104 protein-coding genes, 1 tRNA gene and 10 pseudogenes (1 of these 115 running past the window's edge) are annotated in these 113039 nt (G+C 61.1%); 53 read left to right on the top strand and 62 right to left on the bottom strand.

The window, feature by feature from the left end:
- Positions 1-150: the 5' portion of a VF530 family protein gene (locus tag AC0V2S_RS10490; RefSeq protein ID WP_475509685.1), read on the bottom strand. The gene continues 72 nt to the left of window position 1, outside the view; only the first 150 of its 222 coding nucleotides appear in the window; the start codon lies at positions 148-150; its stop codon lies beyond the left edge, outside the window.
- A 109-nt stretch (positions 151-259) separates the two neighbouring features.
- Between AC0V2S_RS10490 and AC0V2S_RS10485 the strand changes: the two are divergent.
- From AC0V2S_RS10485 to AC0V2S_RS10475, 3 genes and pseudogenes are all read left to right on the top strand, one after another.
- Positions 260-1095 (top strand): annotated as a pseudogene (locus AC0V2S_RS10485) (CvfB family protein).
- Between the two features lie 70 nt (positions 1096-1165).
- A tRNA-Thr gene (locus AC0V2S_RS10480) sits at positions 1166-1241 on the top strand.
- A 143-nt stretch (positions 1242-1384) separates the two neighbouring features.
- Entirely contained in the window at positions 1385-2554 is a 1170-nt protein-coding gene (locus AC0V2S_RS10475; RefSeq protein WP_475509684.1) for a glycosyltransferase, read from the top strand.
- 23 nt (positions 2555-2577) lie between these two features.
- Here the strand turns inward: AC0V2S_RS10475 and AC0V2S_RS10470 are convergent, their stop codons facing one another.
- The 5 genes from AC0V2S_RS10470 to AC0V2S_RS10450 all read right to left on the bottom strand — a co-directional run bounded on the left by AC0V2S_RS10470 (position 2578) and on the right by AC0V2S_RS10450 (position 5249).
- Positions 2578-2817 carry a DUF1654 domain-containing protein gene (locus AC0V2S_RS10470; protein ID WP_475509683.1) on the bottom strand — a complete coding sequence of 80 codons (240 nt, stop codon included), beginning with the start codon at positions 2815-2817 and terminating at the stop codon, positions 2578-2580.
- A 148-nt stretch (positions 2818-2965) separates the two neighbouring features.
- Entirely contained in the window at positions 2966-3637 is a 672-nt protein-coding gene (locus AC0V2S_RS10465; protein WP_475509682.1) for a nitroreductase, read from the bottom strand.
- Between the two features lie 258 nt (positions 3638-3895).
- Positions 3896-4252 (bottom strand): hypothetical protein, encoded by a 357-nt coding sequence (locus AC0V2S_RS10460; RefSeq protein ID WP_475509681.1) that lies wholly within the window; start codon positions 4250-4252, stop codon positions 3896-3898.
- A 109-nt stretch (positions 4253-4361) separates the two neighbouring features.
- On the bottom strand, positions 4362-4742 hold the full coding sequence (locus AC0V2S_RS10455) for a hypothetical protein (protein ID WP_475509680.1): 381 nt from the start codon (positions 4740-4742) through the stop codon (positions 4362-4364).
- 69 nt (positions 4743-4811) lie between these two features.
- Positions 4812-5249 (bottom strand): GNAT family N-acetyltransferase, encoded by a 438-nt coding sequence (locus tag AC0V2S_RS10450; protein ID WP_475509679.1) that lies wholly within the window; start codon positions 5247-5249, stop codon positions 4812-4814.
- Positions 5250-5388: 139 nt separating this feature from the next.
- Here AC0V2S_RS10450 and AC0V2S_RS10445 point away from each other — a divergent pair, with 139 nt between their 5' ends.
- Positions 5389-6264 carry a crotonase/enoyl-CoA hydratase family protein gene (locus tag AC0V2S_RS10445; RefSeq protein WP_475509678.1) on the top strand — a complete coding sequence of 292 codons (876 nt, stop codon included), beginning with the start codon at positions 5389-5391 and terminating at the stop codon, positions 6262-6264.
- A gap of 6 nt (positions 6265-6270) precedes the next feature.
- On the opposite strand, the gene AC0V2S_RS10440 is transcribed toward AC0V2S_RS10445, so the two are convergent.
- Complete coding sequence (locus AC0V2S_RS10440) at positions 6271-7056, bottom strand: TOBE domain-containing protein (protein ID WP_475509677.1); 786 nt, start codon at positions 7054-7056, stop codon at positions 6271-6273.
- Positions 7057-7250: 194 nt separating this feature from the next.
- Positions 7251-8603 carry an OprD family porin gene (locus AC0V2S_RS10435; RefSeq protein WP_475509676.1) on the bottom strand — a complete coding sequence of 451 codons (1353 nt, stop codon included), beginning with the start codon at positions 8601-8603 and terminating at the stop codon, positions 7251-7253.
- A 395-nt stretch (positions 8604-8998) separates the two neighbouring features.
- Here AC0V2S_RS10435 and modA point away from each other — a divergent pair, with 395 nt between their 5' ends.
- Genes modA through AC0V2S_RS10415 form a run of 4 tightly spaced genes read left to right on the top strand, consistent with a single transcriptional unit; the run spans position 8999 to position 11853 of the window.
- Positions 8999-9754 (top strand): molybdate ABC transporter substrate-binding protein, encoded by a 756-nt coding sequence (modA, locus tag AC0V2S_RS10430; protein WP_475509675.1) that lies wholly within the window; start codon positions 8999-9001, stop codon positions 9752-9754.
- 13 nt (positions 9755-9767) lie between these two features.
- Complete coding sequence (modB, locus tag AC0V2S_RS10425) at positions 9768-10454, top strand: molybdate ABC transporter permease subunit (protein WP_178086457.1); 687 nt, start codon at positions 9768-9770, stop codon at positions 10452-10454.
- The gene (gene modC, locus AC0V2S_RS10420; RefSeq protein ID WP_475509674.1) at positions 10451-11530 is read left to right on the top strand and encodes a molybdenum ABC transporter ATP-binding protein; all 1080 of its coding nucleotides are present in this window, start codon (positions 10451-10453) and stop codon (positions 11528-11530) included. The genes modB and modC overlap by 4 nt, the downstream gene beginning before the upstream one ends.
- Positions 11531-11544: 14 nt before the next feature.
- Positions 11545-11853 carry a hypothetical protein gene (locus AC0V2S_RS10415; protein ID WP_475509673.1) on the top strand — a complete coding sequence of 103 codons (309 nt, stop codon included), beginning with the start codon at positions 11545-11547 and terminating at the stop codon, positions 11851-11853.
- Here the strand turns inward: AC0V2S_RS10415 and AC0V2S_RS10410 are convergent.
- From AC0V2S_RS10410 to AC0V2S_RS10395, 4 genes and pseudogenes are all read right to left on the bottom strand, one after another.
- Positions 11835-12254 (bottom strand): DUF3010 family protein, encoded by a 420-nt coding sequence (locus AC0V2S_RS10410; protein WP_475509672.1) that lies wholly within the window; start codon positions 12252-12254, stop codon positions 11835-11837. The two genes, AC0V2S_RS10415 and AC0V2S_RS10410, sit on opposite strands and share 19 nt — an antisense overlap.
- Before the next feature lie 296 nt (positions 12255-12550).
- Positions 12551-12712: a hypothetical protein gene (locus AC0V2S_RS10405; RefSeq protein WP_475509855.1), complete on the bottom strand. Its 162-nt coding sequence runs from the start codon at positions 12710-12712 to the stop codon at positions 12551-12553.
- A pseudogene (locus AC0V2S_RS10400) lies at positions 12688-12971 on the bottom strand (YebC/PmpR family DNA-binding transcriptional regulator). Before AC0V2S_RS10400 ends, AC0V2S_RS10405 begins: the two are co-directional and overlap by 25 nt.
- A complete protein-coding gene (locus tag AC0V2S_RS10395) occupies positions 12961-13113 on the bottom strand; it encodes a hypothetical protein (protein WP_475509671.1) in 153 nt (50 codons plus the stop codon). Before AC0V2S_RS10395 ends, AC0V2S_RS10400 begins: the two are co-directional and overlap by 11 nt.
- Before the next feature lie 403 nt (positions 13114-13516).
- Here AC0V2S_RS10395 and AC0V2S_RS10390 point away from each other — a divergent pair.
- From AC0V2S_RS10390 to AC0V2S_RS10375, 4 genes and pseudogenes are all read left to right on the top strand, one after another.
- Positions 13517-14307, top strand: a pseudogene (locus tag AC0V2S_RS10390) (PP2C family protein-serine/threonine phosphatase).
- A gap of 142 nt (positions 14308-14449) precedes the next feature.
- A pseudogene (locus AC0V2S_RS10385) lies at positions 14450-16082 on the top strand (serine/threonine-protein kinase).
- 98 nt (positions 16083-16180) lie between these two features.
- Complete coding sequence (locus AC0V2S_RS10380) at positions 16181-17029, top strand: FHA domain-containing protein (RefSeq protein ID WP_475509670.1); 849 nt, start codon at positions 16181-16183, stop codon at positions 17027-17029.
- A gap of 238 nt (positions 17030-17267) precedes the next feature.
- Positions 17268-17651: a phage infection protein gene (locus tag AC0V2S_RS10375; protein ID WP_475509669.1), complete on the top strand. Its 384-nt coding sequence runs from the start codon at positions 17268-17270 to the stop codon at positions 17649-17651.
- A 61-nt stretch (positions 17652-17712) separates the two neighbouring features.
- Here AC0V2S_RS10375 and AC0V2S_RS10370 read toward each other — a convergent pair whose 3' ends face one another.
- The 4 genes and pseudogenes from AC0V2S_RS10370 to AC0V2S_RS10355 all read right to left on the bottom strand — a co-directional run bounded on the left by AC0V2S_RS10370 (position 17713) and on the right by AC0V2S_RS10355 (position 19685).
- Complete coding sequence (locus AC0V2S_RS10370) at positions 17713-18114, bottom strand: VOC family protein (protein ID WP_475509668.1); 402 nt, start codon at positions 18112-18114, stop codon at positions 17713-17715.
- A 209-nt stretch (positions 18115-18323) separates the two neighbouring features.
- Positions 18324-18638, bottom strand: a pseudogene (locus AC0V2S_RS10365) (DUF2025 family protein); the annotation flags it as partial.
- 190 nt (positions 18639-18828) lie between these two features.
- On the bottom strand, positions 18829-19110 hold the full coding sequence (locus AC0V2S_RS10360) for a peptidylprolyl isomerase (protein WP_271197580.1): 282 nt from the start codon (positions 19108-19110) through the stop codon (positions 18829-18831).
- A gap of 65 nt (positions 19111-19175) precedes the next feature.
- Entirely contained in the window at positions 19176-19685 is a 510-nt protein-coding gene (locus AC0V2S_RS10355) for an ankyrin repeat domain-containing protein (RefSeq protein WP_475509667.1), read from the bottom strand.
- Positions 19686-19897: 212 nt separating this feature from the next.
- On the opposite strand from AC0V2S_RS10355, the gene AC0V2S_RS10350 reads away from it, so the two are divergent.
- Positions 19898-20413, top strand: coding sequence for a hypothetical protein (locus AC0V2S_RS10350; protein WP_475509666.1), 516 nt, complete (start codon positions 19898-19900; stop codon positions 20411-20413).
- 31 nt (positions 20414-20444) lie between these two features.
- On the opposite strand, the gene AC0V2S_RS10345 is transcribed toward AC0V2S_RS10350, so the two are convergent.
- Together AC0V2S_RS10345 and AC0V2S_RS10340 are read right to left on the bottom strand one after the other, a co-directional pair.
- Complete coding sequence (locus AC0V2S_RS10345; protein ID WP_475509665.1) at positions 20445-21611, bottom strand: glycerate kinase; 1167 nt, start codon at positions 21609-21611, stop codon at positions 20445-20447.
- A gap of 114 nt (positions 21612-21725) precedes the next feature.
- Positions 21726-22820 (bottom strand): sugar diacid recognition domain-containing protein, encoded by a 1095-nt coding sequence (locus AC0V2S_RS10340; RefSeq protein WP_475509664.1) that lies wholly within the window; start codon positions 22818-22820, stop codon positions 21726-21728.
- A gap of 280 nt (positions 22821-23100) precedes the next feature.
- Here AC0V2S_RS10340 and AC0V2S_RS10335 point away from each other — a divergent pair, with 280 nt between their 5' ends.
- The 3 genes from AC0V2S_RS10335 to AC0V2S_RS10325 all read left to right on the top strand — a co-directional run bounded on the left by AC0V2S_RS10335 (position 23101) and on the right by AC0V2S_RS10325 (position 25616).
- A complete protein-coding gene (locus AC0V2S_RS10335; RefSeq protein ID WP_475509663.1) occupies positions 23101-24426 on the top strand; it encodes an MFS transporter in 1326 nt (441 codons plus the stop codon).
- 150 nt (positions 24427-24576) lie between these two features.
- Positions 24577-25044, top strand: coding sequence for a helix-turn-helix domain-containing protein (locus tag AC0V2S_RS10330; RefSeq protein ID WP_475509662.1), 468 nt, complete (start codon positions 24577-24579; stop codon positions 25042-25044).
- Positions 25041-25616 (top strand): PIN domain-containing protein, encoded by a 576-nt coding sequence (locus AC0V2S_RS10325; RefSeq protein ID WP_475509661.1) that lies wholly within the window; start codon positions 25041-25043, stop codon positions 25614-25616. Before AC0V2S_RS10330 ends, AC0V2S_RS10325 begins: the two co-directional genes overlap by 4 nt.
- A 9-nt stretch (positions 25617-25625) precedes the next feature.
- Here the strand turns inward: AC0V2S_RS10325 and AC0V2S_RS10320 are convergent, their stop codons facing one another.
- Positions 25626-25931, bottom strand: coding sequence for a cupin domain-containing protein (locus AC0V2S_RS10320; RefSeq protein ID WP_475509854.1), 306 nt, complete (start codon positions 25929-25931; stop codon positions 25626-25628).
- Between the two features lie 204 nt (positions 25932-26135).
- On the opposite strand from AC0V2S_RS10320, the gene AC0V2S_RS10315 reads away from it, so the two are divergent.
- Positions 26136-26450 carry a DUF7693 family protein gene (locus tag AC0V2S_RS10315; protein ID WP_475509660.1) on the top strand — a complete coding sequence of 105 codons (315 nt, stop codon included), beginning with the start codon at positions 26136-26138 and terminating at the stop codon, positions 26448-26450.
- Between the two features lie 3 nt (positions 26451-26453).
- Here the strand turns inward: AC0V2S_RS10315 and AC0V2S_RS10310 are convergent, their stop codons facing one another.
- Positions 26454-27329, bottom strand: coding sequence for a glycosyltransferase family protein (locus AC0V2S_RS10310; protein ID WP_475509659.1), 876 nt, complete (start codon positions 27327-27329; stop codon positions 26454-26456).
- Positions 27330-27829: 500 nt separating this feature from the next.
- Between AC0V2S_RS10310 and AC0V2S_RS10305 the strand changes: the two genes are divergently transcribed.
- From AC0V2S_RS10305 to AC0V2S_RS10295, 3 genes are all read left to right on the top strand, one after another.
- Positions 27830-28651, top strand: coding sequence for a TorF family putative porin (locus AC0V2S_RS10305; protein ID WP_475509658.1), 822 nt, complete (start codon positions 27830-27832; stop codon positions 28649-28651).
- Positions 28652-28725: 74 nt separating this feature from the next.
- A complete protein-coding gene (locus AC0V2S_RS10300; RefSeq protein ID WP_475509657.1) occupies positions 28726-30588 on the top strand; it encodes a CocE/NonD family hydrolase in 1863 nt (620 codons plus the stop codon).
- A gap of 72 nt (positions 30589-30660) precedes the next feature.
- Positions 30661-31239, top strand: a complete 579-nt coding sequence (locus AC0V2S_RS10295) for a DUF3237 domain-containing protein (protein ID WP_475509656.1) — start codon at positions 30661-30663, stop codon at positions 31237-31239.
- A gap of 119 nt (positions 31240-31358) precedes the next feature.
- On the opposite strand, the gene AC0V2S_RS10290 is transcribed toward AC0V2S_RS10295, so the two are convergent.
- Positions 31359-32957, bottom strand: coding sequence for an arylsulfatase (locus AC0V2S_RS10290; RefSeq protein ID WP_475509655.1), 1599 nt, complete (start codon positions 32955-32957; stop codon positions 31359-31361).
- Positions 32958-33137: 180 nt separating this feature from the next.
- Between AC0V2S_RS10290 and AC0V2S_RS10285 the strand changes: the two genes are divergently transcribed.
- Genes AC0V2S_RS10285 through AC0V2S_RS10275 form a run of 3 tightly spaced genes read left to right on the top strand, consistent with a single transcriptional unit; the run spans position 33138 to position 34529 of the window.
- Entirely contained in the window at positions 33138-33434 is a 297-nt protein-coding gene (locus AC0V2S_RS10285; protein ID WP_475509654.1) for a hypothetical protein, read from the top strand.
- A gap of 46 nt (positions 33435-33480) precedes the next feature.
- The gene (locus AC0V2S_RS10280; protein ID WP_475509653.1) at positions 33481-34107 is read left to right on the top strand and encodes a nucleotidyltransferase family protein; all 627 of its coding nucleotides are present in this window, start codon (positions 33481-33483) and stop codon (positions 34105-34107) included.
- Between the two features lie 59 nt (positions 34108-34166).
- Entirely contained in the window at positions 34167-34529 is a 363-nt protein-coding gene (locus AC0V2S_RS10275; protein ID WP_475509652.1) for a DUF5064 family protein, read from the top strand.
- Positions 34530-34622: 93 nt separating this feature from the next.
- Here AC0V2S_RS10275 and AC0V2S_RS10270 read toward each other — a convergent pair whose 3' ends face one another.
- Both AC0V2S_RS10270 and AC0V2S_RS10265 read right to left on the bottom strand, forming a co-directional pair.
- Positions 34623-35033 carry a hypothetical protein gene (locus AC0V2S_RS10270; protein ID WP_475509651.1) on the bottom strand — a complete coding sequence of 137 codons (411 nt, stop codon included), beginning with the start codon at positions 35031-35033 and terminating at the stop codon, positions 34623-34625.
- Positions 35034-35478: 445 nt separating this feature from the next.
- Complete coding sequence (locus AC0V2S_RS10265; RefSeq protein ID WP_475509650.1) at positions 35479-36201, bottom strand: zeta toxin family protein; 723 nt, start codon at positions 36199-36201, stop codon at positions 35479-35481.
- 262 nt (positions 36202-36463) lie between these two features.
- Between AC0V2S_RS10265 and AC0V2S_RS10260 the strand changes: the two genes are divergently transcribed.
- The 4 genes from AC0V2S_RS10260 to map all read left to right on the top strand — a co-directional run bounded on the left by AC0V2S_RS10260 (position 36464) and on the right by map (position 38871).
- Positions 36464-37423, top strand: coding sequence for an alpha/beta hydrolase (locus tag AC0V2S_RS10260; RefSeq protein WP_475509649.1), 960 nt, complete (start codon positions 36464-36466; stop codon positions 37421-37423).
- Positions 37424-37500: 77 nt separating this feature from the next.
- Entirely contained in the window at positions 37501-37743 is a 243-nt protein-coding gene (locus AC0V2S_RS10255) for a hypothetical protein (RefSeq protein WP_475509648.1), read from the top strand.
- Between the two features lie 157 nt (positions 37744-37900).
- Positions 37901-38113 (top strand): ParD-like family protein, encoded by a 213-nt coding sequence (locus AC0V2S_RS10250; RefSeq protein WP_475509647.1) that lies wholly within the window; start codon positions 37901-37903, stop codon positions 38111-38113.
- Positions 38110-38871: a type I methionyl aminopeptidase gene (map, locus tag AC0V2S_RS10245; RefSeq protein ID WP_475509646.1), complete on the top strand. Its 762-nt coding sequence runs from the start codon at positions 38110-38112 to the stop codon at positions 38869-38871. The genes AC0V2S_RS10250 and map overlap by 4 nt, the downstream gene beginning before the upstream one ends.
- Here map and AC0V2S_RS10240 read toward each other — a convergent pair.
- Positions 38835-39794 carry a LysR family transcriptional regulator gene (locus AC0V2S_RS10240; protein WP_475509645.1) on the bottom strand — a complete coding sequence of 320 codons (960 nt, stop codon included), beginning with the start codon at positions 39792-39794 and terminating at the stop codon, positions 38835-38837. The two genes, map and AC0V2S_RS10240, sit on opposite strands and share 37 nt — an antisense overlap.
- Positions 39795-39894: 100 nt before the next feature.
- Between AC0V2S_RS10240 and AC0V2S_RS10235 the strand changes: the two genes are divergently transcribed.
- Positions 39895-40698 (top strand): alpha/beta fold hydrolase, encoded by an 804-nt coding sequence (locus AC0V2S_RS10235; RefSeq protein WP_475509644.1) that lies wholly within the window; start codon positions 39895-39897, stop codon positions 40696-40698.
- Here the strand turns inward: AC0V2S_RS10235 and AC0V2S_RS10230 are convergent.
- A complete protein-coding gene (locus AC0V2S_RS10230) occupies positions 40689-41585 on the bottom strand; it encodes an SDR family oxidoreductase (protein ID WP_475509643.1) in 897 nt (298 codons plus the stop codon). The two genes, AC0V2S_RS10235 and AC0V2S_RS10230, sit on opposite strands and share 10 nt — an antisense overlap.
- Before the next feature lie 99 nt (positions 41586-41684).
- Here AC0V2S_RS10230 and AC0V2S_RS10225 point away from each other — a divergent pair.
- Positions 41685-42504, top strand: a pseudogene (locus tag AC0V2S_RS10225) (helix-turn-helix transcriptional regulator).
- 10 nt (positions 42505-42514) lie between these two features.
- Here AC0V2S_RS10225 and AC0V2S_RS10220 read toward each other — a convergent pair.
- A pseudogene (locus AC0V2S_RS10220) lies at positions 42515-43448 on the bottom strand (LysR substrate-binding domain-containing protein).
- A 189-nt stretch (positions 43449-43637) separates the two neighbouring features.
- Between AC0V2S_RS10220 and AC0V2S_RS10215 the strand changes: the two are divergent.
- Positions 43638-44743: pseudogene (locus AC0V2S_RS10215) on the top strand (MFS transporter).
- On the opposite strand, the gene AC0V2S_RS10210 reads toward AC0V2S_RS10215, so the two are convergent.
- Both AC0V2S_RS10210 and AC0V2S_RS10205 read right to left on the bottom strand, forming a co-directional pair.
- The gene (locus tag AC0V2S_RS10210; RefSeq protein ID WP_475509642.1) at positions 44740-44973 is read right to left on the bottom strand and encodes a helix-turn-helix domain-containing protein; all 234 of its coding nucleotides are present in this window, start codon (positions 44971-44973) and stop codon (positions 44740-44742) included. The pseudogene AC0V2S_RS10215 and the gene AC0V2S_RS10210 sit on opposite strands and share 4 nt — an antisense overlap.
- Positions 44966-45529: an AraC family transcriptional regulator gene (locus AC0V2S_RS10205; RefSeq protein ID WP_475509641.1), complete on the bottom strand. Its 564-nt coding sequence runs from the start codon at positions 45527-45529 to the stop codon at positions 44966-44968. The genes AC0V2S_RS10210 and AC0V2S_RS10205 overlap by 8 nt, the downstream gene beginning before the upstream one ends.
- A 233-nt stretch (positions 45530-45762) precedes the next feature.
- On the opposite strand from AC0V2S_RS10205, the pseudogene AC0V2S_RS10200 reads away from it, so the two are divergent.
- Positions 45763-46568, top strand: a pseudogene (locus AC0V2S_RS10200) (SLAC1 anion channel family protein).
- 60 nt (positions 46569-46628) lie between these two features.
- Complete coding sequence (locus tag AC0V2S_RS10195) at positions 46629-46868, top strand: hypothetical protein (protein ID WP_475509640.1); 240 nt, start codon at positions 46629-46631, stop codon at positions 46866-46868.
- A gap of 303 nt (positions 46869-47171) precedes the next feature.
- Here the strand turns inward: AC0V2S_RS10195 and AC0V2S_RS10190 are convergent, their stop codons facing one another.
- Entirely contained in the window at positions 47172-47702 is a 531-nt protein-coding gene (locus tag AC0V2S_RS10190) for an N-acetyltransferase (protein WP_475509639.1), read from the bottom strand.
- A gap of 604 nt (positions 47703-48306) precedes the next feature.
- On the opposite strand from AC0V2S_RS10190, the gene AC0V2S_RS10185 reads away from it, so the two are divergent.
- From AC0V2S_RS10185 to AC0V2S_RS10175, 3 genes are all read left to right on the top strand, one after another.
- The gene (locus AC0V2S_RS10185) at positions 48307-48702 is read left to right on the top strand and encodes a hypothetical protein (RefSeq protein ID WP_475509638.1); all 396 of its coding nucleotides are present in this window, start codon (positions 48307-48309) and stop codon (positions 48700-48702) included.
- Between the two features lie 9 nt (positions 48703-48711).
- Positions 48712-49248, top strand: coding sequence for a GNAT family N-acetyltransferase (locus AC0V2S_RS10180; protein ID WP_475509637.1), 537 nt, complete (start codon positions 48712-48714; stop codon positions 49246-49248).
- Between the two features lie 174 nt (positions 49249-49422).
- Entirely contained in the window at positions 49423-49809 is a 387-nt protein-coding gene (locus AC0V2S_RS10175; RefSeq protein WP_475509636.1) for a hypothetical protein, read from the top strand.
- 73 nt (positions 49810-49882) lie between these two features.
- Here AC0V2S_RS10175 and AC0V2S_RS10170 read toward each other — a convergent pair whose 3' ends face one another.
- Complete coding sequence (locus AC0V2S_RS10170) at positions 49883-50143, bottom strand: DUF3077 domain-containing protein (protein ID WP_475509635.1); 261 nt, start codon at positions 50141-50143, stop codon at positions 49883-49885.
- A 372-nt stretch (positions 50144-50515) separates the two neighbouring features.
- Between AC0V2S_RS10170 and AC0V2S_RS10165 the strand changes: the two genes are divergently transcribed.
- Positions 50516-50947, top strand: a complete 432-nt coding sequence (locus AC0V2S_RS10165) for a bleomycin resistance protein (RefSeq protein WP_475509634.1) — start codon at positions 50516-50518, stop codon at positions 50945-50947.
- A gap of 5 nt (positions 50948-50952) precedes the next feature.
- Complete coding sequence (locus AC0V2S_RS10160) at positions 50953-51363, top strand: NUDIX hydrolase (RefSeq protein WP_475509853.1); 411 nt, start codon at positions 50953-50955, stop codon at positions 51361-51363.
- Positions 51364-51410: 47 nt separating this feature from the next.
- On the opposite strand, the gene AC0V2S_RS10155 is transcribed toward AC0V2S_RS10160, so the two are convergent.
- The 8 genes from AC0V2S_RS10155 to AC0V2S_RS10120 form a co-directional block, all read right to left on the bottom strand.
- Positions 51411-53243 carry a glycoside hydrolase family 15 protein gene (locus tag AC0V2S_RS10155; protein ID WP_475509633.1) on the bottom strand — a complete coding sequence of 611 codons (1833 nt, stop codon included), beginning with the start codon at positions 53241-53243 and terminating at the stop codon, positions 51411-51413.
- Entirely contained in the window at positions 53236-54036 is an 801-nt protein-coding gene (locus AC0V2S_RS10150; RefSeq protein WP_475509632.1) for a glucose 1-dehydrogenase, read from the bottom strand. The genes AC0V2S_RS10155 and AC0V2S_RS10150 overlap by 8 nt, the downstream gene beginning before the upstream one ends.
- An 88-nt stretch (positions 54037-54124) precedes the next feature.
- The gene (locus tag AC0V2S_RS10145) at positions 54125-56218 is read right to left on the bottom strand and encodes an efflux RND transporter periplasmic adaptor subunit (RefSeq protein WP_475509631.1); all 2094 of its coding nucleotides are present in this window, start codon (positions 56216-56218) and stop codon (positions 54125-54127) included.
- A gap of 11 nt (positions 56219-56229) precedes the next feature.
- Entirely contained in the window at positions 56230-57573 is a 1344-nt protein-coding gene (locus tag AC0V2S_RS10140; RefSeq protein WP_475509630.1) for an efflux RND transporter periplasmic adaptor subunit, read from the bottom strand.
- Positions 57570-62084 (bottom strand): DUF4347 domain-containing protein, encoded by a 4515-nt coding sequence (locus AC0V2S_RS10135; protein ID WP_475509629.1) that lies wholly within the window; start codon positions 62082-62084, stop codon positions 57570-57572. The genes AC0V2S_RS10140 and AC0V2S_RS10135 overlap by 4 nt, the downstream gene beginning before the upstream one ends.
- 114 nt (positions 62085-62198) lie before the next feature.
- The gene (locus AC0V2S_RS10130; protein ID WP_475509628.1) at positions 62199-62963 is read right to left on the bottom strand and encodes an efflux RND transporter periplasmic adaptor subunit; all 765 of its coding nucleotides are present in this window, start codon (positions 62961-62963) and stop codon (positions 62199-62201) included.
- Complete coding sequence (locus AC0V2S_RS10125; protein ID WP_475509627.1) at positions 62960-64504, bottom strand: TolC family protein; 1545 nt, start codon at positions 64502-64504, stop codon at positions 62960-62962. Before AC0V2S_RS10125 ends, AC0V2S_RS10130 begins: the two co-directional genes overlap by 4 nt.
- 401 nt (positions 64505-64905) lie before the next feature.
- Complete coding sequence (locus tag AC0V2S_RS10120) at positions 64906-65802, bottom strand: LysR family transcriptional regulator (RefSeq protein WP_475509626.1); 897 nt, start codon at positions 65800-65802, stop codon at positions 64906-64908.
- Between the two features lie 159 nt (positions 65803-65961).
- Here AC0V2S_RS10120 and AC0V2S_RS10115 point away from each other — a divergent pair, with 159 nt between their 5' ends.
- On the top strand, positions 65962-66711 hold the full coding sequence (locus AC0V2S_RS10115) for an SDR family NAD(P)-dependent oxidoreductase (protein WP_475509625.1): 750 nt from the start codon (positions 65962-65964) through the stop codon (positions 66709-66711).
- 241 nt (positions 66712-66952) lie between these two features.
- Positions 66953-69754 carry an autotransporter outer membrane beta-barrel domain-containing protein gene (locus AC0V2S_RS10110; RefSeq protein WP_475509624.1) on the top strand — a complete coding sequence of 934 codons (2802 nt, stop codon included), beginning with the start codon at positions 66953-66955 and terminating at the stop codon, positions 69752-69754.
- A gap of 23 nt (positions 69755-69777) precedes the next feature.
- Here the strand turns inward: AC0V2S_RS10110 and AC0V2S_RS10105 are convergent, their stop codons facing one another.
- Both AC0V2S_RS10105 and AC0V2S_RS10100 read right to left on the bottom strand, forming a co-directional pair.
- Complete coding sequence (locus AC0V2S_RS10105) at positions 69778-70152, bottom strand: tautomerase family protein (protein ID WP_475509623.1); 375 nt, start codon at positions 70150-70152, stop codon at positions 69778-69780.
- Positions 70153-70155: 3 nt separating this feature from the next.
- Entirely contained in the window at positions 70156-70479 is a 324-nt protein-coding gene (locus tag AC0V2S_RS10100) for a carboxymuconolactone decarboxylase family protein (protein ID WP_475509622.1), read from the bottom strand.
- Between the two features lie 105 nt (positions 70480-70584).
- On the opposite strand from AC0V2S_RS10100, the gene AC0V2S_RS10095 reads away from it, so the two are divergent.
- The 4 genes from AC0V2S_RS10095 to AC0V2S_RS10080 are packed head-to-tail and all read left to right on the top strand — an operon-like array spanning position 70585 to position 73392.
- A complete protein-coding gene (locus tag AC0V2S_RS10095) occupies positions 70585-71499 on the top strand; it encodes a LysR substrate-binding domain-containing protein (protein ID WP_475509621.1) in 915 nt (304 codons plus the stop codon).
- Positions 71499-72515, top strand: a complete 1017-nt coding sequence (locus AC0V2S_RS10090; protein WP_475509620.1) for a diaminopimelate epimerase — start codon at positions 71499-71501, stop codon at positions 72513-72515. The genes AC0V2S_RS10095 and AC0V2S_RS10090 overlap by 1 nt, the downstream gene beginning before the upstream one ends.
- Positions 72516-72564: 49 nt before the next feature.
- On the top strand, positions 72565-72966 hold the full coding sequence (locus AC0V2S_RS10085) for a GFA family protein (protein WP_475509619.1): 402 nt from the start codon (positions 72565-72567) through the stop codon (positions 72964-72966).
- Positions 72967-72999: 33 nt separating this feature from the next.
- Positions 73000-73392: a VOC family protein gene (locus AC0V2S_RS10080; protein WP_475509618.1), complete on the top strand. Its 393-nt coding sequence runs from the start codon at positions 73000-73002 to the stop codon at positions 73390-73392.
- Between the two features lie 7 nt (positions 73393-73399).
- Here the strand turns inward: AC0V2S_RS10080 and AC0V2S_RS10075 are convergent, their stop codons facing one another.
- The gene (locus tag AC0V2S_RS10075) at positions 73400-73795 is read right to left on the bottom strand and encodes a carboxymuconolactone decarboxylase family protein (RefSeq protein ID WP_475509617.1); all 396 of its coding nucleotides are present in this window, start codon (positions 73793-73795) and stop codon (positions 73400-73402) included.
- 75 nt (positions 73796-73870) lie between these two features.
- On the opposite strand from AC0V2S_RS10075, the gene AC0V2S_RS10070 reads away from it, so the two are divergent.
- Entirely contained in the window at positions 73871-74677 is an 807-nt protein-coding gene (locus AC0V2S_RS10070; RefSeq protein ID WP_475509616.1) for a cyclase family protein, read from the top strand.
- Between the two features lie 13 nt (positions 74678-74690).
- Here the strand turns inward: AC0V2S_RS10070 and bsrA are convergent, their stop codons facing one another.
- Entirely contained in the window at positions 74691-75614 is a 924-nt protein-coding gene (bsrA, locus tag AC0V2S_RS10065) for a LysR family transcriptional regulator BsrA (RefSeq protein WP_475509615.1), read from the bottom strand.
- An 86-nt stretch (positions 75615-75700) separates the two neighbouring features.
- Here bsrA and AC0V2S_RS10060 point away from each other — a divergent pair, with 86 nt between their 5' ends.
- The 3 genes from AC0V2S_RS10060 (at position 75701) to AC0V2S_RS10050 (ending at position 80760) form a co-directional block, all read left to right on the top strand.
- The gene (locus AC0V2S_RS10060; protein WP_475509614.1) at positions 75701-76819 is read left to right on the top strand and encodes a sterol desaturase/SRPBCC family protein; all 1119 of its coding nucleotides are present in this window, start codon (positions 75701-75703) and stop codon (positions 76817-76819) included.
- A gap of 93 nt (positions 76820-76912) precedes the next feature.
- Positions 76913-78070 carry an AAA family ATPase gene (locus AC0V2S_RS10055; protein WP_475509613.1) on the top strand — a complete coding sequence of 386 codons (1158 nt, stop codon included), beginning with the start codon at positions 76913-76915 and terminating at the stop codon, positions 78068-78070.
- A gap of 119 nt (positions 78071-78189) precedes the next feature.
- The gene (locus AC0V2S_RS10050; RefSeq protein ID WP_475509612.1) at positions 78190-80760 is read left to right on the top strand and encodes a bifunctional diguanylate cyclase/phosphodiesterase; all 2571 of its coding nucleotides are present in this window, start codon (positions 78190-78192) and stop codon (positions 80758-80760) included.
- A gap of 12 nt (positions 80761-80772) precedes the next feature.
- Here AC0V2S_RS10050 and AC0V2S_RS10045 read toward each other — a convergent pair whose 3' ends face one another.
- The 7 genes from AC0V2S_RS10045 to AC0V2S_RS10015 all read right to left on the bottom strand — a co-directional run bounded on the left by AC0V2S_RS10045 (position 80773) and on the right by AC0V2S_RS10015 (position 89058).
- Positions 80773-81210, bottom strand: coding sequence for an anti-virulence regulator CigR family protein (locus tag AC0V2S_RS10045; RefSeq protein WP_475509611.1), 438 nt, complete (start codon positions 81208-81210; stop codon positions 80773-80775).
- A 59-nt stretch (positions 81211-81269) separates the two neighbouring features.
- On the bottom strand, positions 81270-82094 hold the full coding sequence (ppk2, locus tag AC0V2S_RS10040; RefSeq protein WP_475509610.1) for a polyphosphate kinase 2: 825 nt from the start codon (positions 82092-82094) through the stop codon (positions 81270-81272).
- Between the two features lie 63 nt (positions 82095-82157).
- Complete coding sequence (locus tag AC0V2S_RS10035) at positions 82158-82907, bottom strand: substrate-binding periplasmic protein (RefSeq protein ID WP_475509609.1); 750 nt, start codon at positions 82905-82907, stop codon at positions 82158-82160.
- A gap of 69 nt (positions 82908-82976) precedes the next feature.
- Positions 82977-84017: a GGDEF domain-containing protein gene (locus AC0V2S_RS10030; protein WP_475509608.1), complete on the bottom strand. Its 1041-nt coding sequence runs from the start codon at positions 84015-84017 to the stop codon at positions 82977-82979.
- Positions 84018-84187: 170 nt separating this feature from the next.
- Positions 84188-84820 (bottom strand): TetR/AcrR family transcriptional regulator, encoded by a 633-nt coding sequence (locus AC0V2S_RS10025; protein WP_475509607.1) that lies wholly within the window; start codon positions 84818-84820, stop codon positions 84188-84190.
- 87 nt (positions 84821-84907) lie between these two features.
- Positions 84908-87976 carry an efflux RND transporter permease subunit gene (locus AC0V2S_RS10020; RefSeq protein WP_475509606.1) on the bottom strand — a complete coding sequence of 1023 codons (3069 nt, stop codon included), beginning with the start codon at positions 87974-87976 and terminating at the stop codon, positions 84908-84910.
- Positions 87973-89058: an efflux RND transporter periplasmic adaptor subunit gene (locus AC0V2S_RS10015; protein ID WP_475509605.1), complete on the bottom strand. Its 1086-nt coding sequence runs from the start codon at positions 89056-89058 to the stop codon at positions 87973-87975. The genes AC0V2S_RS10020 and AC0V2S_RS10015 overlap by 4 nt, the downstream gene beginning before the upstream one ends.
- A gap of 194 nt (positions 89059-89252) precedes the next feature.
- Here AC0V2S_RS10015 and AC0V2S_RS10010 point away from each other — a divergent pair, with 194 nt between their 5' ends.
- Together AC0V2S_RS10010 and fabF are read left to right on the top strand one after the other, a co-directional pair.
- Complete coding sequence (locus tag AC0V2S_RS10010) at positions 89253-90722, top strand: efflux transporter outer membrane subunit (RefSeq protein ID WP_475509604.1); 1470 nt, start codon at positions 89253-89255, stop codon at positions 90720-90722.
- Between the two features lie 45 nt (positions 90723-90767).
- Positions 90768-92042 carry a beta-ketoacyl-ACP synthase II gene (gene fabF / locus AC0V2S_RS10005; RefSeq protein WP_475509603.1) on the top strand — a complete coding sequence of 425 codons (1275 nt, stop codon included), beginning with the start codon at positions 90768-90770 and terminating at the stop codon, positions 92040-92042.
- A gap of 74 nt (positions 92043-92116) precedes the next feature.
- On the opposite strand, the gene AC0V2S_RS10000 is transcribed toward fabF, so the two are convergent.
- From AC0V2S_RS10000 to AC0V2S_RS09940, 13 genes and pseudogenes are all read right to left on the bottom strand, one after another.
- The gene (locus AC0V2S_RS10000; protein ID WP_475509602.1) at positions 92117-93169 is read right to left on the bottom strand and encodes an ABC transporter substrate-binding protein; all 1053 of its coding nucleotides are present in this window, start codon (positions 93167-93169) and stop codon (positions 92117-92119) included.
- Between the two features lie 66 nt (positions 93170-93235).
- Positions 93236-94288, bottom strand: a complete 1053-nt coding sequence (locus AC0V2S_RS09995) for an ABC transporter substrate-binding protein (RefSeq protein ID WP_475509601.1) — start codon at positions 94286-94288, stop codon at positions 93236-93238.
- 283 nt (positions 94289-94571) lie between these two features.
- Entirely contained in the window at positions 94572-96335 is a 1764-nt protein-coding gene (locus AC0V2S_RS09990) for an ABC transporter ATP-binding protein (protein ID WP_475509600.1), read from the bottom strand.
- Positions 96336-96420: 85 nt separating this feature from the next.
- Positions 96421-97017, bottom strand: coding sequence for a nitroreductase family protein (locus tag AC0V2S_RS09985; protein ID WP_475509599.1), 597 nt, complete (start codon positions 97015-97017; stop codon positions 96421-96423).
- 41 nt (positions 97018-97058) lie between these two features.
- Complete coding sequence (locus AC0V2S_RS09980) at positions 97059-98087, bottom strand: ABC transporter substrate-binding protein (protein ID WP_475509598.1); 1029 nt, start codon at positions 98085-98087, stop codon at positions 97059-97061.
- On the bottom strand, positions 98054-98614 hold the full coding sequence (locus tag AC0V2S_RS09975) for an ABC transporter substrate-binding protein (RefSeq protein WP_475509597.1): 561 nt from the start codon (positions 98612-98614) through the stop codon (positions 98054-98056). The genes AC0V2S_RS09980 and AC0V2S_RS09975 overlap by 34 nt, the downstream gene beginning before the upstream one ends.
- An 11-nt stretch (positions 98615-98625) precedes the next feature.
- Positions 98626-98817, bottom strand: coding sequence for a hypothetical protein (locus AC0V2S_RS09970; protein ID WP_475509596.1), 192 nt, complete (start codon positions 98815-98817; stop codon positions 98626-98628).
- 109 nt (positions 98818-98926) lie between these two features.
- Positions 98927-100525, bottom strand: a pseudogene (locus tag AC0V2S_RS09965) (ABC transporter ATP-binding protein).
- Entirely contained in the window at positions 100525-101676 is a 1152-nt protein-coding gene (locus AC0V2S_RS09960; protein ID WP_475509595.1) for an ABC transporter permease, read from the bottom strand. The pseudogene AC0V2S_RS09965 and the gene AC0V2S_RS09960 overlap by 1 nt, the downstream one beginning before the upstream one ends.
- Entirely contained in the window at positions 101676-102737 is a 1062-nt protein-coding gene (locus AC0V2S_RS09955; RefSeq protein ID WP_475509594.1) for a microcin C ABC transporter permease YejB, read from the bottom strand. Before AC0V2S_RS09955 ends, AC0V2S_RS09960 begins: the two co-directional genes overlap by 1 nt.
- Positions 102738-102965: 228 nt before the next feature.
- A complete protein-coding gene (locus tag AC0V2S_RS09950) occupies positions 102966-104300 on the bottom strand; it encodes an LLM class flavin-dependent oxidoreductase (RefSeq protein ID WP_475509593.1) in 1335 nt (444 codons plus the stop codon).
- Positions 104301-104374: 74 nt separating this feature from the next.
- Positions 104375-105046 (bottom strand): class II aldolase/adducin family protein, encoded by a 672-nt coding sequence (locus tag AC0V2S_RS09945; RefSeq protein WP_475509592.1) that lies wholly within the window; start codon positions 105044-105046, stop codon positions 104375-104377.
- A gap of 32 nt (positions 105047-105078) precedes the next feature.
- A complete protein-coding gene (locus tag AC0V2S_RS09940) occupies positions 105079-106137 on the bottom strand; it encodes an ABC transporter substrate-binding protein (protein WP_475509591.1) in 1059 nt (352 codons plus the stop codon).
- Between the two features lie 766 nt (positions 106138-106903).
- Here AC0V2S_RS09940 and AC0V2S_RS09935 point away from each other — a divergent pair.
- The 4 genes from AC0V2S_RS09935 to AC0V2S_RS09920 form a co-directional block, all read left to right on the top strand.
- Complete coding sequence (locus AC0V2S_RS09935; protein WP_475509590.1) at positions 106904-109249, top strand: TonB-dependent receptor; 2346 nt, start codon at positions 106904-106906, stop codon at positions 109247-109249.
- Positions 109250-109276: 27 nt separating this feature from the next.
- Positions 109277-110461, top strand: a complete 1185-nt coding sequence (locus AC0V2S_RS09930; protein ID WP_475509589.1) for an LLM class flavin-dependent oxidoreductase — start codon at positions 109277-109279, stop codon at positions 110459-110461.
- 257 nt (positions 110462-110718) lie between these two features.
- The gene (locus AC0V2S_RS09925) at positions 110719-111786 is read left to right on the top strand and encodes a sigma-54 interaction domain-containing protein (RefSeq protein ID WP_475509588.1); all 1068 of its coding nucleotides are present in this window, start codon (positions 110719-110721) and stop codon (positions 111784-111786) included.
- Between the two features lie 226 nt (positions 111787-112012).
- Positions 112013-113039, top strand: a 1027-nt coding sequence (locus AC0V2S_RS09920) for a hydroxymethylglutaryl-CoA reductase (RefSeq protein ID WP_475509587.1), incomplete at its 3' end; no start/stop codon positions are given.

Raw genomic sequence — 113039 nt, 5'->3', positions numbered from 1 at the left:
CAGACTGGATTTCACGCTAGGCTCACTCTGAAAACAGCGAATGGCGATAAGTTGCCCGAGCTTTTCCCAGCCGTAGTGCGCTTCGAGCGCAGTGACAATGGCTTCCAGGGTGACGCCGTGAAGGGCGTTGCTGTTGTGTTCGCTGGTCATGGGCGGCTCATCGGCAGAGTAAGCGCGGGATTATCCGGGTTTGCCGTTCGGCCGTCACTTGCCTACGCGCATCGGGTAGAATGCCGGCCACGCAACGAGGGCAGTGCACATGGCTTTGATTGGACGTTTCAACAGTTTGCAGGTGGTTAAACACACCAACTTCGGTCTTTATCTGGACGGCGGCGCCGACGGCGAAATTCTGTTGCCCAACCGCTATATCCCAAAAGACACGCCAAGCGAAGTCGAAGACTGGTTAAACGTTTTCATCTACCTCGACAGCGACGACAAACTGATCGCCACCAACGAAAGCCCAAAGTGCAGGTGGGCGAATTCGCCAGTTTGAAGGTCAAGGAAGTCAACAGCATCGGTATCTTCCTCGATTGGGGTCTGTCCAAAGACCTGCTGCTGCCGTACTCCGAAGAAAAGCGCACCTTGCAGGCCGGTGACTATTGCGTGGTGCACGTGTACCTCGACAAACACACCCGCCGCATCACCGCCACTGCGCGCCTGGACCGTTATCTGGACAATGCGCCAGCCAACTACAAGGTCGGTGAGGCTGTTGACCTGCTGGTGGCCGAGTCCACCGACATGGGCTTCAAAGCCATCATCAACAACCAGCACTGGGGCCTGATCCACAAGAACGAAGCGTTCAAGTTCCTGCGCCCCGGCAAGCAGGAAAAAGGCTTTATCAAAGAGATCCGCCCGGACGGCAAACTCAGCCTGAGCCTGCAGCCGGTCGGTAAAGAAGCCGCCACCGGCCTGCACGAGCAAATTCTGACCAAGCTGCGTGAAAGCGGCGGCACCCTGGCCGTGAGCGACAAAAGCCCGCCGGAAACCATCTCTGCCTTGTTCGGCGTCAGCAAAGGCAACTTCAAAAAAGCCATCGGTGCCCTGTACAAGCAAGGCGAGCTGGTTATTCACGCCGACCGCATCGAACTGCCCTGACGGTCGGCAGCGCGTTACGACCAGCGTTAGCTATAGTCGTCAGCGCTGTTTCAGAGTGTCCCTGGCGCGCGCCGTTGTAGCTCAGTCGGTAGAGCATCTGCCTCGTAAGCAGGAGGTCGGAGGTTCGATTCCTCTCAACGGCACCAAGTTGTGCCTGGCGTCCCTGAAAAGCCGCACAAATGAACCAATGTCCATAGGTTGAAACCCTCGCACTAGGGCCGCCGCCCTTTATTTCGGGCGGTCTCCGACTGATGGCGGATTGATACTAACTGCCTTCATTGGTACCCTCGTGCTGCTGCGTTTCACGCACAGGGATATCGAGATGAGTGCTCTTCCAATTGCATTTGTTCTGCTAGCACACGGATTTGGTGCCTCCAGTTGGAACAGTCGTTTCCGCGCCGGAAAAATTATTGGCTTGAACGAAGAGTATGCCTACGGCTACCACCATGCCGTGAAGGACGGCTTTGACGTTCGTTATTCCGAAGATCAGTCCGAAGGGATAATCGGCAAATTATGGCGCTACGTGGTGCGCGTTCTGCTCGGTTTTGATTTCGTGCATGCCTGGCGCAATCGCAAAGCATTTTTCGCGGCCGACGTGGTGTGGACGCATACCGAAAGCATGAGCCTGGCGGCAGCGCTGCTCTGCCGGTTACACCCACGAAAAACGCCGCCCAAGTTACTGCTGCAATCGGTTTGGCTCTGCGATCAGTGGGACCAGCTCTCCACCCCAAGGCGCCGCCTTTACACCGCGCTCCTTTCCAGGGCCGATATTCTTACCTTCCTGTCGCCTCTCAATACCGAGAAAGCACGAGAGATATTTCCCGGCAAGCGCTGCGAATTCGTTCGCTTCGGCATCCACTCCTCTCGCCCCCAACCGCCCAGAGCCCCGCGAAGCCAGAGACCGTTGCAACTGCTCTCGCTCGGTAACGACCGCCATCGGGATTGGACGACCTTGGTGGACGCCGTGCGGGACCAGCAAGACTGCAACCTGGTCATTGTTTCCGGCACGGCCCCGAGGAGCTTGGTCAGCGACAAGGCCAATTGCCAAATAACCACACCCACACAGAACAGTGAGTTGAACGCGCTGTTCGAAGCCGCCGATATCATCGTGGTGCCGCTCAGCGAGAACTTGCATGCCTCGGGTATCACGGTGGTCGAGGAGGCCATTGTCAAAGGCTGTCCGCTGATCGTCACGGACGTGGGCGGCCTACGTGGGTATTTCGATGACGACGACGTTTGGTACGTCGAGCCGCACGATCCGCTGGCGTTGCGCGACGTCATTCGCCAGGTCGCCAGCGACCCGCAGACTGCGTTGGCCAAGGTCGTCTCGGCGCAGGAAAAGCTAAGGCTCAACGGTTTGAATTCGGTCGCTTACGCCGCAGAACATGCGCGGCTGAGCCGGCAACTGCTGGGTTTGCCAGCTATTCACGAGTCCGCGAACCACCCAGAGCCTGCCTGAGCAGCCTTACGCGGTTAATCGCTTCAATCGTCCTGCGGCACCACCCAGAACAGATGCACGCCACCGTCGTCGCGATAGGCGATGGTGACATTGTCGGTTTCGCCGATCTCTGCCAGCACTTGTGCCCAGTCGTCTTCCGATTCATCTGGCGCCTTGTATAACAAGGCTGTTTTGGCTTTCTGCGCGGCCGGGGAATTGATGATCTTCTGCAGGCGAGTGGCGAGCAGTTCGTATTGGCTGGGCTGGCGTGCGGCGGCGGTCATTCAGCGGAATCCTTTTTACTGTTCGTATATACAGTATTCTAGATCGTGAAATTTACCGCTGTCGAGTGTCCGTTCATGGTTTTTCCAACCAAGGCGTTTTTAGCGCTAACGCCGGGGTCGGGCACACGTTAGTGGCGACTGGCGTTAGTCAGAATCCCTGGAATCGAGCGAATTCCTCAACTTCAGCCCGTTCCGACCGCAGCTGGTTTACCGCCGCCTCGCGGTCCGGATAGCCCAGTGCCATGCCGCAATACACCACCTCGTTGTCCGCCAGGCCGAAGTGACGGTGCAGGCTGTCACGCGCCATGCCCCAGGCTTCCTGCATGCAGGTGCCCAGGCCGCGCTCTTCGGCAAGCAGTGCCAGGGACTGCATAAACATGCCGACATGCGCCCATTGGCCGTTGCCCATTTCCTTGTCGATAACGAAGAACAGGCCTACCGGCGCGCCGAAGAATTGGTAATTACGAGACATCCACTTCAGCCGCGCGCCTTTGTCTTCACGGGGTATGCCAAGCAGGGCATACATGTCTTCGCCAATCTTGTAGCGCCGCGCACGGTAGGGGTCTTGCAGGCCTTCGGGGTAGATCGGGTAGTCGCCCACTTCACCCTTGGGGTTGCGCATCAATGCTTCTACAGCCAGGCGCTCCAGCGCGGTTTTTTCCGCCCCAGCCACCGCAATTACTTTCCAGGGCTGCAAGTTGCCGCCCGACGGCGACCAGCGTGCATCTTCGAGCAGGGCGTGGACGGTGGCGGCGTCCACGGGCGTATCGAGAAAGGCGCGGGTGGAGATGCGTTTTTTCAGGGTGTCGGCTATGGACATGGGCGAATTTCCTGGTCGGCACTGCATTGTTTTTTTGATAAGCCTGGCCGTTGTTCTAAGGGCTCGGCTGGGCAAAAGCAATGAGTTCGTTGCGACGCAGTAAAAACGCCAGGCAACAAAAAGCCCGCGTCAGGGCGGGCTGTTTGTTTGATAGGGCTGATCCTTCAGCTGCCGGGAATGATGCCCTGCAATTGTGATGATTTCATTAAGCCCATGGAGCAGGCGAAAAAAAGCCCACCAATGCGGTGGGCTTTTTCGTTACCAGCGACCGTCGTGACGGCCATAGCCGTAACCCCGAGGCCGGTAATACACCGGCCGAGGGGGTGGTGGCGCGTAGTAACGGGGGCCGTAATAGCGCGGCGCTTCCACCACTACCGGCTGGTAGTAAACCGGTTGGGCATACACCGGCTGTGGCGGCGGGTAGTAAGCGACTGGCGGGGGTGGCGGGGCCTGGACGTAAACCGGGGCGCGCTGTGAGGCAACGACTGCGCCGCCTACCACTGCACCAACCACTGCACCGAGCACAAAAGGTCCACCGTCGCCACCGTGGGCGGAGGCCTGGCCGGCAAGGGCGAGGCTGCCGAGCAACAGCGCAATTTTGGGCAGACTTAACATGATGGTCTCCTGATGCCCGGTGAGTTGATTCCGGGTTATCTGTAAGACGCGCGATACAGAGTGAAGTGCCCAAACAGCGTGTAAAGGTTATGTAAGGGCAAAGCTGGCTTTAGGCCTGCACAAACTCGGCGAAGCGCACGCCGGTCCCAGTGGGGCGAACGTCCTGAAACAGTGAGTCGCAGTCGGCAGACAGTTCAATGCTCACCGTGGAGTTGCGGCTACCTTTATTGCGGGTGACCAGTCCGTCTTCGTGGGTACGCAGATACAAGGTCGGTACACGCAGGTGATGCAGTTCATCGGTGACGTGGTTGTGCATGAGCAGGTGCACCCATTCGTACTGGCCGATTTTCAGGCGCCCGACCGGAATGTCGAACCACCAGATGTTCTTGTTCAGGTTGATGGTCGCAAAGTGCGTGTTGTTGACGCCGAGCACTGCGCCACCGAGTTGTTGGTTACGGCGGGCAATGGCGGTTTTTTTGTCGATTTTCATGCTGTTCCTGACACGCAAACGAGGTGGGGCGGGCGGCGGCCTGGGCGGCGCCGGCGCGTAGTGTAGCAGTCAGGCGGGGCTGGCCAAAGGTTGGCCATCGCGGTGCAGGGCAATCAGGGCTTTGCTGCGTTGGTAGCGCACAAGACGCTCAGCCAGTGACGGCGGCAAGTGCTCGGCCTCGGCAAACCCCAATCGAGCATAGAAACCGGCCAGGTCGGGATGGCAGAACAACCACACCGGTGCCGCTACCTGTGCACAGGCCCGTGTAACCAAGCGGCTGGCGATCTGCTGCTGGCGAAATGTCGGCGCGACAAACAGGCTCGTGAGCCAAAAGCCGCTGTCGGCCGCTAGCGGGCGCAAGCACAGTGCGGCCACGATCTCGCCCGTTTTCGCGACCCACAGTTGGTCGTCCGCGCCGGCGCGCATGGAGGACTGGTGAGCGCGGTAAAACTTGTTCAGCAAAGGCCGCATGACGGCAGGCAGCGCGTCGAAGTGAAGGTCGGGCATAGGTGTTCTGAGGTGAAAAACGCGGCCATTAAATCATTTACCGCACCAGCGTTGGCACATTCGCCCTACTAATCGGCGGGGCGCTGGCGGCCGCGCTAGGCATGATAGGAACCCCAACGGTTTTTGCCAGGAGCGGCCCATGTCCTACAACACCCTCAGCTATCAGGTGAGCGAGCAGATTCTGACCCTCACCCTGAATCGTCCCGAGCAGATGAATGCGTTCACCGTGGAAATGGCGCACGAGTTGATCGATGCCTTCAACCGCGCCAGCGACGATGACGAAGTGCGCGCCATTGTCGTGACCGGTGCCGGCAAGGCGTTTTGCGCGGGCATGGACCTGTCGGTGGGCGGCAACGTGTTTGGTTTGGATGAAAGCCAGCAGCCGACCTTGCAAGACATGCAGGACCGCCTCGACGACCCAGCCATTCGCGACGGCGTGCGCGATACCGGCGGGCGCGTGACCCTGGCGATTTTCGACTGCAAGAAGCCGGTGATTGCCGCCATCAACGGCGCGGCGGTGGGCATTGGCGCCAGCATGACCTGCGCCATGGACATCCGCCTGGCCTCGGAAAATGCGCGCATCGGCTTTGTGTTCAACAAGATCGGCATCGTGCCGGAAGCCTGTTCCAGCTGGTTTTTGCCGCGCATTGTGGGCATTTCCCAGGCGCTGGAGTGGGTGTACAGCGGCGATATTCTCAAGCCGCAAGAGGCGCTTGCGGGGCGCTTTGTAAAAGCCGTGGTGCCGGCCGACCAGCTGCTGGAAGAGGCCTACAAGATTGCCCGGCGCATCACCCAGTTCAACCCGGTGGCCATCGCCCTCACGCGGCAGATGATGTACCGCAATGCCGCGCAGAATCACCCGTTGGAAGCGCACAAGGTCGATTCGCTGGGCATGTTCTACACCAGCATCGAAGGCGGCAAGGAAGGCGTGCAGGCGTTTCTCGACAAGCGCCCGGCCGACTACAGCGCGCAATCAGCCAATGCAATGCCGAGCTTCTATCCGTGGTGGAAGTAGGGGGCTTTAAAAGCGCCCGAGGATCATATGGGCGGCCTTGACCAGGGCCGCGACCGGCTTGCCCGGCGTCAGGTCCAGGCCATCGGCCTGGGCGTTGCTCAGCACGGCCACCAGCGTGGCGCCGCCGGTTAACTCCATGCTTACTTCGGTTTCCGCCGAGCCGCGAGTTACCTGGCGCACTTCACCGCGCAGCAGGTTGTCGCTGGATTCCTCGCTTCGATAATCGACGGGCACCAATTGCACCCATGACGCTTTCAGCAACGCATGCATTGCCACGCCAGTTTGGAGTTGCAAGCGGGCGGTGCTGTCGTGGGTGATGGAGGCGGTTAGTCGGTCGCCGGTATTGAGCTGGAATTCCACCAGGTCGTTTACCTCGCCGTTTTGAATCGCAACCACGGTGCCGAACAGCAGGTTGCGCGCGCTGGTTTTCATCCGCAGGCGTTCCATGAATTCCAGCAGGGTGGACACATCCTCGTCGTCGCCCAGACGTTGCAGAAACCGCGCGTGCTCCTGTTGATAACGTTGGTAGCTGGCGATGAGCGCGTGGCCGGCGTCGGTCAGTTGCGTGCCGCCGCCGCCTTTGCCGCCGGCGCTGCGTTGCACCAAGGGGCTGCCGGAGGCGCCGTTCATGGCGTCGATGGAGTCCCAGGCGAATTTGTAGCTGATGCCCACGGCCTTGGCGGCCTGGCTGATCGAGCCGGTGGAGTCGATGGCGCGCAGCAGCGCGATACGACCTTCGCCGGCGACGTCATTGCCGTTGTGGGTAATCCAGAATTGGCCTTCGAGTTTCATGGGCTGTGCGTCAGTTTTTTTAATTTGGCGGCGATCTTAGCATCAGATCAAAAGCATCGAGGCTGAAGCCTCTCCTACAAGGAAATGCGGTCCAGGGTGGGAGAGGCTTTAGCCTCGATTGGATTGATGCGGTGACGAAAAAAAGCCGGGCGCTGGGCCCGGCAAATACCTACCGTCCTGAAGCGTGCAGGTTGTTACATGAGGGGCAGGGTGTAGCTGACGATCAGGCGGTTTTCGTCCTGGTCGGCAGTGCTGGTGTTGCCTCGCAGGCTGGCGTTACGCCAGGTGAAACCGAGGCCTTTGAGGGCGCCGTCCTGCAGGGTGTAGTCGATGCGAAAGTCGCGTTCCCACTCTTTGGCGTCGCCGCCGGCGGCATTGATGTTGTTGCCGCTCAAGTAGGTGATCACGGTTTTCAGGCCCGGTACGCCAACGCTGGCGAAGTCGTAGCCGTATTCGGCCAGCCAGGTTTGCTCGCCGGCCGCGAGGAATTTGCCGATCTGGCGGTCGGTGATCAGGTACGCGGTGGAGCCGTCACCCTGGTTGAGGAAGGGGAAGGCGCTGTCGCCCGACACTTCCTGGTAACCGGCGCTCAGCGCATGGCCACCGAGGGTGTAGGTGAACATCGCGCTCCAGGTCTGGTTGTCGACTTCATAGCGGTGCGGGTCCGCCGCGCCCGATGCCCAGTAGCCGCTGCTGCGATAGCCTTCGGCACGGCCGGACGTGCTGCTGTTTTTGCCGTCGGAATCGCTGAGGAAGTAGCGCAGGTCAGACTTCAACACGCCCGGGCCAATGCCCCAGTTGTGGGTCAGGCCGAAGAAATGCTGGGTGTAGAAGTCTTCCAGGTTGCCGTAGTAGTACTGCGCGGTCAGGTCCTTGGTGATTTTGTAGTCACCACCGGCGTAATAGAACTTGTTGGAATCGGAGATTGGTGTGTCTGGTGACGTACCGTTTGGACGGGTGGCGCCGGCGATACGCAGACCAACATCGTCGGTCGAGCTACGGGTTTTGGTGTGCTCCAGTTGGCCGGCGACCACGGTGAGGCCGTCGATTTCGTTGGTGGTTACCTGGCCGCCTTCAAACAGTTGCGGAAGCAAGCGCCCGTCGTTGAAGGTCACCACTGGCAGTTTTGGCTGCAAGGTCCCCAGGCGGGCTTCGGTTTTCGAGATGCGCAGCTTGGCCGTGGCGCCGGCCTTGCCGTAGCTGTCGGTGGCGCTGCCGTCGCTTTCCAGCGGGAATAGTTGGCCGGGCGTGCGGCTGCGGTCGGCTTTGGTGTTGGTGCCGCCGGAGTCCAGCTTGATGCCCGCCAGGCCTACAACATCCACGCCAAACCCAACGGTGCCCTGGGTGAAACCCGAGGTGTAATTGAAGAGGAAGCCTTGGCCCCATTCATGGGCAGACGGCAAGTTGTCGCCGTTCTTCTGGTTGAGGTCGTAGTAGAAATTACGCAGGCCCAGGGTGGCCTTGCTGTCTTCGACGAAACCGGCAGCGCCGGCTTGCTGGGCGAGCACGCCGCAAATAACGGCGAGCGCGAGGGGCGATTTGTTCACAGTCTTGCTCCACAAAAGCATGTTGTTATTGAGTGAGTCCTGCTGCTGCCTGTGCGGCTTCGCTATGTTTGTTTGTATATAGCGATTGCGAGAAAACCCCGTAGAATCGGCGTTTCAAGCCAAGTCCTTGGCGTTAGGCTGCTTCACAAACACAGTGGACGGCGTGCATAACGCCAAAACTTGACTTTAAAGTCAAATATTTTCAAGATGCGGCCCATCGTCGATCGGGGCAAAAAACACGGTCGGTTTCGGTTAGTTCCAGGTCGGATTCCACGCAAATGCACCGGCAGTGTCTCGTCGTGCTATTCGCTGTCACCCTAGGCGCTATATATTCCGGAACACAGCGAAAGCACCGAATACCTCATCGCATCAAAACCAAAAACAAGGAGTTGTCCATGATTCATCGTATGTCTCGCCTGGTTGTCGCCTTATCCGCCACGTTCGCACTGAGCGGTGCCTTTGCTGATGAAGTGCAGGTGGCGGTAGCTGCCAACTTCACCGCGCCGATCCAAGCCCTGGCCGCCGATTTCGAGAAAGACACCGGCCACAAACTGGTCGCCTCCTACGGCGCTACCGGCCAGTTCTATACCCAGATCAAAAACGGCGCGCCGTTCGAAGTGTTCCTGGCGGCCGACGACACCACGCCGGCCAAGCTGGAAAGCGAAGGCGAAACCGTCAAAGGCTCGCGCTTCACCTACGCCATCGGCTCTCTGGCGCTGTGGTCGGCCAAAGAAGGTTATGTAGACGACAAAGGTGAAGTGCTGAAGAAAAACGCCTTCCAACACCTGGCCATCGCCAACCCGAAAGCCGCGCCGTACGGCCTGGCCGCCACACAAGTGCTCGAAAAACTGGGCCTGACCGCTGCCGTGCAGCCGAAAATTGTTGAGGGCCAGAACATCACCCAGGCCCTGCAATTTATCTCCACCGGTAACGCGGAATTGGGTTTTGTCGCGCTGTCTCAGGTGTACAAAGACGGCAAGATCACCAGCGGTTCCGCCTGGTTGGTGCCAGCCTCCCTGCACGAGCCGATCAAGCAGGACGCCGTCATTCTGAACAAAGGCAAAGACAGCGCCGCTGCCAAAGCCCTGGTGGAATACCTGCACGGTGCCAAGGCCGCTGCTGTGATTAAATCCTACGGTTATCAACTCTAAGCTCTGAGGAACGTTGGCGATGTCATTGACCAGCGCTGATTTCGCTGCGATCTGGTTGACCCTGCAATTGGCATCGCTCACCACCGTGCTCTTGCTGGTCATCGGTACGCCCATTGCCTGGTGGCTGGCGCGTACCCGTTCCCGGCTCAAGGGCCCGGTGGCGGCCGTGGTGGCATTGCCGCTGGTGCTGCCGCCGACGGTGATCGGTTTCTACTTGTTGATCACCCTCGGCCCCCACGGGTTTATCGGCCAAATCACCCAGAGCCTCGGCCTGGGTATTTTGCCGTTCAGCTTTGCCGGCCTGGTGGTCGGTTCGGTGTTCTACTCGATGCCCTTTGTGGTGCAGCCGATTCAGAACGCTTTCGAGGCCATCGGCGAACGGCCGTTGGAAGTGGCGGCGACGTTGCGCGCCAGCCCCCTCGACACCTTTTTCAGCGTGGCCCTGCCCATGGCGCGGCCAGGCTTTTTAACTGCTGCGATTCTCGGCTTCGCCCACACTATTGGTGAGTTCGGCGTGGTGCTGATGATCGGCGGCAATATTCCGGACAAAACCCGCGTGGTCTCGGTGCAAATCTTCGATCACGTCGAGGCCATGGAATACGCCCAGGCCCATTGGCTGGCCGGCGGCATGCTGGTGTTCTCGTTCGTCATCTTGCTGGTGTTGCAGGCTAAAGGCCGCACCAAGGCGGTGGTGAGATGATCGAAGCACGTTTCAAAGTCGACTATTCAGGCTTTAGCCTGGACGTTGATTTGCAAGTTCCCGGCCGCGGCGTCACCGCCTTGTTCGGCGAATCCGGCTCCGGAAAAACCACCTGCCTACGCTGCGTGGCAGGGCTGGAGCGCGCCAGCCATGGCTACCTGCGAGTGAACGGCGAGCTGTGGCAAGACAGCGCCGATGGCTTTTTTCTGCCTGCTCACCAACGCGCGTTGGGCTATGTTTTTCAGGAAGCCAGCCTGTTCGCCCACCTGTCGGTGCGGCGTAACCTGGAGTTCGGTTTCAAGCGTATTGGCGGTTCGGCGCAGCGGGTAAAGCTGGCCCAGGCTGTCGAATTGCTGGGTATCGAACATTTGCTGGAGCGCATGCCCGAGCACTTGTCCGGCGGCGAGCGCCAGCGTGTCGGCATTGCCCGCGCCTTGCTCACCAGCCCGAAGCTGCTGCTGATGGACGAGCCACTGGCCGCGCTGGACCACAAACGCAAAAACGAAATTTTGCCGTACCTCGAACGCCTGCACGACGAATTGGATATTCCGGTGCTGTACGTCAGCCATGCTCCCGCCGAAGTGGCGCGGCTGGCCGACCACCTGGTATTGCTCGACCAAGGCCGCGCCTTGGCCAGCGGCCCGGTGGGCGAACTGCTGGCGCGGCTGGACCTGCCCATGGCCCAAAGCGATGACGCCGGCGTGGTGGTGCAAGCCCAAGTGTGCGACTACAACGAGGACTATCAACTGCTGAGCCTCGGTTTCGCTGAAAGCGAACTGCGTATTCAGGTGGCCCATGCGCCGTTGCCCGTCGGCAAACAGATGCGCTTCAAGGTGCAGGCCCGCGATGTCAGCCTGGCCCTGCAAAAGCCGGCACACAGCAGCATTCTCAATGTGTTGCCGGTAACGGTGGTGGCCGAGGTGGCTGCAGAAAATAGCGCCCATGTGCTGGTGCAGTTGGATATGCGAGGCACGCCGCTTCTGGCGCGGATCACGCGTTTTTCCCGGGATCAGCTTGAATTGAAAGTCGGCCAGGCACTGTGGGCGCAAGTGAAGTCGGTTGCGGTGCTGGCGTAAAAACGGAGAGCGCAATGCTGGAAAATCTCGACACCTGCCGCGCATTGGAAGAACAACTCTGCGCCGGCCAACACTGGCCGCCAGAGCTACGCGCTGCGCTGCATGAGTTGCTGGAAAAAATCACCCTGGCCGGGCATGAAATCAACCTGCTCAGCCTGGGCCTGTTTCTCGCTGAATTTGTGCCGCGCCATAGCCTGGACCGCGCCGAAGAATGGCAGGAGCGGGCGGCGAAACGCTGGTTCAGCCATAGCAAGCCGCTGCTGATCGAGCGTCTGGCGGATTTTTTCATTGGTGCCGATGCGGCCTACAGCAGGCCTTCGTAAGCCAGGTCGTAGGCTTTGCCTAGGTCGATGGTGGTCGGTTTCTGCGCTTTGCTGTCGCCGGCCTTGCGGTCAGTGGCCTTCATGGTCGCCGGGTGAGCGAAGTCCACCGGGATCAGCGCACTGGCCAACACCACGCCTTCCAATACAAACGTACCCGCGCCGCCTGCACCCTGGCCGGCCGTAGCGCGGCGATTGAGCATCAACTTCTCGACCTTGTTGGCGGTGCAAAAGCTGCTCAGCGCCCGCACAAATGCGGCCACATCTTCTTGCGTTGGGTTTTTCGGCACGGCCAGCTTGTTGAATTTTTCCGCCACCAGGCTGTGGCTGGCGCGCGTGCCAGCGAGCGTCACGATACGCGCCTCATTGGCCTTCAACAGCAGGCCAGCGACTACGCCACTCAACGTTTGCCCATCGAGCGACGGGTGCCATTCGGCGCGCGGCCCGGCTTCTTGTCGTGGTTGGACTTGTCCATGGGCTTGTAGCCCAGCTGGGATTTGTCCTGGGCGCCTTTGGCAAAGCGGAAAACGGAAAGCTGAAACCGGCTTTCTTTTCTTGAGTGTCGGTGGTGGCGTCCACTTCGCTCGGTTGTTCAGGCTGGTCGGGCGAAGGTGTTGGGGTGGTCATTGGAGGAGTCCGGGGAGGTAATAAAGGAAGAGGGCAGGGCACCGCGGCGATAACCGCGATGCCCTTGGCGGTATCAGCCCGACAGCCCGACGTACACGTTCTGTACGTCGTCATGGTTATCCAGGGCTTCAAGGAGGCTTCGACTTCTTCCATCTGCGCCTCGGTCAGCGAGGTCACCGGTTCTTCGGGCGGTAGCCCAGGCTCGCCGAGTTACGGTAAAGCCGTGGTCGGGCAGGGCGCGACTGACGGCGTCGAGGTCGGTAGGTTCGGTAATAAACAGGGTGGCGCCTTCTTCGGCGGCTCAAAGTCTTGAGCGCCGGCTTCGATAGCGGCTTCTTCCGGGTCGGCAGCGCCTTCGGGGCTGGCTTCAATCAGGCCGACGTGGTCGAAATCCCAAGTTACGGAACCCGAAGCGCCCATCTGCCCTTGCGGAACAGCACGCGAATTTCGGCGACGGTGCGGTTGATGTTGTCGGTCAGGCACTCAATGATCACCGGCACCTGGTGCGGCGCGAAGCCTTCGTAGGTGGCGTGGTGGAACGTCACGGGTGTCGCCCAACAGGCCGGCGCCTTTCTTGATGGCGCGTTCCAGGGTGTCTTTAGGCATCGACGCCTTTTTCGACTGGTGGATGGCCAAACGCAGCTTGGGGTTGAGGTCCGGGTCGGCGCCGTACGGGCGGCGATCATGATTTCCTTAACCAAGCGGCCAAAAATCTTGCCTCTGGCGTTGGCGGCGGCTTCTTTAGGTTTGGCTTTCCACTGTGCGCCCATTGCTGGCTCTCTTGCTCTGACGGGAAGTAAGGCTCGTGGCGCGGGCTACAGGGCCGGTGAAGGGCCGTAAAACCAGGGCGACGAAATAAGGTTGCCGATTTTAGTCGGTCTGCCTCCGGCTGGCACCCCCTCAATCGAGTTGCCTGTCGCACGGCAAGTCTCGACTGTTTAAACACTTTTGCGTAAAAGCGATGACAGGGCTGTAGCACGGTCGCATCATTCAGCGTCCTTTTTCCTACAACCCATATCGAATCGGTCCTGCATCGCTTATGCCCACTCCTTTTGCTCCAGTCTCCCTTGGCTATGCCGCACTCTCGGTCAGTGGCCGGGTGCGTACGCACAACGAAGATGCGGTGCTTTGCTGCCCGGCACTGAACCTGTGGGCCGTGGCCGACGGCATGGCGTCACCAGCGTGGCGAAGTGGCCAGCGCCCTGGCCCTGGATACCTTGCTCGAAGCCGTGCAACTGGGTGAACCCTTGAGCATGCGGCCCACAGCGCCAATGCGGCGATCATTGCTGCCGGCGAGCACGACGCCGATTCCGCCGGCATGGGCACCACCCTGGTGGCGGCCAGGTTCAGCGGCGCAGTTCGAGTTGGCCTGGGTCGGCGACAGCCGCGCCTATCGCGTCAGCGGGCAGGGCATTGAGCAGGTCAGCCGCGACCACAGCCTGGTGCAGGAACTGGTCGACAGCGGCCAACTGAATCAGGACGAAGCGCGCCACCACCCACGGCGCAACGTAGTCACCCGCTGCCTCGGCCAACCGGAGTTTGACCCTGGAAGTCAGCGTGGTACGCGGCACCCTGGCGCCGGGCGAGTTATTGCTGCTGTGCAGTGACGGCCTGACAGGCGAGGTGCGCGATGAGCAGATTCAGCAGCTGTGCGCCAACGCCAGCACCCTGGACGAATTGGTGGAGCAACTGATTGCCAGCGCCAACCAGGCTGGTGGGCGGGACAATATCTCCTGCATCGTGATCGGCCTCGCAGTCGTGGAACAAATTGGTGCGAATAAGCGCCCACAGAGTTTTCTCAGGAAACTTTTGAATCTAGGAAAACTCTGACAATTTGTTGGAAAATGCGCGCAATCTCGGAGAATCTTCTCTGGGTGCATTCCAGATTCAACGGGCGGCACTGCCGACGTTCCTCTCGCCCCCTGACCTAGAGCCTGCGGGCTGATAACTACAAGATGCGTAGCACCCTCTTATGAATGACAGCTTGCTAGAAATTCCGGGTTACCTCGTGCATGGCCGTTTGGGCCGAGGCGGTATGGCGGAGGTTTACCTGGCTACCCAGGAGTCGTTGCATCGCCAGGTGGCGATCAAGGTGCTGCTCACCAACGACGACGAAGCCTTCAGCAAGCGCTTTATCAAAGAGGGGCACATCGTTGCCTCGCTGCATCACCCGTCGATCATCACCATCCACGACATCGACCAGCTCCCCGATGGCCGCTATTACCTGGCCATGGAGTTTGTCGCCGGCGGCGACCTAGCGCAGCACAAAGGCGAAGTGTTCGAACCCCAGCGTGCACTGAGCATCGTCCGCCAGATCGCCAGCGGCCTTGCTGTAGTGCACGACAAAGGCATGGTGCACCGCGATATCAAGCCGGCCAATATCCTGTTCCGCGCCGATGGCACGGCGGTGATTACCGACTTCGGCATCGCCAAGGAAGTGGACCTCAACAGCGAACTCACCCACTTCAATGTCGCCGTCGGCAGCCCGGCTTACAGCAGCCCTGAACAAGCCCAATGCGAACCGCTGGATGCGCGCAGCGATATCTACAGCCTCGGCGTGCTGCTGCTGGAGATGCTCACCGGCAATAACCCCTACAAGGGCGCCAGCTACACCCAGACGGTGATGAACCATGTGCAGCTCGACGTGCCGGAGTTGCCCGACAAGCTGCGCCAGTACCAACACCTGCTAAACCGCATGCTGGCCAAAGACCCGCAAGACCGTTTCGCCGACTGCCATGTGCTGCTAGCCAGCCTGGCCGAACTGAATGAGCAAGACCTCGACCACACGCGTCTGGCCCCGGTAGTGCAGCTCAAAACCAAGAAAAACCCCAGCGCGTGGCCCAACTGGTGCCGAACAAAGCACCAGCGGAAAAGGCGCCGAAAGCCCAGCAAGGCAAATCCAAACTGTGGATTGCGGCCCTCGCGTTGGTGTTGATCATCGGCGGCGCCGGCGTAGGCGGGTACTACTACCTGCAACAGCAGAAAATCACCGAGCTCCTGACTCAGGGCGAACTGAGCCTGAACGAAGGCAGCTGGTCGACCCGCCAGAACACAACGCCGACTACTTCTACCGCCAGGTGCTGTTGATCGACAAGAACAACGACGAGGCTCTGGATGGGTTGCAACGCGTGCTGCAAGCACGTATCGCCAACAGCCTGAACCTGGCGCAGAAAGCCGCCAGCGAAGACAAGCTGCTGCAGCCAGAAGGCAACAATGCGGTGTTTTACTACCAGCAGGTGCTGGGCTGGTCGCCGGGTAACGACCAGGCGTTGACCGGTCTGCAAGCCGTGGCCGACCGTTTTCTCGACCTGAGCGAAGTGGCCTACGAGAAGCTGCAGTTCGACCAGGCCCTGCAACTGGTGAAAAGCGGCCTGGAAGCCCAGCCGGACAACGAAAAACTGCTGAAAAGCCTGAATGACCACGACGAACGCGTGCGCAAAACCCAGGCTGCCATTGCCGCGCGCGCTGCGGCGAAGAAGAAAGCCGCCTCCGCAGCAGCCGTTGTACCCGTACGCAATACCGCCCCCAGCAGTGCCTCGGCAGCCCCTGTCGATGAAAAAAATCCGAATGTAGTCAAACGCTTGTGGAATAAACTCTTCAACTAGTGGCAAAGTGATACTTCACTTGTGCGGGGCCTTTGCGGGCGCCGCCTAGGGGATTCTTCGTCCTCCGTTGGCTGTCATTTCTCAAGGTCGTGCCGCACATGCTCAGGATTCACTTCAGCGACAACCGTCAGGCCCCTCTCTGGTTGGTCGACGAGCGTTTCACCATCGGCCAGGACAGCCGCAACAACCTGGTGCTGCCCGACACCGACATCAGCCCCTTCCACGCGGAAATCCGCCAGGACCACGGCCTCTATTACCTCACCGACTGCGGCACGGCCGCCGGCACCTTCGTCAATGGCGAACGGGTTGGCGCGCGTTACCAACTTCGCTCGGACGATGTCGTGCGCCTTGGCAGCCTTGAACTGACCCTGATCGACCCAGCCAAGAGCAAACCCAAACCGGTCGCCGCGCCGCGTTGGTTCTTGCAAGTCATCACGGGCGAGCAGCACCAGGGACATAAATTCCATGTCACCGGTTCGATGACTTTTGGGCGTTCGGTGAAGTGCGAAATGTGTTTTGCCGACCTGGAACTGTCGCGCCGCCACGCCGAGTTTTTCCTTAAAGACGAAGTGCTGGAAATCAAAGACCTGGCCTCGGCCAATGGCGTGTTCGTCAACCACCTGAAGGTCGGCATGGCCGTGCTGCAACCGGGCGATCAGGTGCGCATGGGCTCGGTCACCCTGCTGGTTATTGGCCCGAAAGTGGACGTGGCTCAGGCCGAAGACGAAGACGCCACCTTGTTTATGCCCGTGGTGAATGTGGCCAAGCCGGCGACGGCCAAGCCTGTTGCGCAGGCGGCGACGGTCAATCCGCTGAAAGTTGCGGCTGCCAATGCCGCTCAGCAGGAAGCGGTGGCCGAGGCGCGGCCGGTGAACAAGGTGCTGCTGAGCGTGTTGGCGTTGGTGCTGGCGGTTGGCGGTGCGTTTGCGGTCAAAACGCTGCTCTGACTTACAGCTTTCAAAACAAAAACTCGAGGCTGAAGCCTCTCCCACAGGGGGCGCATGCTCTTGTGGGAGAGGCTTCAGCCTCGATGCTTTTGGTTCAACCTTCTGATAATTAAGCCATTTCACCGCTATCATTCCTATCGATGGTGGCTATCGCGAGCGTTCACTTTTTAATCAGCTGGCGATCCGTAAGATTGGCCCCGTACTCACTTACGCCACCCCAATCTTCTGGAGCACCATCATGAAATCTCAAGCATTCGCCGCACTGTTCGTCGCTAGCCTGTTCACCCTGCCAGCCGCTCACGCCGAAGGTGGCGCTGACCGTCTGCAACAAGATCAACGTGTCGCCTACGAAGGCGGTTACATGGTTCTGGACCGTGTTGCTGAAGGCGGCGCCGAACGTTTCAACCGCGTAGCTGAAGGCGGTGCAGACCGTACCAACACCGTTGCCGAAGGTGGCGCAGAGCGCACCAACACTGTTGCTGAAGGCGGCGCTGAACGTTTCAACCGTGTAGCTGAAGGCGGTGCAGACCGTACCAACACCGTTGCTGAAGGCGGTGCAGATCGCACCAACACCGTTGCCGAAGGCGGTGCTGATCGTCTGCAGGCTCACACCCTGGCCTGATACTGGCCAGGTTTCACCCTCCCAAAGCCCGGCACTGGCCGGGCTTTTTGTTGCCTGCGATTTAGGCGACCGCTTCTTCCTGCATGGCCACCAACTCCCAGATATGCCCATCCAGGTCTTCAAACCCATGCGAATACATAAAGCCGTAATCCTTGGGGTCGCTCAGGGTGCGCCCGCCGGCCGCCAACGCTTTGTTTACCAGGCTATCCACGGTTTCGCGGTGATCCACTGCCAGGCAGGTCAGCACTTCGCTGTGGGTTTTGGCGTCGCACAGGGCCTTGGGTGTAAAACTCTGGAATTTTTCCTCGGTCAGCAGCATGGCGTACATGTGCTCGCCGAGAATCATGCACGTGGCGGTGTCGTCGGTGTATTGCGGGTTGAAGGTAAAGCCTAAGTGGGTGAAAAAGGCGATGGCCTTGGGCAGATGCTTTACCGGCAGATTGACGAAAATATCCCGAACCATGGTGGTCGTTCTCCTAAGTGGCGCGGCGCCGGGTATAGCGCCTACACCCCTGGTCGAATGCCAGCGCGGCAATTCGACAGGGCGCAGCCATTTATTTAGACCAAGGCGGGTTACAGCAGGGTGGTAGTGGGCAGCCGTTCGGCTGAATGGTGGTGGTCATGGCCGTTTTTGCAGGTGCCGTTTTGGCACTCGCCGCTGCAGGTTTTCTGCAAGCGCCGCTCCGCGCGGATTTCCGGCAGGTCGCGACGGCGCATATACACGTGCAGTTCGGGGGCGAGGTTAAGGCGGTCGTCGATATTCTGGTTCAGCAGCAGTTGCAGGCAGTCGCGGCTTAGGGTCATCAGGTCGCCTTCAACCTGCACCCATACAAATTCGCAGGTGGGCGTGATGCTGCTTTCCACCACGTCGAGACCGAAGGAGTCCTCGCTGAACCGCACCAGGTGCTGGCCGGTTTTGGTGTTGAAGCCGACAAAGCCTTTCAGGTCGTCGGCGGCTGCGCAGATGCTGGCGGATGTAAGTTTCATGCGGACCTCATGGGTTAGGACGTGAAGGTCGCACGGTTATACGGCGGCCTTACCGGCATCCCCTTGCCATAGGTCAATGTCAAATCAATGAGAACGTCTTGCGTTTAATCCGCCGGTCGGCCCCCAAACGGCAGAAACAAAAACGCCCTGGGCGCGTTGTAAAAACACACCCAGGGCGTTGGCGGCAGGATCAGTCCTGGCGGCTGGTCACTTCCAGCAGGTGGTAGCCGAACTGGGTTTTCACCGGGCCCTGCACCACGTTTACCGGAGCGCTGAACACCACGGTGTCGAATTCTTTAACCATCTGGCCTGGGCCGAACGAGCCGAGGTCGCCGCCTTGACGGCTGGATGGGCAGCTGGAGTTGTCTTTGGCGACCTGGGCGAAGTCGGCACCGCCTTCGATGGCGGCCTTCAGTTCATTGCACTTGGCTTCGCTGGAAACCAGGATGTGGCGGGCGGTGGCTTTAGGCATGGCAGAAACTCCTTAAGTAAGAAAGGCCACGAGCCTACCCGAATCGCCACCGTATTCAACCCGCATCAGACCGCTTGCAAACGCTCCAGCGCCTGCGCGGTATTCATCCGCTGGGCCAGATCGAGCGCGCTCAGCCCGCCCTGTTCGCGGGCCTCGCGGTTCGCGCCATGGGCCAGCAGCACATCAATGGCCGCGCCCTGATTGAACATCGCCGCCATCATCAGCGCGGTTTTGCCGTCCGGGGTGGCGCCTTCCACATCCGCGCCTTTGGCCAACAACAATTCCAGCATCGGCAGATTGCCCTTGAACACCGCACCGGCCAGCGGCGTTTGCCCGTTGTTATTGCGCAGGTCCGCATCGGCGCCGTGGTCGAGCAACATCGCCACTGTTTCCAGATGACCGTGGTAGCTGGCCAGCATCACCAGGCTGTCGCCCTTGTGGTTGCGTAAATCGGCCGGCAGACCTTGCGCCAACAACGCCTGCAAATCGGCAGTTGCGCCCGTGCGCGCGGCATCGAATACACGTTCGGCAAAGGCCAGGGTTTCATCATCGAGATCGGCGGCGGGGTTGGTCATGGGGTTGCTCCGTGCATAGGGTTGAATGGGCGATGGGAGGCAGCTTAGCCGGCGACCACCCGGCGGGCTTATTGAGAAAGTTGATGGCGGCGATATGCGCCGCGCCGTCAGCCCGCGTTGCGTTTGCCGCCAGGCGATCTACGCTTGCCAGGCTTGGGTGGTTTAGCCGTCCTTCAGTCTCAAGCGTTCCTTTTGAGACGACTGGAGGCTCCATGAACGCCCATATCCAACAACTGATCGACCTGGCCAGCAAAGAAGTCGGCACCCGTGAAGCCGAGGCCGACAACACCGGCATCCGTATCGTCGAATACCAAGGCGCCACCTGGCTGGCACCGGGCGCCTGGCCGTGGTGCGCGGCATTCACCTGCTGGTTGATGCGCGAATGGCTGGAAATCGAAACCGTGCGCGCCTCGCTGAAACTCGACACCTTCTCCCTCGCCGAAAAATGGCGCTGCCGCGACGCTAGCGCCTTTGGCTGGGAAAAGTGGGCCACCCAACGCGGCCTGCAACTGCTGCCGGAAACCGCTAAAGCCAAAGCCGGGGATTTTGTGGTGTACGACTTCTCCCATATCGGCCTGGTGGTGGAAGACCAGAAGACCGCCAAGGAGGCGATCCATACCGTCGAGGGCAACACCAACGAAAAAGGTTCACGCAACGGCGACGGGGTGTGGAGCAAGGAGCGGGTGCCCAGTCTGGTGAAAAGCTATATCCGCATTTACAACGACTAAGGCAGCCGTCCCAGCCGTTCGCCAAGGCACCCTAACCGAGCGTTGGATTTTTCGGCGCCTTGAGCGTCAGGCCAACCTGCAAGAGTTGGCCAATATCCCGAGCCCGTTCGCGCAGCAGCGCCGGGGCTTGCTGACACGCCTCTTCTAGCGTCATCGGCCCATGGGCCAGCGAAAAGGCGGCGTGAACGCCCGCGTCATACAACTGGGCGTAACCCTCGCCCAGGGTGCCCGCCACCACCACCACCGGCAACTCGAACTGCTTGGCCACACGCGCCACGCCCAGCGGGGTTTTGCCGCGCAAAGTTTGCGCATCGAAGCGGCCTTCGCCGGTCACCACCAGGTCGGCGCCCTGCATCTTTTCCGCTAACCCAGTGAGCTCAGCCACCACCTCGACGCCGGGGCGGAACGTGGCATTTAAAAACGCCTTGGCGGCAAAACCGATACCCCCGGCGGCACCCGCGCCGGGCTCGTCACGCCGGTCGCTGCCCAGCACCACGGCCGCTACATCGGCGAAGTGGGCGAGGGCGGCGTCCAGTTGTTTGATCTGCTCGGGGCTGGCGCCTTTCTGTTTGCCGAAGGTGAACGACGCACCGTGGGGACCGCACAGCGGGTTATCCACATCGGCGGCGACTTCCACCTGCACAGCGGCCAGGCGCGAGTCGAGTTGCTTGATATCGAGAATGCTCAGCACCGACAACGGCAGACCGCCCGGGTCGATGGGGTGACCGCCGGCGTCCAGCAGCTTGGCGCCCAGGGCCTGCAACATGCCGGCGCCGCCGTCGTTGGTGGCGCTGCCGCCGATGGTCAGAATCACTTTTTGTGCGCCGGCATCCAGGGCCGCGAGGATCAACTCGCCGGTGCCACGGGTGGAGCTGAAGCGCGCATCACGCAGTTCCACCGGCACCAATTGCAGGCCGCTGGCTTCGGCCATTTCGATAATTGCTGTGCGTGATTCCGGCAACCAGCCCCAACGCGCTTTCACCTGCTGGCCCAGTGGCCCGCTTACCTGCGTGCTGCGCGACTCGCCATCCAGCGCGGCAAGAATCGCGTCGATGGTGCCTTCGCCGCCGTCGGCCATCGGGCATTGCACCAACTCGGCATCGGGCCACACATCCTGAAAACCAAGGGCCAGGGCGGCGGCCGCTTCGGCGGCACCCAGGCTGTCTTTGAAGGAGTCGGGGGCGATGACGATTTTCATAACAGGCTCCGGCATACAGGCATTTAAAAGCGGCCATGCTGGCACGCTTGCTCGGCATTGCGCTTTGGCTGAATACACAAGACGGTGCGTTGCCGTTTGTGCAGACAGACAAACTCAGCCGCTGCTGGGCATCAGTTGCACGGCGAGGTACAGCTCCACCAGATCATCCAGACGGCTCAAGTCTTTGCCGGTCAGCTCGGCGATACGCTCCATACGGTAGCGCAGGCTGTTGCGGTGAATGCCCAAGGCGTCGGCGCAGGCCTGCGGTTGGCCATTGTGTTCGCACCAGCTGCGTAGCGTGCGCAGCAGTTGGCCATTGCCGTCGCGGGCCACGATGTTGTGCAGCGGCACCAACAGCTCGCCCAGGGTGTCCTCGCTGCGGTGAGTCCATAGCAGGGTGGGCAGGCGGCAGCGCGTGAGCGACAAGAACAGGCGATAGGGTTTTACCGCTTGCCCATAGGCCAGTAACTCAGAAATCCGGTGGCAGCAGCGGCGCAGTGCATGTACGTCCACACAGGGCATACCAGAGGCCATGCGTTGCAGACTCCAGCCTTGGGTTTTCAGGCGTTCGCCGAAGCGCTGCGGGTCGATGGAAACGGGGCAGCACCACAACACGGTGTGCGGCGCCGGGGTGCTGCACCAGCTGTCGGTGTAATGGCTGCGCAACCAGTCGGCCAGTTCGGCCGAGCTTTGCCCGTCCGCGATTTCGATCAGGTGTGGGGTGCGGCTCAGGTGCGGTTTCAGGCCCAGTTGGTGGGCCTCATCGATGAGCCGTTGCGAGCCACCGGTTTCCCCCAGCAGCACGGCCAGCAGGTCGTCGCAGCGGGTTTTGCGCCATTGTTGTTCAGCTTGGATGCGGCTCTGGTCCACCAGCATTTCGGCGGTCATGCGCACCAGTTCGGCGTAGGTGCGCAGTACCTGTGGGTCGCCGGAAATGCCCAGCACGCCGATCAACTGTTCATCGTGCATCAGCGGCAGGTTGATGCCCGGCTGCACGCCTTTGAGCGTGCGTGCGGCCTGTTCGTCCAATTCGACGATGCGGTGATTGGCCAACACCAGTTGTGCACCTTCGTGGCGGGTGTTGATGCGGTTGGCCTCGCCGCTGGCCAGTATCAGCCCCTGGCTGTCCATCACGTTGACGTTGTAGGGGAGGATGGCCATCGCGCGGTCGACGATGTTCTGCGCCAGTTGGTGGGTGAGTTCGAACATGCGCCGGGTCCTGGCAGAAAACGATTGGGCAACCATACAACACCTGCACGGTCGGATTGTCATTACGCCCAAAGGTGGTCGCCAACAAGCTGCAATGTCGTAGGTAAATTCCACTAACTGGCGTTCGTTTTGTGCGAAGACACAGAAAATAGCCGGTAAATGGGTGCAAAGCCCCAAAGCACTGTGGTGGTCAAAACACTAAGCTCGAAACGCCCGTCGCGCCGTCACTTTGCCGCACTGGCCTACAACAACAAGCACCACGCACAGAGGATTGACCCCCATGCCCAACCCCTCGATCAAGGATCTGGGCGACGTTGAAGGCGATTCCGTCTACCGTCGCGTCACCCTGCACCTGATTCCCTTTCTGTTCATCTGCTACCTGTTCAACTACCTGGACCGGGTAAACGTCGGCTTTGCCAAGCTGCAGATGCTCGATGCCCTGAACTTCAGCGAAACCATCTACGGGTTTGGCGCCGGCATTTTCTTTATCGGTTATGTGCTCTGCGGGTTGCCCAGCAACCTGGCGCTGAGCCGCTTCGGCCCGCGCCGCTGGATTGGCCTGATGATGATCACCTGGGGCTTTTTCTCCACGTGCCTGTTGTTTGTCACCACGCCGATGGAGTTTTACGTTCTGCGCTTTCTGACCGGTATGGCCGAAGCGGGCTTCTTCCCCGGCATCGTGCTGTACCTCTCGCGCTGGTACCCCAACCAGCGTCGCGGGCGAATCATGGCGCTGTTCATGTCGGCGATTCCGGTGTCTGGGCTGCTTGGCGGGCCGTTCTCTGGCTGGATTCTCAACCACTTCGCCGCAGGCCACGCCGGCCTGGCCGGTTGGCAGTGGATGTTCCTGATTCAGGGCCTGCCCACTGTGCTGTTGGGCGTTCTGGCGTTTTGGCTGCTGTGCGACAACGCTGAAAGTGCGCGCTGGCTGAGCCCGGAACAACGCGCCCGGGTAGCCGCCGATATCGCCTTCGACGACCGCAACCGTCCGGCGCAGGCCAACACCTCGGTACTGGCCGTGCTGACCATGCCCTTTGTCTGGGTGCTGGGCTTTATCTATTTCTGCATTCAGAGCGGTGTGTACGCCATCAACTTCTGGCTGCCGTCGATCATCAAGAGTCTCGGCTTCAGCGACGCCTTGGTAATCGGCTGGATCAGCGCCGTGCCTTACCTGGCTGCCGGGGTGTTCATGCTGCTGGTAGGTCGCTCAGCCGACCTGCGCAACGAACGCCGCTGGCACTTGGTGGTGCCGATGCTGATGGGCGCCATCGGCCTGGTGATTGCTGCCAACTTCGCCACCGTGCCGGCAATCGCCATTCTCGGCCTGACCATCGCGACCATGGGCGCACTCACCGGTTTGCCGATGTTCTGGCCGCTGCCGACCGCGTTCCTCAGCGCCAGTGTGGCAGTGGCGGCGCTGGCGTTGATCAACTCCATTGGCCAGATGGCGGGGTTCCTCAGCCCCTATATCGTCGGCTGGATCAAAGACCAGACCGGCTCCACCGATGTAGCGCTGTATAGCCTTGCCGCGCTGACCGTGGTGGGTAGCCTGGTGGCGTTGCGGGTTAGTCGGCCGGCTAAAGTGGCGTCTACCGCGGCGGTTTAAGCAGTAGTCGGTACCGGGTGGCCTTGGCGCCATCCGTACCGGTGTCGTACAAACAAAGCAGAAAATTCCACGGCGTTTCGTTTATTGCGATTTTCGATTATTTCGAATAGTCTTCTCGCAGTCACGTTTCGCCGATCCGGAGTTTTTGCCATGACCCACCCCGACCTCAGTCAAATTCCCCACCCCGCTGAACGGGAAGTGGCGGCCGCCGTCCAAGGCCAGCGCACTCTTGCTGCGTACCTGGAAACCGGGCTGGAAACCCAGCGCATCGAAATCTTCGACAAACACGACAACGCCCACACGGTGGAACTGCCCACCTCGGCGCTGCGCCTGCTCGTAGACATTCTTGGCGAGCTGGCAATGGGCAACGCGGTAAAGGTCGTGCCCATCCATGCCGAGCTCACCACCCAGGAAGCGGCCGACATGCTCAACGTCTCACGTCCCCATTTGGTGAAGTTGCTGGAGAGCGGTGAGGTGAAGTTCACCCGAACCGGCCGTCACCGGCGCGTGTTGTTTTCTGATTTGATGGCGTTCAAATCCCGTCGGGATCAACAAAGCGTCGACGCAATGGATGCGTTGGCCCAACAGGCGCAGGAGCTGCGTATGGGGTACGAATGAGGTGTTCACCGTTTACTGCCGTGTTTGATGCGAATGTGCTGTACCCGGCCCCATTGCGGGATTTTCTGATGAGGTTAGGGCTGACGGGCCTGTTTCGGGCCCGTTGGACGCAGCAGATACACCTGGAATGGAAGCGTAATTTGCTCAAAGCCAGACCAGACATTTCCCCGGAACAACTCGATCGCACCTCCGCCCTGATGGACGCTGCGATCCCCGATGCGGTGATTACCGGCTACGAGCCGTTATGCGCCGAACTCACTCTGCCAGACCCCGATGACCGCCATGTGCTGGCGGCCGCCATTCGTGGCAAGGCCGACGTGGTGGTTACCTTCAATCTGAAGGATTTCCCCCGCGCCGCGCTGGTCGGGTACGACATCGAAGCGATGCACCCCGACAACTTTATCGCCGACCTGATCGACCTCGACCAGGCCGCCGTGCTGCAGGCTGTGCAGCGCCATTTTCGTTCCCTGAAAAAACCACCGATGACGGCACAGGCCTACCTCGAGTTGCTGTTGCGCCAGGGCCTGACGCAAAGCGCGAAATTGCTGGCGCCGTATCAACGGATTTTTTAAGGCAGACGATCAAGCAAACACAAAATACTTACGAACCGTCTCCACTACTTCCCAGGTGCCTTTCATCCCCGGCTCCACCACAAAGATATCGCCAGCACGCAGATGAATCGGCGCCAGGCCGTCCGGGGTGATCACGCAGTAGCCTTCCTGGAAATGGCAGTACTCCCACTTCACATATTCCACGCGCCATTTGCCCGGCGTGCAGATCCAGGTGCCCATGATCTTGCTGCCATCTTCCGAGGTGTAAGCGTTGAGGTTGACGGTGTGTGGGTCGCCTTCGATGCGCTCCCATTTGCAGGCGTCGACAACGGGCATCGGCTGGGTATCGCGCAAAACGGTGATGGGGGAATTGGCCACGAGTGGCTCCAAGTAGTGGGGTAGGGGCCATCACCATAGAGCGGGCAGGCACGGGGAAGTTGTCTGGGGGAGACATGGAGGTGCCTGTTTACGCTGCTGCTCGCCTGTAGCCGGGTTAGGCCTTAACCTTCGCCACTTTGCGTTTCAAGGGTAACTCGCTCCATGTCCACGCCTGTCCTTAGCGCCCGCGAGGCCTATCAACTACTGAAAGACATCGCCCTAGGCGTGCGCCAGATGAGTCGCGCGGGTGAGCAGGGCTGGGCCGCTATCTACTGCGGGCCCATGCCGATTCGGGTCGATGGCTGGCAGCTGACGTTATTCAACGACGGCAACGAACTCGGCTACTGCGCCGAATGCATCGCGCCAGGCGGCCGCGTGGGCACTGTGGAAGGCTGGGGCCGCTTTGGCAGCGACCCCGTTCAGTTGCTCAGCCGTTGGGAACGGGAAGAACTGGAGCGCCTGCTTCAGGCGCTCTAACCATCAACCGTGCTTGCTGAGCGCCTTGAACAGCCCAATGCGTTTCCACCAGTGCTTGGGCCGGGTCACGTCGTTGCCGGAGTAGCTCTTTTGCGAGTACTTGGGGAACGGCCCGAACACGTTCTGCATCCGGTAGTTATCCAGGCTGTAACCGGCGTCCAGCGCCTGCTGGTAATACTGCTCGAACAGCGCCTGCAAATCCTGGCGCGGGTGCGGCATTACGGTGCCGTCGAACCAGTGCGGCGTGCCTTCGCGCGCCAGGCGGGCGAAGGACAGGGCGTGGGAAAACTGGGTGCCCATGTCCGAGTAATGCAGAATTTTTATCTGCTCAATGGGTGAGCCTTCGCCGTCGATATTGTTGTACTGCGGGTTGAACGGCTGAATCACCTGAGGGTTTTTCTTGTAGTACTTCTTCAACTGCTGATGCATTTCCGGCTTGCCACGCAGGTCTTCAATCGGCGGCAAATGGTTGCGCGCTTCAGCGCAATCCCACATCGACACACAGAACCGCCACGACTGCTCACCACCCTTGGCCATCACTGTTTTGCCGGGGGCAAAGGTGCTGTTCCAGATTTCCGCCAGGTCGCAGAGCACGATCACGTCGGTATCCATATAGATGGCCTTGCCCTGATAGCCACAGAACGCCGGAATGCCCCAGCGAAAGCCGGAAAACGGCGTGGTCCAGGCCTCGGTGCGCCAGCCTTGCTGCTGCTCGGGGTTGGAATACCAGAAACTTTGCGGGTCTCGCGACAGCTGCATCCAGTGGATATTGACCGGCTGCGAGCAGTGCTTACGGATGCTGTAGTCCAGCACCATCATCTGCTCCAGATCGCAGTCGTTGGGGTCGCAGCCCACAAATACCTGAATGGTTTCCGACATCCGTACGCTCCTCGCTCGGGCGCTTAAAAATTAAACACGGGTTCAAGAATAGCCGTCGTTGACGACGTTTCGATGGCAGGCGACCCGTTCGCAGACGGTAGAGCAGGGCATCAGGAAAAGGGTTCACTCTTTAACATTTCCGCGGCCTCCAGGCCATTTTTGCCGCGGTTATGCCGGCTCCAAAATGTCGGTAATTTTATCGAGAGCAAATATTTTATTTGACTATAAGTTTTTACAGTTATAAAAATATGCCATCGCCGGCGAAGGGAGCCGAGCGCTGTGCATCAGGGTTCGATTTATGACCACCCGCATTCTGCTGCACCAGCACCTCACCCGCTACTAAACGACTCCACCCCGCGCAGTCCGCGGCTCGCCTCATTCCGAGCCGACGGCCCCGTGTTGCCCAAAAAAATGTGCCAGGGCGTTGGAGCGATGAAAACAACAACAGCTGCACAACGCGTTTCTCTGCCAATTCAAACAAAACAACGGAGCAGAACTGCATGAACAAGCTTTCAACCTGGGGGTTAGCCGGCACGCTTCTCGGCCTTTCGCTCTCCGCCCAGGCCATCGACCTGACGCCTGAAACCTTGCTGGACGTCAACGTAGGCCTGGCCAGCGACTACCGCGTCGGCGGCTTTTCGCTCAATCAGGATGGCGGTCCGGTACTCCTTACCGCCGCCACCCTTGTGCATAAAGTCAGCGGCCTGTACGCCGGCGTGTTTTCCGCCAACGTCGACATGGGCACGCAAAGTAATCGCGAGTGGGACTACTACGTCGGCATCGCCCGTCCCATTACCGAAAACACCCGCTTTTCGCTGTCGTACGTGCGCTATGAATACCCCGGTGACAGCTGGATCAACTTCGGCGAATGGATCGGCACCTTCGGCTACCGCAACGCCACCATCGGCATCAAACGCGCCGACGACCTGCAAAACCCGCCGGCCCGTGAAGCGGCCGCCAAGCAGGTCGATCAGTTGATCAAGTTCGGCATCTTGCCGCCCGACGCGGCCATTACCACCCGGCCCAAAGAACGCACCATCGGCTGGGCGGAATATGATTTCTATCTGCCCTGGACCACCAAACTCAACGTGCGCTACGGCCATACCTGGACCAACGACGACCAGGCCTGGCGCTCGGGCAGCGGCGACTACCGCAGCGGCTACAGCGACTGGGGCGTGGCCCTGAGCAAACGTGCTTATGGCCTGGAATGGAAGGCTGCCTATATCGACACCGACCTGTCCGAAGCCGAATGCAAAAACAACTTCGGCAAGGGCGGCGACTGTTCCGCCACCGTGGTGGTGTCGGCCAGCAAGCGCTTCTGACGCTCCCTTATAAAGGAGACGGCCGCGCGAACCGGCCGTCTCACGAGACGATTTATCCGAGGCTAGTTATGCACATGAACACCCTCACACGCGCCCTGCGCCTGAGCACCATCAGCCTTATTCTGCTGGCGGCCGGTTGCGGCAGCCAACCGCCGATGGATGGCCCGCCACCGCCCGACCGCAGCTTCCAACCCTTCTGGGGCAAGCGCGTCACCGGCTATATCACCGCTGCCGACGGTACCCAACTGCGCTACTCCGTATTGCTGCCCAAGGGCGAAGGCAAGTTCCCCGTACTGGTCCGCTACAGCGGCTACGACTCCGGCAGCATCGGCGGTTCGGCGTACCTGGCCGACGACGAAACCTTCTCCGTGGAAATGGACAAAGACCTGGTCGCCCGCGGCTACGCCGTGATGGGCGTACAAGCCCGCGGCACCGGTTGCTCGCAAGGCACCTTCGACTTCCTCGGCCCGGAATACGGCACCGACGGGCGCAGCGCCATTGAGTTCGCCGCGCAGCAGGGCTGGTCCAACGGCAACGTCGGCATGTTCGGCTGGTCGTGGGCCGGCATGTCGCAACTGATGACCGCCTCCGAGCGGCCCAAGGGCCTCAAGGCCATCGCCCCCGGCATGATTCTGGGCGATGCCTACACCGACAGCTGGTCGCAAGGCGGAGTACCGAACCAGGGCTTTACCACCTCTTGGCACTGGTTCGTGGACATGCGCTGGGACGCGGTAAAAGCCAGCGCGCAAAGTGAAAAAGACGACCGTTGCCTGGCCCAGGTGGAAGAAAACAAAGCCAAGGTCGGCGCCACCTCGCTGATGTACCAGATGATCCGCCACCCCCAGCTCGACGACTGGATGAAACAACGCGCCCCGCGTGACCGCGCCAACCTGGTTCAGGTGCCGGTGCTGTCCATGCAGGCCTGGCAGGACGAAGCCGTACTGGCCCGCGAAGGCTTCTATCAAGAGCGCCTGGACCCGAAAAAACTGTGGATGGTGCAAACCAGCGGCGGCCACAACCTGTACGAATCCGAGCGCTTCCGCAAAGAAAAGCTCTACCCGTTCCTCGACCACTTTGTGAAGGGCGAGCAAAACGGTTTCGAAAGCCGCAAGCACCTGGAAATCTGGCAGGAAACCGTCGCCGACAACCGCGAAGGCCGCCACCAGCTCAACGAAACCGCGCACCCAAGCTGGACCATCGAGCGCGACAACTACCCGCTGGCCGTAAAGCCCACGCACTTTGCCCTGAGCGAAGATGGCGAGTTGATCGACGGCGGCAAAGGCACCGGCAAGCCGGACCCGTATCTCTATCCAATCCCCGGCCCGGAGGTGAACACCTACCTCAAAGACCACGCCTGGGGCTGGCAACATCCGCTGTGGCGCGACGGCAGCGTGGCCTACACGAGTGCCGCCTTCGAGCGCGACTTCCTGAGCTACGGCAGCGGCAGCGCTGATATTTGGCTGTCGACCTTCCTGGCACCGGATACCGACGTGCAGGTGACCATCACCGAAGTGCGCCCCGACGAGAAAGAAGTGTTCGTGCAACGCGGCTGGCTGCGCATGTCCAACCGCAAGCTGGATGGCAGCAAGTCCACCGAGGTGCGTCCGCAGCAACTCAACGACCCGGACGGCATTCAGCCGATGCTGCCCAACGTGCCGGCATTGGGCCGGGTGGAAATTCCCCCGTTCTCCCACCCGTTCCGCAAAGGCTCGAAGCTGCGTATCTGGATCGACGCGCCGTCCAACACCGGGGGTTATGGCTTTGCCTACTACGCGTTGGCCAGCCGCAACAGCGTGTTCCACGACGCCCAGCACCCGTCGCAACTGGTACTCGGTGAGCTGACCGGCGTGACCATTCCGCCCGACCTGCCGGAGTGCAACACGCTGCTCAAACAGCCGTGCCGCCACGACCCGTTGTCGTCGTTCCCACCGTTCTAAACCCGCAGCCACCCGCGCCAGCCGCGGGTGGTTTTACCCCCGATTACGAGAGTTGCACCCATGAATACAGCAATGAATTCGCGCAGCGTCCTGCGTGTTGTGGCCAATCTGTGCCTGGCGTTTCTCGCCGCCTGGTTTTCGTCTGCCCAGGCGCAGGAACTGAAAGAAAAAATCCCCAACCGGCTGACCAATGAGCTGGTGCTGCAAATCGACGTACAACTCGGCCCGCGTGAAGAAATGGGCAAGGGCCCCGATGGCATGCGCATCAACTACCCGATCATTGGCGGCACGTTTACCGGCAAAGGCATGAAAGGCACCGTGGTGCCGGGCGGCGCGGATATGTCCGTCACCCGCGAAGACGGCGTGACGATGGTCAACGCCCTGTATCGCCTGAAAACCGATGACGGGCAGATCATCATCATCGACAACGCCGGCATCTGGCGCCTCAACGAATCGGGCCTGGCCAAGAAAGCCAAAGGCCTGGAACTGCGCGACATGAAAGAGAGCGACTTCTACTGCCGCACCACGCCCAAGTTCAAAACCCAGCCGGGGGCGAATGCATGGCTTAACGACTACATCTTTACCGGCACCATTGATGGGGTGAGTGAGCATGAGGTGCTGATCAGCGTGTACAAGATTGGCGGGGAGTAAGGTCTGAATCGGTAGCGCCTGTAGTTACCCCCTCACCCTAACCCTCTCCCCCAAGGGGGCGAGGGGACTAGACCGTGCATTGCACAGGCCCACCACTGGGGTGAGGTTTCTCTTGATCCTCACAACCCAATCTTCTTCGGCGGATACTGCTTGAACGTCGCCGCATGCGCCTTCATCTCCGCCGCCATCGACGCCAGAAACGCATTCATGCGATGCCCCACCGGGTACTGCTCTTTCGGGTCGATATACAAATTGAACAACCACGGCGCGAGCCCCGTGTCGGCCTTGGTGCTCATATCGATATCCAGCCACTGCGCCTGCGGCTGGGTAATTTTCAGGTGGATTTTGTACTCATACATGCGCATGGCCATCAGGTCGTAGCCGTTCCAGATGTACACCTTCTCGCGGTTGGATTTGCCGTTATCGGCCAGCAGAAAACTGCTCTGGTCGATGCCATCCATATAGCGGTCCTGGGGCAGCTTGTCGCTCGCACCGGCCAAGGCCAACGAGGTATTGAACAAGTCCATAAGGTCAAACAACCCATCGCTCTGCGTGTTCGGTTTGATCACGCCTTTCCAGTACGCAATCCCTGGCACCCGCACACCGCCTTCCCAAGCCGAGCTTTTCGCCCCGCGAAACGGCGTGTAGCCGCTGTCCGGCCAGCTATCCATTTGCGGGCCGTTGTCGGAGGTAAAGAAAATAAAGGTGTTATCCAGCACACCGGCCTTATCCAGCGCCGCCACGATCTGCCCCACATAGGCATCCACCTCGGTCACAGCATCGCGGTAGGGGTATTTGCTTTCGCTCTTGCCTTCAAATTCCTTGGACGGGAAGTTGTCGGCGTGGGGCTTCATAAAGGCATGTTCGAGAAAGAACGGCTTGCCGGCCTTGGCCAGCTCGGGGATTTTCTGCAGGGTGAACTGCGCCAGGGTGTGGTCGGCCTCGGCCATGTCTTCGATGCTGCGAATATGCGACACCTCTTCGGTTTTGCCGCCTTTCCAACCGTGAATCAGGGCGTCGCTGTCGCCGGTTTTACGCAGCATCTCCAGGCGTTCCGGGTTAAGCACCAGGTCGGGATAACGGCGCTTGTCGAACGCCTGCGACAACTCCTTCTGCGCCGGGTAGTAGCCGTAAAACTCCTCAAAGCCGATGTCCTGCGGGCGCATGCCTTCCACTTCACCCACATGCCATTTGCCCACCAGCAGCGTCTGGTAGCCCGCCGTATTGAGCAGGCTGGGCAGCGATATTTCATCGGCCCACGGGTTTTTCGTTAATTTGTCGCCGGCCAGAATCGGCCGGATCAGCCCGGTACGCGGCGGCAAGCGCCCGGTCAGAATGGCCGAGCGGGTCGGCGTGCAGGTGGGTTGGGAATACACCGAAGTCAGCTTCAGGCCTTCTTGCGCCAGGCTGTCGATACTTGGCGTCGAGGCGCCCACCACCGCGCCGCCGCCATACACGCCGGGGTCGCCCCAGCCCATGTCATCGGCCACCAGCCAGACAATATTCGGCCGTTTGCCGGTGCGCTTGTACAGCGCATCCAGCTTCTCCTGCACCGCTTGTTGCTGGGCGGGAAACACCAGCGCCGGCTCCATATGATCGGAGGTGCGCACGGCCTTGCTCATCGGGCTGGCCGCTACGAGCGTGGCGGCCAGTAAACAGCCGGCACCCAGGCCAACCATACGAAAGGTTTTGAGCGACAGCGGGTAGATAGCAACCATGACCATTCCTTCTGATCGTCCCCACAGGGCGGGTTTTTGATGTTGCGCAGGGCAACGCTCGGCTAAGCGTAGCCGTGCCTTGAACGGACGCACGTTGTGTGAAAACAACAATGGACGGCCCGCCGAAAAACGCCCTAGTCTCGACCGCGCAAACCTCCCGACGCAGCCCAAGGAGCAAGGATGTTCATCTTTATTGGCGAAGTGCTTGAAGGCATTCTGAGTTTTTTCGCAGACCTGTGGCTGGTGCGCAAAGTGCGCGCCCAAAACCAGCACCCGGAAAACAGCTGGCAAAAAGATGCGGCCGACCTGGCATACGTCGAATGGTGGCTGACGGCCGTGGCAACCGGCGTGGCCGTGTTGGGGTTTGTGCTGCTGTTCTACGTGTTTGGTTTGTCGTTCGGCGTCAGTTTCTTTTTTACTGCGGTGCCGGCGGGGCTTTACTGCGGCTATCGCTGGTGGAAATTGACCCGGGCCTGAGCGGCATGCGCCTTTCTCACCCAGTCCCGCGTTCCAAAGGTGGACCATGACATTGACTGCCAACCAGTTGGTCGCGCTCGCCATGACCAACCCCATCAACGCCGAACTCACCGCACGCCTGCCGTCGCTCGGGCTGGCGCAATGCCTGCTCACCGCCGGCTGCCTTTTCCAGGCCGTATGGAATCAGCAGGCACAGCGCCCGGCGGAGTGGGGCGTCAAGGATTACGACGTTTTTTACTTCGACCCGGACCACTCCTGGGAAGCTGAAAATGAAGTGATCCTGGCTGCCCAAGCGCTATTCCACGACCTCAATGTCAACGTCGAAATCAAAAACCAGGCGCGCGTGCACCTCTGGTACAGCGAGCGCTTTGGTCGGTCATATCCCCAACTGCAGTCCGCCCGAGACGGGGTTGACCGGTATCTGATCGCAGGAACTTGTATCGGGCTGGACGTAGAAACCGGTGAATTGTACGCACCCTTCGGCTTGGCCGATGTGGCCCAGGGCCTGCTGCGGATCAACCCCAACAACTCGCAGCCGGATCTGTTCGAGCAAAAAGCCAAGAGCTATCAGGCACGCTGGCCGTGGCTGAAAATTCTCGACCATAGCGGCCATTTACTGGCACCTGAGGTGGGTGTCAAAGGCTTTACAACCTACGAAAACAAACTAGCGTAGAACCCGTGGCTCGGCGCCCCGTCGCGCTCGCCAAGCACGTGTCTTCAGGAGGAAATAACGTGGCTACGTTCAAGCCTGGTCAACTTCATATCGAGCGTCATGCGCTCACGCCTAACGATGTCAGCTACAACCTGTGCCTCGACTACGAACTCTCCCAAGACGAGAAACTGGGCAAGGGCATGCTGTTTACGCTGCACGGCACCATTCAAGGAAAAGACATGAAAGAACCGTTTTTTCTGCCCAAAGACGAAGCCTATAACTTTGCCCGTAACGTGACGAAAATCGCCGAAAAGTATGGCGTGCCCAAAGCCCTGAGCAGCATTGGCTCAGCGCACAAGCACTACGACCTGATGTTCGAAGACGTGCGCGCGCAGTTGAATATGACTTCGGGTGATCCGATCAAGCCGGAGTTGTTTGAGTAGGGCGGGGAGCCCCAGGGGGAACTTCGGGACAGCGCTGGTAAAAAAGCCGCCAATTTGGCGGCTTTTTGTTGAGGGTTTGGCCGATAGCCGCCATCAAGGAAGCGTATAAAACTCCCAATCCATTGCGGTGGTGCCATTGTCGCGATAGCTGATGTACAGCACTTGCGCGTCATTGCTGTCGACAAAGGCATAGGGCCATTTGCCGTTGGCTTTTTTCATTTGCTGGTACAGCGGATCGAAGAAGTCACGGGTCTGGCCTTGTGGATCATAGGGCAGCTGTACATGGAAAATGGGATAGCGCCCGCCGTTGCAAAGCTCCACTCGCTCAAGGGGAATCTTGTTTTTCTCCAGCACCGCGCGGGTCGGATGCTTCCAGCTTGCCAGTTCGACGTCACGGCAATCGCTGACGACTTTGGTGTACAGCTCTGTATTCTCCAGGGCCGGCGGCGCCGCAGTAGCCAATCCCGGCAACACTAACAACAGCAAGGGAAGAAAACGCGCCACGGTGATTATCCGACGGGAGAGAGGCGGCCAGTGTAAAGGCAAAGGCCAGCGACTTGAGGGGATGGATTTGGCATCTCCTTTACCGGGTGCTCATCGCCACGATGGCTACATGAATGGCCCAAATCGGACAGAAGCGCGCAGCTGAATATGAATTCGGGTGATCCAATCAAAGCGAAGTTGTTTGGGCGGGCGGAGAGCGCGATGGAGGGGGATTCGTTTCAGCGCCTGTAGAAAAGCCGCCAATTTGGCGGCTTTTTGTTCAGGTCTGGAATCAAGAGCAGGATTGTTTTTCCCGGATACGTTCGGCTTCTTCGAGAACACGTCGCTGGCTATCGATAGCCTTGGACGACGCAGAGCTATACGCAGCGCGTTTTGCCGTTTCGGAGCTATTTCTAAAAAAGCTCGACAGGGGGCTGCCTGCGACCTCTGGAACCGTTTTCATGTATTAGCCCTCGGTTAAAATTTGATCAAGTTCGTTAGGAGAGTATCCAACGCTAACCAGAGCGTCAATTTCTGCTGCGTCAGCGTTTAGTTCTACGTGCTCGTTAGTCCCGTCGATGTCCTTGATGATTACGTCCACGTTTAACTGTAGGCGGAACGTTTTCTTTAGTTCCTTTACGGCTTCTCTCGCCGCGAAGAGTTGCCTAATAAATTCAGATTTCGGGATGTTCCTGCCCTCTGTGATCTCCCGTGCTTTCACAAAATCCCATGCCAAATGGGGCTGCTGGTACACATAAACAATCGTCACGGCACGATTGTGTCGCAGCGACCGCTCAATGTTCCTGCGTGCAACCTCCAAGTTGGACAAGGTTCCATCAAGCAAGAAGGACTGGCGTTGGTGCAGAACTAAATCATGAAGGCGCTCGACTATGACGTTAACGCCACGCTGGAACAGGCGCGAATTGTTTCCGGCGTACTCTGGGAAATAGGGTCGTAGATCATCAGGATCGATTCGAAGTGCCTTGCCTCCTTTCTCATCAATGGCGGAAATGAGCGATTTGGAAACCTCGGTTTTCCCAGCCCCAGGAGAGCCTGCCATGAATACAGAAACAGGATGATCTTCACCGGGAAACGTTTTTACGCATGCAAGCTGTCTGGCGATGATTGTCCTGTTAGCTTTCGCAAACGCTATCGCCCGAGCCTCAATTGCTGATTCCTCTTCGGTCATGGTCTACCTCTCGCTACTTGAGGATTGCTTCCTCCTCCGGTTGGCACTTACCTGATTTTTCACAGATTTGGCGGGCTGGCGGTAGTCGTCCTACGATCAAGAAACGCAGGGCAAACGCTCAAGATACGGGAGGACGTATCGCTTCAGCGGGCTCCGGCAATGGGCTGCTTGCTGCCTTGCCTGAAGCGCTTCATCCAGTAGTAATCGGAACTCCTTACGCCATTCTTTCTCAGACGTACAGGTTGATCACGAGCTTAAAAAATTGGCTACCCACCAACTGCCTCCCGCCACCCCTCAAGAATCCGCCCAAGTGCAGCGCTTCAACAAAACGCTAGCCTGGCTCCCCCGTTTCCGTATCCGCAACCGCCTGGCACCCATGGCCATCCAGGCGCTGCTGCGCGTCAGCCAAGTAGGCGGCGCACGTAAACTGACGCGCCACGGGCTAAACGCAGAAACGCGGATAGTGGGCGAGGGCCGTGTGCCGGTGCGCATCATTCGCCCCCAACGTGAGCCCAAAGCAGTGGTGCTCGACTTTCACGGCGGTGGTTGGGTGATCGGCAATGCGCAGATGAACGACGACCTGAATATCGCCCTGGTCAACGCCTGCAATGTGGCGGTGGTGTCGGTGGATTACCGGCTGGCGGTCTCCACGCCGATTGAAGGGTTGTTGGCCGACTGCCTGGACGCAGCGCGCTGGCTGCTCAGTGACAGCTGCGACCTGTTCCAGGGGCTGCCGGTAATCGTGGTGGGTGAGTCGGCCGGCGGGCACCTGGCCGTGGCGACGCTGCTGGCCCTCAAAGCCTGGCCCGAAATGCTCGCGCGGGTGAACAGCGCCGTGTTGTATTACGGCGTTTACGACCTGACGGGAACCCCCAGCGTGCGTACAGCGGGCCCGCAAACACTGGTGCTGGACGGGCCGGGCATGGTGGAAGCCTTGCGTATGCTGACGCCCGATCGCACCGATGAACAACGCCGGCAGCCGCCGTTATCGCCGCTGTATGGCGACCTTACCGGTATGCCGCCCGCGCTGATGTTTACCGGCGAACTGGACCCGCTGCGTGACGACACGCTCCAGCTCGCCGAGCGCTGGCAGCACGTAGCCGCAGTCGAAAGTTACTTGCTACCTGAGGCGCCCCATGGGTTTATCCACTTTCCGACGCTGATGGCAGATCGGGTGCTGGCGTACAGTCGCCAATGGATGACACGGCAACTCAACGCCTGACCGTTGAAGCACGCAAACCCTGCGTGCCCGTCCATGGGTGTTACAGTGGCGGGGCATATAGCCTAAAGGAAACGCCCATGAGAGCCAGTCACTTCAGAAACAGAACGACCGGCAAGGAAGTCTACGCCAAGGTTGGCGTTGAACTGTCAGACCTACCCAAGGAAGCCCGTGCCTATTTGGGCACCGACGAAATTACCAGCGGCACCATGCAATACCACCTGGGCGACACCTGGATGGGCGGCCCGAATATCACCCAGCTGATCGAAGACTTGAAAACCAAAGGCTTCCACGCACACACCATCGTCATGCCAAAAAGCTGATCCGCTACTGCGTCATCCCCTTCAAAAAATCAAAGCCCAAGCCTCTCCTGCACCGTGCGGGGAGGGTTGTGCGTTGATGTCCGCTTCACCTTCCAATCCCCACTTCTATATGGTTAATATACGAAACGTATATAGATCATATTCAGGTAAAAAAACCGTGGGCATTGTAAATATCGACGAAGACCTGCACGACCAACTGCGCAAAGCCAGCGGCGTGTCGTGCCGTTCCATCAATGCCCAGGCGGCGTTCTGGATCAAGATTGGCATGCTCTGCGAAATGCACCCGACGCAAAGCTTCAACGAAATTGTCGTGCGCGAACTGCAAGCGGCCGGCGTTGCCCCGCAAGCTCTCAAAGTGGTCAACGCATGACTAAACGGCCCGAAGAAATTGCCGTGATGGCCGAAGCTGGCCGTTTGTTGGCGTCGGTGTTTACCTACCTCGACGGGCTGCACCTGATCGGCATGTCGACCCTGCAGGTAAACAACCTCGTCGACAGTTTTATCGTCACCCAGCTCAACGCCCGCCCGGCCAGCAAAGGCCAATACGGCTTTGCCTACTCGCTCAACAGCTCACCCAACCATGTGGTGTGTCACGGTGTGCCATCGGCAACGGATGTGCTGCGAAGCGGCGATATCGTCAATTTCGATATCACCCTGGAGAAGAACGGCTACATCGCCGACTCCAGCAAAACCTACCTCGTCGGTGAAGTCGCCGCGCCGGCCAAGCGGCTGGTGCAGGTGACCTACGAGGCCCTGTGGAAAGGCATCAACACCGTGCGCCCCGGTGCGCGGCTGGGCGATATCGGCCACGCCATCGAAACCCATGCGCGCCAGCATGGCTACTCGGTGGTGCGCGAATACTGCGGGCACGGCATCGGCCGCGAAATGCACGAACCGCCGCAAGTGCTGCACTGGGGTAAACCGCGAACCGGGCTGGTGCTGCGAGAAGGCATGGTGTTCACCATCGAGCCGATGCTGAACCTGGGCGTGGCGGATGTGCGCACGCAGAAAGATGGTTGGACTGTGGTAACCCGTGACGGGCAGTTGTCGGCGCAGTTTGAGCACACGGTGGCGGTGACCAGAGACGGTGTTCAGGTGCTCACGCTGCGGCCTGAGGAGCGTTGCTGAAGGCCGGGTATCTGCCCCAACTCAGCCTCCATCAGCGGCGAATGCGCCTGCAGAAACTCCCATAATTCAGCCGCCACTGGCCCATGCGGCCGATCGCGCCGCCGGGCGACCACCAGGTCTTCCACCACGCCGGGAAGATGCCGACCGGCGATAGACAGCAAGCGGCCATCCGCCAATTCCTCGTTGATCAAGAAGCGCGGCAAATGCCCCCACGCCATGCCGTGGGCGATCAGCTCTTTTTTCATCAGCATGTCCGGCACCGAACACTGCGGCGCGCCGCTGACCAGAAAGTGCCCGGCCTCCAAGGGTTGCTGCGCGCTGTCGCGGATAACGCATTGGGTCAGGCCCTGCATCTGTTCGGGGGTAAGTGCCGCGCTGGCGGGGAAGGGCAGAAAGCCCGGCGCCACCACTGGCACCATGGCGACCTTGCCGAGGTCGAGCCACTCCAGCCGGACATCGCCTTTGGGGATGCGGTGCACGATAAGGTCGGCTTCGTCGTTTAGCAGTGATTGCCAGGGGCCGGTCACGGTTTCGAAGTGCAGGTGCAGTTGGGTCTGCGGTCGGCTGCCGAAGAACTGGCCCAACAACTTCAGTACCGGTGACAGCGGGCAGAGGTCGCCGAGCACCACGCGCAGCGCGGTCTCCTGGCCCATGGTCAACTGTGCGGCGTAGCGTTTGAGGTCGTCGGCTTCGTGCAGCAGGGTTTGCGCACGGCGGTAGAGCGCCATGCCTTGCTCGGTGGCGCGCACGCGGTAGCCAGAGCGGTCGAGCAGGGCGACGTTTAGCTGGCTCTCCAACCGCGCCACGGCGGCAAACACCGAAGGGTGGGAACGGTGCAACTGCTCGGCCGCTGCCTGAAAGCCGCCGTGCTGAATTACTGCCTCGAAGCACTGCAGATCGTGGAGCGTAAAGGGGCTGGACACTGTTCTTATTGCCTACAAAGAAGGTAGAAACTTTGTAATTTAAGTCGATAAAGCCGCTTTCTACGATAGGCCCTCACTTCAACTGCACAGGGCCGCCCCCATGACCGCTCAACCTCGCTTCTTCATCACCGGCGACGGCATTCGCCTGGCCTACCAATTCGACGGCGACCCGCGTTTACCGCTGCTGCTGTTATCCAACTCCATCGGCACCGACCTGCATATGTGGGACGAGCAACTGGCACTGCTTACCCAAGCCTTTTACGTGCTGCGTTACGACGCCCGCGGGCACGGCGCATCGGATGCGCCGCCCGGTGCGTATTCGATGGATCGGCTAGGCCGCGATGTGCTGGAACTGCTCGATACGTTGCAACTGGAGAAAGTGCATTTTCTTGGCCTGTCGCTGGGCGGTTTCGTGGGGCAATGGCTGGCCATTCATACCCCGCAGCGCATCGACCGGCTGGTGCTGTCCAACACCGCCGCCTACCTCGGCCCGCCCGCCGTTTTTGATGCCGCCATCCGCCAGGTGCTGGACGCGCCGGATGTGCACGAAACTGCCGAGACCTTTATGCACAACTGGTTTCCCGTTGCGCTACTGGAAAACCCGAGCGCGCAGATCCAGCGTTTTCGCACTACCTTGCAAACCACCTCCGCCCTCGGCCTAGCCGGCAGTTGGGCAGCGGTACGCGACGCTGATTTGCGCTGCACCGCCCAGCTGATCGACACCCCGACACTAGTGATTGCCGGCGAGCACGACACCGTCACCTCGGCTCGCCATGGTGAAGAACTGGCGGCCGCGATACCCGGCGCCGCGTTCACCCTGATGCCGACGGTGCACCTGTCCAACGTGGAGCAGTCTGAACAGTTTGTGGCGCACGTGGCGGCGTTTTTACAGGCTCACGCCTGACCATCGCGCAAGCCGGTGGCGATATCTGCCAGCAACCCCGGCCCGGTCGGCTGCCAGCCCAAGCGCTCGCGGGTTTTGCTGCTGGAAGCGGTCATGTCCTTGCCGACAAACCCGAACAACCACCCAAAATGCTCGGCCGCTTCTTCAGGCGACAACGCCACAGTCGGCACGCCAAGCCCCTGGCCCACCGCTTCAGCGATGTCGCGAAAGGCAATCGCCGACTCGGCCGTGCCGTGGTAACGGGCGCCGGGCTGGGCTTTTTCCAGGGCCAGGCGGTAGAGCAGGGCAGTGTCGGCGACGTGGGCGGCCGACCAATTAAGCAGGCCGTCGCCGATATAGGCCGACACACCTTTTTGCCGCGCCAGGTCGATCACATAACTGACCAGGCCATGGCGCAGCGGGTTATGAATCTGCGACAGGCGCATCACCCCCACATTGACCCCGCGCTCGCTCAGCGCATGGCCGGCCACTTCGGAGGCCACGCGAGGATTGGGGTGGTTGAGGTTTACGTAATCTTCATCAGCCGCCTGGCCTGGCCCGGCTGAGCCGATGGGCGTGCCGGAGGTGATGAGTAGCGGCCGCTGCGACCCTTCCAACACGGCACCGAGGGCGGCAATGACGCGCGCATCTTTCGCGCAGTTGGCAACAAAGGTGGCGAAGTTGTGATCGAACGCGGTGTGGATGATGGCATCGCACCCCTCGGCGCCACGTTGCAGGCCGGGCAGGTCTTCTATGTCGCCGCGGTAGGCTTCGGCGCCGATGCTCAGCAGCTTGCGGGTGCCGGCGTCCGAGCGGGTCAGACCCACCACCTGATGGCCAGCGGTGAGTAATTCTTCGGCCACGTGGGCGCCGATAAAGCCAGTTGCACCAGTCAAAAATATGCGCATGGGTCAATTCTCTCTTTGCGGGAGTGGCCAGCGTGCGCGTAGTGTTTAACCGGTAAAAGCCGTGACGTTATCAGGGTATAAGCACTAACAGGGTGGTGAATGAACGAGCGAGCCGAGCAGCTACTGGGTACGTATTTGAAAGACTGCCGCGCGCGGCTGGACCCGGCCAATTTCGGCTATTCCAACGCCCGCCGCCGCACCCCCGGTCTGCGCCGTGAAGAGGTGGCGCAGCGCGCCAATATCAGCGCCACCTGGTACACCTGGCTAGAGCAAGGGCGCGGCGGCGCGCCCTCGGCCGAGGTGCTCAACCGTATTGCGCAGAGCCTGCTGATGACCGAACCCGAGCGCGAGCACCTGTTTCTGCTCGCCTTCGGCCATCCGCCGGAAGTGGTGTACCGCGCCCCCGAAGGCGTGACGCCGCGGTTGCAGCGGGTGCTGGATACCTTCGAGTGCAGCCCCGCCATTATCAAAACCGCCACCTGGGATGTACTGGCCTGGAACCGCGCCGCCGCTGCCGTGTTTACCGATTACAGCCAGTTGCCGCCGGAGCAGCGCAATATCCTCCGGCAGATTTTTCTAAACCCCGACTCACGCGCGCGACAGGACGACTGGCAAGGCATGGCGCGCTTTATCGTCGGCGCGTTCCGTGCCGATGCCATTCGCGCCGGTGCCACCTCGCAAGTGAGCAAGCTGGTGGACGAACTGTGCAGCCAGAGCGCCGAGTTTGCCGAGTTTTGGAGTGACAACGATGTGCGCGTGCACGGCGAAGGCACCAGCGCCTGCACCACTCCAGCGTGGGGGTGATCGAACTGGAGTACTCGGGGTTTGCTGTGGATGGCCGGCCGGACCTGGGATGATCGTTTACAACCCGGCATCCACCGCCGATGCCGAGCGGGTGCGGGCGTTGATGCAACAGTAAGACGCGCCGCTTACCCAGTCGCCGGCCGTTTGCGCCGCCCAGCAGACAGCTGGTTTTCAGCCGTTGGAAACACCCGCGCACAGAGAAAATCCACAAACGCGCGCACCTTTGGCGACGCATGTTTGCTGGCCGGCCACAGCACATGAAACACGCCCGTGCGTTCCACGTACTTATCCAGCACGCTGCACAACCTGCCCTCGGCCAGGGCTGCTTGATCGAGAATTCCGGCAGGTAAGCGATCCCCAGCCCAAGCTGCGCAAAGCACACGCGGGTTTCGATGTTGTTGCAGATCATGGAGGTGGGCAGGGCAGTTCGGGCTCATCGCTTGCCCGGCGCAACGCCCAGGTTTCCAGTTTTCCGCTGTTGGGAAAACGGTAATGCAGGCAGCTGTGTTCCAGCAGATCGGCCGGCACCTTGGGCGTGCCGCGCTGCGCCAGGTAGTCGGGCGAGGCCACCAGCAGCGAACGGAATGAACCGAGCGTGCGCGCCGACAAACGCGAGTCGGTTGGTGCGCCGGTTCTGACCACCACGTCGAAACCTTCTTCGATCACATCCACCAGGTTGTCGGTGAAATCCAGGTCCAGCTCGATGGCCGGGTACTCGCGCATAAACTCGGCAAGCACCGGCAGCACAAGTGAACTGACCAGGGGCAGGCTGACCCGCAGGCGCCCGCGCGGGGCGGCGGCGGTTTGCGACAGCTCCAGTTGCGCCGCCTCGATTTCCGCCAAAATCCGCCGGCTGCGTTCCAGAAACAGCGTGCCTTCGGCGGTCAGCGTCACGCTGCGGGTGCTGCGGTGAAACAGGCGCACGCCGAGCTTTTCTTCCAACCGCACCACGCTTTTGCCGATGGCCGAAGCCGACACCCCCCAGCAGCCGGCCAGCGGCGACAAAACGCGCGTTTCCGCCACCTGCACAAACACTACAAAGCCGTTCAGGCTGTCCATGCGGCGCCTCCATTGCGGACGTTATGTTCCGCTCAAACAGGAACTCTACCCCACTTTTTCTTAATCCACGGCTTTCTATGGTGGCGGGCATTGCCATTTATTGAAGGACATTGCGGTGACCGCTTCCGAGGTTGCGCTACCCCTAGCCCCGCCAGACCGATTGCCGTGGGCGCCGTTGCTGGCCTGGCCATGGCCGCGTTTATCACCATTCTCACCGAGGCGTTGCCGGCCGGGCTGCTGCCGCAGATGGCCCTCGGGCTGGCGGTTTCCGAGGCCTGGGTGGGACAGACCGTTACCGTTTACGCCATCGGCTCACTGCTCGCCGCGATGCCGTTGACGGCGGCCACGCAAGGCGTCCGCCGGCGCCCGCTATTGCTGGCGGCCATCGCCGGTTTTGCGGTCGCCAACACTGTCACCACGCTGTCGGAGAGCTTCGCTGTGACGATGGTGGCGCGGTTTCTGGCCGGGGTGTCGGCGGGGCTGCTGTGGGCGCTGCTGGCCGGCTATGCCGCTCGCATGGTGCCCGAGCAGCAGAAAGGCCGCGCCATTGCCATCGCCATGATGGGCACGCCGCTGGCGCTGTCACTCGGCGTGCCGGCCGGCACCCTGCTGGGCCAGGTGCTGGGCTGGCGCATGTGTTTTGGCATCATGAGCGTGCTGGCCGTGCTGCTGATGGTGTGGGTGCGCCTTAACGTGCCGGACTTTGCCGGCCAGGCCGCGGGCAAGCGTCTGGCGTTGCGGCACGTGTTCACGTTGCCGGGTATTCGGCCGGTGCTGTTTGTGGTGCTGGCATATGTGCTCGCGCACAACATTCTCTACACCTACATCGCCCCCTTCCTGCTGCAGGCCGGCCTGCTGAATCGTACAGACCTGGTGCTGCTGGTATTCGGCATCACCTCGCTAGTGGGCATCTGGGTTATCGGCGTGCTGGTCGACCATCACCTGCGCGCGCTTACCCTGGCGAGTACCGCGTTGTTCGGGCTGGCGGCGCTGGTGCTGGGCGTGGCTGGCAGCGAGCCCATGGCGGTGTATCTCGCGGTCGGCGTATGGGGGCTGGCGTTTGGCGGGGCGGCAACCTTGTTTCAAACCGCACTGGCCAAAACGCCGGCGAGGCGGCCGATGTTGCGCAGTCCATGCTCGTTACCGCCTGGAACCTGGCCATTGCCGGCGGCGGTATCGTCGGGGGTTTATTGCTGACCCGTTTCGGCGTAGGGGCGTTCGCGCCGACGGTATTGGTGCTGCTGCTGGCTACGCTCGTAGTGGCGTGGGCCGCTAAACAAAACGGCTTTCGCTAGCGCGCAAACCGCCGCCGATACTCCACCAAACTCACCCCCAACCGCCGCCCGAACGCCCGCCGAAACCCATCCACATTGCCGTAGCCCACGGCATCGGCCAGGCGCTTGGCCGGCAGCTCGGTTTCTTCGGCCAGACGCCGCGCTGCATCGATGCGCGCGTTCTCGACAAACTCCGCCGGCGTGGTGCCGGTTTCGCTGCGAAACGTACGGGCGAAATTGCGCTCACTCATGCCCGCCTGGGCGGCCAGCGTCGGCACCGACAAGTCGCCGCGCAAGTTGGCCAGCACATAATCCTGCAACTCGCGCACGCTGGTTTTTTCCGCCGTCTGCGCCGCCAGGTGCGCACTGAACTGGCTCTGCCCACCGGGGCGTTTTTAAAAACATCACCAGCGCCCGCGCCACTTTTAGCGCCAGGTCGCGCCCGTGGTCGGCTTCCACCATGGCCAGCGCCAGGTCCATGCCCGCCGTCACCCCGGCCGAGGTAAACAGCTGGCCGTCCTGCACATAAATGGCATCGGCCTCGACGCTCGTGCCGGGGCACTGCGCGGCGAGGATGTCCGTCGAATTCCAATGCGTCGCCACCCGTTTGCCCTCCAGCAACCCGCTGGCCGCCAGCACAAACGCGCCGGTACACACCGAGCCCACCCGGCGCACGCTGCCGGCCCGCTCGCGCAGCCAGGCCTGGAGCGGAGCGTCGCTGGCCATGTCGGCGAGGTTGGGGCTGCCGGCCACCAGCAAGGTGTCGATAGCACCGGAATACGTCGCTGCCACGGCATCCACCAACATGCCCAGGCCGCTGCTGCTGCCAGCATGCCGGTCTGCGTGCTGAGCAACGTCACCTCATACGCATCGGGCTGGCCCACTGCTTGGCCGCCTCGGCAAACACATCGGCCGGCCCGGCTACGTCAAGCAGCTGAAACGGGGGAACGCAAGAATGGCGATACGCATGGCAGACAATGCTCGGGATATGGCGGAAAACGTCGGGTTCTAGCGAACACACCGCGCGGAGTTTGGCTTAAATGACGCAACATGCAAAACAGCCAAAGGAGAACGCCATGCAGCCTTCCACCACCACCGCGCCACCGACTACCCGCTACTGGCCCGCCGAGGCCTCGATACGCCATTTACCCATCAACCTGTTCGCCTCGGTGATGGGCCTGTCGGGTCTGGCCCTGAGCTGGCGCCTGGCCCACGACAGCCTCGGCGCGCCGGCCATCATCGGCGAAGCCATTGGCGCGCTGGCCGTGCTCGTGTTTGTGCTGCTCGCCGCCGGCTACCTGACCAAACTGGCCAAATACCCGAAGACCGTGCACAGCGAATTTCACCACCCCATTGCCGGCAACTTCTTCGGCACCATCGTTATTTCGTTGCTGCTGCTTTCCGCTGTTATTGCCCGTACAGCAGCGCGTTCGCCAGCAGCCTGTGGACCTCCGGCGTCATCGCCACGTTCGCCCTCAGTTGGGTAGTCGTCTCGCGCTTGCTCAAAGGCCAGGTAGACGCCGCCCACGCCGTACCCGCCTGGCTAATCCCCGGCGTGGCCACCCTCGACATCGCCGTTACCGGCGGCCATATGCCGATGGCCTGGGCCGCCGACATCAACCTGTTCGCCTGCGCCGTGGGCACCATGCTGGCGCTGCTGTTGCTCAGCGTGATCTTCAGCCGCCTGGTCCACCGCGAAGCACTGCCACCGGCCATGACGCCGTCGCTGATGATTCTGGTGGCACCGTTTGCCGTGGGCTTCTCGCCTACACCAACATCATCGGCGGCATCGACCGGTTTGCCGGGCTGCTCTACTACTTCGCGCTGTTTATGTTTGCCGTGGTAGCACCCAAGGTATTTCGTCGTGGGGTGCCGTTTACGGCGCCTGGTGGGCCATCAGTTTCCCATGGCGGCGCTGGCGAGTGCAGCGCTGCGCTACGCCGAGTTTCACGGCGGGTGGGTGTTGTGGGTGGTGGCGGTTGGGTTGCTGGCGGCGCTGACGGTGGCGTTAGGGGTGTTGATGGTTAAGACGGTGCGGATGGGGGTTAGTGGGAAGTTGTTGTGGGGTAGGGACTTTAAACAATTACCGATCAGTAACTATTCGGAAAAGTCGGCGGTGAGCGTCGCGAATATTACCCATCGGTAACTGACCCAATATCGAGTCGGTCACTTAATTTGCCCCTTCTGATTCTCAGCCAATATAAAAACCGCCCGCAGGCGGTTTTAAAACTGCTGGTAATTAAGAGCGAGCGCTTGCCCCGGCCATCAGCCCAGTCGGCTCCAGTTCCCTGCCGCGACTAGCTGCGACCGGAACATGCGGCGTTGGCCTTCAGTAGGGCCGCCGATCAAGCGAAGGGCTTCTGCGTTGAAGAACGCTACCAACGCAGGTTTTTGGGATTTTTTCTTGCTACGCATAGACACCTCTGTGCCATGTGTGAATGGGGCGATGTTAGGCGTCGGCTAGTGAAATCACAAGCCGACGCTCATCGTCATATACAAATCCAAGCTCCTGGTAGAGCGGCACAGCGCCTCGGCTGGGGTCTTCAATTTCGATAAATGCCAGCTGGCAAGCACGTCCGTAGTTGCCGACAGCAGCCATGGCTAGCGGCATGACGTATCCCTTGAGGTGATGGGTTTTCCCCGGCTTCCCCTCAAGCAAGATGACTGTGATTTGTATGGCACTCTTGCGAGGTGTCGCATAACACATGCCACACAGCTGTGGGCCAAACCAGATAGATAGGTCGAAGCCTTTTAGATCTCGCCCCTTCCATTTAAGAACATCTCCCCACGGATAGAGCGTGGCGTCGTCGCCCCAATAGGACGAAGCATCGATAGCTTTTTGAGTAATTGGCTCAAGACGTACTTGACCGACATCTACCCCGTCCTCTAGCACGTTTGGGTCGCTGGCGAAGGCATCTAACGCGAGTTGCATGGCTGTAGAGCGATATAGCTGATACTTCAAGCTGTTGAATTTGGCCATGCGCATTCCTTGCCGAGCAGTAAATTGGCCCGTTCATATTTGCCGCTGGACATCCTCTTTTTAAGCCGCCTTCCCGTCTATGAGACGGTGCTCGTGATGCGCGTATGCTCTTCTTTTAAACCATGCGAAATATCTTTCCAGTGGTAGCGCGACTGTCCTCCGCTAGCTAGAGAGCTAAACGGGCTCGGTGTCGTTGCGCCGGTTATTTACCAGCTGTATATCCGGCCTGCGGAGGACAGAACTGAGCACGTATTGACGCGCTTCGAGCAGCAAGTTCATCGTCACCATGACTCGCAACTGCCGGTTACTCATCGCTTATCTCCCGAAGAAATTTCTGCTCGCCAGGGCACAACTCGTGAACAAACCGAGATAGGTCATAGGTCCGATGTGGAGCAAACGCGGTCGCAGCTGAGCTGCAGCGGAAAGAGTGGGCTTGGTCGCGGTGCTTTACTCCGACGCAGCTCTGTCAGATTCCTGAATCTCGCCGTATGGTGGAGGTCTGTGAAGCTAACGAGACCAAGCTCAGAGCCAGGTTTGAAACGGAGTGGAGTGCAGGTAAACGCACTTGGTCCGCCTTTGTCTGGTTCTGAATGAGGAACACATCATGATCAAAACTCAGCCCAAGCCTCTACGACTTGCACCCGGTAAAAAAGCTGCGGCCACCTTCCAAAGTGGTGACGGCAAAATCACCGCCTTCTTGTCCCATGCGGACGAGGTGGTCGAGCGGCATGCAAGCAAAGCTCTCGCGGGCAGTGCCTTGCGTCAAACCTTCTCTTCAAAAACTCGTGCCGCACGAGCTCTGTCGAATGTGGAGCGAGAGCTCAGCGAACTGAAAAAAGTTGTCGAGGCGTTGGCTGTTCGTTCCGTCGCCCATGATCGGGAAGTTCAGTCTGTCGATGTGGAAAATATGACGGTGCTTGATGCCGAGACGGCGTACGAGTTGCTTGAAAATCCACCCCAGCCAACCGAGACACTACGCAGCATTCTCGCACTTCGCTGAGGGGTGGTAATGGAGTTCATCACCCACGACTTCGACAAGTCGATTGACAGGGCCGCATTCGATTGTGAAGCGCACACGGCCCTGAACACCTACATCGCTGAACAGGCGGGGCAAGATCAAAAACGGAATGTGTCACGGACGTTCATGTCCGTTGAGGGTAAGACTCTCCTGGGGTATTACACCCTGGCGAACACCTCTGTAGCGCTCTGCGAACTCAGTGACGACATGCAAAAAAAGATGCCGCGCTATCCGATGCCGGCAGTGCTGCTTAGTCGCCTGGCTGTCGACAAAGCAGTTCATGGGCGAGGTCTTGGCAAGCGGCTTATTGGCGATTTCTTTAAACGCGTATACCTGATCTCGAAGCATTCTGGTGTGGCCTTTATCGTTGTGGACGCCAAGGACCCACGCGCAGCTGAGTTCTACCATGCAAAACTGGGCTTTACGCCGTCACCTGCTAATCCGCTCCGTCTCGTATTGCCAACAGCAACTCTTATCCAAGGAATGCGCACCCAAGAAGAAGCAAAACCAAGCGCCTCAATACAGTAAGGCTCAGTGGACTGTAGCCTCAACCGAACAGCTGAGCGCTGTGCGCCTACCATCAATCCCCCAACTCTCCACTATCACCCAAATCGAATTCCCCCTCAGCCCACCCAGGCGGACACTCCAACCACTGCCACGCAACTCGCTGGCGCCCCTATTGACCACCCACGGGTACTGACCATGAATATTTCAACCACCCTGAAACACACCCGCACCTTCTTCGGCGCCTTGGCGTTTTCGCTTTTCGCACTGGCTGGCTTTACCGGTTCTGCTTACGCCGATGACGTGCGCTTGAGCCACGACACGTATAGCGGCGTCACCAGCAAAGACAGCGCGACTTACCTGGAGTGTGTCAGCGGTAGCGTCGGGTATGGCAAACGAATTTTTACGACCAGCAGCCGTGGCGAGAGCCAGTTGCTGACCAGCAGTGCAGACCCGCTGCAGGCCAGTGGCATTGTGGAAGTGACTGAGCAGGGTGGGGTGAACCACTTCAGCGCTTATCAGCGCGATGCTTGGCAGGACAAGGGTGCGCTGCTGACTGCCGCTCAGTTGTGTGCACATAGCTAACGGACGGACCGGCCACCAAAACCAGAAAGGGGACTGCAAAAGTCCCCTTCTTTTTAGGCGCGACTAACAGCTTTTAGGGCTGTTTTTTGCTGTCTTGCGGTTTGGTGGAGTTGAGTAGCGCTTTGGCCATTTCACTCAGTGTCTGGATGATGGCCGCTTCCAGATTTTTGTTGATAAACGCATCGGCGGCGGCCAGCGACTCGACATACAGCATCAGGTCGCCCGCGCGCTCCAGCGCTTCGTCGATGGGCACGCCCGGATTAACGGAAAACAGCGGGGCGGTTTCCAGGTTGTCGAAGTGTTGGCGGGTGGTTACAGCGGTTGCTTTGTTCATATCTTCAAACTCCAAATTTCAAAATTGCCGCCATCCTTATGCGACCAAGCAAAAGGGAGGCGGCTGTGCGCGGGTTGGTCGACCGGGAAACTTGGAAACCGGCACACCCGAAGGTGTCCCGCGCACAGCTGCCATGAAGCAGACATGCGACAAGCGCCTACGTGTTATAGCAGACGCCTGAATACAAGTTTTCCCGGCGACCAAACCGGTTCGCCGAACCATTTCAGCGAGGTGGAACTGTAGGCCTATAGGCGAGGCCAATCTGTCGGCTGCGGCGGGCAGTTGCGAAGGATGAATGCCGTGAAATTGGCGTATTGCGCTAAACCCGCGCCCTCCAGATACTCACCAACCTTTCACTCAACGGACGAGCTGATGGACAAGATGAATGCGTTGGTGCCCGAGCTGATCGTTTCGCACCTCAAGGACAGCCTGGCTTTCTACTGCGGCATGTTGGGCTTTCGTATCGAGTACGACCGCCCCGAAGATAACTTTGCTTTTCTCTCCTTCCACGCCAGCCAACTGATGCTCGAGCAGGACGACGGCGAGACGTCGCCCTGGCGCATCGGCCCGTTGGAACGGCCGTTCGGGCGGGGCATCAATTTCTCGATTCAGTGCCCGGATGCGCAGGGGCTGGCCAACGCCGTGGCCGCCGCAGGGCTGGTGCTGCAAAAGCCGCTTGAAGAACGCTGGTACCGAGATGGTGAGCGGCTGCATGGCGAGCTGAATTTTTTGCTGCAGGACCCGGACGGCTATTTGCTGCGGTTTACCCAGAGCTTGGGGTTTAAACCGGTGGTGCAGCCGTGACGGCGTTGCAGCCGAACAAAGCCTGCCCGGTGGTGATTCGCACGGTGCTCGGCAACAAACAAATCCTCGCATTCAAACACCCGTTGGCGGGGCATCAACTGGTCAAGGGCACCATCGAGGCCGGGGAGTTGCCGGCGGTTGCCGCTGTTCGTGAGTTGGCCGAGGAATCGGGGATTGGCGGCGCACAGGTGGTCGCGGATTTGGGGCTGTGGACGGCCGGGTTGAATCACCAGATCTGGTCGTTTCAGCTGTGCGAGGTGACGGAGCCGTTACCTGAGCGCTGGGCGTTTGCGACCGAAGACGATGGCGGCCATGTGTTTGAGTTTTTCTGGCACCCGCTGATGGACGCGTTGCCGCCTTGTCATCCGGTGTTTGAGGCGGCGTTGGTGCAGGTGAGGGCACGCCTTCGCAAATGAGGTTTGCAGGGTTCGGGACCAAGGTCGCTCCTACAAACGCCGGGTCCTCACGGCTGCCACATCGTCTTATCCCCATCCAACTTGCGATTCAAAAACGTCGCCGCGCTGATCAACGCCAAGTGGCTCAGCGCCTGCGGTGTATTGCCCAGGTGGTGCCCGTGGGTGTCGAACTCTTCGGCGTACAGCCCTAACGGGTTGGCGAATTTCAGCAGTTGTTCGAATTGCAGATGGGCTTTTTCGATCTGCCCGGCGCGGGCCAGGCATTCCACGTACCAGAAGGAGCAGGCGGTAAACGCGCCTTCGTCGCCGGTGAGGCCGTCGTTCTGGCCGTCGTCGTTGCGGTAGCGGTACACCATGCCGGCGTGCAGCAGGGTGCGTTCAATGGCGGCTAGCGTGGCCAGCCATTTCGGGTCGCTGGCGCTTACGAAGCGCATCAGCGGCATTAGTAGCATCGCTGCGTCTACGCTGCGCCCGCCCTGGTATTGCACGAAGTGGCCGAGGTCTTCGTTCCAGAAGTTGTCCCAAATGTCGTTGTGAATGGCTTCGCGCGTGTCGATCCAGTGTTTGAACGGCGCCGGCAGGGAGCGTTTTTCGGCCAGGCGCAACGCGCGGTCCAAGGCCACCCAGCACATCAGCCGCGAGTGCAGAAAGTGCTGCGGCTCGCCGCGCATTTCCCAGATGCCCACGTCGGTTTCGCGCCAGTGTTCGCACACGTAGTTCACCAGGCGCGTGGCGTTTTCCCAGCCTTCGTGGGAGATGGCGTTGCCGTATTTGTTGGCCAGGTACACGGCGTCCATCAGCTCGCCGTAGATATCGAGTTGCACCTGCCCATAGGCCTCGTTGCCGATGCGCACCGGGGTGGAGTCGGCGTAGCCGGTCAGGTGCGCCAAAGTGTGTTCGGGCAGCTCGGTGGTGCCGTCCAGGCCGTACAGAATGCCGAGGGTATTGGTCTCGTCGCAGCAGTCGCCCATGCGCCCGTGTATCCAGTGCATAAAGGCGCTGGCTTCGTCGGTGTAGCCCAGGCGCATAAAGGCGTACACGGTAAACGAGGCGTCGCGAATCCAGGTGTAGCGATAGTCCCAGTTACGTTCACCGCCGAGGGTTTCCGGCAGGCCGAAGGTGGGCGCGGCGACAATGCCGCCGTGTTTGCGCGAGGTGAGCAGTTTGAGCGCCAGCGCCGAGCGGTTGACCATTTCCTGCCAGCGCCCGCGGTAGTTGGATTGCTGGCTCCAGTGCCGCCAGAACGCCACGGTCTCGTGCAGGTAGCGCGGGCAGTGGCCGGCATCTACGGCGGGGTCGCCGATGCCGCCGAGCACGAACTCCACGCAGTCGCCCTGGTGCATCTCGAAGGTGGCTACAGCGCTGTCTTCGTCGAGGCGCAGCGCGGTGGTGGCCGACAGGCGCATGCCGGGCTGGCCGGCGGCTTCGAAGCAGATGTCGTCGCCGTCTACGCGGGTGGTCATGGCGGCGCGGCTGTAGTCCAGGCGCACACGGCAGCGCATGCGAATAGTGGCCTGGCCGTTGTGCGCGTCGATGCGCCGCACCACGCGCGGCAGGTCGTCTTCGTGTTGGCCGATTGGCATCAGGTCGGTGACTTCCACCACGGTGTCTGCGCTTATCCAGCGGGTGAGCAGCACGTTGGTGTTGGGCCGGTAAATCTGTTCGCGGCGCGCGCCGGGCAGGTCGGGGGCCAACTGGAAGAGGCCTGCGGCATTGGTGTCCAGCAGGGCGCTGAATACCGACGGGCTGTCGAAGTTGGGCCAGCACATAAAGTCGATGGTGCCGGTGTCGGCCACCAGGGCAGCGCTGCGCATATCGCCGATGATGCCGTGGTGCTCGATGGGGTTTTGCGGTTCTTCTTCGAATGAGTGCTCAGCCATTGCCACGAAACTCCGGGTACAGGCTCATGCCGCCGTCGATGACCAGACTGGTGCCGTGCACGTAGTCGGAGAGGTCCGAGGCGAGCCACACCACGGCATTGGCCACATCTTCGGCGTCACCTACGCGGCCATAGGGAATCAGCTTCAGCAGTTTTTGCTCGGCGGCGCCTTGGGTTTCTTCGGCGTTGATGGCCGTGCGAATGGCCCCCGGGGCAATGCTGTTGACGCGAATTTTATGCTCGCCCACTTCCTGGGCGATGGTACGCATCAGCAGGTCGACGCCCCCTTTGGAGGCCGCGTAGTTGGCATGCCCGTCCCAGGGAATGGTCTGGTGCACCGAGCTCATATGAATGATTTTGCCCATGGCGCGCGACACGTCCGGGCGCATGCCTTGCGCAATAAATTGGCGCAAGGCGCTGCGTGCGCAGAGGAACTGGCCGGTGAGGTTGGTGGCGATCACCGTGTTCCAGTCGGCCAGGGTCATCTCGGTGATGGGCGCGTCCTTCTGCAGGCCGGAGTTGGCCAGCAGAATATCCAACTGGCCGAAGTGGCTGAGGGTTTGCGCGAACAGGTTTTCTACCTGGTCTTCTTCCGAAATATCCGCGCCCACGGCAATGGCCTGGCCGCCATCGGCAACTATCTGTTCGGCAAGCTGTTCGGCGGGTTCGGCGTGGGAGTGGTAGTTGATGACTACGGCGGCGCCGGCTTGCGCAAGCGCTTTGGCGGAGGCGGCCCCCAGGCCGGAACTACCACCGGTAACCAGGGCGACCTGGCCGTGCAATGAGATACGCATAGGTGCCCAACTTTTTGATCGGCTTGTAAAAGCTGACCGGCAGGGGCATCAGAGGTTCAGGTGTTTACGCGAGTAGGCGGTGTACGCATTAAAATCCCGCTTCGCGCCAGGCCACCGCACCGGCTGCGCGTAAGAACCGCGACACCGGCGATTCCCATTGCCCGGCAATGGCCACATGCCCGCGTAGCAAGGGGCTGGCGGCGGTGAGGTTGGCGTCTACCTTGAGCACCACGCGGTACACGGCCTGTTCGGGGTAGAGGATGTTGTTCTTTTCGCGCACCAGTACGTGGCCGCCGGCCAGGGTGGCCAGCGCGGGTTCGCCGAGGGTGCGGCTGGCGTTGCGGTCGATGCTCGCCACCTCGGCACGCAGGTTGGGGCCGCTCATGCCGTCGGCAATAAACAGCGCGCGGTCGCCCAGGTGCAGGCGACGGATTTCGTCTTCGTCGACATACGTCACCACCTGCCAGCGGCCATCGCCAATCAGCTCGCCCAGAGGTTCCTGGGTTTTCAGCCAGTCGCCGGGGCGCAGGTCCGGATCGATATCCACCACGCGGCCGGGGAAGGGGGCCAGAGGCCGAAAGCGCTGCAGGTCGGCGCCTACGGTCGCTTGTTCGGCGTTGGCGTGGGCCAGTTGGTCTTGCAGCAGTTGCCAGTCTTTGCGGGTTTTGTTGTCGAAGGCGGCGGCGCCGGACTGCCAGCTCAGGGCGCCTTGGCGCGCGCCGGTTTCTTCGGCGCGCAGGTCGAGGTCGGGGGAGGCGAGGCTAAGCAGCGGCTGTTCGGCGGTTACCGCCTGACCGTTGGCGACGGGCATGGCGGTGATTACGGCGTGTGCCGGCGCATACAGGGCCATGCGTTGCTGCGGTTGCAGCAGGCCGCTGGTGAGCACGCGGTTGGGCCAGGGCACCAGCACCAGGGCGACCAGTAGCAGGGCCAGCCAGGCCGAATAGTGCACGCGCCGGCCGCTGCGAATCTGTGGCCAGCGGCTGCGCCATTCCTTGATTTCCCGCCATAGGGGCAGGGCGATAAACCAGCTGATTTCCACGGCGAACAAGAAGATACCCACGGCCTTGATAAAGAAGTGATAGACCAGCGCCGCGATGCCGAGAAACAACACCAGGCGGTAAATCCACACGGCCCAGGCAAAGATCACCAAGCCCTTTTGCAGGCGCGGCGAGAAGTGTTCCGGGGCTGGTTCGTTGAGCTTGAACAGGCGCTCGCGCAGGTCCCAGCGGGCCAGGGCGAAGGCGCGGCTGTGCAGGTTGGGAATGCCCAGGTAGTCGGACAGCAGAAAGTAGCCGTCGAAGCGCATAAAGGGGCTGCCGTTGATGATCAACGTGGACACCCACGTGGTGGTCGACAGCAAAAAGGCGATCTGCTTTGGCCCACCTTCGGGCAACCAGGCCCAGGCCAGCGTGGCCCAGGCGGCGATGGCCAGTTCGGTGAGAATGCCGGCGCCGGCCACGGCCAGGCGTTGCTCGCGCTTGGGCAGTTTCCACACGTCGTTGGTGTCGGTATAGGCCACCGGCCACATCACTAGAAAGGCCAGACCCATGGTCGGTACGCGGCAGCCGTAGTGCTTGGCGGTAAAGGCGTGGCCGAGCTCGTGGCAGGTTTTCGCGAAGGTTAACGCTGCGCCGTAGGCGACCGCGCCTTGCCAGGTGAGCGTGTCCATCAGGGTGGCGACAAAGCGGTCGCTCTCGCGGTATGCCGCTACGCCGCCAAGTACGGCGGCCAGTAGCGTCAGCCACCAGAAACCACGGGTAAACACAAAGGCCACCAAGGGCTGAGCGCGGCGCAGCATGCGGTCGGGGCGCACCAGTGGAATACGGAAAAACAGGTAGTTGTGCAGCAACCAGTTGCCCACTGAACCGCGCTGTTTGGCCAGGCTGGCGGCCATGGCGGGGGCGCCGCCGGCCGCCGGTTGCAGCAGGTGTTGGTCACGCAAAAACGTCAGCAAGTCTTGCAGGGCTGAGGTGTCTAGCTCCAGCGTGGTGTCGCGGTTGACCTCGGCGATCACGGCGTCGGGCTGGCCCAGGTGCCAGCGGCTGAGCAGCTCGAAGTTGGGCCAGTCGATCTGGAAAAACAGGTTGCGCGCCGGGTCGTGCAGGGTCCAGCTGGGCTGGCCGTCGCTCAGGCGCGGGCCCGGTTCGATGGTCAGTTCTTCGCGCAAGCCTGGCAGCACAGCGGTCATTCCTAGAGGGCGAGAAACTGGCGCACGGCGGCCAGTGGCCGGCGCAGCACCCAGTAGGCCACCGACACCCGTTCACCGTATACCTTCACCGTGCCTTTCAGACCGATGCGTTGGTCCGACGGCGTAACCAGCGTGGCGCGCACGCGGTAGGCAAAACTGCCGTCGGGGCGCGCGGTAGCGCGGTGACTCATATAGCGAATGGTGCCTTCCAGTGAGGTGAGCGGCGAGGCGGCCAGGTACAGCTGCAAGGGCGCTTGCTCGGCCAGCGGTATGGCGTCGCCAATCGGTATCCAGGCTTCGATTTCCACGTCGTTGGGCGCGGCTACCTGGAGGATTTTTTCGCCGGTTTGCACAGGGCGGCCAATCCATTCGCTGGGGTCGTCGAGCAGCACTATACCGGCACTCGGTGCGATAACTCGCGAGCGTTCGGCCTGGCCTTGCAGGAAGGTGGCCTGGGCTTCTTTTTCGGCGATCTTGCCCAGCAGGGTGGAAATCTGCCCGCGCGCTTGCGGGTCGGTGAGCACCATCTGGCTGGCTTGGCGGTATTCGGCGCGGGCCGTGGCCAGGGCTTCACGGGCTACGGTCAGACGGCTTTCCAGCGGCGCCTGGTCGAAGGAAAACAGCAGTTGGCCGGGCTGGACGGTGTCGTTGGGGCGCACGCTGAAGTCGGCGATTACGCCGTCCAACGGCGCGCGAATGGTGGCGGGGTTGGAGGGCACCAATTCACCCTGGGCCAATACCGTCAACCGCATGGGAATGCTCAGTACGCCGATCACAATCAGCATCGCCAACAGGTAACGGCGCCAGCGCAGCCCCTTGGCGGCACGGGTTTTTTTCCACGGCACCCAACGCACCGGGTTTTGTTGCGCCTGCCAGGCGTGTTGCCAGATATCGCGCCATTCGCACAGCAGCGGGGCCAGCTCCGGCGCCAAGGGTTGATCGCTGGCTAACAGCAGTCCACCGCCTGCCGCGTTCAGCGGCAGCCAGGTGGCGGCAGCGGGCAGCCACTCGTTCCACTCGGCGACGATTTCCGCTGGCAGCGCGGCAACGTCCACGGCCAGCGGCGCCTCGCTTTTATGGGGGGCAGCAAGGTGCTTGGCCAACCGTTGCAGCCATTGGGCGTAGGGCACGTTGCCGTCTACCGACACCACGCCCGACAGCGCGCGAACCCCGCCGTCGGCGAGCCACAAGGCGGCCTGCCGGTAGCTGAGCAAGGCGCGGGTATCGTTTACCAGCAAGAAACCGAGTTCGGCTGTGCTGGCCGCTGCTCGGGCGCGTTGGCCTAGTTCGAGCAGCGTCAGCAGTGGGTTGGTGGGGGTTGTCACGGTACTAGCGACGTCACTCATGTGGCACGGTTACTCACGGCTGTCAGCCCCGCCATGCGGCTGCCGCCAGCGCTGCGGGCGTCACGCAATTGCTGGCTGAGGCCGCTGCGGCCACTGGTTTCCAACGGCGCGGCATTCTGCGCCTGCTTGTTGCCGCTGACCTCGATTTCAAATTGCTGCATGGCTTCGTGGCCGAGCCCGTCTCGGGCGACCACGCGTACCACCAGCTTGCCGCTGAAGCCTGGCGGTGGGGTGCCTTCGAAGCGGCCGTCACGGGCATTGAATTTAAGCCAGGCGGGCAGCGGACGGCCATCCGCCAGGGTGGCGCTGAGTACCACATTTTGTCCGGGCATATTGTGCATAAAGGCTTCGGCATCGACCTGCTTGACGATGCGCTCGCCGCTGCTGGCGGTGAGGTTGTCGATCTGGGTGCCAACGCCTATCCCTTCACCGCCGCTAAACACTTTGCCCGCAGCTGGGCTGAGCAGCTCGGCCATGCCGCCGCTCAGTTCGGCGTTGGGTTGCAAGGCGTCGCTGAACAAGGTTGGAGACGTCCAGGTGTTGCCGCTGCCGAAGTCGAATGCCGGAGGTGGTGTGGTTTGGTCGCCCACGCTTGGTGGCGGTGGCAGCAACGACACCGGGTAGCTAACCGGCGGCAACGGTTCGGGCAGTACGGGCGGGGTTTGGAAACCTTCGTTCGGTGGAGTAGGCGGGGTGGGTGGCGTTAGGCTGCCGACGATCAGCTCGCTCGTGGTGGCATCGCTGGCCACGTTGCCGGCCAGGTCGGTGACGGTGACGGTGACACTGTATTGGCTGTTGAGCACCAAAGTCAGCGCGCCGCTCACTGGCACGGCACTGGCCAGGTCCAGGCTCCAGGCACCGGCGACTGGCACTACGTCGTAGGTGGCGCCGCCGACGGTCACAGTCATTGTTTCGCCGGCGGCCAAGGTGGCGTTGCCGGTGAGCACGGGTGTCAGGCTGTTGCTCTGTAGCGGGTCAACAGTCGGCACGTTGGCGTTGGTGTCGTACACGTAGGCTTGCGACAGCACGGCGCCGTCGTTGCCGGCGATGTCGCTGACCTTCACCTGCAAGGTGTCGCTGCTCACCAGGGTTTGGCCGGCTAACGACCAACTGTCGAGGCCGACGGTGGCGGAGGCCACTGACCAGGTGGCGCCGTTGTCGAGTGAGACCAGCACCTGTTCGCCGGCCGCGAGGTTGGCCGATAACGTACCGGACACTGTTTGGTTGGCCTGGTTGGTGATGAAGTCGCTGCCTGAGGCGCCACTGTCATGATCAAAGCTGACGCTGGCCACGCTGGTGGTCGGGCCGCTGGTGTCTAGCACGTAGGCAGCGCTGGTGGCAGCCCCGGCGTTGCCGGCGGCATCGTTCACCCGCAGTTGCAGCGTATTGCTAGCGGCCAGGGTGACGCCGTTCCAGGTCAGGGTAGTGCCGCTGACTTTGCTGGTGATATCGGTCCAGGTGGCGCCGTTGTCCAGCGAGCCGTAGACCACATCGCCGGCAGCCGGCGCGGCACTAAGGGTGGCGCTGATGGTTTGTGCGGCGGTGTTGGTGATGAGGTCAGTGTTGCTGGCGCCGGTGTCGGCGGATAGTGCGATGCCGCTAAAGCTGATGGTCGGCGCCGTGGTGTCGAGCACATAGGCTTGCGAATAGGCGCTGCCGCTGTTGCCGGCGTCGTCGGTGATGCGCACTTTCAAGGTGCCGCTGCCGGTCAATGTCTGGCCGGCCAGCGACCAGAGGTTGGAGCCGGTGCTGGCGCTGGCCAGCGCCCAGCTGCCGCCATTGTCGAGCGACACATACACGTGTTCGTCAGCCGCGAGGTTGGCCGCCAGCGTGCCGTGGATGGTTTGCGCGGCGGTTTTGGTGATGAAATCGCTGCCGGAGGTGCCGGTATCGGCCGAGAAGTTGGCAGTGGCCACGGTGTTGGTGGGGGCGGTGGTGTCGATGTTCAGGTCTTTGTTGGCGCCGAGCGAACCGGCGGTGCCGGGACTGGCCAGCGTGACGGACGCGGCTTGGTGGCTGCCACTGGCGTCGATGATGGTGGCGCCGTTCAGCGCGAGCGCGCTGGTGTCGCTGTAGTCGAGGTCGGCGCTGTTCTGGCCGGCGCCCACGGTGTAGCTGAACGTCAATGTGCCAGTGCCCGAGCCGCCGGTGTAGGTGGCATTGCCTCCACCGTCGAGCGCCAACGTGGGCGTGCCGCCGGTGGTGTCGACCGTGACGGCGGTGGAGAAATCGACGGTGAGGGTGATTGTCTGGCCGGCGCCATAACTGCCATCGGCGGTGCTGGCGCTGACGCTGGTGATGCTCGGGTTGGTGCCGTCCACCGTTACGCCGGCCGTGCTGCCGACACTGTTAAGCGTGGTCGCGGCGTTGTTACCCGCGCTGTCTTTAAGGGTGCCACCGTTGAAGCTCAGCGCCCCCACGGCAATGCCATCGGCGTCGACATCGCCCTGGGCGACGGTGAGACGGAACAGCAGCGCGCTGGTGCCTGAACCGGACACATAGCTGGCATAGCGAGTAGCGCCACCCACGGTGAGCGCAATGCGCGGTGTGCCGCCGTTGGTGTTGACCGTCACCGCTTCGTTGTAGTTGACGGTGAAGTCGAGCGTGTCACCGGTGTAGTAGGTGGCACTGGCCGGTACCGATACTGAAATGGCCACTGGCGCGGCGGTGTCGACCAGCACATTGGCGGTGCTGGCCACATTGTTCAGCGCGGCGTCCAGCGCGTTACCAGCGACGTCGGTGACGGTCCCGCCATTGGCCGAGAAGCTGCTGACAGCGATGCCATTGCTATCGTTGTCGCCGGCTTGCACGGCGTAGGTGAACACCAGGTCGCCGCTGCCAGAGCCAGACGAATACGTGGCATAGCGCGTGGTGCCGCCAATATCGAGTGCCAGACGCGGCGTGCCGCCGGTGGCGTCGATGTAGACGTTGTCGTCGGCGTGCACGGTAAAGCTCAGCGTGGTGCCCGCAGCGTACGAACCGGCCGCCGGCACTGACACCGAACTCATGGTGGGCGCCGTGGTGTCGATGGTCACGGCCAGCGCATTGGAGGCGCTCGAGGGGTTGCCGGCGGCGTCGGTGGCCGTGACGGTAAAGTTATGGTTGCCGGCGGTGAGTGCTCCGGTTGTGTAGTTCCATGAACCGTCTGTGGCGATCACTGTGCCGATTTGTGCGCCATTGTCGTAAATCTTCACGGTGCTGCCGATTTCCGCAGTTCCGGTGAGCGTGGGGGTGGTGTCTTTGGTGATGTGGTCGGAGGTGGACACGCCTGTGTCCGACGTCGAGGTCAGCCCAGGCGCCGGTGGTGTGGCGGGTGGAGTGATGTCGACCGGTGCGTGGACCGTGATCTCCATGCTGGCGAAGGCCAGTACGCCGCTTGCTCCGGACGTGCCGGCCGAGGTGACCATCAGTTCGGTCATGCCGTTGAGCGTGTTGAATGTGTAGGTTTCGGTGAGGACGCTCTGGCCGCTCTCAACGAGAACCGCACTGTGGTCGACATTGCTGCCGCTGCCGCCGGTGGGGTCGTAGGTGACAGTGCCGTCGACGGCGCCGGTGACCGAGGTCAGGTCAAACGTGTAGCCAGGCGTGATGGTAATGGTAAAACCGCTGGACCAATCAGCGCCCTGGGGGGCGTACACATAAACCGCATTGTTGTAGTAGCTGGTGTAAAAACCTTGCTGACCCGGGTCGCTCGAGCTATTGATTAGCGTGAAGGTCAGAGTCGCGGCGCCCACGGTTTTGGTGAATGAGAACGCCGCATCTGCATACCCGGAGGTCATGTCGATGGTGTTGAGCACATGGTCGTAATCGGTTAGCGCCAGTTCACGCGCCTGAATGTCGCCGGCATGCGCTTCCAGCGTCCAGTCACCGCCCAGGTGGGCCGCGCCGGTCAGGTCGGTGGAAGCTGCCACATCGGCGCCAGTGGCCTGCGCCAAACCATTGAGCAACGCCGTGCTGTCACCGGTATCGCAGCCGTACAGCAGCAGGTCGCCATCGCTGTTCAGTGCGCTGCCCAATTGCGCCAGTTCGGCCTTTACGGTGGCATCGCTCAACGAGGCTTCCGTGACCCGTGCGGTGCCGAGGTCCAGCACGCCTTCGGACCCATGCGACAAAATATGAATGGCATCCAACCCACTCTGGGTCGACGCCCATTGCGCAATCTGCGCCAGCCCATCTTTGCTGCCATCGAACTCGACAATGCCCACGCCATCGCGCACGCCGGCTTCCAGGGTTTTGTAGTCGGCCAGCGAGGTATCCACCAGCACCACTTCTTTCTTGCCGTTGTCTTTGGCGGGCTCTGCTTCGCGCACGGTAACGGCGGGTGGCAGGGCGGGCGCCGCAGCCGCTGCGGCGGCATCCGGGGTTTGTGCGGCGTGGGCGGCATCGGCCACGGCGGCGCCGTCGAACATAAAGCGTTGTTCTAGCGGCAACAGCTGCGAAGTGCGGCGCAAGCGTGGACCACTGGCGGCGTTCAAGGTGGAACGAAGCAGCGACGCGAGGGACTGGGTCATGGCTAACTCCTAAACAACTGTCTGGAACAACGCTGATCTTGTAGGAGCGGCTTTAGCCGCGATGTTCTTGACGGTCAAAAGCATCGCGGCTCAAGCCGCTCCCACCGAAACGATTTACTGCGCGGCGGGTGGGTTCATCACCACTTTGCCGCTCATGCCGGCCATCAATTCGTCAAAGCGGCCGTCGATGACGGCGCTGAGTTTGATCGACTGGGTTACGGCATCCACCCGCGCGCCAATGCGCTGCACTTTGGCGGGGTAGGTTTTGCCGGTTTCATCGATGCTGACTTCAAATGCTGTGCCGGGGCGCAGCCAGACGAGCCAGCGCGAGGGCACGATAAATTCGAGCTCCAGCGTGCTGTCGTCGAGAATTTCCAACAGCGGCTGGCCGGCCTGCACAAACTGTTGTTCGCGGGCTTTTTGCTCGGCAATGCGCCCGGCAAACGGCGCGGTGATCTGGCATTTGCTGAGCAGGGTGCGGTTGGCCGACACCTCCGCCTGTGCCTTTTGCGCTTCGGCTTTGGAGACGTTCAGTTCAACGGCGCCCACCGAGTTCATCTCGGCCAGTTTCTGGTTGCCTTTCCAATTGGCATTGGCGGCCATCAACGCAGCTTCGGCCTTGGTGAGTTGTGCTTGCTGCAACAGGCAGTCGAACTGCACGAGGGTTTGCCCTTGCTTGAAGGAGGCGCCTTCGAGCAGCGGCAAGCGGGTGATCTTGGCACCGATTTCCGCCGACAGCGTGGTGTAGCGCTGTGGCGTTAATTGGGCGCGAATTTCCCGGTTGTCGAGCGCCGACTCACCGGCCGCCTGCGCTGCGCTCGCGAACAACAAACAGGCGAGGGTCAGCGATTTCCAGGCGTTGGCCAACGTCGCTTTCATGGCGTGGCCGTTGTGGCGGGCAGTTGGCCCTGGTTCCAGGTGTGCAGCGAGTTGCCGACGGCGCTGGTGAGATCGGCCAGCGGCATGTTGTCGGAACCGTCGACCTGGGGCTCAAGGCCAAGCGTGGCTTGCAGACGCGAGGCTGCGGCCTGGGCGTTGGACAAGGCCTGGTAACGGCGCAGTTGCGAGAGCACGGCGGCGCTTTGCTGCGACACGCGGTCCAGCGGCGTCAGCTTGGCGGCTTCGGCCTGGTTGCTCACTTGCTGCGACAGGCGTTGGTCGACCCCGGCAATGGCATCGGCTCGGGCCAATTGGCGCGTGGCGTTTTCGTATTGCAGGCGGGCGATATGCAGTTTGGTCAGCACCACCATTTGCGTAGCCATGCGGCGTTGGTCGGCCAGCGCTACGCCAGCATCGGCCAGGCGCATTTGCGCGGGCGCCGACAACAGGCCCATCAGGTTGTAGGAGATCTGCACGCCGGCGTCGGTCCAGTGCTTGTTGATCAGGTACTTGTCGTCGCTGGTGCGGTAGCTGTAGTTGAACGAAATGCCGGGGAACAGTTTGAGCAGGGTGCGGCGGGTTTCTTCCTGGGCGATGCGGGCGTTGTAAATGCCTTCACGCAGGTCGGGGTTGCGCAGCAGGGCGAACTCTTCCAACTGGTCTACGGGCTGCTTGAGCCAGGCGCCGTTGTTGTCTTCGGCCGGTTCCACCACGGTGAAGTTGGCCACCAGCGGCAGGTTGGTCAGGGCGGCCAACTCGACACGGGCGGTGGACAGTTCTTGCTGGATCATTTCCAGCAGACGCAGGTTTTCCAGCAACTGACGCTGGTAGCGCAGCGGCTCCAGCGGCGAACGGATTTTCTCGTTCTCGGCTTTCTGGGCATCGGCCAGCGCCAGTTCGGAGTCGGCGATGGTGGTGCTCAATACCGGCAGCAATTTTTGTGCGGCGACTACACGCCAGTAGGCGCTGCGCACTTCTTCCATCAGGTTGTGCAGGGCCTTGCGGCGGCGCTCGGTGGCAATCAGCGAGCGGTCGGCATTCTGCTTGGCGGCGTAGTAGCTCTGGCCGAAATCCAGCAGGCTCCAGGAAATGCCAATGTCACTGGTGAGGGCTTCGCGGCTGGAGGAAATATACGGGTTGGCCAGCGATGGCTCGCCGGTGACGGAGTCTTCGCTTTTGGAGATCAGGTCGTTGTCGCGGCCGCGGTAACCGGCGGAGGCGATCAGCTTGGGCAGCATGTCGAACTGGCCGACTTCAAAGGTGCCCTGGGCGACGGCTTCTTCCATCGCGTGGTAGCGCTGTTCGGCGTTGTATTTGATGGCCCGGGCGATGGCGCCTTCCAGCGTCAGCGGGCCGCTGAGCGGTTCGACGTCGCGCACCAGTGCGGCCTTGTCGGCGGCCACGGTGGCGCGCACTTCCGGCTCGGTGAGGGCTTGCTTTTCGAAGTTCAGCGACGAGCAACCTGCCAACATCAGCAGACCACTGGCGAAGACAAAGCGTTTGGTAGTGCGCAGGCGTGGTGCTGGAGAAGACAGGTGCATTGAACGATCCCTGAAAAGAAGTCACAACCGCGACCTGTCATTACCAATCCGTGGTCGCAAAGCGGTGTCGGAGTGTAAGCGCAGGCAATTGATAGTGAATAGCCCCGGGGGTTCTAAAGGCCCCGGGTACGAGTAAGCGCCTCGTTCCCGCCAGAAAAAGGCGGCCAAGTATGGGGTGTTCTCAGGCACCTGTATGTCCCTTGAACAAGTGACAAGGCGCGCAACCAACGGTCTGAAAATCGCTTGGAAGCGCTACAGGTCACGGCTGTATTGAGGTGTGAGGCGTCAGCTGAATTGCTGGGCACTGTAGGCAGGTAGACCGTAAGGGCTAAATGTGAACGGATGGTCACATGTGTGAATGACGCGATAGGGATATTTTCAGCGTCTTGATACACGGCCTTTCAATCAATCTGCGCAAACCGCTCCACCAACCAATCGATGAACACCCGCACGCGATTGCTCAGGTGGCGGTTGGGCGGATACAGCACATGAAACGGATACGCCTCTGGTTGCCAGTCGCGCAGGATGTGCACCAGCTCACCGCGCTCGACATGGGCTTTCACCGTGTAGCTGAACGTATGAATGATGCCCAGCCCGGCCAACCCGGCCGCCAGATGGGCGTTGCTTTCGTTGACGCTGACAATGCCTTTGCCCTCGATTACATGGCGTTCATCGCCGCGTTGAAAGCGTGCGGGTATCTGCCGGCCATTGCCGGCGGATTGGTAGGTCACCATCTGGTGGTGGGCGAGGTCTTTGGGGTGCTGCGGCGTGCCGTGGCGTTCCAGGTACGCGGGCGTGGCACAGGTGCTCCAGCTCACTTCGCCAAGGCGGCGCACGGCCAGCAATTGCTCGGCCAGCGGCCCGCCGCGGATCACGCAGTCGACGCGCTCGCTCACCAGATCTACCGGGCGATCACTCACACCCAGGTCCAGCTGGATATCGGGGTAGCGCGCAAAAAAATCCGGCAGGGCGGGAATTACCAAGAGCGTGGCGGTGGAGCCGCCGATGTCGACGCGGATTTTGCCGCGCGGCAGGCCTTGCGCCTTGCTGAAGCCTTGGTCGATGTCTTCCAACTGGTGCAGCAGGCGATTGGTGAGTTGGTAATAGGAGGTGCCGTCGGCAGTTACGGTCAGCCGCCGTGTGGTGCGTTGCAGCAGGCGCACGCCGAGGTGGGTTTCCAGTTCGCGGATCAATTTACTGACGGTGGTTTTGGGTAGGTTCAGGGAATCGGCCGCCTTGGTAAACGACCCGCTTTCCACCACACGGGCAAATACACGAATGGCTAATAGCTGGTTCATTTCTCTCTCCCTAAGCGGAAAACGGCGTGCGCCTGATTGTGCATGAATGTGCACAAACAAAACATTTTCGTCGTATTTTTCTGCTCAATCTTCAGGCCTAGAGTCGGCATCAACGGCTCACCTACGAACCGCAACCCAAACGACTACTGGAGATTCATCATGAGCAACCGACTTGAAGGCAAAATCGCCCTGATCACTGGCGGTACCACCGGTATCGGCCTGGCCTCGGCACAGGAATTCGTCGCCCAGGGCGCTACCGTATTTATTACCGGCCGCCGCCAGGCCGAACTGGACAAGGCTGTCGCCGCGATTGGCCCACGGGCCATCGGCATTCAGGGCGACGTGTCGAAGCTGGCCGACCTGGACCGCATTTACGCCGAAATCAGCGCCAAGGCCGGGCATCTGGATATCCTGTTCGCCAACGCCGGCGGCGGTGACATGCTGCCTCTGGGCGCCATCACCGAAGAACAGTACGAGCGCATCTTCAGCACCAACGTAAAAGGCACGCTGTTTACCGTGCAGAAAGCGCTGCCACTGCTGCGTGACGGCAGCTCGATTCTGCTGACCTCGTCCACCACCTCAGTGCAGGGCACAGAGAACTTCAGCGTGTACAGCGCGAGCAAAGCGGCCGTTCGTAACTTCGCCCGCTCCTGGTTGCTGGACCTCAAACCACGGCGCATCCGCGTCAACGCCATCAGCCCAGGCCCGGTGCGCACTCCAGGCCTTGGCGACCTGGTGCCGGCTGAGCACACCCAGGCGCTGTTCGATCAACTGGCGGCGGTGGTGCCGATTGGCCGATTGGGCGAAGCCGGTGAGATTGCCAAGGCCGCGTTGTTCCTGGCATCCGATGACAGCAGTTTTGTGAATGGCATTGAGCTGTTTGTGGATGGTGGGACTGCACAGATTTAAGTAGGAAACAAAGTAGGGAGGGGGGCTAGATGGCTCCCCGTATTTTGCTGCCCGGTTTTTACTTCCAGTCTTTCCCCATTGATTAGGAGCGAGTCCAGTTTTCTCAAGGACGCGTCTCACAGAGAAAACGCTGCGCACTGCGGACACTACCCGGCACTTATTTGCTGGAGTCGTCCTTGTGAAATGCATACCTTCTGTTATCCCCCGCAAACCGACCTGTCCGCAGGGCGTCCCGCTACTGTTGGCCGCACTCGTGCAGCTCACGCTGGGCCAGGCGCATGCGGCCAACACCGATATCCATGGCCAGACGATCGACACCAGTACGGCGCAGACGGCAGCCATCGAGGCGAAGGCCGGCGATACGGTGCAGGTGACGGACTCGCAGGTGACCACGCAGGGCTCCGCCGCCAGCGCGCTGGCCTCGAGCGGGACGCTGACTGGCAGCGGCCTTACCTTGCGCACCACGGGTGGTGCCGCTTCGGCGGTAGATGCCCGTGACAAAGGCGCCGTCACCCTTACGGACACCCAGGTAACCACCGAAGGCACGGCGTCCGTTGGCTTGCAGGTGCGCAACAGTGGCTCGGTGATTTCCTTGCGCAACGGCAGCATTTCCACCAGCGGCGACATAGGCTATGGCGTGTACGCGGAGCTTGGTGGGCGGGTGGAGCTGGACGATGTGGCGATTAACACCAGCGCCAACAACGGTATCGGCGCGAAGATTTACGACGGCGGTTCGCTCGATTTTGCCGCCACCCATATCACCACCCTGGGTCGCGAGGCCCTTGGTCTGCTGCTGATGGGCAAGGACGCGACTGCACGGGCGCAGGCCCAGGTGAAGGACAGCAGCATCACCACCCGTGGCGACTTGGCTATTGGCATCAGCGTCAATTCGCACGCCAGCGCCGTGGTGCAGGACACCCAGATCAGCACCGCCGGCAACAATGCCGAGGGCGTGTGGCTGGCCAATACGGGCACCGACGCCGTCCTTACGGGCGTGCATATTCGAACCTCCGGCAAGAACTCATCCGGCGTCTCCAGCCAGGGCGGCACGGCGACGTTGCAGAACGTCACTATCACCACCAGCGGTGAGCAATCCCACGGGCTTTACACCAGCGGCGCTACGTCGCGCATCGATGCCACGGGTATCAATATCAGCGTCGAAAACGTCGGCGCCGGCGTGTATGCCGTCAACAGTAGCCAGGTCCATCTGAATACCGGCAGCGTCATCACCCGCAACGGCGGGGTCGGGCTGGCGGCGGCAAGCGGCGGGCATATTGCCGCCAAAACCATCCTGGTGGATGCCCAGGGCAACGGTGCCAGCGCCTCGCTGCTCACTAACGGCGCCAGCCTCGCTTTGGATAACGTCCTGGTCAGTGCCAGCGGCATCGGCAGCACGGCGTTGAGAACCGTGGCCAATTCCAGCAGTCAGGTGAACAAGGCCAGTGTGATTGATAGCAACCTGAGTGCTGCGCAAGGCAGTGCCATCGCCGTGGCGGGCGGGGAACTTGAGTTGAATGTGGAAAACAGTGCGATCAGCGGCCAGCATGTGCTGGATGTGCAAGCCAACGGCTCCGTTGCCCATGGCGCCGTCACGGTCAACGCGCTGAACAGTGAATTGACCGGTGATGTACGCGTGACGGGTGCCAGCACCGGCGCCGCGCAACTGATATTGGACCGCTCGGTATTAACCGGTGCGGTGCATGGGCTGGACCAGTTGGGCGTGCTCGATAGCCGCTGGAATGTCACAGGCGACTCTTCCCTGGGCAGCCTGAACAACCAGGGCACCGTCGCGTTTCAGCCCGGTGCGCCGTTTATGACCCTGACGGTATCGGGCGACCTGACCGGCAGCGGTGCCTTTGTGATGAACACCGACCTGGCCGGTCTGCGCGGCGACTTGCTGAATATTCAGGGCATTACCCACGGCAATCACACGCTGGCCGTGGCCGACTCCGGCAAAGAACCGCACACCGCCAATGGCGAACTGATGCTGGTGGACGGCAACGGCGGCGATGGCAGCTTCGCCCTGGCTGGCCGGCCCCATGTGGACGCTGGCGCGTTCCGCTACACGCTGGAGCAGCAAGGCGATGACTGGTTTCTGCGCAACACTTCGCAGGACCCCGGCCCGGACACTATTTCCGACGGCAGCAATGCTGCCCTCGGCAACCAGGCGGCAGTGGCCACGTTATGGATGGCGGAAATGAACGCCCTGGTCAAACGCCTGGGCGAGTTGCGCATGGGCAACGACAAAGGCGGCGTGTGGGCACGCGGTATCGGCAAAACTTACAAGGTCGACAACAACTACGGCCGCGATTTCGAGCAGACCATTCATGGCCTTGAAGTGGGCGCCGACTCAAGCACCGAGCGCCAGGGCGGCAGGTTGTACATCGGCGGGATGGTTGGGGCCGCCACGTCCCGACAGAATTTCGGCGAAGGGGGCAGCGGCGAAATCGACAGCCAACTGCTCGGCGTCTACAGCACCTGGATCGACGACAGCGGCTATTACGTCGACGCCGTGGGCAAATACAACCGCATGGTCAACCAGGTGAAAACCCTGGCCAACACCGGCGAACGCATCAAAGGCGACTACCACACCCACGGTTACGCGGCCGACATTGAAGTGGGCAAGCACATCGCGCTGGAGCGCGGCTGGTTCGTCGAGCCGCAACTCGAAGCGACCTACACCTTCACCCCTGGCGCCGACTACACGGCGAGCAACGGATTGCGGGTCGTCAGTGACGATGCCCATTCCCTGCAAGCCCGCGCCGGCGGCCTGTTCGGCAGGACTCTCACGCTGGACAGCGGCATGGCCGCACAGCCCTACGTAAAAGCCGCCTATGTGCAGGAGTTTGCCGGGCAGAGCAGCGTCAACGTCAATGGCCACAAACTGCGCAACCAGGTCACCGACTCGCGCGCCGAATTGGGACTGGGCGGCGTGCTGCAAGTGAGCACGAAAACCAAAGTGTCGCTGGATGTGCAGCACACCAAGGGGCACCAGGTGGAAGAGCCATGGGCGGTGAATGTGGGGGTGCGGTATCTGTGGTAGCGCGATCAAAAACTGTTCGTTGACTAATTCCCCCGCCCCCCGCCAAACGACCACTCATCCGCCGAGGTCGTGGTGATCACCACCATCACGTCCTCCGGATTCAAGCCTATCGCGCGTTCCAGCCCTTCAACCAAGCGACGGTAAAAGCGTTGCTTGGTCAGCGTGTCACGCTGTCGGCCTGCGGTAATCGCGATCAACACAAAATCTGCGCTACGTGGCCCACCCAGGTAGTTGGCATCGAAGATCAGCTCACCTATTTCGTGCTGATGGATGACCTGAAATCGGTCGGCTGTCGGAACGTCGAAGGCTTCTACGAGCGCTTCATGCAAGGCGTTTGAAAGCGCCTGCAGATAATCGGCAGACTTTCCTTTGTGTAAAGAAATTCGGGCGAAGGGCATGGGTTATTCCTCTGTGTTGGTGCGAGGCGCATCGGCTGGTACGGCATTCAACAGCTGCATCGCCGAAGCCGCCGTTGGCCAGCCGGAATAGAACGCCAGGTGCGTGATGGCTTCGGCCAATTCATCGCGGGTCAGCCCATTGTCGAGCGCGCGTTGCAGGTGAAAGGGCAGCTGTTCGAGGCGGTACAGGGCCACCAATGCCGCCACGGTGATCAGGCTACGTTCACGGGCAGCCAGCTCGGGGCGCTGCCAGATGTCTGCGAACAGCACGTGCTGCGTGAGCTGGGCAAATTTCTCGGGATAGGGTTCAGCAGGCGAAGGGCGCATGGCGGTTAGCTCGTTTTGATCGATTGACGGAGCTAACGTAGCCGCTCAAGATCGTCCCGAATATCAGATTTAACTGTATGAACAGTTTTGAATAATGGGATGTTTATGCGCCTGCCTACCTTCGACCTCGACGTGTTGCGCACCTTTGTCACGGGGGTGGAGTTCAACAGCTTTGCCAAGGCGGCCGACCGGCTCGGTCGCTCCACCTCAGCGGTGAGTGCGCAACTGAAAAAGCTGGAAGAGCAGGTGGGCACGCCGGTGTTGGCCAAGGCGGGACGCGGCCTGGTGCTCACGCCGGCGGGCGAAACGTTGCTCAGCCAGGCGCGCCGTTTGCTGGAGTTGAACGACAGTATTTTCAGCAGCCTGGAGCAAACACTGGCCAGCGGGCATATCTGTTTGGGGCTGCAGGAGGATTTCGGCGAGCAGTTGCTGACCGACGTGCTGCGCCGCTTCACGCTGAGTTATCCCAACATCAGCCTGGAGGTACGAATTACCCGCAACGCGCCCTTGCTCAGCATGGTGGAGTCTGGCGAAGTCGACCTGGCATTGGCTTGGGAAGGATCGGGCAGCACGCCGTATGCGACACGGCTCGGTGACACACCAATGGTGTGGGTAGGGCCGCCAGATGGCACGCCCCTGAGTCGAGCCGAAGGTACGCCCCTGCCATTGGTGATGTTTGACGCCCCGTGCATTCTGCGTAGCGCCGCCACTGCTGCGTTGGACAAAGCAAAAATACCCTGGCGAGTGACCTTGACCAGCCCGAGCGTGGCCGGCTTGTGGGCCGCCGTTTCTGCCGGGCTGGGCATCACGTTGCGTACACGTTTTGGTTTGCCTCGGCACCTCGCTGTGGTCGCCGACCTGCCGGATATGCCGAGGCTGGGATACGTGCTGCACCGGGCCACGAACGAGCCTGCGCCGATGGTTAAACAGTTGGCGGAGTTGATCGAGCGGTTTTTGCAGGCGCATAGCGCGGGGCAGGAACCTTACGTGGACAACCTTTCTGCTGATAAGGCGCTCTGATGACCGCTATTTACGATGCGCGCGGCAATCGCTACGCCGTGGTCACACCGGCACAGGTAGTTGAGGCTGGCATTCACTTTCCCCTGGTGGCCGAGCAAGCAGCTGCTGGTGCGCCCACCTGGGCCGACGCTGCCATCGCCGCGTTTTGCGACGGCGGCGCAGCGAGCACGTCCACGTTTAAAACCCACGGCACGGACGGTTTGTTGATCGGGCCGTTTCAGCAGAAGGCGCCTTTCGATGTGCTGATCGTCAACACCGATGGCTCGCTCGCCGAGCGCAGCGGCAATGGGCTGACCATCTTCGCCCAGTCGCTTATGGACGCCGGCCTTATCTGCCCCAGCGACACGTTCAGCGTGAACGTGCATCACCACGGGCGTGACGTTCGTTCGCCGGTTTCTACGACGCTCTCCAGTACGGTGCATGACGGCGCTGCCGGTTTCTGGCTGGATATGGGGGCACCAGCTTTCGGCCCGCAAGCGGTGGGCGCGACGGGGCGAGTAACGGCGGCGGAACGTCCCGGCATATACCGGGTTGCCGCTCTTGAGGGCGTGAAACAGGAATGGACACGCAGCGTTTTTGTGCGTCTGGGTAATCCTCACTGTGTGTCGCTGATACAGGATTCTGCCCAGTTGCCGTCGATGGATTGGCTGGCCACGGACGGGCGCGATGCGCTAACCGCCATCGCGTTTTCTTCTGCGCAAGAAAACGCCGGACTAGGCGATCCCTGCGCCAATGGCATCAACCTGCAATGGGCCGTGGCCGATGGTGCGCAACGAGGTTTGGCGCGCGTGTTCGAACGTGGTGAAGGCCCAACCTTGTCGTCTGGCACCAGTGCCTGCGCGGTCGCCTGCGCCCTGTGGAAAAGCGGTGACATTAGTGCGGGGGATATCGAGGTGGTCATGCCCGGCGGCACAGCGCCAGTTCAGTTGGTGGAGCACAACGGCAGCCTGGAGAAAGTGTGTCTATTCGGCGTGGCGCAACGGTTGAGTGGGGATAACAACGCGCATCGACGGTAGGCCAACCAGCCAGTTACCCTTCACCATCCCCGCTACCCGGCTTCTCCCCATGCCCGACGACTTCCACGGCAGCTGCCTGTGCAGCGCCATCCGCTACGAACTGCGCGCCCGCCCCAAAGCGGTTTCCCACTGCCATTGCAGCCAATGCCGCAAAGGCCATGGCGCGGCCTTTGCCAGTTATGGCAGCGTGTTGCGTACCGACTTGCTGATTACCCAGGGTGCCGAACTACTAGCATCGTATGCATCCTCCGAAACGGTGCTTCGCCAGTTCTGCAGCCAATGCGGCTCGTCGTTGTTCTGGTCGAAAACGTCGGGTGAATTTGGCGGCTGGATTTCCATCGCGCTGGGTACGTTGGACTCGCGCTTTACAGCTGAAAAACAGCAGCATGTCGAAGTCAGTTCCAAGGCCGCGTGGTATGCCATCGAGGACCATTGGCCGCAGTCTCGATAGCCCCTTTTTGTCTCGCCAATACGGAAGCCCGCCATGCTCTCCCATGTGTTTTTAGGTATCAGTGATTTCGACCGCGCCTTGGCCTTCTACTCGCCGTTGTTGGCGGAGTTGGGGCTGGTGGTGAAGTTCAGCGATGCGAGCAAACCCTGGGCCGGCTGGATGTCGCCGGCGGCACCGCGGCCGCTGTTTGTGATTGGTGCGCCGTTCGATGGGCAGGCCAATCAGCCGGGTAATGGGCAGATGGTGGCGTTGCTGGCGCCCTGCCGCGAGGCGGTGAGAAAGAGCTATGCGGCGGCCATGGCGCACGGTGGCACTTGCGAGGGCGAGCCGGGCTTGCGGCCGCAGTACCACGCGGATTATTACGGCGCTTATTTTCGTGACCCGGATGGCAACAAGCTGTGCGTGTGCTGCCACCAACCAGAGTGAGTTTGCCTCACTGCAAAAACGCGTCGTCTATCGGCACGCGGTAACCGGTGGCTAGGCGATTGGTTTCGTTGGCCATGCCGATCACCGCTTGCAACTCGCCAAATTGCGCATCGGTCATACCGGCTTTGCGCGCGCTCGCGGTGTGCGAGGCGATGCAGTAAGCGCAGTTGTTGGTGACGCTCACGGCCACGTAAATCAGCTCTTTGGTGAGTGAGTCCAGGGCGCCGGGGGCCATGATGTGCTTGAGGCTTTGCCAGGTGCGTTCGAGGTTGTCGGGGTGGGCGGCCAGGCATTTCCAGAAATTGTTTACGTCGTCGACCTGGCGGGTTTGCTTGATGTCGTCGTACACGGCACGTACGCGCGAATTGGCATTTTCATATTCGATCAAGTGCTTGGACGTCATGTTCTTATTCCTAATATGTTTTGGCAGCTTCGTCGAAAACCACTGACGTTTTAACGCTACCAAGGAGAGGAACAGATGTCATTGCGCATTCTTGTCATTGCTGCCGCTGCTGCGTTGCCCCTTTTCACCGCGCCCGCCAACGCCGCCGAGCCGGGCTTGTGGAAGGTGTACGACAGCCTGAAAAGCCACCAGTGGGTGGACCTGACCCACAGCTACAACGAGCAGATTCCGCACTGGAAAGGCTTCGAGCCGGCTCAGCGAAAAACCCTTTACACCATCGAGAAAGATGGCTTTCAGGTGGACCTCTATACCCACGTCGGCCAGTGGGGCACGCATATCGATCCGCCCGCGCATTTCCATACCGGGTTGCGCACCGTCGACCAGATTCCGGTGAAAGAACAGCTGCTGCCGCTGGTGGTGCTGGATATCCATACCCAGGCGGAAAAGAACCCGGATTACACCATTACGCTCGATGACGTGAAGGCCTGGGAGAAACGCCACGGCACCATTCCGGCCGGCTCGTTTGTGGCGCTGCGCACCGATTGGTCGAAGCGCTGGCCGAGCCAGGAGAAAATCCAGAACGTCGACGCCCAGGGCGTGGCGCACTATCCGGGGTGGAGCAAAGAGGTGCTGACGTACCTCTACGAAACCCGAAAAATCACTGCCTCGGGCCATGAGACCACCGACACCGATCCGGGCCTTGCAACCAGCAAGGACGATTACTCGCTGGAGTCGTACATCCTGAGCAAAGACCACTACCAGATCGAGTTGCTGACCAACCTCGACCAGGTGCCCGAGGCCGGCGCGCTGGTGGTGGTGAGCTTTCCCAAGATTGAAAAGGGCACGGGTTTTCCGGCGCGGGTGTTTGCGATAGTGCCGTGATCGAACGGCGTGTTTAGCGGGGCGCCGGTTCGGCCCCGCTGAATGCCGCCACAATCTGCTCCTTCAACCAGCGCAGCCCCACGGCCATATCCTGCTGCTTGTGCCAGATCAGGCTCACCTGCACCGCGGGCATCTCCATCGGCATCGGGAAAATCTGCAGCGCGTACTGGTCGGCGAAGTGTTCGGCCAGTTGCAGCGGCACGGTGCCAAGCATGTCGGACTGCGCCACGATGGCCGGGATGGCGAGGTAGTGCGGCACATACAGCTGCACCTTGCGCCGCACCTTGGCCGAGCCCAACACGATTTCCAGCGGTGAACCCCGACCGGCGCGCGAGTGCACGGAAACGTGGTTGCAGTCCTGATACAGCGCTAGCGACAAATCACCGCTACACAGCGGATGGTCGCGCCGGGCGATCACGGCCAGTGCCTGTTCGCGCAGGGGCTGGTAGAGCAGGTCGTCGTCATCGAAGTGCAGGTAGTCCAGCGCCAGGTCCAGCTCACCGGTTTTCAGGCGGCGGGCGAGGGTGTCGGCATCGTCCAGTTGCACCGAGAGCACCACGCGCGGCGCCACGGCGTGGATACGTGCCAAGAGCGCCGGCAGGAACACGGCCTGGGCGTAGTCGTTCATCGACACGCGAAAGGTCAGCTCGGCATCCAGGTCGATGGCCGCTTGCGGGCCCAAACCGATCCGCAGCAAGTGCAGGGCCTGGCGCACCGGGCCGTATAAGGTGTGCGCGTGGGGCGTCGGCACCATGCCGCGGGCGGTGCGCTGGAACAGCGGCTCGCCCAGTTGCTGGCGCAAGCGGGCGAGGGCGTTGCTGACGGTGGATTGGCTAAGGTGCAGACGCAGGGCGGCGCGCGAGAGGTTTTGCTCCTGCATCAGGGCGTCGAACACCAGCAGCAGGTTCAGGTCGAGCTGACGCAAATTCGTGATCATGAATAAAGCTCTTTCTGAATATCCATTGGATGGATAATTACTGGGTGCCTAAGCTCGGGTCAACTCCTCGACCGAAGGATTGCCTGATGAAGTTCGATACCGCTGCCTTTCGCGCCCGTTACCGCGCAGACATCCACCCCCGTTACAACGCCTGGCTGCATGGCGGTTTTGTGCTGCTGTTCGGGGCGATTTGCATCGGGCTGTTCTGGAGCCATGCGCACAACGTGCAGCCCTGGGAATGGCTAGCCATTCCGGTTGCCGTGCTGTTTCAGAACTGGGGCGAGTACATGGTCCACAAGAACATGGGCCACCGTAAGCACGCTTACAGCGCGTTGTTTTACAAACGCCACACGGGTGACCACCACAGCTTTTTCGCCCAGGGGCAGATGGCGTTTGAAACCCGGCAAGACTGGCGCGTGATCTTCTTTCCGCCGTGGCTCATCGTGGTGTACGCCTTGGTCACGCTGGGTGTGTGGGCGCTACTGAGCCTCTTCAACAGCAACGTCGCGGCCTTGTTCAGCGGCGCCATGTTGCTGGGTTACCTGAGCTACGAAATTCTCCACGCCTGCGAACACCTGCCCGAGCACCACCCGGTTTCACGCTGGCCGTGGGTACGGCAGATGCGCCGGCTGCACGAGCTGCACCATGCCCGCGAGCTGATGCATACGCATAACTTCAATATCGTGTTCCCGCTCTGGGACTGGGTGTACGGCACGCTGTACTGGGCGCCCGAAGACGCCTCGGAAAACCCAAGCGCCAGCCGTGTAATGCAGCACTACGTGGATATTCAGCGCGCCCCGGCCGAGGTGTTTGCCTACGTCAGTTGCCCGACCCGCTGGCACGAATGGCACCCCTACCACGTGGCGATCAAAGGCCCGAAAGGTTCGCTGCCGGCCGGCAGTCACTTTGAATACGAAGGCGGGCGTGCGGGCGCCTTGAGTTGGGATGTATTGGAGGTGCAGCCCGGCCAACGCTGGCAAGCGAAGGCGCGCGGCAAGTACGGGTTGGCGATGGTGGTGACCTACGACTGCACCGCCACGGCCAGCGGCACGCGGTTTACCCGCACGCTGGAATACCGGTTTGCCCACTGGATAGGGCGCACGGCGGACCGGCTGTTTGTGCACAAGCGCATTGAGCAGGATTCGGTTGAGCTGCTGCAAAAGCTCGGGCAGGTGGCGGAGCGGGTGTTGCCAGCCCTTGCGTGACGGTCCGCGGGCGGCAATCCTTCCTTTTTTGGACTTTATGCTAAATTATGAGCTGGCAATAATTATGGCTAATCCATAAAAGAAGGTAATTGCATGAGCAGCATTTTCCGGCGCCCTGCACTGGCCGAACAGATGGCCAATCAGCTTCTCAATCCGGGCGTCCTCGACGAAGGCTTGCGATCCGGGCTGTTTTTGTCCGGACCACGTCGGACCGGTAAAACAACTTTCCTCAGAAGTGACCTCATTCCGGCGCTGGAAGAAGCGGGCGCGCTCGTCATATACGTGGACCTTTGGAGCGATACGCTGGCAAATCCGGCGACGCTGGTTCACAGCGCCATAAGCAAAACATTGAAAGAGCTGCAAACACCGGACTCCTCAGTACTTAAGGTGCTGAAGCGGGTTAGCGGTGCAGATATAGGCGCTGCGGGATTCAAATTCGGTTTCAAACTCGACAGCATTGGCACGCCTGATGGGCCGACATTGGCGCAGGCACTAACCGAAGTTGTCGACCAAGCGAAGACCAACCTGGTACTGATCATCGACGAAGTGCAGCACGCCATTTCCACCGAGGACGGCAACCAACTACTTCTGGCACTCAAAGCTGCCCGGGATCAGATTAATCCACGCCCGGATACGCCGGGTTTTTTTCTGTTTATCGGAACCGGCTCGCACCGGGCGCAAGTGAGCGAACTCACTGCAAAGCGCAACCAAGCCTTTTCCGGTGCCACCTCGACCGCCTATCCAGTGCTAAACGGTGAGTACGTCGCCTTCTTGCTCGAGCGACTGGCGATGACAATGCGAAAGGAAAAATTGCCCTCGCTCAACGTTGCCATCCAAGCCTTTAACACCCTGGGAAATCGGCCGGAAGAAATGCTTAAAGCGTTGCGCGAATTGATGCAGCACGACGGTAATCCTGACTTGCTTCTACCCGTTATTGCCTCGACGTTACGCTCGTCGGCTGCTGGTGTTGAGCTGGAAAAGGTCGAGCAGTTAGGCAGCCTGGCACAGGCCATTTTCAATAAGATTGCGGCAACTGACGGCGATGCTCGTGGCATCTTTTCTACTGAGGCGGCGGCGGAGTATTCAAAAGCTATTGGTCGAGAGGTCCGCGTCGAGGAAATTCAACCCGTCGTACTGGCCTTGGTCGCAGAGAACATCATCATGCGACGTGGGCATGGGATTTATGCGATTACCGATCAATTTGTGCAGGATATCTGGCGAGAAGAGCAGGCATTGATCGAGGTTACCTAAGCCGGGCAGCCATAGCGTTTACCCGATGCAGCAGTGTTTTCGGCTGGCACTCTTCCGCCCCTCGCATAAACTCAAATCGCGGATGACTACCCCCGGGTTGCCCTCACCAGCGAAGCACTATGACCGATAAAACACTGTCTACCGACAACACCGCGCCAAGCCGTTCAAGCGTGGCGTTGACGCGTGCTTCGCTTTTCAAATTTGCCGGTCTGTTGATCGCTGGTTTTTTGTTCGCGGTGTATCTGCTGATTTATCTGGCCCACGACCTGGACAGCACGGAAGAAACCGAAAGCGCCTTTTACACCGAGAAAGCGATGCAGGCGTTTGAGAAAACCCTGCGTTCCACGGTGAAGGATTACGCCTTCTGGGGTGATGCCTATAAGCACCTGCACACGGAGGTGGACACCGATTGGGCCTATGTACGGCAGAACGTCGGCGCCACGCTGTATGCCGATTTCGGTTTTCAGGGAATCTTTGTAGTCGATGAATCCGACCGCACGGTTTACGCCGTCATTCGCGGTGAGTTGCAGCCTGTTCAGGCCACCGACTGGCTCAAGCAGTCGTTTGCAACCCTCCTCAGTCAGGCGCGGGCCAATGCCGAAGCGCAAGCACCGGTCACGGCTTTTGTCGACATCAATGGCAGTCCCGCGCTGGTCGCCGCCGCGCCGATAACGCCGGGAACCGACCCCACCGTGGTGGCTGATGACCGGCAGCCATCAGTAATGATCTTTGTCGATATTCTCGACGCCGCGAAATTGGAGGAGATAGGCAAGGACTACGGAGTAGAAGGCCTGCGTATCGCGACGGGCGACGAGCGTTATGGGCCGGCCAGTTTTCCGCTGGGTGAAAACGGTGTGGCCGGAAGCCTGCGGTGGGACCCGGAGCGGCCCGGGCAGCGCTTGTTAAGTTTGGGCCTGCCGCTGCTGGGCATTACCGCCGTGCTGGTGTGCCTGATGGCCTGGGTGTTGTTGCGCCGCACCACGGCCGGCGCCCAGGCGCTGGATGCCAGTTATGCCTCGCTGCAGCGCAGCCAGGGTGCGTTGGCTACCAGCGAGGCACGGTTTCGCGACATCGTTGAGATCAGCTCGGACTGGATCTGGGAAGTGGATAACGACTGGCGCTTCACCTATCTCTCCGAGCGTTTCGAGGAAATTACCGGGTTGGCCCGCGACGCCTGGTTGGGCACCACCATCGACAACCTGTTGTGCACCGAAGCCGGCACGGTGTCGCAGTGGCTAAGCACCGCCAACCGGCGGGCCGACAACAGCGTGCACTGCCGCTACGTCGACACCCATGGGCACGAGCGCATTACTCGCGTGTCAGCGCGGGCCATGGGCGCGCACGGGTTTCGGGGTACGGCAACGGATGTCACCGGCGAGGTGGAGGCGCGGCGCCAGATCGAGTTTCTATCCCAGCACGACGCCCTTACCGGGCTGCCAAACCGCACCTGCCTGCAGGCGTTTCTCGACGACAAACTCCAGGCGCTATCTACCCAGGAAAAACCGCTGGTGTTGCTCAGTCTGGACCTGGACCGCTTTAAACCGGTGAACGATTTGCTCGGCCATGCGGCGGGTGATCGGGTGCTTAACGAAGTGTCCCGGCGCCTGACCGAATGTGTTCGCCAGGAAGACCTGGTGGCGCGAATTGGCGGCGATGAATTCGTGTTGATCCTCTGCGACCTAAGCGACCAGAACAATGTGGAAACGCTGTGCAAACGCGTGCTGGATTCCATCGAACAACCTTTCGAAATCGACGGGCAACAGACCTTTATCAGCGCCAGCATCGGTATTGCGATGGCGCCCAACGACGCTCTCGAGGCGAGCGAGTTGCTGCGCTATGCCGATATTGCGCTGTATGAAGCCAAGGCCGGTGGGCGCAGTACCTGGCGGTTTTATTCCGGCGATATGAACTCCAAGATCGTCGAGCGCCGGCGGCTGGAAACCGACCTGCGCTTCGCCATCAAACACGACGAATTACGGCTGCACTTTCAACCGCGCTATCGCATCAGCGATGGCCGTATGGTGGGCGCCGAAGCGTTGGTGCGCTGGCAGCACCCTGAGCGCGGGCTGATTCCACCGGATACGTTTATTCCAATAGCCGAGCAGACCGGGCTGATCATTGGCCTGAGCGATTGGGTGATCAGCACGGCTTGTCAGTACGCGGCGCAGTGGCCGGCGCATCTGTTTATCTCCATCAACCTGTCCCCGATTGAATTCAAAAGCGGCGGTCTGGTCGAGCGCATTCAGCAGACGCTTGCCGTCTCGGGGCTGAAGCCGGCGCGAGTGGAATTGGAGATTACCGAGAGCGTGATGCTCGACGATGCGGACGGCGCGCTGGCGCTCATGCACACCCTGAAAAACCTCGGCGTGCGCCTGGCCATGGACGATTTTGGCACCGGCTATTCATCGCTCAGTTACCTGCGCACCTTTCCCTTCGACGGCTTGAAAATCGACCGCAGCTTCTTGAGCCGGTTGGGTGAGAGTGAGGACGACAAAGCGATCATTCTGGCCATCGTCGGCCTCGGTCATGCCCTGTCACTCACCGTGACGGCCGAAGGTATCGAAACGGCGGAACACCTGAAGATGCTCAAGGCCGTGGGCTGCGATGAAGGGCAGGGCTATTTTCTGAGCCGACCGCTGGATATAGAGGCTTTTAACGCGCTATTGCACGCGTCTGAAACCAGCGTCTAACGGTGCGCACCCTTAATCGAACGCGCCGTTGACTACCTCGTAAATGAGGCCGGTAGCGATGGCCACCAGAATCAGATCAGTACCCGCCTGCTGCCACTCATAGCCGCTGTAACGCGGCAGCTGGCCGAGCAAACGGTTGTCGAGTTTTTTGGCGATGCCTGGGGGCAGCGGCTTGCCCCTCGCCAGGTTTTTCTGAATGCCCGGCGGCAGCGACGAGGTCGGCGCCCAGTAATCGCGATGACTGCCCAGCACACCGAGCACGCTGCTGCGGTCGATGCTGGGGCCGCCGCTCCAGTCATCGTCGTCACCGCCTTTTTTACCCTGGCCGTTCTGGGCATTGCCTTTGCCGTTGTTGTGGCCCTTGCCGTTGCCTGGGTCGGCGTTGGTGAGAACAGAGCCGAGGCTTACCGCGACGCAGATACAACCTATCAACAACCGGCGAAACTTCATGACACTTACCCTCATGTTGAATCGAACCCCGGGTGTGCTGAGCACACCCGGCGGCGCATCTAAAACTGCTCGGCCACCATCCGGAACGGATACGGCGCCGCCTTGTATTTGCCCAACCGTCCACGCTTGGGCAGCTTCACTTCTTCCTGGTCGGCGACGTTCTGATAGGGAATCTGCTTGAGCAGGTGGGTGATGATATTCAGGCGCACGCGCCGTTTATCTTCCGAGTTGGCCATGTACCACGGCGCCCAGGAGGAGTCGGAGGCGGCGAACATATCGTCGCGGGCGCGGGTGTAATCGTCCCAGCGGCCGTACGATTTGATGTCCATGGGCGAGAGCTTCCACAGCTTGCGCCCGTCGGTGATACGCGCCTGCAGGCGGCGGGTTTGTTCCTCTGCGCTTACTTCCAGCCAGTACTTGAGCAGGATGATACCGGACTGCACCATCACTTTTTCAAACATGGGCACCACCTTGAGAAAGTTGTGCGACTGCTCTTCGGTGCAAAAGCCCATTACCCGCTCCACGCCGGCGCGGTTGTACCAACTGCGGTCGAAAATCACCACTTCGCCAGCTGCCGGTAAATGGGCGAGATAGCGCTGGGCGTACATCTGGGTTTTTTCCCGCTCGGTGGGCGCCGGTAGCGCCACCACTCTGAACACCCGCGGGCTGACGCGTTCGGTAATGGCCTTGATGGTGCCGCCTTTGCCGGCGCCGTCGCGCCCTTCAAACACGATGCATACTTTCAAGCCTTCCTTTTGCACCCACTGCTGCAGCTTCACCAATTCGATATGCAGCTTCTTCAGCTCGGCGTCGTACACCTTGCGTTCGAGGCGCTCTTCAACCGGGCTTGGAGTAGGTTTCGCGGATTTTTTTGATTTGGCCATTGCGCCCTCCATGGGTGGAAAACCGAGAGGGCTGAGTATGGTTCAAGCCAGCAATTTTGCTCGCTACTGCTCAGTAGGCCGCTCATATCGCCGCTGAATACGCTCCAGCTCGCCGGAATAACGCAGTTGTTCCAGGGCCCTGGCCCAGGCCTGAACCATCTCGTCATCGCTGTCGCGGCTAAAGGCGATGTACAGCGAGGCGCGGTAGATCTCAATGGGGATTTGCCGGAGAAAACCGCGGCCGATGCTCAGTTGCCTGCTGTAGTAGGCGACGCCTGAATCCGTGTCGCCAACGATGAAGTCGGTGCGCCCGGCCAGCAGCATACGGTACAGCTGCTCGCTTTCGCCGGCGCTGGGGTCGAGGTTGGTAAAACCCATCGCGCGCAGTCGGTTAGGTACCAGCCCGGCATGGCGGGTGGTGAGCTTTTCGGCCTGCTGCAATTGCTCCAGCGAATACACCGGCGGGTGGCCATGGGCCAATTGCCAGGGGTGAATGGACTCTTCCACGATGGGGCCCACCCACTTGTACAACGGCTCACGCTGCGGCGTGCGGAACATGGAATACAGGATGGTTTTGGGCCGGATTTGCAAGGTTTGCGTGGCACGCATGCTGGGCAGCACCACGACCTCAAAGTGGTCACCGGTGAGCGCCATGATGGCCTGCACGATTTCAGTGGCCATGCCGGTGAGCTGATTGTTTTCCACGTAGTTGTACGGCGCCCACTCTTCGGTAACCACCTGGTAGGGCTCGGCTTGGGCCTGGGTGCCGAGCAGCAGGCAAAGCAGGGTGGTAGCGGTGGTCAAATACTTCACGGGGTCGGCGTGGCGCTCTGTGGGGGACAGGGCAAGCGTAGACGCTCACGCGCGCGGGCGTTTCACCGGTCAGCCGTTAACCACGGCTTTTGTCGCCAGCGCATAGCGGTTCTTGCCGGCATGCTTGGCGTCGTACAACGCCTGGTCGGCACGGCGCATCAGGCTGAATAGCGACTCGCCGGCGGCGTGGTCTGCCAAGCCAATGCTGATGGACAGCCGGGCGCCGTACAACTGGTTGGCGTGCACGGTGTCGACGATGCGCTGCGCCAGTTCCTGCGCCGCAGCACTGTCTTGCACCTGCGCCGCCACGGCAAATTCCTCACCGCCCAGGCGCGCGAAGTTATGCCCCAGGCTTTGCTCGCGCAGCACCTTGGCGATTTCCACGAGCACCCGGTCGCCGACGTCGTGGCCGAAGCTGTCGTTGATCTTCTTGAAGTCGTCGATATCCAGCATCAGGAAAAACAGCGGCATGGGCGTGGCGCCGTCCACCACGCTGGCGGTGAGTCCTTCCATAAAGGCGCGGCGGTTGGGCAGGCCGGTGAGGGTGTCGCGGTAGGCCATGTCGTGCAGCTGGTGCTGCAGGTCGAACACGTCTTTACGGATGCGGCACAGCTCGGTGCAGACCATGGTGGCGATCAGCAAACTGCCGATGATCAGCAACAGCGTCAGGGTTAAGTCCAGCCGGGTGGCAAAGTGCGGTTGCATCACCGCAAACAGCGTGGCCCACACCGCGAGCCCGGTGCACAGCGCCTGCCAGGGCTTGGCGTGCATGGCCGATACCGGCAGCCCGAACATCAGGCCGATGGGCAAAAACCAGATAAGAGGATTGCCGAAGGCCAGCGCCAACGAGCCCAGGCATGCCGTGCAGGTGCACACCAGCAGCATGCCGCTCAGCCACAAGGCGTGAGTGGTGCGAGCGCGGTAGGTGATGTAGCAGACCGCGCCGGCCACCAGGCAATACGCGTAGAGCCACGGCGAAATGGGCTGAAAGGAATTGGCCACCACCAGCACGAGCGTGCACGCCACCACCGCCAACACTTCGCTTGAAACCACCAACGGGCGCAATTGAGCAAAGGACTTCTGCTCAAGACTTTCTTCAGTTGCGTGCACGCTTGACTACCTCGCCGGCTGCGCGACTGCAGCAACAACCGGGATCTAAGAACGTTTTGTAGCGACCGGCGCAGGGCCATCACTCACCGCCGTACTGATTAACACGGCGGTAGCGGGGCAGGCTAGTGGGGAGATGTTTCGCGGCGTGGTGTGGAACGCCAGTGCTTTATTCAGGGCGCCAGGCTGCGCAGCACCAGATTGGTCGCCGCATGCATGCCTTTTTCCAGTTCTTCCCAGGAGCGTTGTTCCAGGCAGTGGGCATTGGTGTACGGCAGCAGCACTTCGGCGGCGCCGTCGGTGACTTCGTCCAGCGGGGTTTTTCGTTCGAACTCGCCGGCCTGGCGGCCATCCTGAAGGATCCGTTCGAGCAGAATGTAGAGCCTCGCCTGGTGGCCCGTGGCGGTGCACCACTGGCCTTCGACGGCTGCGACGATCACTTCGTTAGTGGCTTTCTTTACCACCAGCAGCTCGTGGCTGAGTTCCAGCGCGGTTTTCATAAACAGGCGGAAGCGCCGGGTGGGCGACAGGTCCTGTTCCACGACTTCGCGCAGCTTTTCGCCGAGCGCTTCCAGCGTCGCGGCGCAGATGGCCTCGCCAATGGCCTGTTTGGATTCAAAGAACCGGTAGATATAGGCCGTGGAAATGCCCATGGCTTTGCTGATGTCGGCCACCGAGGTTTTGCGGTAACCGAACTCGCGAAACAGCTCATCGGCGACGCGGATGATTTGCGCCCGCCGATCATGCTCCGCCGGGCCGCGTTGGCCGGAGACGGGGAGGGCGCTGGATTCGGGTTCGTTGTGCATAGGCCTGCTAACGGGGTGGACGCGAAGTGGGGGATTCTAACTCAATCGGACGATGGCGCCGCCCTGCGACACCATCCTCCTCGTGGCTTAACGCGCTTCCTGGCCCGGCGGTTTCACCTTGAACCAGATGGCATACAGCGCCGGCAGAAACAGCAGGGTCAACACCGTACCAATCGCCGTACCGCCAATCAGGGTGAAGGCCATCGAGCCCCAGAACACCGAGAAGGTCAGCGGAATAAACGCCAGCACGGCGGCAATTGCGGTGAGGAGTACCGGCCGTGCGCGCTGCACCGTGGCTTCCACAGCGGCATGGTACGGGTCCAGTCCCTCGGCCTGATTGGTGTGGATCTGGCCGATCAGAATCAGCGTGTTGCGCATCAGAATGCCGGACAGCCCGATCAGCCCGAGAATCGCGTTAAAGCCAAACGGCTGGTTGAACAGCAGCAGAATCGGCACCGTGCCCACCAGGCCCAGCGGGGCGGTGAGCATCACCATCGCCATGGCGGCAAAGCTGCGTACCTGGATGATGATCACCACGAGGGTGAACAGCAGCATCAGCGGGAAGATCGGTGCCAGCGCGTTGTTGGCTTTTACCGATTCCTCGATATTGCCGCCCATTTGAATCTGATAGCCCGCCGGCAACGCCGCGATGATCGGTTGCAGCTGCGCCTGTAATTCCAATGACACCTGCGGCGGTTGCAGTTGCTCGTCGATATCGCCGCGCACAGTGATGGTGGGAATGCGGTTGCGCCGTTTGAGAATCGGGTCTTCAGCGCGCACTTCCACGTGGCCGATCTGGCGAATGGGCACGCGCTGCCCGGTCTTGCTGGTCAGGGTCATGTCTTCAATACGGGCGGGGTCGAGGCGTTCCTCGTCCTGGGTGCGGGCCATCACCTCCACGGTGCGGATGTCTTCACGCACCTGGGTGACGGCGGTGCCCGTCAGCAGAAACTGCAGCTGCTGCGCCGCTTGCGCCGAGGTGAGGCCCAGTACCTGCAAGCGATCCTGGTCGAGCACGAAATGCAGGGTCGGTTGTTTCTCCGTCCAGTCGGTATTTACCTGGCGCATGTTCGGGTTGTGGCGCATCACCTCGGCTACCTGCTGGGCGATGCCGCGCAGTTTTTCGTTGTCTGGGCCCATCACGCGAAACTCGACGGGGAAGCGAGTGTAGGGGCCGAACACTAATTGCGTCACGCGCACCCGTGCTTCGGGCACCAGTTGTTTTTCCACCTGGGCACGCATGCGCCATTTAAGAACGTCGCGGGCCTCGGCGTTGTCGGTCAGCACAATCAATTTGGCGAACGACGGGTCGGGCAGTTCGGGGTTATAGGAGAGGAAAAACCGTGGCGCGCCCTGGCCGATATAGGCGGTGACAATCTTCGCCTCCGGCTGCGCCCGTAGCCACGCCTCGACCTTTTTGGTCGCCTCACTGGTGGCATTGATGGAGCTGCCTTCGGGCAGTTGCACTTCAATCAGCAACTCCGGGCGGTCGGAGCTGGGGAAGAACTGTTGTTTGACCGAGCCCATGCCGATGATGGCGAGAAAGAACAGGGCGAACACGCCGCCGGCTACCCAGTATTTATGGGCAATGGCGGCACTGATCAGCCGGCGCAGGCGTTGAAAATTCGGGGTTGAGTAAATGGCCGCATGGCCGCCTTCGATCTTCTTGATATCCGGCAGCAGTTTCACCCCCAGGTACGGGGTGAAAAACACCGCCACCACCCAGGAAATAATCAGCGCAAAGCCGACGATCCAGAAAATATTGCCAGCGTATTCACCGGCCGTGGAACGAGCAAAACCCACCGGCATAAGGCCGATTACGGTCACTAATGTGCCGGCCAGCATGGGCGCGGCGGTGTGGCTCCAGGCATAGGCGGCGGCCTTTGCCCGCGAATAGCCTTCTTCCAGTTTCACCACCATGATTTCGATGGCGATGATGGCGTCGTCCACCAACAACCCCAGGCCGAGAATCAGCGCGCCGAGGGTGATGCGGTCAAATACCCGGCCGGTGGCGAGCATCACGATCAGCACGGCTGCCAGGGTCAGCGGCACAGCGGCGGCCACCACAATGCCGACCCGCCAGCCGAGGCTCAGCAGGCTGACGATCATCACCACGGCCAGGGCCACGAAGAACTTGATCATGAATTCGTCGACCGACTCGGTGATATTCACCGCCTGGTCGGTCACCTTGCTGAAGCTAAACCCCTGCGCGAGGTTGGCGGAAATATTCTGTTCCTCAGCCTTGAGCGCCTTGCCCAGGTCCAGGCCGTTCCAGCCTTCCTTCATCACCACGCTGAGTACCAGCGCCTCTTCGTCGTTGTGGCGAATGATGTAGGTGGCCGGGTCTTCATAGCCGCGTTTTACTTCGGCGACGTCGCTCAGTTTCAGCGTGCGGCCCTGGGAAGCGGCGATGGGCGTATTGCGGATTTTTTCGAGGTCATCGAACGCGCCGTCCAGCCGCACAAATACCTGCGGGCCTTTGGCCTCGATGGCCCCGGCGGGGGTGATCGCATTCTGGTTATGCAGTTGGGCGAAGATGTCCTGGGCATTTACACCGAGGTTGGCCAGGCGCGAATAGGAGAACTCGACAAAAATTCGCTCCGGGCGCTCGCCGAGAATGTCGACCTTTTTCACGCCCGGCACTTGCAGCACTTGCTGGCGTACTTCTTCGGCCTGACGGGTCAGAAAACGGTGGGGCAGGCCGGGGGCTTTCAGGGCGTACAGCGCAAACGACACATCCGAGTATTCGTCGTTAACGTAGGGCCCGAGCACGCCTTGCGGCAATTTGCGGGTGTCGTCGAACAGCTTTTTGCGCGCCTGGTAGAACTGCTCCGGCACCTCGGCGGGTGGCGTGGCGTCCAGCAAGGTCAGGGTCATCAGGGCCAGGCCTGGGCGGGTAATGGTCTCGACGCGGTCGTACCACTTCAGTTCCTGCAGGCGTTTTTCCAGCGGCTCGGCCACCAGGTTTTGCATCTCTTGCGCGGTGGCGCCGGGCCATACAGCGGTGACGGTCATTACTTTTACGGTAAAGGCCGGGTCTTCGGCGCGGCCCAGTTTCATAAAGGCGACCAGGCCTGCGAGGGTGACGGCGATGATCAGAAACAGGGTGACCGAACGTTCGCGTACGGCCAGGGCGGAGAGGTTGAAACCGCTCATGGCGTCACCGCCAATTCATTACCCAGGCGCACTTTCTGGTTGGCATGCAGCAGATGGGCGCCCAGGGCGACCACGGTGTCGCCAGGTTTTAGTTCGCCGCTAATACGGGCGGTTTCCAGGCCTACGCCGAGCACATCGATAGGGCGTTCTTGCACGGTAAGTGAGGCATGGTCGACGACCCACACGCTGTATTTGCCGCCGTCATTGCGCAGGGCGGTGAGGGGCACGGCCAGCGCCGGGGTCGTGTCGCTGTGCAGGGTGATTTTGATGGTGGCGCCGAGTGGCGCGTTGTTTAGCGCATCGCTTAATACATAGCGCGCGGCGAAGGTGCGGGTGACGGGGTTGGCCGCTTCCGATAGCTCTCGCAGGCTGGCGCGCGAGGCTTCGGCCTGGCTGCCATACAGACGCGCTTCGGCGACCGATTGCAGGGCCGGGCGCAGGGTTTCCGGCAACTCGACTGCCGCTTCGCGGGCGCCGTCTTTAGCCAACTCCACCACGGTCTGACCGGCCGCCACCACCTGACCGGGTTCGGCCGCCGTGCTGACCACCAGGCCGTCGACATCAGCCTTGAGCTCGGCGTATTGGCTGGCATTGCCGGCCACGTCGGCCTGCGCTTGCGCGGCCTCCACCTGGGCCTTGGCGCTGTCCAGCGCAGCCTGCGCCTGGTCGTAGCTCATGGCGGATACCGCGCCGGCTGCCACCAGGCTGCGCAAGCGCGCTTCATCGGCCTGGGCCTGCACCCACTTGGCCTTGGCCGCCGCCACCGACCCTTTCTGATTGGTGATGGCCAGGTTCAGGTCGACCGGGTCGATCTTCATCAGGGTCTGCCCCTTGTGCACTCGCTGGCCCACGTCCACCAAGCGCTGCACCACTTTGCCCGCCACGCGAAAACCCAGGTCGCTCTGCACCCTGGCGGCGACCACGCCGGTAAACGACTGCGCCTGCGAGGTATCGGGACGAACCGTGGCGGTGCTTACCAGTGGGTCAGTCACGCGTGGGTCGCTGGCGGGCGGGTGGCCGCAGGCGGCTAACAGCAGTGTGCTAGCGGCGAGAGAGAAAAGGGCGGCGGGACGTATCGGCATGGCGGCGAGCTCCGAGAAATTCAGGCTCGCATTATTCGTGACGGGTTACGATAATGTAAATACGTAACTTATCCTGTTTTAAATGATGATCGACATCAGCGTAATTGATGCTGTTTGTTCTGGATTTGTTTTCGTCTGATGGTTACTGTTTTGCTTAACTGTTTACAATGCCGCTAGCTATTACAGGACCGCTCATGACCTTTATCCCCCTGCGAACCGCCTGGTTTGCCCGTCTGTTACCCGCCCTGTGGCTGGCCGGCTGCACCGTCGGCCCCGACTACCACGCCCCCGCGTCACCGCCGCCGGCAGCGTTTCGCAATCAGCCGGCCCTTGAGCAGCGGGTAACGAGTGGGCCGGCCGCCGATATGTCGGTCTGGTGGGCGGGGTTTGCCGATCCGCAACTCGATAGCCTGATCGACCAGGTGCTGGCGCAGAACCTCGACCTGGCCCAGGCGGTTGCCCGGGTGTCGCAAGCCAATGCGCTGACGCTGTCGGCCCGCTCGGCCTTGTTGCCGTCGGGTGAGTTGAATGCGCAGGCGAGTAGGGGCCATCAATCGCTGGAAGACCCCATGGGCCGTCTGGCCAGTGGAGCACCGGGGTTTGATCGCAACAGCAGCCTGTATCAGCTGGATGCCGGCGCCAGTTGGGAAGCGGATGTTTTTGGTGGCCTGCGCCGTGGGCTGGAAGCGGCCGATGCGGACCGGCAGGCCACCTTGGCGCAACAAGCGGCGGTGCGGTTGATGGTTACCTCATCGGCGGCGCGCGGGTATATCCAGCTGCGTGCCTTGCAGGCGCGACAGACCGTCGTGCAAAACCGGGTCAACACCCAGGCCGAGCTGGTCAAACTGATGCAGTTGCAGTTCACCCGAGGCGTGATCGCCGAGCTGCAACTGCGCCAGGCGGAGGGCGTGTTGGCGACGGTTTCGGCGCAGGTGCCGCCGCTGCGCAGTGCTATCGAAAGCATCATGAACTCCCTTGAAGTATTGGGCGGGGTAGCCCCTGGCACCCTGCACGAAACCCTGGCCAAGAACGCGGCGATACCTGTTGCTCCGCGTATTGATAACGCCGGCGGACAGGCCGAAATGCTGCGCCGTCGCCCGGATGTAATTGCCGCAGAACGCACCTTGGCCGCTTCCAATGCACGCATTGGCGAAGCGATTGCCGACTACTACCCCAAGTTCTCGCTAGGCGCGCTGCTGGGTTCGGCCACCACGGTGAGCGGCAACCTGTTGTCCAGCGACGCCAACCTGGCGCAGGGCGTATTCGGCCTGCGCTGGCGGCTGTTTGATTTTGGCCGGGTAAAGGCCGAGGTCGAGTTTGCCAAAGGGCGCGATGCCGAAGCCTTGGCGGCCTATCAACAGACCTTGCTGCAAGCCACCGCCGATGTAGAAAACGCCATGACCCAGCTGGTGCAAAGCGAACAACAGAATGCGTTGCTCGAAGGCGGGGTGCGCTCGCTTACTCAGGCCCGCGCGGCAGCCTACTCGGCGTTCCAGCAGGGCAGCGTGAGCTTCCTTGAAGTGCTGGATGCGGATGACCGTTTGCAGCAAGCGCAAGAGCAGCAACTGCTGGCGCAGGCGGCGGCGTCGGTGGCGGCGGTGGATTGCTTCAAGTCCCTGGGCGGCGGGTGGAATGCGCCGTCCGCGACCGTGGCGGTGTATTGATATGAGCCTTCACGAGCTGGAATTTCATCCAACAAGGATTCGAACATGAACGACACACGCATCGTGGTTACCGGTATGGGCGTTGTTTCGCCGCTTGGCGTGGGCGTGGACACCGTCTGGCAGCGCCTGCTAAGCGGCCAGTCGGGCATTCGCGCGTTGCCTGCCGAAATGGTTGAAGGCATCAGTTGTGGCATTGCCGGCGTAGTGCCCTCGTTGGCAGAAGACCCGCAAGCAGGCTTCGACCCCGACGCCACCATCCCCGCCAAAGAACAGAAGAAGATGGACCGCTTTATCATGTTCGCCCTGGCCGCTGCCCACGAGGCGCTGGCGCAAGCGCGCTGGCACCCGCAAACCGAGGCTGAGCAGGAGCGCACCGCCACCATTATCGGCACCGGCGTAGGTGGCTTTGGCGCGATTGCCGATGCGGTACGCACCACCGACAGCAAAGGTCCACGGCGTTTATCACCGTTCACCATTCCCTCGTTTCTGGCCAATTTGGCCGCCGGCCATGTGTCGATTGTCCATGGCTTGCGCGGGCCGTTGGGCGCGCCGGTGACGGCCTGTGCGGCGAGTGTGCAGGCGATTGGCGATGCGGCGCGGCTGATCCGCAGCGGTGAGGCCGATATTGCCGTATGCGGGGGTGCCGAAGCGTCCATCGATCGGGTGAGCCTGGCCGGTTTTGCGGCGGCGCGGGCCATGTCCAGCGGCTATAACAACACGCCCACATTGGCCTCGCGGCCGTTTGACCAAGCCCGCGACGGCTTTGTGATGGGCGAGGGCGCCGGCCTGCTGGTGATCGAATCGCTGGCCCATGCGCAGGCACGTGGCGCCACCATCCTCGCCGAACTGGTGGGCTATGGCACCAGTGCCGATGCGTATCACCTGACGGCGGGGCCGGAGGATGGCAACGGCGCGCGGCGGGCGATGCAGCAGGCGATTGCCCAGGCCGGTATTGCCGCCAGCGACATTCAGCATTTGAACGCCCACGCGACCTCAACGCCGGTGGGCGACAAAGGCGAGTTGGCGGCGATCAAGGCAGTATTTGGCGAGCATTCCAACGTGGCGGTGACGTCCACCAAGTCGGCGACGGGCCATCTCTTGGGCGCAGCGGGCGGGCTTGAGGCGATTTTTACCGTGCTCGCCATTCGCGATCAGACGGTGCCGGCCACGCTGAACTTCACCCAGGCGGATGAAGCGGTGGGCGCGCTGCATATCGTTCACGGCGCTGCGCAAGCGATGCCTATCGAGTACGCGCTCTCCAACGGGTTTGGCTTTGGCGGGGTGAATGCCAGCGTGCTGTTTAAACGCTGGACATCCTGAAGCGGTTTTTACGCCCCCTCCCTTGTATGGCTCCCTTTTGGGGGAGGGGTCTTTTTGAGTGGCTGACGATTTTTTCAGTCGACCGCCAGGCTCGCCAAACAGTGGGTGAGCGGTCGCTCGTCAATCCAGTCGCGCACATTGAACTGCTTGGGAATAAATTCCCAGCGCTCAAGGAAATCGGTCAGCTGTTGCAGGGCCAGAATCGAGCGTTCGTCCAGCCCCGTCTGCAGGCGGCGGTTGGCGTCTTCACCGTAAGCCGCCGCTACCCAGTACTCGCTGGTATTGAGTTCGCGGGCCAGAAAGCGTCGGGTTTCTTCGGGGTGCACCCAGGCCCAGCGCTCGGCGCGCATCACGCTGTCGACGATGCACAGCGCCGCGTCGTAATGCTCATCAAGCAGGTGCTGGTCCACCGTCAACGTGCGCGGCGTGCCGATATTGGCGCGGATCATCGGGTCGGGGTGCGAGCCGGTGTCCACCACCACATGCAAACCGAACTCGTCGGCCAGCTGCAGGCCGTGGGCGCCTTTGAGAAAGATCGCATCCACCGTGCCATTCATCAGCCCGATCAGTTCGCGGTTGCTGCGGCGGACCTGTTTGCCGGTTAACCGCACCTGGGCGCCGAAGATATGCCGCACCGGGTTATCGGTATGGGTGCCGCCATATGGGTAGTCGACCAGCTCCACCTGGGACACCTGCAAGCCTTCCAGGCTCAAGGCGTTTTCCAGACCGCGCAGGGCGGTGGCGCGGTTGAAGTCGATTTTCACATTGGCCCATTTGGGCAGACCGAAGCGACGGTTTTTCAGGTCGCTGATGGTTTTCACCGGGCCATCGGGGTTGCTGACGATCAACTGAACTTCGTCGCTCCACGACAACCCGAGCAGGCGCGTTTGCGCACCGCTGGCACGGGCCCAAATAGCCGGCGTGTTGCCGCCATGGCGCACGGAGTTGGGCAGGTGGTGGTCGAAATGCGCTTCGCGAATCTCGCGGTCGTTGGACTCGCGCAGCGCTTGAATGGTGGTGCCGAACGGGCGCAGTGCATCCGCCAGTCGGCCCGATTCAACGGCAATCCCCAGCCCGGTGGGAACCGGGCTGTGGGTGTACCAGAGGGTATCAAGAGGTTTGCTCATGTTGCCTGCTAGTCGAAGTCTTGAAAGCGCTGGTTGCGAGCTAAGCGAAACCCAGCGCAGTAGTGTTCAGCCTGCTAGCGCAGTCGCTGAGCGTAGCGCTTGTAAGGGCCGTGGGTCGATCCAGTCGCGCACGGAAAAGGTCTGCGGGATAAAGTTCCAGCGGTGCAGAAAGTGGGTGAAGTCCTGCAGGCCCAGAATCGAGTTTTCGTGCAGATCGGTGCGCAGGCGCAGGTGAGCGTCTTCGCCGTAAGCGCCGGTTACCCAGAACTCGCTGCTGTTGGTTTCCCGTGCCAGGTAGCGGCGGGTGTCTTCAGGGTTGTTCCAGGCCCAGGCTTCGGCGCGAATCACCGAGTCCAGAATGCCCACGGCGGCGTCGAAGTGGTTGTCCAGCAGGTTGAGGTCGACCGACAGGGTGCGCGGCGTGCCGTTGTTGGCGCGAATCAGCGGTTCCGGGTGGGAGCCGGTGTCTATCACGGTGTGCAGGCCAAAGGTATGCGCCAGGTGTGCGGCGGAGGCGCCTTTGAGGAAGATGGCGTCCACTTCACCTCGCAGTAAAGCGACCAACTCGGCGCTCTGCCCACCGGTACGGCGGCCGCCAAAGGTGGTGATACCGGAGACGGTGCGGGCCGCTTCGTCGCTGTGGGTGCCACCGCGTTGGTAGTCCACCAGCTCCACATCGCTGACTTCCAGGCCTTCGAGTTTCAAGGCGTTTTCCAGGCCGCGAATGGCTTGGGCGCGGGAGAAATCGATTTGTGCATTGGCCCACAGCGGCAGGCCAAACTTGCGCCCCTTGAGGTCTTTGACGGTTTTGATGCCGCTGTCGGGCAGGCTCAGAATCAGCTGCACTTCATCCTGCCAGGACAAGCCGATCACCCGGGTTTCACGGCCGCTGGCGCGGGCCCAGATGGCCGGAATATTGCCGCCGTGGCGTACCGAGTTTTGCAGGGTGTGGTCAAAGTGCGACTCGCGCACGGCCTGGTTTTCCGACTCGCGCAGCGACTTGATCTGGGTGCCCTGGGAAGCCAGGGTTTCTTCCAGCCAGCCCTTTTGCACAGCAATACCAAGCCCGGTGGGAACCGGGCAACGGGTGTACCAAAGCGTATCCAGTGGTTGACTCATGACGGTGCTCTTTCCTTTGCTGATCAATGGGCGCCTGTGCCAATGGCACAGCGCTGTTGTTCGCAACCGGATGGCTGCTACCGGGTCCTTGCTGCCGTACTGCCGGGCGCTGCAGGGAGTGGCGTTAGGGGTATTGCAACGCCTGTGCCAGGCGTTTTTACATTTAATAAGTTGTTTTAAAACAATGTGTTAGGCGGATATTGAAAGCGCGCTGTCGGCCTTTAGAAAACCGTTGGCTGATTAGCAACACCCCCGCAACACGGGGGTGCTCAGGCCGCAACACTCAAGTGGCTAGCACCGCACGCCCCTGGCTTTGCAGGGCATACAAACGCGAGTAAAAACCGCCTTCGCGTAACGCCAGTTCACTGTGGATGCCGCGTTCGTGCACCTCGCCGTTGCGCATCACCAGAATCATATCCGCGTTCATCACCGTGCTCAGTCGGTGGGCGATGATTACCGAGGTGCGGCCACTGATCAGGCGCTCCAGCCCTTGCTGCACCAGGTGCTCGGACTCGGAGTCGAGCGCGCTGGTGGCTTCGTCGAGAATGATCAGTTGCGGGTCTTTGAGCGCGGCGCGGGCAATGGCCACGCGCTGCTTTTCACCGCCGGACAGCTTGATGCCGCGCTCGCCCACCAACGTGTCGTACTGCGCTTCCATGCGCTGGATAAATTCGTCGGCGTGCGCTGCCTGAGCCGCTTCACGAACCTGCTCGTCGCTGGCGCCGGGGCGGGCGAAGGCGATGTTTTCGCCGATGCTGTCGTTGAACAGCGCCACGTCTTGCAACACCACGCCCATCAAGGCGCGCACGCTGCGTTGCTGGTAGTCGCGCAGGTCGATGCCGTTGATAAGAATGCGGCCCTCGCTCACGTCGTAGAAACGCATCAGCAGTTTGACGATGGTGCTTTTGCCGCTGCCACTGGTGCCCACCAGAGCCAGGGTCAGGCCGGCGTCGAGATGGAACGACACGTTCTTCAGCGCGTACTCGTCTTTGCCGGGGTAATGAAAACTGACGTTTTCAAACGTGATGCTGTTCAGCCGGGTGAGGGCGATGGCGTTGGGACGGTCGGCGTGTTCGGCTTCGATATCCAGCAGCTCGATCAGGCGCTCGGCGTTGCTCTCGATTTCGCCCGCCTGGTTAATCTGCCGGGCGATAGGGCCGATGCTGTTGATCAGGTTCTGGGTGAGGGTGAGGATCAGCAAGATATCGCCGGTGGTAAAACGCCCCTGCAACGCGCCGTGCACGGTGAGCGCTACGGCGATAAACACGCCCAGGGTATTGATCAGGTTGAGCGCCTGTTCGGAACGCCACTCGGTGGTGTGCAGCTTGCCCCGGGTGATCATCCACTCGGCCTGGGTGTCGTCGTAGCGCTGCTTCACCGCCGGCTCGCCGCCAAAACTGCGCACGGTGGAAATATTGCCGACCATCTCCGCCAGTAGCCCGGTCATGCGCCCGGCCAGGGCCTGCCAGCCGCGCCGGTAGGGGCGGGTCCAGCCCACGGTGCGGTACGAAATCCAGAAGTTGAGCAGCAGCACGGCGGTCATGATCGCGCCAACCAAGGGCGCCTTGATCAGCAGCACGCTGATGATAAACAGCATCTGCAGGATGTTCGCCAGGGTGCCTTCGGTGAGCGAGGACAGCCACATGGTGATGCTGGTGATGTTGCCGAAGCGGTCCATGATTTCTCCGACGCGGGTCTTCTCGAAGTAGTCGATGGACTTCTGCGTCATGTTGTCGAACACCCGCTGGCGGAAGGTGCTTACGGTGTCCAGCCAGAGGTCATCGGCCTGCTTGTTTTGCAGGGCGCCAAACACCACCACACCAATGCGCAGGGCGAAGAACACCCCGAGCAGCAGGGTGACGCTCCAGGTGGCTTGCTCGTGGGTGATCTTGCCGGTGAGCAGCTGCGAAATGGTGTCGACGATGACTTTGTAGAGGTAGGGCGTGGCGGTGCCGATAAAACCAAGAACGGTGCCCACGAGGGTTACCGCGATCACCCGTCCGCGGTACTCGGGGATGAACTGAATAGTGCGCCAAAGGTTTTTCATAGGTGGTGTAGTCGATCAGACGGTATGGGGGGACCCGCAATAGCCGTGCGGCGGCAGGCCGCTGCATGGGCCACGCGGGCGCGGTTCATTCGTGGAAACTGAAACGCCCTTCGGCGATCAGGCTGTGCAGTGGGTTGCGTTGGGTGGGTTGTTCGCGCGCCTGCAGTTCGGCCGACAAGCTGTCGCGGCTGGCCAGCTTGCCGATGGCAATGGCGATTTCCACGTTGTAGCCGTCCGGCACGCCCAGCAGCGTGCGTGCCTGGTCTCGGTCAAAACCGCCGATGGCGTGGCTGTGCCAGCCGGCATGTTCGGCTTGCAAGGCCAGGTGCGCCCAGGCGGCGCCGGCATCCAGCGAGTGGTTGCGCAGCGCCGTGGCGGCATCGCTGCCGGCGCGTACGTGGGTGGTTTTCGATACCAGCACAATCAACGCCGAAGCCTTGTCGGCCCAGGCACGGTTTTTCTCGTTCAGCAGTTCCAGGGTGGCGGGCCACTGCGCCGAGCCGTTGTGCACGTAGATAAAACGCCACGGCTGCGAGTTGTTGGCCGACGGCGCCCAGCGCGCGGCTTCGAACAGGCTGTGCAGGGTGGCCTCGTCGATGGCTTCGCCGGTAAAGGCGCGCGGCGACCAGCGATTGATAAACAGCGGGTGGATGGCGTGGTCGGATTGGCGGGGCTGGGACATGGTGACCTCAAAAGGGGGCAAGGGGCTTATCGGGAAAGGGCTTAAGGATTGGTCGTAACGCGGCGCTCGGCGGTGCTGTCCCACCAGGTGGTCAGTACCCAGTCGTTGGCGCCGTAGTACAGCGGCAGCGTGGCCGGCTGTTGCAGGCGCTGGTTGTAGATCACGTAGTGCTTGTCCAGGTAGCGCCACGGAATCACGTAGAAGCTGTGCACCAGCACGCGATCCAGGGCATGGGCGGCGGTTTGCTGCTCTTGCTGGCTGTCGGCGTCGAGCAGGTGTTTGATCAACCCGTCGACCGCCGCCGACTTCACCCCGGTGATGTTTTCCGAACCGGGGCGGTCGGCGTCCTTGCTGTTGAAATTGCGCCACAGTTCATCGCCGGGCATGCGTGCTTCACGCAGCGCCAGGGTGGTGTAGTCGTAGTCGAAGCTGGTCAGCTGCTTGCGCGCGGTGGCCGCATCGGTGAGCTTTTTCTTCACCACCACGCCGATCTTGCTGAGGTTCAGGTAGATGGGGTCGGTGTAGGGGCTTTGCGTGCGGGTGCCGGCCACTTCCAGCACAAAGGGTTCGCCCTGGGCATTGCGCAACACGCCATCACGGTTATGCCAACCCGCTTCGGCGAACAGTTCCAGAGCCTTGGTGAGGTTGTCGCGCACGCTGCCCGGTGCCTTGGTGGAAGGCTGCTGCAGCATGGGCCCGAACACCGCATCGGGAATCTGCCCACGGTAGGGCTCCAGCAGTTTCAGTTCGTCTTCGCTGGGCAGGCCGGTGGCCGCCAGCGGGGTGCCGGCAAAGTAGCTGTCGACCCGTTTGAACTCGTTGTCGAAAATCTTCTGGTTGATCCACTCGAAATCCAGCGCGTAGTTCAGCGCCTCGCGTACCCGTGGGTCCTGGAAGCGCGGCTTGCGCAGGTTGACTACCCAGCCGTTCATGGCCGGCGGGTTGCGGTGGGCAAATTCGCGTTTGACCAGTTGCCCCTGGTCGAAGCGTTTGCCGATGTACTGGCAGCACCAGTAACGCATCTGGGTTTCGGCGATCACGTCGTAGTCGCCGGCACGGATGGCCGCCACTTGGGTGTCGCGGTCTTTATAGAGCTTGAAATCGATGGTGGTGAAGTTGAACGAGCGCGCCGTACCGGCAGGTCGTTGGCCCAGTAGTCGGGGTTGCGCCGGTATACGATGCCGCGCCCGCTGATGGCCTTGTCGATCTGGTACGGGCCGCTGGCCACCGGCTGTTCGAAGCGCAACTGGTCGAACGGCACGCTACTGCCATCGGCCTGTTGCCCCCACTTGGGCGAAAACACCGGCAGGCTGCCGGCAATAAACGACAGGTCGCGGCCACGGCGCTTGAACACAAACTTCACGCGCTGCGGGTCGAGCACCTGCACCTCGGCGATCTCGGCAAAGTAGGCCTTGAAGCGCGGGCTGGCCTTGCCGTCGGTAAGGGTTTTGAACGAATACAGCACGTCGGCGGCGGTCACTGGATCGCCGTTGTTAAAGCGCGCTTTAGGGTTGAGGTGAAACACCACGGAGGCGAAGTTATCGGCCACCTGGATATCGTCGGCCAGCAGGCCGTACTGGGTGTTGGGTTCGTCCATGCCGTTGATGGTCAGGGTTTCGAATACCAGTTCCAGCAGCCCCGGCGGCGGCGTGCCGCGCGGCTGTAGGGGTTGTATTTGTCGAAGCTGCTGTTGGTGGCCACCAGCGACATCGACAACGTGCCGCCCTTGGGCGCTTGCGGGTTCACGTAGTCAAACTGCTGAAAGTCGGCCGGGTATTTGGGGGTGCCAAATTGCGCCACGGCATGTGCGGCAGGGCCGCTGGCGAGGTCGTCAGCAACACGCCGAACAGGTCAACGCGCGGGTAAAGGGAAGGCGGTCAAAAGGGTCATAGGGTTTCCACAGGCCGGCTTACAACGAGGCCTGAACCAGGCTTTGGGTATAGGGATGCTGGGGACGGGCGATCAGCTCGCCGGTGTCGCCAGACTCGACGATCACCCCGTCTTTAAGCACATACAGGCGGTGCGCCAGGGCATTCACCACGGCCAGGTCATGGCTGATCAGCACATAACTCAGGCCATGCTTTTTCTGCAGGCTGACCAGCAGTTGCAGAATCTGGTTCTGAATGGACACATCCAGCGCCGAGGTCGGCTCATCCAGCACCACCACCTTGGGCTTCAACACCAGGGCGCGGGCGATGGCGATGCGCTGGCGCTGGCCACCGGAGAACTCATGGGGATAGCGGGTTAACGCACTGACCGGCAGGCCGACTTCGCCGAGCACCTGCACGATGTGTTGCAGGCGCTGCGCGGCGCTCAGTTCGGGAAAGTGCAGGGCCAGGCCTTCGCCAATGATCTGGTTGACGGTTTGGCGCGGTGACAGCGAGCCGAACGGGTCCTGAAACACCACCTGCAAGGCAGCGCGCAATTCACGGCGCTGTTGTTTGCTGCGGTTGTGCATGGCGATGCCGTCGAACTCCAGTTCGCCGCCTTGCACCGGAATCAGGTTGAGGATGGCTTGGGCCAGGGTCGATTTGCCGGAGCCCGATTCACCGACCACACGATGGTTTCGCCGGCGCGCAACTGCACGCTGGCGCTGTCCAGGGCCACAAAACGGTCGTGGCGAAACCAGCCGCGCCAGCCAGGAATCTTTTTCGCGTACTCCACGCGCAGGGCGTCGGTGTGCAGCAGCGTGGCGGAGTCGCTCGGCACCGGGGCAATGTCCCGTTGCGGTCGGCTGTTGAGCAGCTTGATGGTGTAGGGGTGTTGCGGCTGGGCGAACAACGCCTCGGTGCTGTTGCTCTCCACCAGTTTGCCGTGCTCCATCACCGCCACGCGCTGGGCAAAGCGGCGCACCAGATTAAGGTCATGGGTGATCAGCAAAATGGCCATGCCCTGGCCGTCGCCACGGGCCAGCTCTTCTTCTTGCAAGTCCAGCAGCAGCTGCACGATGCGCGCCCGCACGGTCATGTCCAGGGCGGTGGTGGGTTCGTCGGCAATCAGCAGTTTCGGCCGGCAGGCCAGGGCCATGGCAATGACCGCGCGCTGCAGCTGGCCACCGGAAAGCTGGTGGGGAAAGCTGTCCACCCGCCGCTCAGGTTCGCGAATGCCGGTGCGTGCCAGCAGGCGAATGGTTTTCTCCCGCGCTTCACGCGGGCCAAGCCCTTCATGCAATTGCAGGGTTTCGATAATTTGCGCGCCGATGCTGTACAGCGGTTTAGTGCGGACATCGGCTCCTGGAAAATCATCGCCACATCGCGGCCACGAATCTGGCGCAGCTGCGCAATGGGTTTCTTCTGCAAATCTTCTCCGGCCAGAACAATGCGGCCTTGCACCTTGGCTTGCGGCAGCAGGCGCAGTATCGAAGCGCGGTAATGGTTTTGCCCGAACCGGATTCACCCACCAGCGCCAAGCGCTCGCCGGGTTGGATATGCAGATTGAGGTCGTCCACCACCGTACGGTTGCCCAGGGTGATGGTGAGGTTTTCAAGGCTTAGCAATGGCGCACTCATCACACACTCTCTGGCGGCAGGCGGTCGGCAATATGGGTGTCCATGGCGTTGCGCAGGGCCTCGCCCATAAACGTCAGCAACAGCAAGGTGAGCATCAGCGCGCCAAAACCCGACACGGCAATCCACCAGGCATCCAGGTTCTCTTTGCCTTGCAGCAGCAACTGGCCAAGGCTAGGGGCGGGCGCCTGCACGCCGAGGCCGAGAAAGTCCAGGCTGGCCAATGCCATGATCGCGGCGCTCATGCGAAACGGCAGAAAGGTGATCACCGGCGTCAGGCTGTTGGGCAGGATATGCCGCCAGATGATCTGCCAATGTGACAGGCCCATGGCCCGCGCCGCTTTTACGTATTCCAACTGGCGGTTACGGAGGAATTCCGCCCGCACGTAGTCCGACAGGTAGATCCAGCCGAACAGCGACAGCAGCACCGCCAGCAGAATCAGGCTGGGCTCAAACAACGAGGCAAAGATAATCAGCAGGTACAACTCAGGCAGCGAGCCCCACACCTCGATCAGGCGCTGGGCGACCAGGTCGATCTTGCCGGCGAAGTAGCCCTGCAGCGCGCCAATCAACACGCCTAGCACGGTGCCGATCAACGTCAGCGCCAGGCCGAACGTTACCGATACCCGAAAGCCATACAGCAGACGGGCCACGATGTCGTAACCGGCGATATCGGTGCCCAGCAGGTTTTCCTTGGTGGGTGGGCCGGGGTAGTGCACCGCGTTGGAGAAGTAGTTCAGCGTGTCGTAGTAATACGGGTTGGGCGCATACAGCGCGTAGTTGCCGGGTTTGGCCAACTGCTCGCGAATAAAGGGGTCGTTGTAGTCGGCATAAATCGGCAACTGGCCGCCAAATATCGCCTCGGGGTAGTCGTGCAGCAGCGGGAAAAACCACTCGTGCTGGAAGTACACCAGCAGCGGTTTGTCGTTGCTGATTAGCTCGCCGGCCAGGCTTACCAGGTACAGCGAGCTGAAGATAATCAGGCTCCAATAGCCCAGGCGGTTCTGCTTGAAGCGCAACCACAGGCGCCTGCCGGGCGTTACGCCGGCCTCGGTCTGCGGCAACAGTTCTTCATGTACGCGCGGTGCGCGGCGCCCCAGCCGTTGTGCAAGTCGTTGCCAGAAACTGGGGGGCGAAATTGTCTGCGCGGTCATCAGGCCACCTGTGCGTCGAATTTGATGCGGGGGTCGACCAGCACGTAGGCGATGTCGCCCACCAGCTTGGTCAGCAGGCCGATCAGGGTCAGCAGATAGAGGCTGCCGAGCACCACGGGGTAGTCGCGGCTATTGATCGATTCGTAAGAAAGCAGGCCCAGGCCGTCGAGGGAAAACAGCGTTTCAATCAGCAGGCTGCCGGTAAAAAACGCGGCGATAAACGCGCCGGGAAAACCGGTAACCAAGGGCAGCAGGGCATTGCGAAACACGTGCTTCCACAACACGCGGCGCTCGGAAAGCCCTTTGGCGCGGGCGGTTAGCACGTACTGACGGCTGATTTCTTCAAGAAAGGTGTTCTTGGTCAGCAGGGTTTTCAGGGCGAAGGTACTGAGCACCGAAGCGGCGACCGGCAGGGTGATATGCCAGAGGTAATCGGTCACTTTGCCCAGCGGGCTGAGTTCGCTCCAGTTATCTGAAGTGAGGCCGCGCAGCGGAAATACATCCCAGAACGAGCCGCCGCCGAACAGCACAATCAGCAGCACCCCGAGCACAAACCCCGGCACCGCGTAACCGCACAGAATCAGCAGGCTGGTGATGAAATCGAACCGGCTGCCGGCGCGCACCGCCTTGGCTACGCCGAGCGGAATGGAGATCAGGTAGGTGAGTACGAAGGTCCAGATGCCCAGCGACACCGACACGCCGAGCTTGGACTTGATCAGCTCCCAGACGCTCTCATTGCGAAAGTAACTCTGGCCCAGGTCAAAGCGCAGAAAGTTGCTGAGCATTGCCACATAACGTTCCAGCACTGGTTGATCAAAACCGTACTGGCGGGTCAGGTGTTCGATCTGCTGTTCATCGATGCCTTGCCGCCCGCTGTAATTCCACCCGCTGCCCGACGTACCGCCTTCGGCACCGGAGCGCGCGCTTTGCCCATCCAGGTCGCTGAGCACATGGTCGACAGGGCCACCGGGCACAAATTGGGTAACCAGAAAGGTCAGGGTCAGCACCCCCAACAAGGTGGGGATCATCGCCAGCAAGCGGGTGATCAGGTAGTACGACATGGCGTGGGTTCCGGTGCAGGTGTCAACGGTGGTGCGGTTTTGGAGGTGTCGCGTATGAGCCAGCAGCGCCAATCCAGCCCCCTCTGCCCGCTAGCGGGAGAGGGTTGGGGAGAGGGTCTGGTTGTTTACCAAGCCCCAAGGCTGGCGCCCTGCAAACAAGCAAAACCCTCTCCCTAGCCCTCTCCCGCAAGCGGGCAGAGGGGACTGATCTGCGATGGGGCTCAGGCTTCACGCCGTGCGCGTATCCCGCGGGTTTGCCGGGCGGTCCAGCCCAAGGTTTTCGCGGAAGGTTTTGCCTTCGTACTCGGTGCGGAAAATGCCCCGGCGTTGCAGCTCGGGCACCACCAGCCGGGTGAAGTCTTCGAAGCCTTGCGGTAGGTACGGTGGCACCACGTTGAAGCCGTCGGCGCCGCGTTCGACAAACCATTGCTCGATGGTGTCGGCCACGGTTTTCACCGAGCCAATGGCCTGCAAGTGCCCGCGCGAAACGCGAAAGCGCAACACCAGCTGGCGAATGCTCAGGTTCTCGCGGCGGGCCAGGTCCAGCTGCTGCTGGAAGCGGCCTTTGCCATTGGCGTCGGCCTGGTAGGGCAGGTCGGGCAGCGGGCCGTCGACGTCGTAGGACGACAAGTCAAAGCCGCCGAACTGCACATTGCTGACGTCCACCAGCTGCTGCAGTTCGTTGAAGCGGTCCTGGGCCTCCTGATCGGATTCGGCGACCACCACCGACAACCCCGGCGTGACCTTCAACTGGTCTTCATCACGGCCGTACTTGGCCATGCGCCCTTTGAGGTTGGCGTAGTAGGCCTTGGCGACGTCCAGCGACTGCGCCGAGGCGTAGGTCATCTCGGCTTCGCGGGCGGCAAACTCCAGCCCGGTTTCCGAGTTGCCGGCCTGCACAATCACCGGGTAACCCTGGATAGGGCGCGGGTAATCGAGCAGCCCTTCGCTGGTGAAGTACTTGCCATGGTGGTTAACCGGGTGGCCGGAACTGGACTTATAAAAGGCCCCGGCTTGGCGGTCCGGTTGGTCGAAGGCGTCGTCGTCCCAGCTGTCCCACAGCGCTTTGGTGACGGCAATAAATTCGGCTGCGCGCTCGTAGCGTTCTTCATGGCTACGCGGTTCGCTGATGCCGAAGTTTTTCGCTGCGTGGTCGCCAAACGACGACACCACGTTCCAGCCGGCGCGGCCGCCACTGAGGTGATCCAGCGAGGTGAATTTACGCGCCACGTGGTACGGCGAGTCGTAGTTGGTGTTGACCGTCGCGACCAGGCCGATGTGCTCGGTGACAGCGGCAATGGCCGACAACAACGTGAAAGGTTCGAACTGATAGTTCTGCGGGCTGCGGCCCGTTTGTGGCGTGACCTCGCCGGAGCGACCGATAAAGTCGGCAACGAAAAACGTGTCGAATTTGGCCGCTTCGGCTAGCTTGGCAGCCTTCACCCACCAGGCCAGGTTGGGCCGGCCGTTGTCAGTGGAGCTGGGGTGGCGCCACGCTTCGGGGTGGTGGCCAAAGCGGTGAAGAAATACGTTCAGGGCCAGTTGGCGTTTTTTGCTGCTCACGGTGTTTTTCTCTTTGGGCAGACCAGATTCTTAAGCAAGCCCGAGGTGTGCACGCACACCCCGGGTGCTCGGGCTTAGCCGCTGAACGCTTTGGATTTTTCCAGCAGGCCGGTGCGTTTCCATTGCAGTTCCAGACCGCCCGGGGTGTACACCTGGGCGCCGCCGAGCTGTTCGGCAATGGCCTGGAAGCGCGCGGCTTCTTCGACAAAGAGGATGGTTTCGGCGGTTTTGATAATGCCCTGGCCCCAGAAATTGGCGCCGCCGTTGGATTCCAGCAACGCCGGTGGCGGTGCCAGTTCCGGGTGTTTGTCCAACCGCTCGCTAATTACTTCCAGTGCGCTGCGGGTGCGCTCCAGGTGGTTGGGAATAGTGCGCGCCAGCAGGTGACGGGCAGCGGCCACATACAGAATCGGGAAGTCTTTGTGCGCCAGCGACCAGGCCGACAGCCAGGCGGTGTGCACGTGAATCACGGTGTCGGCCTCCAGACGCGGTTCGTTCAGCAGCGAGCCGCTGGCTTCGGCAAACGACGACACGCTGATTTTCGGCGCCTGGCTGCGGGCCAGGCCGCCGGGGAAACGGATGGCCAGCAGCGTGTCGGTGCCCGGCACACGGTGGGAGATATGAAAGGTCAGGCTGGCCGACAGCGTGCCGTTGGCGCGCAGCGATTCGAACACGTGCACGGCGTCGGACTTGGCTTGTTCGATGTAGGCGATCAGATCGACTTCGGTTTTTTCAAAAGCGCTCATGGGGTGTTGCTCCAAAAATTAAGGGGGTTGAATCAGGCGGCTGCGGAGGCTTTGGCCTTTTCCTCGGCGACAATTTTTTGCGCCTGTTCGAGCGGGCCGCTGTCGATCCAGTCGGCCACCTTGAAGTCGGCTTTCAGGTAGCCCCAGTCGCGCAGGAAGTTCTTTTGCGTGGTCAGGCCTTCGATGTACTCGGCGCTCAACTTGGGGGTGAACGAGAGGTGCACATCGGCGCCGTGGGAGCCGACGACTTCAGCCGCCGAGGCGTTGCTGTCTTCCGGTTGCAGCAGCTGCACCACTTCATCGTGGTGGCTGGCGGCCCATTCGGCGGTGCGCAGCAGCACGGTGAGGTAGCGCACCACCACGTCCGGGTGTTGCTTGAGGAATTGGCGGTCGACGGTGATAGGCCGTGGCGTGCCGTTGTTCACCCGCAGCAGCGGGTCGGACAGCTCGTTGATATTGATCAGCTGGCGATAACGCGCGTCTTGCGACAGGCGATAGCCGCGGGTAAAGCGCAGGAAGATCGCGTCCACGGTGCCGGCATCGAGCGCGGTGACGGCGACGTCGGCGCGCTGTTCGCGGGTGGTGCTGCGCGGGCCGTCTTCGGTGTCGTAGCTGGGCGCCTCAAGGTCCACCAGGGTGACGTCGTTGGTGGTCAGGCCGGCCAGGGACAGCGCGGTGACGTAACCGTGTTGCGCGGCGCCGCGCTGGAAGTCGATGACCGCGTTCTTGTGCAGCGGTACACCCAGGCGTTTGCCTTTGAGGTCGGCGATATCGCGGATATCGCTGTCGGCGCGGGTGAGAATGCCTTGGTACTCATCCAGCCAGGTGATGCCGACGACCACGGTGTCCGAGCCGCTGCCCTTGGCCCAGATCGGCGGGATATTGCCGCCTTCGCGAAACAACCCGGTTTGCTGGTGGTGGTAGTGCGCATTGCGCACCGCCAGGCTGTCGGAATCGCGCAGCGAATGCAGCACGGTGTCGGGTCCTGCGAATTCGTCTTGCAGCCAGTTTTTGCGAATGGCCAGGGCCGACGCAGTGGCCGCGCCGCAGCGTGTGTAAAACAGTTCGACGGGTTGATTGGAAGTGCTCATGACCGTTCCTTGAATAGCGGTGTGGTTATTCACGGAAATCACTAGAGCACGCTCCATGCCAGCTATTTGCACGCGTTGTTAAATGGCTGAAAGAGTCGGCCAAGTTTAGCGGTGGATAGTTGGCTGAATGGCCGTTTTATAAGGGCTTGGCCGGTTTTTTTGAAGGGGCGTGTTGCCGTAAATAGTCTTGTCGGCCGTTGTTTGTATGAGTCGTTACAGCGGCTGAGTATGTTGCGATAACAGCACTTTTAGTGGCGGTGCTGAAAACGCAACACTGCATAAGCATCTAACAAAAGTGCATTAGATCTCGCGGCGGTGGCGCTATGTCGACATTAACGACGTTACTGCAGACCCCGTATTTCCTGGATTTAAGAAGGTGGGCGGCCACCAGGGCGGAAATGCTACGCCGGCTTTTCAGACTCTTCTGTTTATAGCAGTAAGGCGTTAGTTAACAGCAGGTGAGAATTGGTAGTGCTGGAAACGCAACACGTCCACAGCACTTATATGCTCGGATGGCAGCATTTACTATTCTAATAAGGATATGCAAAAGTTTGAATAGTTAAATAAAGCTCAGTGTTTATGCCGGTTGCGGGGTTTGTTTAGTTGTGTGGCACAGTTTCTGCTATTTCCAATTCGATTTTTATAACTATTAGCCACGCATTCATACTTAGCAGGAACATGAACGATGTCGCAGTTAACGAGACGCTGGGGTGTAACAACAGTCGCTGGGGCCGTACCGGAATCGGCGAATTATTTAAGGAAAGTGTTGGCTCAGTCGGTCTCTCAGGCGTGCATCGTCGGGTTGACTGCGAGCCTGCTGGCAACCGGCGTGCAGGCTGCGGAAACCCAAAGCAAAGTGCTGGCCGCCGAGAACGCCGAAAACAGTGAAGACACCAGCCAGGACAAGGTGCTCGACACGGTGGTAGTGACCGCGCAAAAGCGCGAGGAAAAACTCAAGGACGTGCCAATTCCCATCACGGCCATTTCCGGCACGGCCATTCACGATAAAAACATCGTCACGTCTTCGGACGTGGAGCGCCTGGCGCCCAACCTGTCGGGCCAGTCCAGCGGCAACACCGGCGGGCGTACCGGCAAACCGCGCTGGTTCCTGCGCGGTATCGGTACCAATGACCCGAACGCCAACCAGGAAGGGCCGCTGTCGGTGTATGTCGACGAAGTGGTAGTGGGCTTGCAGGGCGACCAGAGCTTTCCGCTGTTCGACCTGGAGCGGGTCGAGGTGCTGCGCGGGCCGCAAGGCACCCTGTGGGGCAAGAACAACACCGGTGGTGCGCTGCACTTTATTTCGAAGAAACCCACCTTCGACAACAACGGCTACGCCCGTCTGGGCGCCGGCAGCTTTGGCAAGCAAACCTTTGAGGCGGCCAGTGGCGGCGGTTTGGTCGACGAGAAGCTGGCCGGTCGTGCGGCGGTGTATTACGAGAAGGGCGATGGCTGGGCGCAGAACATCGTTACCGGCGACGACGGTCCGCAACTCGAAGACTTCAACGGCCGCTTCCAACTGCTGGCCAACTTCTCTGACGAACTCGACGGGCTGCTCAACTTCAACGTGCGCAAATACCGCACCGGTAATATTCCGAGCTACGTGGTCGGCGCCACCAGCGTCAACAACGTGACCAAGCCCAACCCCGGCGGCGCGATCAATCAGGGTGGCAGCAGTTACCTTCCGCCCTACGGCGACGACCCGGATAACCGCAGCGACTTCTGGAACGGCGACAGCTCGGCAGAAAACACCCTGTATGCCGGCAGCTACAAGCTGAATTGGTACGCGGGTGAAAACACGCTCACCTCAATCACCGCGTTCAACTACAGCGACGGCACCACCGAGGCCAAGGCCGGTACACCGGCTGGCACCACGCTGGACCAGAACAGTTCGCTGGGCGATACCTCTTCGCACCAGTTCACCCAGGAATTGCGTCTGGCATCAGCCCAGGACCAGGCCCTGACCTGGCTGGTCGGCGCCTATTACTACGACCTGCAGGCCGACAGTAAATCCCAGGCCATTCGCTACAAGGTCGGCACCACGCAAGAGCAATACACCCAGAGTTCCTGGGACCAGGATGCCAAGAGCTTTGCCATCTTCGGCAATACCAAATACCGCTTTACCGAGCGCGCCGCGCTGACCCTGGGCTTGCGTCAGACCTGGGAGTCCAAGGACATCACCGAAACCACCCTGACGGCCACCGACACGGCCGGCAACCAGAACATCGTGATCGTGCAACCCGGCGGCAGCCCGGACTCGGTGACCGGCAGCGGCGTGGTTGCGCCGGCGCAATTGAGCAAAGACGCCAACTGGAACAAGACCACCTGGGACATCACCCCGGAGTACTTCATTACTCCTGATGTGATGGTGTATGGGCGGATCGCCAGCGGTTTCCGCTCCGGTGGTTTCAACCAGTCGATCGTGCGGGGCGACATCATTCAGACCGAGCCGGAAACCCTGATCGACTATGAAGTCGGGGTGAAATCCAGCTGGCTGGGTGGGCGCCTGACGGCCAACGCCAACGCCTTCTACTACGACATCAAAGACCTGCAACTGAACATTCAGCAGCAGGTGCCGGGCACCACCATCACCAGTACAGCCGGCGCGTCCGATGGCAACGTGAAGGGTCTGGAATTTGAAGTGGAAGCCCTGCCCACCGAGTTCTGGCGGGTGACCTCCAGCCTCGGTTTGCTGCGCACCGAGTACACCAACTTCAAGTACAACATCGGTGGCGTGGACCTGGATGCCAGCGGCAACGAGTTCTACCGCACCCCGGAAACCTCGTTCCGTCTGGACACCGACTACCGCATTCCGGTGGCCGCTCTGGGTGGCTCCGTGGTGCTGGGCACCGACTGGTCGTACCGCAGCCACATCTATCACAACGCCACCGTGCAGAACGACCCGGTGCAGGAAACTCCCGGCTACTGGCTGGGCAACGCACGAGTCAGCTATCAGCCCAACGACAGGAAGTGGCAGGTCGCGGCGTTCGTGAACAACTGGACCAATGAATCGGAAAAGGTGCTCTCGCAGATCGTCACCACCCGCGGTGTTTACCCAACCGGGTATATCGCGCCGCGAACCTTCGGCGTGCAGACCACCGTCAACTTCTAACCTGAACCGCTGCACGAGGGCACAGACATGAGCGTTGAATTTCTATGGCGTATTCCCCATTCCGGTGACGGCAAATTGCACAGCGGCCGGCAGAGCTCCCGAGGGGAGTGGGGCAAAGGAGAGAAGACCCCGTTGGCGCTCGCCGCCAGTTTTGGCGACGACGGTTACCACGGCCACAACTACGTGGACTACCTGGTGCAGGTGGCGCAGGCCGCCGACATCAATGGTTTTCGTAGCGTGCTGGTGCCCAGTTTTCGCCAAAGCGAAGACCCCTGGACACTCTCGGCGGCCTTGGCCCGGGAAACCCGCCACCTGCGTTTTCTGGTGGCGTTCCAGCCGGCGTTTTTTCAGCCCTCGTACCTGGCTCAGGCTAGCGCGACCTTGCAACGGATCAGCCACGGGCGCCTGGACCTCAACGTGATTACCGGCGGCAGCGGCGCCGATCAGCGCGCCTATGGCGACTTCCAGGCCCATGATTCGCGCTACGCCCGCACCGACGAATTCCTCGACGCCTACAAAGGCTATTGGAAGGGCGCGCCGTTCAATTATCAGGGCGACTTGTACCGCTTTGAAGACGGCGGCTTGCGCGCCCCGTTGAGCCACGCACCGTTGCCCGGCGTCTACTTTGCCGGTTCGTCGGAGCCGGCGTTGGCGGTGGCCGCCAAGCATTCGGATGTCTATTTGTCGTGGGCTGAGCCGTTGGCCGGCATTCGCGAAAAGATCGAACGAGTACAAATCGAGGCCGACAAGATCGGCCGCGCGGACCAGATTCGCTACGGCATGCGCATCGACATTTTCGCCCGTGAAACCGAGGAACTGGCCAAGGCCGATTTGCGTCGTTACTTCGATGCAGTTACCAGCGATCCGGTGTTTATCGAGCAGCGTCGGGCACGTCAAGGGGGCGAGTCGGAGTCGGTCGGGCGGCAGCGGCAACAGGCGCTGTCGGCGGGTAACTCGAACAGTTTCGACGCGCTGTTTATCGCGCCCAATCTCTGGGCCGGTGCCGCATTTTCCGGAACCGGGCCGGTGCCCTTGTTGGTGGGCAGTTATGCCCAGGTGGCGGAGCGGTTGGCCGAGTACGTGGAGATTGGCGTGACCAGCTTCATTCTGTCGGCCAAGCCGCATTTGGAAGAGGCTTATCGCGTCGGCGAAGAGGTGCTGCCGCTGGTGGACAGCGCGATTTTGCGGGTACGCGCTGAACGAGCTGCCTAGTGGCCGGTGTTGCTCCAGCAGCAGTGCTGGCGTGCGCGGGCTTACTCGGTTGGGTTGAGTGGCAAAACTGCGACCGGGCTGCTGCTCGGGCAGCAGTTTGGCGTAACGCACAGCCCAATAACGCTGCGGCTTTACGGGATTTTTCGGGTAAAGGCGTATATCTCAAAACGGTATATTTAAAGCAGTATTGATGATTAATTGAATATAAAAAAATACGGCACTATGCGGCCATTGCTGTCCGCATGGATGTGCCGCTGATGACCCTCATTACCCACCCTTACGCGCGTGAGCTGACCAAGTCTGTGCGCGCCTCGGTGCTGGTCTTTGCCGACCCGCGCTCGCGAGAGCTGCTTGAACGCATCGAGCGTTTGGCGCCGAGCGAGGCCAATACGCTCATCGTGGGCGAAACCGGCACCGGCAAAGAACTGGTGGCCCGCCATATCCATCGCTTGAGCAAGCGCGGGCTGGCGCCTTTCGTGGCGGTCAACTGCGGCGCGTTCCCGGAAAACCTGGTGGACAGCGAACTGTTCGGCCATGAAAAAGGCGCCTTTACCGGCGCCAGCAGCGCCAAAGCCGGTTGGTTTGAAGCGGCCAACGGCGGCACCTTGTTTCTCGACGAAATCGGCGATTTGCCTCTGGCCATGCAGGTGAAACTGCTGCGCGTATTGCAAGAGCGCGAGGTGGTGCGCCTGGGCTCGCGTACCGCGGTGCCAATTGACGTGCGCGTGGTGGCGGCCACCAACGTCAACCTGGCGGACGCGGTAGTAGCCGGCAACTTTCGCGAAGACCTGTTCTACCGCCTGCATGTGGCTGCCGTTCGTTTGCCGCCGCTGCGCGAGCGCCTCGGCGATATTCTGCCGCTGGCCGAGTTTTTCCTGGAAGAGCACTGCCACCGTCTGGGTTACGAGCGCGCCGTGTTAACGGCGGAGGCCGAACACACCCTGCTGCAGCACAATTGGCCGGGCAATATCCGCGAACTGGAAAACGCCATTCACCATGCCCTGCTGGTATGCCGCCACCAACGGGTGGAGCCGCTGGACTTGCACCTGGTCGACATGCTCGGCGCGGCTGGACGGTTCAGCCAACAGCAGCAGGAGCGCAACGCCGTACCCGGCGCGTTCACCGCCAGGCTGGAGGTGGCGCTGACGACCTTGTTCGAGCGCAACGAGGCCAATCTGTACGAGCACATCGAAGAAACCATCACGCGCACGGCCTACCAATACTGCAATGGCAACCAGGTGCAGACCGGCCGGTTACTGGGCATCAGCCGCAATGTGGTGCGCGCCCGGCTGGAGAGGATTGGGGTGCTGGAGCCAAGTCGTTAGGCCCCGTCCCCCCATCAACGCCACCCTCAGCTTAAAAAGCAGCCAAAGGTTTTTTCAGCGAACCGCACAGCGACGTCGCGGGGCACCGATAAGCGACGGCCTGCACATTGACGCGTTGGATCACCTCATTGGCGCCGTCGGGCAAGTCAGCGCTCCAGCCCTTGGGCACACTCCGAGTCACGGATTTTCACCTAGGCTAATCCGACCGACGAAGCAGGAGAGCACGATGTCCAGAGGCGCCCCCATCCCCCGTAATAAATCCAACGACTACTCCAGTGAGCAGGCCGGTATTCGCCGCGACTTCATCAAAGCGCAAACCGGTGCCTCGCTGGATATGGTGGGCAAGTACGCCATCGACCCCGAGGTCACCCAGGGCAATATCGAAAACTTTATCGGCGTGGTGCAAATGCCGCTGGGCCTCGCCGGCCCCATCCGCATTGAGGGCGAACATGCCCAGGGTGATTTCTATATCCCCATGGCCACCACCGAAGGCACGTTGCTGGCCAGTTACAGCCGCGGCATGCGCGCCATCAGCGCCTCGGGTGGGGTGAAGACCACGGTGGTGAAACACTCCATGCAACGCGCGCCGGTATTCATGTTTGCCGACGCGTTGCAGGCCCGCGAGTTTGGCGCCTGGCTGGTGAGCGAGTTTGAAACGATCAAGGCCATCGCCGAAACCACCACCCGCAGCGGCAAGCTGTTCGAGATCGAGCAGTACCCGGTCGCCAACATGCTTTACACCCGTTTCTGCTACACCACTGGCGATGCTGCCGGGCAGAACATGACCAGCAAGGCGACCTTCGCCGCCTGTGAATGGATCAAGGCCAACCACCCGTTGCAGCCACGCTACATCCTGTCCGGCGCCATCGACACCGACAAAAAACACTCGGCCATGAACATGATTCAAACCCGTGGCAAACGGGTGATCGCCGAGTTCACCCTCAAGCGCGAAGTGGCTCACGAGCTGCTGCGCGTAGACCCCGCGAACCTTTACCGGTACCGCCAGATTGCTGCCGTGGGCGCCATTCAGGCTGGTGCTGCGTACAGCGGTGCGCACTCGGCCAACGGGTTGGCGGCCATGTTTATCGCCACCGGCCAGGACGCCGCCAACGTCGCCGAAAGCCATGGCGGCATTACCTATGGGCAGTTGCTGGATAACGGCGATTACTACTGGTCGGTAACTTTGCCGGCCGTCATCTGTGCCACCCACGGCGGCGGCACAGGTTTGCCGACTCAGCGCGAATGCCTGGAAA

The organism is Pseudomonas sp. CC11G (assembly GCF_056174845.1).
This window is presented reverse-complemented; position numbering and strand designations above follow the sequence as displayed.

Coding starts and splice junctions, on each gene's coding strand:
- AC0V2S_RS10470 (WP_475509683.1), bottom strand. CDS start 2,817: ATGACCGCCGCCGCACGCCAGCCCAGCCAATACGAACTGCTCGCCACT.
- AC0V2S_RS10465 (WP_475509682.1), bottom strand. CDS start 3,637: ATGTCCATAGCCGACACCCTGAAAAAACGCATCTCCACCCGCGCCTTT.
- AC0V2S_RS10460 (WP_475509681.1), bottom strand. CDS start 4,252: ATGTTAAGTCTGCCCAAAATTGCGCTGTTGCTCGGCAGCCTCGCCCTT.
- AC0V2S_RS10455 (WP_475509680.1), bottom strand. CDS start 4,742: ATGAAAATCGACAAAAAAACCGCCATTGCCCGCCGTAACCAACAACTC.
- AC0V2S_RS10450 (WP_475509679.1), bottom strand. CDS start 5,249: ATGCCCGACCTTCACTTCGACGCGCTGCCTGCCGTCATGCGGCCTTTG.
- AC0V2S_RS10445 (WP_475509678.1), top strand. CDS start 5,389: ATGTCCTACAACACCCTCAGCTATCAGGTGAGCGAGCAGATTCTGACC.
- AC0V2S_RS10440 (WP_475509677.1), bottom strand. CDS start 7,056: ATGAAACTCGAAGGCCAATTCTGGATTACCCACAACGGCAATGACGTC.
- modA (WP_475509675.1), top strand. CDS start 8,999: ATGATTCATCGTATGTCTCGCCTGGTTGTCGCCTTATCCGCCACGTTC.
- modC (WP_475509674.1), top strand. CDS start 10,451: ATGATCGAAGCACGTTTCAAAGTCGACTATTCAGGCTTTAGCCTGGAC.
- AC0V2S_RS10415 (WP_475509673.1), top strand. CDS start 11,545: ATGCTGGAAAATCTCGACACCTGCCGCGCATTGGAAGAACAACTCTGC.
- AC0V2S_RS10380 (WP_475509670.1), top strand. CDS start 16,181: ATGCTCAGGATTCACTTCAGCGACAACCGTCAGGCCCCTCTCTGGTTG.
- AC0V2S_RS10375 (WP_475509669.1), top strand. CDS start 17,268: ATGAAATCTCAAGCATTCGCCGCACTGTTCGTCGCTAGCCTGTTCACC.
- AC0V2S_RS10370 (WP_475509668.1), bottom strand. CDS start 18,114: ATGGTTCGGGATATTTTCGTCAATCTGCCGGTAAAGCATCTGCCCAAG.
- AC0V2S_RS10360 (WP_271197580.1), bottom strand. CDS start 19,110: ATGCCTAAAGCCACCGCCCGCCACATCCTGGTTTCCAGCGAAGCCAAG.
- AC0V2S_RS10355 (WP_475509667.1), bottom strand. CDS start 19,685: ATGACCAACCCCGCCGCCGATCTCGATGATGAAACCCTGGCCTTTGCC.
- AC0V2S_RS10350 (WP_475509666.1), top strand. CDS start 19,898: ATGAACGCCCATATCCAACAACTGATCGACCTGGCCAGCAAAGAAGTC.
- AC0V2S_RS10345 (WP_475509665.1), bottom strand. CDS start 21,611: ATGAAAATCGTCATCGCCCCCGACTCCTTCAAAGACAGCCTGGGTGCC.
- AC0V2S_RS10340 (WP_475509664.1), bottom strand. CDS start 22,820: ATGTTCGAACTCACCCACCAACTGGCGCAGAACATCGTCGACCGCGCG.
- AC0V2S_RS10335 (WP_475509663.1), top strand. CDS start 23,101: ATGCCCAACCCCTCGATCAAGGATCTGGGCGACGTTGAAGGCGATTCC.
- AC0V2S_RS10330 (WP_475509662.1), top strand. CDS start 24,577: ATGACCCACCCCGACCTCAGTCAAATTCCCCACCCCGCTGAACGGGAA.
- AC0V2S_RS10325 (WP_475509661.1), top strand. CDS start 25,041: ATGAGGTGTTCACCGTTTACTGCCGTGTTTGATGCGAATGTGCTGTAC.
- AC0V2S_RS10320 (WP_475509854.1), bottom strand. CDS start 25,931: ATGCCCGTTGTCGACGCCTGCAAATGGGAGCGCATCGAAGGCGACCCA.
- AC0V2S_RS10315 (WP_475509660.1), top strand. CDS start 26,136: ATGTCCACGCCTGTCCTTAGCGCCCGCGAGGCCTATCAACTACTGAAA.
- AC0V2S_RS10310 (WP_475509659.1), bottom strand. CDS start 27,329: ATGTCGGAAACCATTCAGGTATTTGTGGGCTGCGACCCCAACGACTGC.
- AC0V2S_RS10305 (WP_475509658.1), top strand. CDS start 27,830: ATGAACAAGCTTTCAACCTGGGGGTTAGCCGGCACGCTTCTCGGCCTT.
- AC0V2S_RS10300 (WP_475509657.1), top strand. CDS start 28,726: ATGAACACCCTCACACGCGCCCTGCGCCTGAGCACCATCAGCCTTATT.
- AC0V2S_RS10295 (WP_475509656.1), top strand. CDS start 30,661: ATGAATTCGCGCAGCGTCCTGCGTGTTGTGGCCAATCTGTGCCTGGCG.
- AC0V2S_RS10290 (WP_475509655.1), bottom strand. CDS start 32,957: ATGGTTGCTATCTACCCGCTGTCGCTCAAAACCTTTCGTATGGTTGGC.
- AC0V2S_RS10285 (WP_475509654.1), top strand. CDS start 33,138: ATGTTCATCTTTATTGGCGAAGTGCTTGAAGGCATTCTGAGTTTTTTC.
- AC0V2S_RS10280 (WP_475509653.1), top strand. CDS start 33,481: ATGACATTGACTGCCAACCAGTTGGTCGCGCTCGCCATGACCAACCCC.
- AC0V2S_RS10265 (WP_475509650.1), bottom strand. CDS start 36,201: ATGACCGAAGAGGAATCAGCAATTGAGGCTCGGGCGATAGCGTTTGCG.
- AC0V2S_RS10255 (WP_475509648.1), top strand. CDS start 37,501: ATGAGAGCCAGTCACTTCAGAAACAGAACGACCGGCAAGGAAGTCTAC.
- map (WP_475509646.1), top strand. CDS start 38,110: ATGACTAAACGGCCCGAAGAAATTGCCGTGATGGCCGAAGCTGGCCGT.
- AC0V2S_RS10235 (WP_475509644.1), top strand. CDS start 39,895: ATGACCGCTCAACCTCGCTTCTTCATCACCGGCGACGGCATTCGCCTG.
- AC0V2S_RS10230 (WP_475509643.1), bottom strand. CDS start 41,585: ATGCGCATATTTTTGACTGGTGCAACTGGCTTTATCGGCGCCCACGTG.
- AC0V2S_RS10210 (WP_475509642.1), bottom strand. CDS start 44,973: ATGAGTGAGCGCAATTTCGCCCGTACGTTTCGCAGCGAAACCGGCACC.
- AC0V2S_RS10205 (WP_475509641.1), bottom strand. CDS start 45,529: ATGTTGGTGGATGCCGTGGCAGCGACGTATTCCGGTGCTATCGACACC.
- AC0V2S_RS10195 (WP_475509640.1), top strand. CDS start 46,629: ATGGCGGCGCTGGCGAGTGCAGCGCTGCGCTACGCCGAGTTTCACGGC.
- AC0V2S_RS10190 (WP_475509639.1), bottom strand. CDS start 47,702: ATGGCCAAATTCAACAGCTTGAAGTATCAGCTATATCGCTCTACAGCC.
- AC0V2S_RS10185 (WP_475509638.1), top strand. CDS start 48,307: ATGATCAAAACTCAGCCCAAGCCTCTACGACTTGCACCCGGTAAAAAA.
- AC0V2S_RS10180 (WP_475509637.1), top strand. CDS start 48,712: ATGGAGTTCATCACCCACGACTTCGACAAGTCGATTGACAGGGCCGCA.
- AC0V2S_RS10175 (WP_475509636.1), top strand. CDS start 49,423: ATGAATATTTCAACCACCCTGAAACACACCCGCACCTTCTTCGGCGCC.
- AC0V2S_RS10170 (WP_475509635.1), bottom strand. CDS start 50,143: ATGAACAAAGCAACCGCTGTAACCACCCGCCAACACTTCGACAACCTG.
- AC0V2S_RS10165 (WP_475509634.1), top strand. CDS start 50,516: ATGGACAAGATGAATGCGTTGGTGCCCGAGCTGATCGTTTCGCACCTC.
- AC0V2S_RS10155 (WP_475509633.1), bottom strand. CDS start 53,243: ATGGCTGAGCACTCATTCGAAGAAGAACCGCAAAACCCCATCGAGCAC.
- AC0V2S_RS10150 (WP_475509632.1), bottom strand. CDS start 54,036: ATGCGTATCTCATTGCACGGCCAGGTCGCCCTGGTTACCGGTGGTAGT.
- AC0V2S_RS10140 (WP_475509630.1), bottom strand. CDS start 57,573: ATGAGTGACGTCGCTAGTACCGTGACAACCCCCACCAACCCACTGCTG.
- AC0V2S_RS10135 (WP_475509629.1), bottom strand. CDS start 62,084: ATGACCCAGTCCCTCGCGTCGCTGCTTCGTTCCACCTTGAACGCCGCC.
- AC0V2S_RS10130 (WP_475509628.1), bottom strand. CDS start 62,963: ATGAAAGCGACGTTGGCCAACGCCTGGAAATCGCTGACCCTCGCCTGT.
- AC0V2S_RS10125 (WP_475509627.1), bottom strand. CDS start 64,504: ATGCACCTGTCTTCTCCAGCACCACGCCTGCGCACTACCAAACGCTTT.
- AC0V2S_RS10120 (WP_475509626.1), bottom strand. CDS start 65,802: ATGAACCAGCTATTAGCCATTCGTGTATTTGCCCGTGTGGTGGAAAGC.
- AC0V2S_RS10115 (WP_475509625.1), top strand. CDS start 65,962: ATGAGCAACCGACTTGAAGGCAAAATCGCCCTGATCACTGGCGGTACC.
- AC0V2S_RS10105 (WP_475509623.1), bottom strand. CDS start 70,152: ATGCCCTTCGCCCGAATTTCTTTACACAAAGGAAAGTCTGCCGATTAT.
- AC0V2S_RS10100 (WP_475509622.1), bottom strand. CDS start 70,479: ATGCGCCCTTCGCCTGCTGAACCCTATCCCGAGAAATTTGCCCAGCTC.
- AC0V2S_RS10095 (WP_475509621.1), top strand. CDS start 70,585: ATGCGCCTGCCTACCTTCGACCTCGACGTGTTGCGCACCTTTGTCACG.
- AC0V2S_RS10090 (WP_475509620.1), top strand. CDS start 71,499: ATGACCGCTATTTACGATGCGCGCGGCAATCGCTACGCCGTGGTCACA.
- AC0V2S_RS10085 (WP_475509619.1), top strand. CDS start 72,565: ATGCCCGACGACTTCCACGGCAGCTGCCTGTGCAGCGCCATCCGCTAC.
- AC0V2S_RS10080 (WP_475509618.1), top strand. CDS start 73,000: ATGCTCTCCCATGTGTTTTTAGGTATCAGTGATTTCGACCGCGCCTTG.
- AC0V2S_RS10075 (WP_475509617.1), bottom strand. CDS start 73,795: ATGACGTCCAAGCACTTGATCGAATATGAAAATGCCAATTCGCGCGTA.
- AC0V2S_RS10070 (WP_475509616.1), top strand. CDS start 73,871: ATGTCATTGCGCATTCTTGTCATTGCTGCCGCTGCTGCGTTGCCCCTT.
- bsrA (WP_475509615.1), bottom strand. CDS start 75,614: ATGATCACGAATTTGCGTCAGCTCGACCTGAACCTGCTGCTGGTGTTC.
- AC0V2S_RS10060 (WP_475509614.1), top strand. CDS start 75,701: ATGAAGTTCGATACCGCTGCCTTTCGCGCCCGTTACCGCGCAGACATC.
- AC0V2S_RS10055 (WP_475509613.1), top strand. CDS start 76,913: ATGAGCAGCATTTTCCGGCGCCCTGCACTGGCCGAACAGATGGCCAAT.
- AC0V2S_RS10050 (WP_475509612.1), top strand. CDS start 78,190: ATGACCGATAAAACACTGTCTACCGACAACACCGCGCCAAGCCGTTCA.
- AC0V2S_RS10045 (WP_475509611.1), bottom strand. CDS start 81,210: ATGAAGTTTCGCCGGTTGTTGATAGGTTGTATCTGCGTCGCGGTAAGC.
- ppk2 (WP_475509610.1), bottom strand. CDS start 82,094: ATGGCCAAATCAAAAAAATCCGCGAAACCTACTCCAAGCCCGGTTGAA.
- AC0V2S_RS10025 (WP_475509607.1), bottom strand. CDS start 84,820: ATGCACAACGAACCCGAATCCAGCGCCCTCCCCGTCTCCGGCCAACGC.
- AC0V2S_RS10020 (WP_475509606.1), bottom strand. CDS start 87,976: ATGAGCGGTTTCAACCTCTCCGCCCTGGCCGTACGCGAACGTTCGGTC.
- AC0V2S_RS10015 (WP_475509605.1), bottom strand. CDS start 89,058: ATGCCGATACGTCCCGCCGCCCTTTTCTCTCTCGCCGCTAGCACACTG.
- AC0V2S_RS10010 (WP_475509604.1), top strand. CDS start 89,253: ATGACCTTTATCCCCCTGCGAACCGCCTGGTTTGCCCGTCTGTTACCC.
- fabF (WP_475509603.1), top strand. CDS start 90,768: ATGAACGACACACGCATCGTGGTTACCGGTATGGGCGTTGTTTCGCCG.
- AC0V2S_RS10000 (WP_475509602.1), bottom strand. CDS start 93,169: ATGAGCAAACCTCTTGATACCCTCTGGTACACCCACAGCCCGGTTCCC.
- AC0V2S_RS09995 (WP_475509601.1), bottom strand. CDS start 94,288: ATGAGTCAACCACTGGATACGCTTTGGTACACCCGTTGCCCGGTTCCC.
- AC0V2S_RS09990 (WP_475509600.1), bottom strand. CDS start 96,335: ATGAAAAACCTTTGGCGCACTATTCAGTTCATCCCCGAGTACCGCGGA.
- AC0V2S_RS09985 (WP_475509599.1), bottom strand. CDS start 97,017: ATGTCCCAGCCCCGCCAATCCGACCACGCCATCCACCCGCTGTTTATC.
- AC0V2S_RS09975 (WP_475509597.1), bottom strand. CDS start 98,614: ATGGACGAACCCAACACCCAGTACGGCCTGCTGGCCGACGATATCCAG.
- AC0V2S_RS09960 (WP_475509595.1), bottom strand. CDS start 101,676: ATGACCGCGCAGACAATTTCGCCCCCCAGTTTCTGGCAACGACTTGCA.
- AC0V2S_RS09955 (WP_475509594.1), bottom strand. CDS start 102,737: ATGTCGTACTACCTGATCACCCGCTTGCTGGCGATGATCCCCACCTTG.
- AC0V2S_RS09945 (WP_475509592.1), bottom strand. CDS start 105,046: ATGAGCGCTTTTGAAAAAACCGAAGTCGATCTGATCGCCTACATCGAA.
- AC0V2S_RS09940 (WP_475509591.1), bottom strand. CDS start 106,137: ATGAGCACTTCCAATCAACCCGTCGAACTGTTTTACACACGCTGCGGC.
- AC0V2S_RS09930 (WP_475509589.1), top strand. CDS start 109,277: ATGAGCGTTGAATTTCTATGGCGTATTCCCCATTCCGGTGACGGCAAA.
- AC0V2S_RS09925 (WP_475509588.1), top strand. CDS start 110,719: ATGACCCTCATTACCCACCCTTACGCGCGTGAGCTGACCAAGTCTGTG.